Here is a 115343-nt window from a genome sequence, read left to right as displayed (position 1 = left end):
GGCCCGTGGCTCGTACCGGCGCCGGACGTTCCGCAGGCAGAGAAACTCGAACTCCGGCTCTGGGTCAACGGCGAACTGCGCCAGGACGGCAACACGTCGAACCTGATATTCGGCATCGGGCACATCATCTGGTATCTCAGCCAGTTCATGGTCTTGGAGCCCGGCGACCTCGTGAACACGGGCACGCCGGCGGGGGTGGCGCTGGGAATCGCCGGCCAGCCGTACCTCCGGGCCGGCGACGTCGTCGAACTGGAAATCAACGGGCTGGGCCGACAGCGGCAGGTCATGGCTCAGGCCTGAGCACACCGCACGTTATTCTTCCGTTCTTGGCCGGGCGGCACAAACAACCACACCGCCGGGCCCACGACATACGACGAGGGCTCCCATGCAAGTGCATGGGAGCCCTCGGGCGTCGGCGTTACCGCCGCTGGTCGACGCTTATCGACTCGCCTCGTACTTCTCGAGGATCTCGGCGGGAATACGCCCCCGGTCCGAGACCTTCAGGCCTTGCGACCGGGCCCAATCGCGCACAGCCGCGGTGTCGGTAGCACCGCCACGCGCGCCCCCAGCCCGCGCTTTACCGCGGGCCCGCTTGGTGCCGGCTCTACGTGCTGACGCCACATAAGGCGCTAGAACGTCACGCAGCTTTGCGGCGTTCTTCTTAGACAGGTCGATCTCGTAGGTCGATCCGTCCAGGCCGAAGTTGATGGTTTCATCTGCCTCGCCGCCATCAAGGTCGTCGAGAAGAATGACTTGAACCTTCTGGGCCATCTGTAGATCCCCTCGTATGTATGTTGTGTTCGCGTTCCTTGAGTATCCATTAATACGCCACTAATCGTGGAACTGCAATCTACGAGTTCACAGTACCCGATCAGGTTCGCTGATCTTCACTCAAATCGCCGGAACATCCGAACGTTGCCCAGAGTGTTTGGTTTGACCCGATCCAGATCTAGGAACTCCGCGACACCTTCATCGTAGGAGCGGAGTAACTGCGCATACACTTCCGGCGAGACTGGAGTGCCCTCCGCTATTTCGAAGCCATGTCGTGCAAAGAAGTCGACCTCGAACGTCAAGCAGAAGACACGAGACACACCCAGTTCTGCCGCTACATCCAGCAGCTTGCCCAGCACCGCATGGCCCACCCCGTGGCCACGCCACTCAGGGAGCGTCGCCAAAGTGCGAACTTCGGCCAGATCCTCCCACATGACATGTAATGCGCCGCACCCGATCACCCGACCATCACTGGAAGTCTCGGCGACCCAGAACTCTTGTACATCCTCGTAGAGCGTCACCGTCTCTTTGGACAGCAATATCCGCTTGCGCGCGTAATCATCGAGCAACTGCCGGATCGCCTTCACGTCCGCAGTACGGGCCCGGCGCACAACGAACCGCTTCTCGGTCTGGTTCACTCCGGCTTCACCGTGGGGAACAGGATGGTCTCCCGAATACCGCGGCCGGTCAGCAGCATCACCAGCCGGTCGATGCCCAAACCCATACCGCCGGTGGGTGGCATGCCGTACTCGAGGGCCCGGAGGAAATCCTCGTCGACCTGCATCGCCTCTGGATCACCAGCGGCAGCCAACTCGGCCTGTTCTTCGAGCCGCGCCCGCTGGATGACTGGGTCGACCAACTCGGTGTACGCGACACCCAACTCGACACCGGCCACGATCAGGTCCCACGACTCCGTTAGCCGGGGATCGTCGGCACGGGGGCTGGCCAGCGGCCGAACGGTTTCCGGATAGTCGCAGACGAAGGTGGGTTCGACCAACGTGTGTTCGGCAAGTTTCTCGAACAGCTCCAGGACGATTTCACCTGCGCCCCAGCCGGGTTGAAGGACAACATCGTGTTTGGCGGCCAGTTCCCGTAGACGCTGCTCAGGCGTGTCGGATGTGACGTGCTCGCCCACCGCCGCGGAGACCGCGTCGTGCAGAGTGATCCGGTTCCACGGAGCTTCGAGGTCGATCTCTCCGCCCCGGCCGTCGGGGACCACCGTCCGCCCGACCGCCCGCCCGGCCTCGATGACCATCGACCGGGTGAGCTCGGCCATGGTGTCGTAGTCGCCGTAGGCTTCGTATGCCTCCAGCATGGTGAACTCCGGACTATGAGTGGAGTCCACCCCTTCGTTGCGGAACACCCGGCCGATCTCGTAAACCCGGTCGACACCTCCGACGATGGCGCGCTTCAGGTGCAGCTCAAGGGCGATGCGGAGGGTCACCGGCAGCTCGAAGGCATTGAGGTGGGTCTCGAACGGCCGGGCCGCCGCACCCCCATGTAAGACATGCAGCGTCGGCGTCTCGACCTCGATGTATTCGTGGCGGTGTAGCGTCTCGCGCACCGAGCGCACCACCGCCGCACGAGTACGCACCATGTCCCGAGCATCGGGGTTGACGATCAGGTCGACGTAGCGCTGACGGATACGGGTCTCCTCGTTCAACGCCTTGTGCGCGATCGGGAGCGGCCGCAGCGCCTTCGACACGATCGTCCACGAGTCGGCGAGGACGGACAGCTCACCTCGCTTGCTCGTGATCACCTCACCTTCGACACCGATATGGTCACCGATATCGACGAGGTGTTTCCAGTCCGCCAGCCGCTGCTCCCCGACCCGGTCCAACGCGAGCATGGCCTGGAGTTCGGTGCCGTCGCCCGCGCGCACCCGCGCGAAGCAGAGCTTGCCGGTGTTGCGTAGGAAGATCACGCGGCCGGCCACCGCCACCCGATCGCCCGTCTCGGTGCCAGGTGCCAAGTCCGGATACGCGGCCCTGAGCTCGGCGAGTGTGTGTGAGCGACCGAACCCCCGCGCGTACGGCGCAGCCCCCGCGTCGAGCAGCTCAGCCCGCTTCTGCCGACGAACCCGCATCTGCTCCGGAAGATCGTCGTCGATAGGCATCGATGTCTGCTCAGTCATGGCTCACCAGCCTAGTGCCCGGCGAAACCGCGCTTCACCCCGCTTTCCATTGCATCCGGCGGGCCGAGGTGCCACGCTTCAAAGAAGGAGGTGAGGTCGATGGGCACTATCGAGGTCGTCGACCGGGGCGGACGCGAAATCGTCGTCTTTCTCTCCGGCAGCATCGACGACACCCTGGCCGAACAGCTCCACGAGGCCGTCGCCGAGGTCGCCACCCTGGAACGGATCGGGGGGCTCAACCATGTCGTGGTCGACATGCACCGGGTCAGCGCCATGTCCGGCACCGGTGTCGAGTTCCTCCGGGAGTTGACCACGAGCGGCCACACGAACGGTTTCGAGGTCTCGTTCTCGGCCATGACCGGCCCGGCCCACCGGGCGGTGGAGGCCGCGGGCTGGCACTTCGTGGAGGCCAGCCCGCATCTTCGGTGAGGGCGGGCGACGTCACGGATCATCGGTTGAGCGTGCGGAAACCCTGCCGCCAGGTCGGATACGCCGGTGTCCAGCCGAGTTCGCGCTTCGCTTTGGTATTCGACGAGCCCCGGATCGTCGTCATCACCGCGACACCGAACTCACCGAGCATCGGCTTCACCAGCCAGGCCGGCATTCGCCGCGGCTTCTTCGCCCCCAACACGTCGGCCAGGTATGGCAGCCAGGTACTCACGGCGGCCGGTTCGTCGTCGACGATGTTGTAGATCCCAGGGCTGCCATTGTCTACCGCCGCCACCGTGGCGGCCGCGGCGTCGGCGATGTGGACGAAGGAGAACACCCCTGTTCCACCACCGACCACCGGCATCTTCCGGGCCGCGACAACGTCCAGCATCTCGCCCCCGCTACCAAACGCGGTGCCGGGACCGTAGAACACCCCATACCGCAGCACCACACCCTCGATGCCGACCGCGTCGCTCACCACCGACTCCAGGTAGCTGATGGCAGCGTGTGATTCGGCCGCGGCCGGGGCTGGGTGCGGGTCGAGCGGGTCCTCTTCGGTCTTCACCTGACTGCCGTCGCGGGTATTCGGCCAGCCGGTGAACCCTTGAACGATCAACCTCTTGGCCCCGGCGGCCCGGGCGGCGGCCAGCACATAGTCCACCCCTGTGGTCCGTAGCTTGTTCGTCGCCGCGTAGGTCTCGTCGAAACGTTTGAAGTCGGTGCCGCCGATGGCGGTGAGCTGGTGGATGACGACGTCTGGCTCTGCGCTAACGACCGCTGCCATGACGCTGTCCCGATCCAACCCATCCATGATCACCGGCTCGGCGCCAGCGTCGCGCACCTGTCCGGCTTTGTCGGCCGTGCGTGTGGTGCCCACCACGTGGTGTCCGGCGGAGACGAGGGCGGGCACGAGTTGACGGCCCATGGCGCCGGTGGCACCGGCTACGAAGATCTTCATGGCTGTTCCTCCTTATGGTCACCCCCTTCGACGAGGTAGCCCTCCGATTTATGACAAGTGCCGGACGACATCCGCGCCGACCGTGGTGGGCAACACCCGCGACGTGGTTGTATCGAGAGGTGATCGCCCTGCAACACGACAAGCTGCGGCCGCTGATGTTCTCCATCGCGTACCGGATGCTCGGCAGCGTCGCCGAGGCAGAGGACGTCGTCCAGGAGGCGTTTCTACGGATGCACAAGAGCACTGTCGACGGCAAACGGATCGAGTCGGCCGAGGCGTTCGCCACGACGATCACCACCCGGCTCGCCATCGACGCCCTGCGTTCGGCCCGCGTGCGGCGGGAACTGTACGTAGGCCCATGGCTGCCGGAGCCGCTGCTCACCTCCGACGACGATCCCGCCCACCGGTTAGAAACCGACGAGACGGTGACCACGGCGTTCCTGATCCTGCTCGAATCGCTGTCGCCGGTCGAGCGAGCGGTCTTCCTGCTGCGTGAAGTGTTCGGATACACCTACGAAGACATCGCCGAGGTGGTCGAGAAGAGTGTCGCGAACTGCCGGCAGATCATGGCCCGGGCCCGGCGCGCGGTGACCGAGCGTCAACCCCGGTTCGAGGCGGACCGCACCCACCAGGTGGAGCTCTCGCAACGGTTCCTGGCGGCGGCGTCTGGCGGCGACATGACAGCGCTGCACCAGTTGCTCACCGACGACGTCGAGTTCGTCGGCGACGGCGGAGGCCGAGTACCCGCGCTCGGCCGGCCGATCACTGGACCGACGCAGGTCGGCCGGTTTGTGCTGGGTTTGCTGCGGCAGGCCCGACGGACGGATATGCGAATCGAGCTGGCCGAGGCCAATGGGCTGGCCGCCTGGCAGGCATTCGCACCCGACGGCGGGGTGTTGGGTGTGTTGACCCTTGCCACCACAGGCGACCGGATCGGCGCGTTCTACAACGTCATCAACCCGGACAAGCTGCGCCACATCGGCCCGGTGGGCGATCTGGTGGCACTGACCCAGGGAACGACCCCATGATCATGGAGTACGCGGGTCCAGGTTGCGGTCGAAGATCAGCCGCAAGCCCACCAGCGTCAGCCACGGCTCGTGATATTTGACGGTGGCCGCCTCATCGAGCACAACGGGGGCAAGCCCACCGGTGGCGATCACCGGGAGTTCTTCGAGCGGCACACCGAGTTCGTCCGCCATCCGGGTGACGATTCCGTCCACCTGCCCGCTGAACCCATACAGCGCACCCGACTGCAGCGCTTCGACCGTGTTCCGCGCGATGACCGACCGTGGTCGGACGAGCTCTACCCGGCGTAGCTGTGCCCCCGCGTCGCCGAGTGCGTCGATGGAGACGCCGATACCAGGTGCGATGGCACCACCGATGTACTCACCCTTCGGTGATACGACGTCGAACGTGGTGGCGGTGCCGAAGTCGACGACGATGCAGGGTCCGCCGTAGAGCTTGATGGCCGCCAGCGCGTTGACCACCCGGTCTGAGCCGACTTCTCGCGGATTCTCGGTGAGCACCGACACTCCGGTGCGCACTCCCGGTTCGACCAGCACTGTGGGAACGTCGGCGTAGTACCGCTGGACGAGGGTGCGGATCGACCGGAGGATCGACGGCACTGTTGAACACACCGCGACCCCGTCGATGCCGTCGTCGTACCCGCCAGCGAAGAGACCCCGAAGAACGGCCATCAACTCATCCGCGGTGCGGTTCGACACCGTGGACACCCGCCAGTGGTGTTCGACCTCCAGGCCGTCGAGCAGGCCGATCACCGTCTCGGTGTTGCCGACGTCGATAGCGAGCAACATCTCGTTCGGTCTCCCTCACCGTCAGGTGCTCTAGCGCCGTGACGCTAGTGTCACGGACCGGACATCCGGGCGCCGTGTCGTGGATGTCCGGTGCGACACACTAGCTGAACACCGACGTTTCGGCTGGCTCGCCGGCGCCCTGACCACGCCGAGCATCGGCCTGACCAGCGTCTGCGGCCCACTCCGCGTCGACGCCTTCTACCTGATCGACGTCGAGCCCGAGATCCATGGCGGTCACCGAATGAGTGAGTGCGCCCACCGACAGGTAGTCCACGCCGGTCTCCGCGTAGGCGCGGGCAGCCTGCAGCGTCAGACCGCCACTGACTTCCAGCCGGGCTCGCCCGTTGACAGCGGCCACCGCCTCGTGCACCTGCTCGACCGAGAAGTTGTCGAGCAGTACCAGCTCAGCTCCGGCCTCCACGGCCTCGACGGCGCCCGCGACATCGTCCACCTCGACTTCGACCGCCACCTCCGGTGCGGCCTGGCGCACCGCGCGGAACGCGGCGGCGATACCTCCGGCGGCTACCACGTGGTTGTCCTTGATCAGGGCCGCCTCCGACAGCGACGACCGGTGGTTGTGCCCACCGCCGACCCGGACGGCGTACTTCTCCAGCGGCCGGAGCAGCGGCGTGGTCTTCCTGGTGTCGCGGATCAGCGTTTCAGTGCCCTCGAGTGCGTACACCCATTGGCTGGTAGCCGTAGCGATGCCGGACAGCCGCGACCCGAGGTTCAGCGCGGTACGCTCGGCGAGCAGAATCTGACGGGTGGGTCCGGCAACGGCCAGCACGGGTGTTCCCGGCTCCACCCAGCTGCCGTCGGGAACCAAACGCTCGGTCCGGATGGCGTCGCCGGCCGCGGCGAACACGGCCTCGATGACCGGCAGCCCAGCGATGACCCCAGTGGTACGGGCCGAAAGCGTCGCCCGCACCCGTTGCTGAGCCGGAACCGTCGCCTCGGTCGTGACGTCGATGCCCCCGTCCAGGTCTTCCTCGAGCGTCGCTCGGACCAGATCCTCCACATAGAGCGGGTCGAGGCCTGCGTCGCGCAGGGCGCTCGTCACCGGCTCGGCCAGACTCATGACTTCTCCCTCATCGGCTGAAATGTTGTCTCCAGGATTCCGTCCGGATCGAGGCTGCTGACCAGATGTCCCAGCCACCTCGTGTCGTCCCGATCCGGAAAGTCCTCCCGCCAATGGCCCCCGCGGGTCTCTTCGCGAATAGCCGCATGCCGTCCGAGCGTAACGGCGACGGCATGCAGGTTGGTTGTCTCCCACGCGGCGGGCGTTGGGACCGTGCTGCGGCGTTCCTGGCTGAGCGTGGCCAGCCGGGCCTGCAACGTCTGTAGCGATGATGCCGACCGGAGTACGCCGGCCCCGGCGGTCATGGCGGCCTGGACGTACCGTCCGGCCTCGGGGTCGAGCAGCGCCGCTGGACCAGGGCGCGGCTGGGGATCACCGACGGCGACCTCGGCCAGATTCTCGGTGAGGTCGACGGCGATCCGATGCCCCCACACCAGCCCCTCGAGGAGCGAATTGGACGCCAGCCGGTTGGCGCCGTGAACGCCGGTCCACGCCACCTCGCCGCAGGCGTACAGCCCGGGCACCGTGGTGCGCCCCAGGCCGTCGGTGCGCACGCCGCCGCTGGCGTAATGCTGGGCCGGAGCCACCGGCACGAGGTCGGTGGCCGGATCGATGCCGTAGGACCGGCACTTGGCCACGATGGTGGGGAACCGCTCCTCCAGGAAGGCCGCCCCGAGGTGCCGGGTGTCCAGCCAGACGTGCTCGGCACCGGTGTCGGCCATCGCCGTCACCACCGCCTTGGCGACGACGTGCCGCGGTGCCAGCTCGGCGAGCTCATGCTGGTCCCGCATGAAACGCCGACCTTCGACATCGCGCAGGTGCGCCCCCTCACCACGCACGGCCTCGGAGATGAGCGGCTGTTGTCCTTTGGCCGTTCGGCCGAGCCACAGAACGGTCGGATGGAACTGGACGAATTCGAGATCGACGATCTCCGCACCGGCCCGTAGCGCCGCGGCGACGCCATCACCGGTGGAGACCGGTGGGTTGGTGGTGGAGGCGTACACCTGGCCGATGCCGCCCGTCGCCAACACAACCGCGCGGCCGAGCGCCGCGCCGAGGCCGTCGATCCGGCCGGCGCCGATGACGTGTAGCGCCACACCGCAGGCGCGCCCCGTCGCGTCGGTGAGAATGTCGGTGACCAGGGCGTTCTCGATGACCTCGATGCCTGGATCTTCCTGTACCGCCCGCAGCGCCTCGATCAGTGCTCGGGAAATCTCCCGGCCAGTGGCGTCGCCGCCGGCATGGGCAATACGGTCCCGTCGGTGTCCGCCCTCCCTGGTGAGCGCGATGCTGCCGTCGTCGGCCAACTCGAACTCCGTGCCCAGCGCGGCAAGTTCACGAACCCGCCGGGGCCCTTCGGTGACCAGGGTGCGGACCGCGTCGTCGGCACAGAGACCGACACCCGCGACCAGGGTGTCGTGCAGGTGTTGCTCCGGACTGTCCTCCGGCCCCAGCGCGGCGGCGATGCCCCCCTGCGCCCACGCCGTCGCACCGGCCGACAGGCTGGTTTTGGTGACCAAGAGGACCCGGCCCGCCTTGCGCGCTTCCAGCGCGGTGGTGAGACCTGCGATACCGCTTCCGACCACGACGACGTCAGCGTGCTGCGCCCAGCCCGGCTCCTCGGTGAGCAGCCGGCGCGGTATGTGGATGACCGTCACGCCGGAAAAGCCTACGGCCTCAACGTCGACTTCGGTGCCTGTGGCTGCCAGTGTCCTCGACCAGATGGCCTCGTTGATGCCCGGTGGCCTCCGCCGGAGCGTCTCCACCACGTGACCATTCGTCCGCTTGGCGCCATCTCGACCCTTTCCTCCGCCGCACGGCACGTCCGTCCGGCCTCCCCGGTCAGGGGCGTGTTCACCCGCGAAACGCCGGCCTCGGCGCGCCCGGCGGGTGTTGTTCGGATCAACCACCTGATGGCGGCCGCTGTGAAACGTATCACCCGACACCCCGGCCAGCCGGCCGGGACCAGGCGCTCAGCGCTCCACGGCGGCGGCACGGACCAGACCGCTCTCGTACGCGGCAATCACCAGTTGGGCGCGGTCGCGTGCCACCAGCTTCGCCAACAGGTGCCCGACGTGAGATTTGATGGTGGCCGGGCTGATGGAGAGATACTCAGCGATCTCACCATTGGAGCGGCCCCGCGCGATCAGCTCCAACACCTCCACCTCACGTCCGGTGAGCTGATCGAGCCGAGCTGAAACCGGCCGGGCCGGCTCCGGACGCCGGGCGAACTCCGCGATCAGCCGGCGGGTCACGCCGGGGGCCAGCAATGCGTCACCAGCGGCCACCACGCGGATCGCGGCCAGTAGGTCGGCCGGTGGCATGTCCTTCAGCACAAACCCGCTGGCTCCTGCCCGCAGTGCGCCGTATACGTAGGCATCGAGGTCGAACGTCGTCAGGATGAGCACCCGTACGGCCGACAGTTCCGGTGCGGCGCAGATACGTCGGGTGGCTTCGATCCCGTCCATCTCGGGCATACGTACGTCCATCAGCACCACATCCGGCGCGCAGCCATGGCACTGTTCGATCGCGGCCCGACCGGTGCTGGCCTCACCGACCGCCGTCAAGTCTGGTGCGGTGTCGACCAAGACGCGAAAGCTCCCGCGGAGCAGCGCTTGGTCGTCGACGATGAGTACGCGGGTAGGCTCGGTGTGCCCTGCGGGTGGTGGTGGGCTCATGGCGCCGTCAACGGCTCAGCGTTGGACGCGGTGACCGCCGTACACGGCAATGTGGCGGTGACGACGAAGCCGACGTCGACACCTGGGCCGGCGGACAGCACACCGCCGTAGACAGCCACCCGCTCCCGCAGCCCCAATAACCCGTGCCCATGTGATCCACCAGCCGCCAGCGGCCCGGGCCCGTCATCGCGCACCTCCACCACCAGGTGATCATCCTCTACGAGCACCCGGACCCAGCAGGCCGCTGGAGCCGCGTGCCGCACGACGTTGGTCAACGCCTCCTGCACGATCCGATACACGGTCAGCTCCAGCCCAGGCGGCAGCGGCGGCACCCCGTCGACCTCTAGTTCGACGTCGACCCCGGCCAACCGGGCACGCTCGGCAAGCTCGGGTAGCTGTGCCAATCCCGGAGCCGGGGATAAGCTCGGGTCGCGCGGATCGAGCAGCCACTGACCCGCGTTCCCTGGCGCGGCTCCGGTGACGTCGGCACCCGCCTCCGGCTCAGCGGTGGCCACGTCCGACCGCAGCACACCAAGCAGTTGGCGCATCTCGTCGAGTGCGCCGCGGCCGGTCGACTCGATGACCTGGAGGGCATGGGCCGCCTGTTCGGGCCGTTCTCGCACGACATGGTTGGCGATGCCAGCGCTCACCGTGATCACGCTCATGCTGTGAGCGACCACGTCGTGCAACTCCCGGGCGATACGCAGCCGCTCTTCTATCACCGCCTGACGAGCCTGCCGCCCGGCCGCCTGGGCGGCCTGCTCCCGCCGGTCTCGCATGGCCCGACCGAGGGCCCAGGCACCACCACACAGCGCCAGCCCGATCAGGAGCGTGTATACGGGCCCCGGGCTGGATCCGACCGGCCCACTGATCGCCGCGAGCACCAAACCCAGCCCGCTGAGCACCCCGACCACTGTCGGCACGCGGGGTGATCGCACCGGCTCGACGAGTGCGACGACGTACAAGACGGCCGCCGCCGCCACGAGCGGGTCGGATACGATCTCGAACCACACGCCCACCACCGACAGTGGCGCCACCACCACGAGGGCGGCCCGCGGCTGCCAACGACGCACCGCGGCGGCCGCTCCCATGACGGCGATCACGACCGTCGCCATCCAGGCGGGCACGTCCGGGGCAGCATCAGCCGCGATCAGCCCGATGAGGGACACGGCCACATAACCACCAGCCACGGCGGCGTCCACCGTGATCAGCCCGGTGGGGGATAACCGCGGCGGTACGAACCGGACACCTTCCCGTGGTTCCGGCCGGGTCGGATCGTTCACCTGACGACGGTAACCCCGGATCGACGCCGGCCACATCCGACTGGGGGATGTCATCCCGTGGTCGGAGGCCGATGGTGTGCGCCACGACGGCTCAGACCGTGGTCTGGGGGCGGAAACCGGGCCATACTCCGATGTGCCGGCCACCCGCGTCGGGCCATTCTCGACGGCATGATCGAGGTCAGAAACCTCCACAAGCGATATCGGGCTACGGTGGCCGTCGACGCCCTGACGTTCGACGTCCACCCCGGACACGTCACCGGCTTCCTCGGACCCAACGGTTCCGGCAAGTCCACCACGATGCGGGTGGCGCTGGCGCTCAGCGCCCCTACCCGGGGTGAGGTGTTGATCAGCGGGCAGGCCTATCGGAATCTCCGGCACCCGCTCCGCGAGGTGGGTGCCCTACTCGACGCAGGTGATGCCCATCCCGGCCGGACCGCGCGCGATCACCTGCGGTGGCTGGCCGCCACACATGGAATACCCCGCCGCCGGGTCGACGAACTGTTGGAATCCGTCGGGCTGGCCGCAGCGGCCGACCGGCGGATCGCCGGCTTCTCGTTGGGTATGCGCCAGCGGCTGGGCATCGCCGCCGCACTTCTCGGCGATCCGCGCACAGTGCTGCTCGACGAACCGGTCAACGGCCTCGACCCAGACGGCGTGCGCTGGGTGCGCATGTTGATGCGTGGGCTGGCCGCTGAGGGCCGCACCGTGCTGGTCTCCAGCCATCTGATGACCGAGATGGAGTTGACCGCCGACCGTCTGATCGTCATCGGCCGTGGCCGCCTGATCACCGACACGACCCTGACAGAACTCACCGCGGAACACGGCAGCCTCGAGGCCGCGTATGTTCACATGACCGCCGGTATGGTCGACTACCAGGCCGGATCCGGAGGTTTCTGGTGATGGCGGACCAGGACACCCGGATGGGCGGCAACCGGTGGGCGCCGGGTCGCACCGAGTGGCCGACCCTCCCCAGGCCAGGCCTGGTCCGCGCCGAGTGGGTCAAAATGTGGTCACTACGGTCGAGCGCGTGGACACTCGGCGCCACCGTCGCGGCCGCCGTCGGGCTCGCTCTGCTGCTGGCCGCCAGCTCGCGGGACCACACCTCGGTGGACGGCCGCTTCGACCCCCTTTTCTACAGCTTCTACGGACTCACCCTCGCCCAACTCGCCCTGGTGGTGTTCACCATCATGGTGGTGGCTGGCGAGTATTCCACTGGCACCATCCGGCCCAGCCTGGCCGCCCTGCCCCGGCGTGGGCACTTCTACGCCGCCAAGATCGCCGCTACCGTCCCAATCCTCGTGGCGACGTCGCTCGTCGCGGCGCTCGGTGGGTTCGCGGCCGCACAGGCCGCCCTCGGTTCCCGTGGTGTGTCTATCACCACACCGGGCAGCGGCCGCGCCATCGTCGGCGCCACCCTCTACCTGGTGTTGATCTCGATGTTCGCGTTCGGTGTGGCCATGATGCTGCGCAGCACCGTCCGGGCGCTGGCGATCCTGCTACCGATGCTCTTCCTCGGCTCACAGGGCCTCGGCAATATGCCCGGCCTGCGTCCGGTGACCCAGTTCTTGCCCGACCAAGCCGGCCTGCTGATCATGCACATCGTCGGGTCGCCGGACGACCCAGCCTTCGCCCGCGCCTATGGACCATGGGCCGGGATGGCGATTCTGACCGCGTGGACCTGCATCGCCGTCGTGGGCGGATGGCTGGTGTTACGCCGTACCGATGTGTGACCAGCGCGAAGCGCGAACCGCCGCTGGTTAGCGGCTCAGCTGCACCTCGAGGTTGTCGATCAAGCGGGTGGCGCCGATCCGGGCGGCTACCAGCAACCGTGCCGCCCCCGGGCCAGCCACGGCCTCGAGGTTGGGTGCCCGCAGTTCGAGATAGTCGACGTCGAGCTCAGGATGTCGATCGAGGACGGAGCGTGCTGCCGCCAATACCGCAGCGCCGCCCGACGGTCCCGCGTCCGCGCCGGCCAGCAACGCCCGCGACAACGAAACGCCCACTCGCCGTTCGTCCGCGCTGAGGTATCGGTTCCGGCTAGACAGTGCCAGCCCGTCCGGCTCACGCACGGTAGGAACTCCGATGATCTCGGCGGGCATCTCGAGGTCGGCGGCCATCCGCCGGATCAGCGTCAACTGCTGGTAGTCCTTCTCACCGAAGAACGCATACGCGGGCCTGGTGAGGTTGAGCAACTTGGCCACCACGGTCAGCACACCGCCGAAGTGACCTGGCCGTACCGCACCCTCGAGTTCCCTGCCCAGCGGGCCTGGGTCGACGGTGACCTGGGGCTCTCCCTGTGGATAGAGGTCATCACGACGAGGTGCGAAGATGACATCTACACCCTCGTCCGCACATGTGGCCACGTCGGCATCGGGAGTGCGGGGGTACCGCTCGAAGTCCTCACCCGGGCCGAACTGCAACGGGTTGACGAAGATGGTGACGATCACCACACCGTCCGGCGACACCGCGGCCCGAGCGGCCCGCATCAACGCCCGATGGCCCTCGTGCAACGCACCCATGGTCATCACCACGGCACTGCGAACCCCAGCCTCGGGAAGCACACCGGCCAGTTCGGACCGGTCGTGAGCCACGACGGGTGTGTCCACAGCTGCCCTCCTGGTGGATCGGCCACGACAACACGATGGGCGGGGAGACCCCAACCGCCGGCCCAACGGTACTCGGCGGTCCGCTGCGCCGTGGACTCGCCGAACCCAACTTGACGGATATCACGACACTCACTAGTCTCATTTGCTCTTCACGACCGGACCGGGCACCGGGCCGTCGGAAACGCAGCATTCTTCCGCCGAGCCCGAGGAGCGCCCGTCCCGTGCCCACGTTTCCGAGCCAGGCTGCGCCTGCGAGCGGCCGAACCCGAAGTCCGATCGCCGCCTTCACCGCCCACGTCGTCATGGGGTTTCGCCGGTGGTCGACGTATCGCCTGGCTACCGCTGCTGGCGCGTTCACCAACACCGTGTTCGGGTTGATCAAGGCCTACATCACCATCGGTGCCGTCGGCGCCGCCGGTGGCACGCTGATGGGATATGACGCCGCCACCGCGGCGACGTACGCCTGGCTGGTACAGGCACTCATCGCACCGGTGAACATCTTCGGCTGGCAGGAGCTAGCGCTGCGGATCCGCACCGGCGACGTCGCCATCGACCTCGCCCGCCCGATCGACCCTCAGGTGGCGTTCCTGGCCGCGGACCTGGGGCGAGCGGCCTACTCGCTGATCCCACGCGGGGCACCACCATTGCTTGTGGGCGCGGCAGTCACCGGGTTGGCGCTGCCCGGCGCAGTGCTGCCGTATCTGCTGGGAGCTCTCAGCGTGGTGCTGGCGGTGTTGGTCTCGTTCGCTGGCCTATGGCTGCTCAACACCGCCGCCTTCTGGCTGTTGGACATGCGCGGCGTCATCACCCTCTACATGGTCGCCTCGAACATCCTCAGCGGGATGATCGTGCCGGTCCATTGGTTCCCCGACTGGATGGCGCGCATCGCCCAGGTCACGCCCTTCCCGTCCCTGGTTCAGGCACCCGTCGACATCGTGACGGCGCGGGTCGAGGGTGCCGCGGCACTCGGGGTCTTGGCGACCCAACTGGCCTGGTTCACTGCTCTCGTGCTGGTGGGTCGGGTGGTCTTTCGGACCGGCGCCCGCAGACTGGTGGTGCAAGGTGGCTGATGGGACCTGGCGGCCCTATCGGGTGTTGCTCGGATCCCGGTTGCGGTCCCAGACCACGTACCGGCGGTCGTTCGCGATGGACCTGCTCGGCAGCCTCTCCGTCGGCGCACTCGAGTTCGGCGAGATCTACGTCATCTTCACCAACGTCGACGTCCTCGGCGAGCTGGACTTCGCGGCAGCCGCTCTCCTGTTCGCACTGGCCACCATCTGCTTCAGCCTGGCCGACATGGTCGTCGGGCACGCCGACCGACTGCCCACCTACCTGCGACAGGGCACCCTGGACGCCTTTCTCCTCCGCCCGCTGCCGGTGCTCGCCCAACTGATCACCAGCGATCTGTCGTTGCGTCGGCTCGGCCGGACCGCGGCCGGGGTGGCCGTGCTCGGCGTCACGCTGCCCCACACGGGCATCACCTGGTCGGTGACCACGGTGGTGTTGCTGGTGCTGACGATCGTCGCCGGGACCGCCATCTTCGCGGCGCTGTTCGTGTGTGCCGCGGCGATCCAGTTCTGGCTGGTGGAGGGGGCGGAGTTCGCCAACGCCTTCACCTACGGAGGGTCCTACGCGGCGCAGTACCCGGCCAGCATCTTCGCACTGCCGGTCCGCGTGTTGTTCACGTTCGTCGTACCCGCGGCGTTCATCGCCTACCTGCCGACCCTGGCCCTGCTCGATCTTCCCGGGCCACCCGGACTGCCGAGCTGGCTTGGATGGTGCTCGCCGGTCATGGCGGTAGTGATGTGGGCCGTCGCCCTGACCGGCTGGCGGGCCGGTCTCCGCCACTACACGGGAGCAGGTTCATGACCGATCCGATCATCGACGTTCGAGAGCTCCACCGGCGGTTCACGGTCCGGTCGCCGCGTGGCCGGTTCCGCCGCACTCGAACCGTCGTCGAGGCGGTCGACGGGTTGACCTTCCAGCTACCCGAGGGATCCGCGCTGGGTTATATCGGTGCCAATGGTGCCGGCAAATCCACCACCATCAAGATGATCACCGGAATCCTGGTGCCGTCGTCGGGCACGGTGCGCACCTGCGGTCTGCATCCGATCCGTCAGCGCAAGCAGCTGGCCCGGCAGATCGGCGTCGTCTTTGGCCAGCGCACGCAGTTGTGGTGGGACCTACCCCTGCGCGAGTCCTACCGAACCCTGGCGGCCATCCACCGGTTGCCCCAGTCGGTGTGGACCGCCCGCCGCGACGAACTCGTGGACCGGCTCGACCTGGCGTCGTTCATCGACATCCCGGTCCGGCAGCTCTCGCTGGGCCAGCGGATCCGCGGCGAGATCGCCGCGGCGTTGCTCCACTCGCCACCACTCTTGATCCTCGACGAACCCACCATCGGGCTGGACGTGCTAAGCAAAGAACGGTTGCGCGTCTTCCTCACCGAACAACGTGCTCACCACGGCACCAGCCTGCTCCTCACGACGCACGACATGGACGACGTCCAGCGGCTCACCGAACGGATCATCGTCGTGGACCACGGCCGGATGGCCTACGACGGCGACCTGGCCGGCCTGGTCCGGAGGGTCGGCGCGGAACGTGTGTTGAGCCTCGACCTCACCACGCCGGCACCGCCGTTGGCCGGGATCCCCGGTACCGATCTAGTGTCCGTCGAGGCTGACGGCCTCCGGCAGCGGCTTGCCTTCGGCGACGATACGACGGCCACCGCGGTCCTCGAAGCCATAGGCCGGCACGTCGAGGTCAGAGACCTCACCATCGAGGAGCCAGATATCGAAGAGGTCGTGCGCCGCCTCTACCTATCCGCCACCGGCACCGGCACCGGCACCGGCACCGGCACCGGCTCCGAGTGACAGCATGCCAGTACGCGTCCTCCGGATCGGCATCGGCGTACGCGCTGATCATGTGCGAGTTTGCCCCCTGATGGGGGGTGTAGGTCGCACATGATCAAGACGAGCCCGAGCTGGGGACGGCCGGACGAGATCAAACATTTCTTGTTCTCACCGGTGGAGGTTAGCGGCGAAACAACAGGCGCCGCATCGGGCACTGGCTGGCCAGCATCGGATCATCACCGTGTACCATGATTGCAACCGCTTGCAGAAAGGTCTTCCACATGCTGCGCATCGGCATCACCGGTACCGAGAACTCCCACGTCGACCACTTCATCCGGCACTTGAACGTCGAACAACGGCACGACGGCTGCCGCGTCGTCGCACTCGCCGGCGGCGACACCGAACGCAACCGCACTCTCGCCGCCACCGGAGAGATCAGCGACGTCGTCGACTCCGCCGCCGAACTCGTCGGTCGAGTCGATGCCCTCATCGTCTCGAACCGGGACGGCCGCCAGCACCGCGAGAACGCGGTCCCCCTGCTCGAGGCAGGTGCACACGTCTTCGTCGACAAACCCATCGCCGTGAGCGTGGCCGACACCGAGGCCATCATCGCCGCCGCCCGCAAAGGTGGCGGCGTCCTTGCCTCGTGGTCGCCGCTGCGGCTGACCGCCGACGTCGAGGAGGTACGCACCGAAGCCGCAAAACTCGGCGCCCCGCAGCTGATCAGTGTGGTCGGCCCGGCCAATCCAGACGATCCGCATGCCGGCCTGTTCTTCTACGGCCCCCACGTCGTGGAACCCGCCCTGGAGATCCTCGGAAATTCCGATCCGGGTGAGGTCCACGTCGAGCAGGGTGACGACGTCGTCACCGCGACGGTACGCGCCGGCGACGCCTTCGTCGCCCTCACCTTCATCCGCCCGGCCGACGCGAAGCGGGTTCCCTGGCACATCACCGTCGCCAGCCGGAACGGGGTGATGAGCCGCGAGATCCAACTCGACGCCGACTACAACGCCCGCGGTCTGAGCCGCTTCATCGAGGCCGCCCGGACCGGCACCCCACCTATGCCGTACGAGCATCTGCTCCCGCCGGTGCGCATCCTCGCCGCCATCACCGAACAGCTGCGCTGAAGATCCGGCGCCGCGGCGAGTTCTTACTCGGCCGCGGCGCTCCACCGCTCGACCGTGCCGCCTCGATCGGCACTGAGCTGGGCCAACAGCGCGATCCGGGTGGCGTCCACCGACTCCCTGGTACCAACGTCGGGCTGCGAACCGGTCAATAGGGCCGTGAGGAAGTCCTCAGCCGGCCGGCGGCGAGTGGGCAACGCCGGGTTCCAGAGGTCACGATCATGGGTCGCGACGTCGAGCCGCCCTTCGGTCCACCGCAGCTCCGCCGTGCCGCGGGTACCGACCAGCCGCATCTCGTAGCGGCCATTGCCCTTCTCCGCCTCAGGCGCCAGCCAATGTGCGTCGATGGTGGCCCGAACCCCACCGGCGACGAACATCATCGCGCCGTGGTCAGAGAATCGCGGATACTCCGGATAGGCACGTTGACCTGACGAGCCGACCACCAGCCCATCCGTCGCCCCGGTGAGCGCAAGAACCATGTCGACGTCGTGCACCGCCAGATCGCCGAGTATGCCGCCGTAGTCCGAGGTGAAGAACCACGCGGGGCGGGTGGCCGCACGCAGCACGTGTGGACCGGTGCTCGCGATCAATGCGAGATCACCGAGGGTTCCGGACTCGACGAGTTCCCGTGCGGCCAGGGTGACCGGATAGCCGCGCTTCTCGAACATCACCGACACCAGCCGGCCGGTCTCCGCCGCAACCCGCTCGATCGTGTCCAGTTGGTCCAGAGAGGTGCAGAGCGGCTTGTCGGCCAGCACGTCGGCGCCGGCCCGGAGTGCGTCGACCACGGCATCGGCTCGGTGTGCGTAGATCCCGTTGACCACCACCACGTCCAACTCGTGTGCGGCCAGCATCGCCTGGTGATCGGGGTAGACCGGGCAGTCGGCGATCGACGATGCGTAGCGGGCGATGTTCGCCTGGTCCGGATCGGACACCGCCACCAACCGCACCGACGGCTGATGCGTCAGTTCGTCGAAGATATACGTCACGTGTTGATGGGCCAGGCCGGCGATGCCGAGGCGGATCATGCGTGCCCTCCCAGGTGCACCGCGCGGCCGGTATCGGCCGCGTCGTAAATCGCGCAGAGGAGCCGCACGGTGGCGAGGCCGGCATGGGCGTCGACCGCCGGTCCCCGGCCATGGTGATAGGCGTCGACGATGTCCCGCCACTGCGCGAGATGGCCGGCCAAGCCGATCGCCTGCGGGTCGGCCGCCCCACTGCCGGCCGCGTCACCCGGCGAGGCCGGGGCCGGCACCTCCCCGAAATCCCAGCGGCGCACGGCGGCGTCGTCCATCTCGACCGAACCACGGCTGGTGAACACCGACAGCCGGGCCGGTTGGCCCGGCGGGGTGGCTGTGGACGTCACCACCACGCCGAGCGCTCCGGAGGCGAATCGTAGAGTGGCCACGGTAGTGTCTTCGGCGTCCATGTCCCGGCCAAGCGTCGCGTAGTCGGCGGTCACCCGCGTGACCGGTCCCATCAGCCAAGCCAGCAGATCGACGGTGTGCAGGCCCTGGTTCATGAGCGAACCACCGCCCTGCCCTTGGCGGCCGCGCCAGGCCGCGTGGGCATAGTAGGCGTCGTCACGATGCCAGTGCACCAACGCCTCTCCGAGCACTGGCCGGCCGAGCACTCCAGAGTCGATCTGGCGTTTCAGATACTGGTTCTGCGGCTCTAGGCGGCGTTGCGAGATGACGCTGACGAGCCGCTGCTTCTGCTCGGCGAGCTGGACGATCTCCTCGGCCGTCGCCACGTCGACGCTCAGCGGTTTCTCGACGACGACGTGTTTGCCGGCCCGAAGCGCGGCCAACGCCTGTTCCCCGTGTGCGCCGCTCGGCGAACATAGGACAACCAGATCGACGTCCGGGTGGCGGATGACGTCTTCGGCGGACACATGCCGCGTATCCGGTTGCCCGAGCTCGGCCAGCCGTTCAGGCCGACCACCACTGGCCGCCACTAGCCGGACCGCGCCGCCCAGGTGGCCTATGACCTCGACATGGCGAGCGCCGATCGAACCTATGCCGACAACTCCCACACCTATGGGTCCCGCACTCACAGACATCCTCCTAGGGCTCCGACCCGGCTACATCACAGGACGATAGTCGTGGCGAAGTGTTGATTGCAAGCGCTTGCAATGCTCGGGCGATCCGGCCCGTCGCTCGTCACCGGGCTGGGTTGGCGCCAGCCCCACCCACCCGCTCGGTGATCGTCGCAGCGGTCAGGCCGGAGGGCGTGACGCCAGGATCTCCAGGAGCGACTCGGCATCGGTTGCTTGCAGCCGGCCCGCCGCGAGCGCACGCGCCGCGGTTCGCCGGGCCAAGGCCGTGTAGGCGCCCGCCGCTTCCGGCAGCGCGCGCTCCAGCTCCTGTAGATGGCCGGCGACCGTACCGGCATCACCCCTGGACACCGGGCCGGTCAGAGCCTCGTCTCCCTGTCGCAGCGTGTTGTCGAGCGCTGCGGACAGCAGCGGCGCGAGCGATCGGTCCGGCTGCTCGACGCCGGCCGCCCGCAACAGATCCATCGCGTCGTTGACCAGGGTGATCAGATGGTTGGCGCCGTGCGTCAACGCCGCGTGATAAAGCGTGCGCTGATCTTCGGCCACCCGCACCGGTTCCGAACCCATCTCGATGACCAGAGCCTCGGCGACCGGCCACAGCTGCTCCGGCGCGGTGACACCGAACGTGGCACCTTCGAGGCGCTGGAGATCAACCGACGTGCCGGTGAACGTCATGGCCGGGTGCAGCGCCAACGGCAACGCGCCGGATCGCGTCGCCGGGTCGAGTACCGCGACGCCGAACCGGCCGCTCGTGTGCACGACGAACTGCCCGGGACGGACCGCATCCGTGGTAGCCAGTCCCTCGACCAGGCCGGGAAGTACATCGTCCGGGACGGTGAGCAGGACGAGATCGGCCCGGTCCAATACACCGTCAACATCCATCATCGAAACTCCGGGCAGCAGCTCGCTGGCCCGGCTGCGACTGGTGACCGACACACCGTACGCCGCGACGACATGGTGCCCAGCGCGTTTGAGCGCGGCGCCGAGAACCGCGCCAACCCGTCCGGTTCCGACCACTCCGACGTTGAGCCGCGCCGGAGGCGCCTCGTCCACCTCACTCACGGCGCCTAGCGTACCCATTGCCCCTCACCGGGATCCGGCGGCAGCGGACCTGGCCGCGATGCCAGCTACCTCCTGCACTCGCCCGCCTGACCGGCGGACGGTGGAGGGTCAATGCGCCGGTGGCGGCGCCGACGTCGTACCGATCCGCATCTGAATCGGCAGCTGGAGGTTGGCGGGTCGGTGGCCGGCCAAGAACTCGGCCACCATCCGGCCAGCGGCACGTCCCTTGTCGACGACCGGCTGCTCGACGGTGGTGAGCACGCGGTTGTCTAGCCATCCGGTGTCGATTCCGTCGAAGCCGGTGACGCTGAGATCGTCCGGAACCCGCAAGCCTCGGCTCTCCGCCGCGCGGATCACCCCGGCCGCCAGGAGATCACTCTGTGCGACGATGCCAGTTGGGCGGCGTTGCCCGGCATCGAGCAAGGTGGCCGCCGCCTTCTCGCCCTCTTCCATGATGTTCGCCGCGGCTTCCACCGCCGGCGCGTCGGCGAACACATCACGGACCGCCTGCAATCGTAGGCGCGCGTCCGAGTAGGCGACGGTGCGGCGCCGGGCCTCGTCCACCGGACCGCGGCGTCCGTCGAGGCGCAGCGGCAAGGTGACGGTGGCGACCCGCCGGTGGCCCAGGTCGGCGAGATGACGAGCCATTCCGAGGGTCCCACCGTAGTCATCGATGGCGAGCACCGCGACATCGTCACGGTGCGGGCCGTCGACGGCTACGACGGGCACCTCGCGGCCGATGAAGTGGTCGAGCAGGGGGTCGTCGTCTCCACCACACGTGGCGAAGATGACCGCGTCCATCGGCATCCGGGATACCTGTTCCGGCGTCGGCCCAGCGCGGTCGGCATCACCCGAGATCAGCAGCAGACCAGTACCCAGCGCGGTCAGCTCCTCGGCCACGCCGTCGAGCAGAGCGACGGCCACCGGGTCACGGAACGCGTACAGGAGCCGCTCACCGATGATGGCACCGACGATGCCACACTGACCGCGCCGCAACGACCGCGCCATAGGATCCGGCCCGGCGTAGGCGAGCTCACGGGCCGCCTGGAAGACCCGCTCCCGCGTCGCCTCCGCGACCGGTCCGGCGCCGCTGAAGGCCAGCGACGCGGTCGACGGAGAAACCCCAGCCCGGGCGGCTACGGCGGCTAGAGTGGCTCGCTGCGCGCTCACCGTCGACCTCCTCCCGGCGTCGCCATCCCGCCATGGTGCCACTTGCGGCATCCCGCTATGGCATGGCAGCATATCGAATCGATTCGATCGAATCGATTCGATCGACAGTTCCTCCCGCCACCCGCCCAGCAACCCACCCCGCAATCCACCTCGCAATCCGCCCGCAACAGCCAGGAATCTGGCACCGGTCCCAGGAAGCGCCCCGATGTCTCATCCTGTCGCCCAGCCGCCGGCCGAGCGCCGCGTACTCAATGCCCGCAATGCCGTCTACGTCGTCTTCGCGGCCAACGGATTCGGCTACGCCTCGTGGATGGCTCGGATCCCCGGGGTACGGGACACACTCGACCTCAGCCCCAGCGATCTCGGCCGGCTCCTGCTCGCTATCGCGGTTGGCGCCGTCGTCGCATTACCCACGGCCGGCTTCGTGGTCGGCCGGATCGGCGCGGCCCGTACGGTGGCCATCGGCTCGGTGCTCGCCGGCGGCGGCCTGATCATCGCCGGCCTCGGCACCGACCCGCTCACCAGCATCGTTGCCGTCGCCATCGGGCTGGCCGCCCTCGGCTACGGCAGCGGGTCGTGGGATGTGGCGATGAACGTGGAGGGTGCGTCGGTCGAGCGGCTGGTCGATCGCAACATCATGCCCCGGTTCCATGCCGCGTTCAGCCTCGGCACCGTGATCGGCGCCGGCATCGGAGCCGGCATGACCTGGCTGCGGGTGCCCGTCCCGGCACACCTCACCGTCGTCGGATGTCTGGTGATCACCGCCGTCATGGTCAGCGTCCGACACTTCCTCCCCCATCGGGTGGAGACCGGCGACGCTCGTACCTCACGGGCGGCCGTTCTGCGCGCCTGGCGAGAACCCCGCACCCTGCTCGTCGGCGTCATGGTGCTGTCTTTCGCCTTGATCGAAGGCATCGCCAACGACTGGCTGGCCGTTGGCCTGGTGGACGGCTACGACGTCCCCAACGCCGTGGGATCGGCCGGCTTCGCCCTCTTCGTCACCGCCATGACCTGCGGGCGACTCGCCGGACCAGTGCTGCTGCGCCTCTACGGGCGGCTGCGGGTAGTACGGGTCAGCGGCGCTCTCGCGGTTCTTGGTGCGAGTATGGTCGCGCTGGGCCCGTCGCTGCCGTTCGCCGCGGTCGGCATCCTCATCTGGGGCATCGGAGCTGCCCTCGGCTTCCCCATCGGCATGAGCGCGGCCGCCGACGATCCTCGTCGCGCCGCCGCCCGGGTCAGCGTCGTATCATCCGTCGGCTACACGGCCTTCCTCGCCGGACCACCCCTACTCGGCTGGATCGGCGACCACCAGGGTGTGGTCCGGGCGCTACTCGTGGCGGCCGTCGCTGGCGCGCTCGGTGCGGTAGTGGCCGCCGCCGCTCGCGAACAGAAAGCCGACGAGTCAGTAGGGGCACGCTGAGCCGGACGGTGCTCGTCCCCGACCGCCCGCGGCACAACACCGAGACTTCACGGCGTGGCTCAGCGACGCCGACTTCTCAACCAGAACAGCCCGAGGAACGGCAGGACCAACGGGATGAAGAGGTATCCCTGCCCATAGTTCGACCACACCGTGTCGGCCGGAAAATCAACCACCCCGGACACGGTGATGGTACCCACCACCAGCACGCCCACAAGTTCCACCGTGACCGCCACGAACGCCACGAGGTGGGGGGTGGCCCCGGCGCGAGCCAACGCCACCGTCGCGATCACGTACACCACAGCCGCGAAAGCGGACAGAACGTACGCCACTGGGGCGACGTCGAACTTCGTCGCGATCTGATACACCGCACGCGACGTCGCAGCCACCGCGAACAGTGCATACACGGCGACGAGCAACCGCCCGGCACCCGTCACCGGCCGGCGCACCGGATCGGCGGCGCCGCCAGTGGCCCACACCGACTCACCCAAGTGGCGCCGCCTCCCAGATGTCGCGCAACCGCACCATCAGCGCGGCCACGACGAGGGCCACGAAGACCAGCACCGCCGTCCCCCAACGCGAATTCTCCGCCAACGCCCAGAACAGGCCGATCGGCAACAGCAGCAGGTTGAAGACCAGGTAGCTGATGAACAGCGCCGTCTCGGCCGGGCCGTCGCCAGCGGCCATCATGACGATCGCCACCACCGCCTGGATCAGCAACAGCAGCTCCACCACGCCCGCGCCGATGACGAACCACTCCCGCGGGTTCTTGTTGCGCACGATGGCGACAAGACCCCACGCAGCAAGCGCCAGGGCGGTCGCCACCACCGGATACAAGAGGATGTCGACCATCTACGGCAACCTCGCGAGTTCGGCGGTTAAGTCGTCGAGACCCACCGCTCCCATGGACAACGCCGCCATGTGCCAGGCTTTGAGCTCGAAGTCCGCGCCGTGGGCCTGCCACGGCACGGAGACGTTGATATGCACCATGCCATCCTCCCCGACGACCGGTGTTAGGCCGATCGCGGGTGCCGACCGCGCCAGTCACTCCGGGACCGGCCCACCTCACCTCACGATCGCGTCACGGCGCCGCTCAACTGCCCCGCGGCCCCCGGAACCGGCTCAGCGGCGTCGGAGCCGAGCGCGGCGATCTGGTTGAACTCATCGACGTGTACAACGCGCGGGTTCATCGTCCGCGCCTCGGCGTCGTCGAACAGCCCATACCCGATGAGGATGACGAGGTCCCCGGGTTGCACCAGACGTGCAGCAGCACCGTTGATCCCGATGACACCGGAGCCACGTTCACCGGGGATCACATACGTGGTCAGCCTCGCACCGTTGGTGATATCGACGATATCGACCTGCTCACCGGAGATCAGATCCGCGGCGTCGAGCAATTCCTCGTCCACCGTCACCGATCCGACATAGTGCAGGTCCGCCTGGGTCACGGTAGCCCGGTGGATCTTGCCTTTCATCATGGTGCGGAACACGTCGTTTCCTTTCGGCCTGAGTGGCTGAACCGACGAGGCCCAGCCCCTCACTCGTTCGATGCGCTCGGTGGAGCGTCACCGTCGTGGTCACCTTCAACAACGTCCTGCAGATGCGCAGCCATCCATTGTTCCGGCACATCGGTCTTGCGGGCCAGCCGGGCCCGCTCCGCCTGCTCCTCCGCGAACCGGCGGGCATCGTCCGGGCGCCGGTGCCGGATGATCGCGTTGACCGGCCCAGGAGTGGTGTCCACATGGATGGTGGCCAGGTTCAGCGCCCGCTGGAGGGGCCCCTGCGTCACCCGCACACTCTGCGTCTTCGCATGTGGAACAACCGTCAGCCGACGGGTGAATCGGCCGTCGCGAACAACGACGACACGGTCGTCGGTTCCGTAGGCGAGCCGGCGCCACTGGATCGGCCGAAACCACCGAGCCGTCTTCGGCGCCGAGTGCAGCACCACCGCCACGGGGTCGGCCTGGACCACCTGGCGGGTGATGGTCATGGCATCCTCACGCGGCGCCACCGGAAGTAGCGTGGACGTCCGGTTGGTGGCATCACTCGAGGTGTTGCTCGCGTAGCCGGCGACATCGACGTGCACCTCAGCCCAGCCGCGGAGCCGCCAAAGCAGCGGCTCGCGGATCAGCACCCCCTGCACCCGGCCGGGTGGCACCGTTTGATGCTGGGTGTCGAGTAGTCCCTTGCGGATGCGGAAACCGTCGGGTGACTCCGCCAGGACGAAACCGAAGTTGCGGCCCAGCTGAGTCCACACCACGTAGCCGGCCGCCAGGAGCCCCGGCAACATGGAGGTCAGGATGCCGATGCGGGCGGGACCGGGCACCACCACCATCGCCCCCGCCACGAGCAGCAGGAGTAGCACCCCGAAGACGAACCCGCCGGACAGCACCGTGGACCACGCCAGCCGGTCAAGGTTGACCTGATGGACAACTCGCTCGGGCGCCTCCGGCGTGTCCGCGTCGATGCCGGCTGCCCGAGCCAGCAACTCGGCGCGCAATCGCACGGCGTCGTCACCGGACAGGTATCGCAGCGGCGCCTCGGACTTCCCACCGCCGGCCACTTCCATCCGAAGCTCCGACACGCCGAGCAGCCGCCCGACGAGCGGACGATTGACGTCCACCGCCTGCAGCCGGTCCATGCGGACCCGACGAGAGCGGCGCATCAACACCCCGGAGTCGATCCGGAGGGCGTCACCATCGAACCCATACCGGGTGAACCACCACGACACCGCACCGGCGATGGTGGCTAGAACCGCGAAGCCTAGCCCCAACCCCAGGTACAGCCCGACCGGACCAGGATCACGCAGCGCGTTCTGGCCCATGATGACGATCACACCGGCCAGATACGCCCAGCCGCGAAGCAGCGGCGTCAGCGGATGTAACCGCTTGAAATGCTCGGGTGTGGAGGTTCGCCGCTCCGCCGTCTCGTCGTTCACCGTCTGACTCACAGACCTGCCGCCTTGGCCTCCCCCAGCGCCGAGAGCCGGTCCCGCAGCCGGGCCGCCTCGTCCGCGGGGAGTCCGGGTATCCGAGCGTCCGTGGCCGGCGAGGCTGTGTGCAGTTGGACGGTGGCCAGTCCGAACTTGCGATCCAACGGCCCGGAGTTGACGTCGACGAACTGCATCCGCCCATAGGGGACCACGGTCAGCTTGCGAAACATCACCCCGTGGGTGACGAGAAGATCGTCCTGCCGCTCCGAGTACCCCCATGATCGCCAGATACGCGGGATGAGCCAACCGGCCCACGCCACCGACGTCACAAGGACACCCAACGCGATAACCAGCGCCCAGCCACCCATGACGAACCACAAGCCGATGGCGAGGGCGGGCACGACGAGCACCAGTGTGCTGGCCAGCACGATGAACCGGACGGTGACGAGTTTGCGTGACACCGGCTGCCAACTCTCTCCCGGTGGCACGAACAGCTGCTCCACGAGCGCGAGGCTACCGCGTCCGCGCCGCCGATTGCTCAACCCGGGCCGGCGTTCCCCGCTGCCAGATTGGTTACCCCGGAGGATGACCAGCCTGGCGCGAGCTCGCCCGCACCGATGGCGACCTGCACGGTGTTGCCTGGCGGCGCCAGTGGACACGCCCACGCGGCGTCATAGGCACACGACGGGTTGTACGCGAAGTTGAGATCGATAACCAGCCCATCGTCCGGATGGCCACCCAGATCAGCACCCTTCACGGTGTCGAGGAGGTATCGGCCACCGCCATACGTGGAGGAGCCCGCTGAGGCGTCTTTGATCGGGACGAACACACCTCCGCCATAGGACTCCAGCCACCACACGTCCAACCGGCCCACCGGCAGGTGAACCCGCCCGACCAGGGAGAACGGAACCAAGCCATCAGTACCAGTGGGCACCTCGAACCGTTGTGGTTCCACATCGGTGTCGACCGGAGCCTCGAATCTCATGTCCGGGCGGTATGGCTCGTAATGGAGGCCACCGAAGGAGGCCCGCTGTTCCGCGGGGACCGGGGAGGCGGGGTGCCGGCGGAACAGCTCGTCCCGCCGGCGTCGCCACGTGTCATGCCCCACAGCCGGCTCTGCGGCAGCCCGGACCTCGGCATACAGCGCCGCTACCTGGCGCCGCCAGTCGAGTACGTCGAGGGGGTTCAGAGTAGACCCTTCTCCTCGAGGTAGTCCCTCGCGACGTCTTCGGCCAGCAGCCGCTCAGCATCCACTCGGGCATTGAGCAGGGCCAGATCTTCCGTCGTGAGCACCCCGGCAAGCTGATTGAGGGTGTCGACGACGGTCTGGTCGGCCGCCGTTGCCTCGTTCACCACCGGTACGAGGTTGTCCGCCAACTGGAGGTTCTGATCGTCATCGAGCAGCACGAGACCTAGACCTTCGAGAGTGCCGTCGGTGGTTCCGACGAGGCCAAGCTCGGCCGTGCCATCGGCGACCGCCTGTTTGGTCTGCGGACTGCCGAAGCCAAGGGGCAGCAGCTCACTGAACTCCAACCCGTAGACATTTTCCAGTCCCGGCTGGCAGAACGGCCGGTCGGGGCATTCCTCGGTGGTAGCGAAGGATAGTGGCTGGCCCACGTCGGCGAGGTCGGACAGACTCTGCACCCCGTGCTCGGACGCGAACTCGGCCGACACCGCGAAGCCGTTCTGGCTGGCGGCCTCGGCGGCCTCGAGGACCGCCAAGCCGCGGGACTCGGCCAGCGGACGCATCGCCTCCACCGTCTCGGCCGCATCGGTGGTGGCGATCGGCTCGTCTTCGGCGGCCTGCGCACCGTTCTCCTGCACATTGAGGTACTCGGCGAAGGTGGCGGCATACTCGGGGACGATGTCGATCTCGCCGCCGATCAGCGCCTCGGCGTAGATCTCCCGGTTGTCCGCCTGCTGAATGTTGACGTCGTAGCCCGCGTCCTCCAGCAGCGCCCGGTAGATCTCCTGCATGATGGCCATCTCGGTGAAGGTGGCTCCGCCAACGGTTAAGGAACCTGGCGAGCCGCCGGTGTCCCCGGTGTCGTCATCACCGGGCGCGGCAGTTGGGTCTGCCCCCGGCGTCTCGTCGGTGTCGCCATCGTCACCGCCACAGGCGGTGAGCAACAACGCGGCCATCGCGCCAGCGGCAAGCACGGTGGTAGTGCGTCGCAGTTTCATGGTGGTTGTACCAACCTCTCGTCTAGTGTTCGCCTTCTGTGTCCCGTGACGACCTCAACCGTCACGCGTGTCCGGCGGCCACTGCGGCACAGCGCCCGCACACGTACAGTCAACTACTCGGCACCGACAGGGTCATCCCGTTTCCGGCCGGCTCTTGCGGGATTTCCGCTCTCGCCTACCACAACGACGACCAGCAGGTCAGGCTCAAACCGCCGCGGAGCGTGCCGTTAATGGGCGACGACGAATCCGGCGCAGCGGGTCGACTCGCCGCTGCAACCACTCCATCAACGCCTCCACCAGCAGGGCGAGTGCCGCGACCAGGATGGCTCCGGCGATCATCTGCGGCCGATCGCCCCGGCCGAAACCTGCGGTGATGATCCGGCCCAGGCCGCCGCCGGCCACCAGGGCGGCCACTGTGGCGGTGGCCACGATCTGCACAGCCGCCAGCCGCACGCCGTTGACGATCAACGGCACCGCAAGGGGCAGCTCGACCTTACGCATCACCTGCATCGCGTCCATGCCCATACCTCGGGCCGCGTCCACGGCGTCGCGGTCGACCTCACGCACGCCGACATACGTATTCGTCAGCACCGGCGGCAGCCCGAACACGACCAGAGCGATGATCACCGTCCAGTCCGACAACCCCAAAGGTGTCATGAAGAGCAACACCAGCACCGCGAAGGTCGGCACGGCCCGGCCGACGTTGCTGATGTTGATCGCCAACGTTCCACCGCGGCCGATATGGCCCAGCCAAAGCCCGACGGGGATGGCGATCACACAGACGATCAGCAGGGAAATGCTGGTCAGCCACATGTGCTCAACGAACCGGGTGGGTACGCCGTCCGGCCCGCTCCAGTGCGCGGAATCACCCAACCACCGCAGTGCGTCGAGAAAATCGTTCACGCTCGTGCCACCCCCCGCCGCCAAGGAGTGGCCAACCGCAGCGCGGCCACCAGAATCAAGTCGGCCAGCAGTGCGAGCACTACTACCAGGACCGACGCGGTCAACACCTCCGGGCGGAAGTTGCTGCGCAGGCCGCGCAAGATCAGATCACCGAGGCCGCCATGCCCGACGATGACCCCAAGGGTGGTCATCGCGATGGTCGACACCGTCGCCACCCGGAGCGCGGCGACGATGGTAGGCAACGCCAGCGGCAACTCAACGCGGAGCAACATCCTGACCGGCCCGTACCCCATCCCGACAGCGGCTTCCCGGACGTCCGGTGGTACTCCGTCGAGCCCGGTCATGATGCCACGCACCAGGATGACCAGCGAATACAACACCAATCCCACGATCACCGTGGTAGCCGTGAGACCGGTCACCGACAGCAGCAGCCCGAACATGGCCAGCGATGGCACGGTGTACAGCACCGTCGACGTACCGAGGATCAGCGCTGCGAACCGCCGGTATCGCCTGGCCAACAGGGCCAGCACGAACGAGAGGGCGAGACCAACAACCACCGCCACGACGGTGATCCACACATGCTGCTGCAAGGCGTCAGTGATCTCTCCCGACCGGGTCTGGACATACTCGGGACAGACCCAGTCGTTGCGCACCATGCAGTTGTCGGGGATGGTTACCGTATGAACGGCCCTGGACGACACCACGCTGACGACGGTACCGAACAACCGATGATCCGTCTCGACGGCGTCTCTAAACGCTACCCCGACGGCACCGTCGCGGTTCACGAGCTGACCCTTGACGTGCAGCGCGGCGAACTCGTTGTCCTCGTCGGACCGTCCGGATGCGGGAAGACCACCACCATGAAGATGGTCAACCGGCTCGTCGAACCCAGCGGCGGACGGATCTTCGTCGACGGCACCGACGTCACCCACGCCGACCACGTGCGGCTACGGCGCGGCATCGGCTACGTCATCCAGAACGTCGGACTCTTCCCCCACCGCTCCATCGCCGAGAACGTCGCCGTCGTACCGGAGCTGAGCGGCTGGCCGAAGGCCCGTCGCAGGGAACGGGCTCGTGAACTTCTAGCACTGGTCGGGCTAGACCCCGACACCTACGCTCGCAGGTATCCACATGAGCTGTCCGGCGGCCAACGGCAACGCGTGGGGGTGGCCCGGGCGCTGGCTGCCGACCCGCCCGTACTACTCATGGACGAGCCGTTCAGCGCGGTGGATCCGGTGGTGCGGTCCCAGCTCCAGGATGAGTTCCTCCGGCTACAGGAAGACGTCCGCAAAACGATTCTGTTCGTCACACACGACATCGAGGAGGCGGTCCGGCTCGGCGACCGCATCGCGGTCTTCGCCCAGGGCGGGCGGCTCGAGCAGTTCGATACCCCGGCGGCTGTCCTGGGCTCGCCGGCGACGCCGTTCGTCTCCGACTTCGTCGGATTCGACCGCGGCCTGAAACGGCTGTCGGTGACGCCCGTGACCAGAGCCGATCTTGAATATCCGCCGCTTGTCAAGGTCAGCGATTCGTTGCGGTCCGCAGCCACAGCGATGAACACCTCCAGGTGGGCCGTGGTGCAAGACGAGTCCGGGGGCCTGGCCGGCTGGATCGGACGAGAGATGTGTGATGCCGACGGCGTGGTGGGTGATCAGGCGCGGCGTATGGAAGCCTGGGTGGCCCTCGACGACAGCCTCAAGGTGGCTTTCGCGGAGATGTTGCAGTGGAACGCAGGATGGATCGCCGTGCTCGATCATGACGATCGCTATCTCGGCGTGCTCACGCCGTCCACGCTCCACGCGGCGCTGCGCCGATCGGTGGAGGCCGAGAGCCGGTCCATCCCACCGAGCGAGGTAGACCTGGTCACGGTCAGCGACGCCTGACCGCGCGCCCCGCCGCCCGCAGAGGTGGTCGAGTACCCGCGGCCACAAGGAGGCTTACTGCAGCACCGGCCTCGGCATAAGGAAGCTTGCTGTTGCCAGGGCAGCAACAAGGAAGCTTACTGCAGCACCGGCGTCGCCACGAGGAAGCTTGCTGTCGCCAGGGCAGCAACAAGGAGCCTTACTGCAGCGCGTGAAACCTCCGCGCCGGACCTAAGCCGTCGCTCTGAGCGGCTGCCTAAGCAGTGCGCTCCTCGGGTTCGTCGAGTGCCGCGGTCGATTCGGCCGTGGCCTCCGGCAGCAACGTACGGTTCTTCTCGTCCCACGCCACGAGATCGACGACGGTCGGCGCGTCAGACAGGTCTGGCCAGAGGTCGTTCCACTCCGCACCCTCGGCTAGCTGGGCGAGCTCGGTACTGGGCGTCGAGGCCCCAGGCCGCGTGCTGCGCGAGTAGGCGATCTCCACCTCCAGCCGGTTGAGCTGGCCACGCATCGAATCGATGCGCTCACCTGCGACATCGAGGAGTCCTACCATGTGGTTGGTGAACTCGCGGTGCTCGTCGGCGTAACGCCCGTGCTCGTCGGCATACTCCGCCGCCTGGTCCGCGCGGACCGTCGCGATCTCGACGCGTAGTCGCCGATCGAGGCGGAACGCCAACGTCCCCAAAATGATCGACGCCGCCACACCGATGGAAGCCGCGAGCAGCGGCCAGTCTCCGCCGAGTAGGAACGCCACCAGCGCGCCCACGACGGTCAGCACTGGCGTAAGCACAGCCAGGGCACGGACGGCGGTCAGGCGACGGCGGTGACGGACGGAGGCCATGCGGCACACGGTACCCGCATATCCCACCCGAACCGGGCGCCACACGCCGACAAATCAGCCGAGATCGACTCTCATCAAGATCATCAGCATGGAGATTCTTGCACACAACTCCCCACTGTGCCGTCGGAACACGGCCTTCGCCGTGGACTCAGAGCCTGCGTACCACGACTCGCCAGTGATCAATGTGTAGTGGTAACTCATATATGAGATAGGGTCTCGGCTCGTGGCAGACGACTACCGCGGTCGCATCGGCTCGTTGATCCGCGACTCCCGGCTCCATCGGGGCTGGACCCAGCACCAGCTGGCGGAGCAACTCGGAACGAGCCAGAGCGCCGTCAACCGTATAGAACGTGGACACCAGAACCTCAGCCTTGAGATGATCGCCCGCATCGGCGAGGCGCTGGACAGCGAGCTGGTCTCGCTCGGCCAGCCCGGGCCCACCCATCTCAGAGTCACCGGTGGGCGCCAGCTCACCGGCAATATCGAGGTCAAAACCAGCAAGAACGCCAGCGTGGCGCTGCTCTGCGCCAGCCTCCTCAACAAAGGCCGCACGGTGCTGCGCGGCATCGCTCGCATCGAAGAGGTCAACCGGATCATCGAAGTCATGGAGAGCATCGGGATCAAGACCCGGTGGCTCGACGATCGACGCGACCTGGAGATCATCCCTCCGGATCGGCTCGACCTGGACAGCATGGATGTCGCTGCGGCCCGCCGTACTCGCAGCATCATCATGTTCCTCGGGCCACTACTGCACCGCGAAGCCGAGTTTCGGCTTCCGTACGCCGGTGGATGCAGCCTGGGCACCCGGACGGTGCACCCACACATGGCGGCGCTGCGCCGGTTCGGGCTCGAACTCAAAGCCACCGGCGGCTTCTACCACGCCCACGTCGACCGTTCGGTCCGGCCGGACCGACCCATCGTCCTAATCGAGCGCGGCGATACCGTCACCGAGAACGCGCTCATGGCAGCGGCCCGCAACAAGGGTGAGACGGTCATCCGCAACGCCAGCTCCAACTACATGGTCCAAGATCTCTGCTACTTCCTGACCAGGCTTGGCGTCGAGATCGACGGCATTGGCACCACCACGCTGACCGTCCGCGGCGTCGAGGACATCGACTGCGATGTCGATTACGCGCCGTCCGAAGACCCCATCGAGGCGATGAGCCTCCTGTCGGCGGCGATCGTGACGTCGTCTGAGATCACCGTGGCGAGGGCTCCGGTCGAGTTTCTCGAGATCGAGCTTGCGCTGCTGGAAGAGATGGGCCTTGATCTCGATCTGAGTTCGGAGTACCGGGCCGGCAACGGCGAGACCCGGCTCGTGGACATCACCGTCCGCCCGTCGGTGCTCAAAGCACCATTGGACAAGATCCATCCGATGCCGTTCCCGGGGTTGAACATCGACAACCTCCCGTTCTTCGCCCTGATCGCGGCGAGTGCGTCCGGCTCCACGTTGATCCACGACTGGGTGTACGAGAATCGAGCCATCTACCTGACCGAACTCACCAGACTCGGCGGAAACGTCACCCTGCTCGATCCACACCGCGTACTGGTCGAGGGCCCCACCCACTGGTCGGGGACGGAGATCATCTGCCCGCCAGCGCTGCGCCCGGCCGTGGTGGTACTGCTGGCCATGCTGGCGGCGAAGGGCACGTCCGTGCTGCGCAACGTCTACGTGATCAACCGCGGCTACGAGGACCTCGCAGCCCGCCTGTCCTTGTTGGGCGCCACCATCGAGACCTTCCGCGATCTCTGACGCCGTCCCCCCACGACCCCCGTGATCAAGTCGGGGATCCGGTCGCCTTGGTGACCGGATCCCCGACACGATCCACCGGATGGAGCCACCACACGACCGTGTCTGATATCCGCTAGTATCCGACGCCTCACCGCGCGCACACTGGACACATGCTCGACGACGACGTTTACTACCGCGCGGTGCAAGGACGTGATGCCAGGTTCGACGGCATCTTCTACCTTGGGGTCACCTCCACCGGCATCTACTGCCGGCCCAGCTGCCCCGCCATGACACCCAAGCGGGCAAACGTACGTTTCTATCGCTCGGCGGCCGAAGCCCAATCGGCCGGGTTCCGCGCCTGCCGGCGCTGCCGGCCCGACACCACCCCAGGCTCTCCGGAGTGGAACGTCCGCGCCGACGTCACTGCACGCGCCATGCGGATGATCGCCGATGGTGTCGTGGACCGTGATGGCGTTGCCGGACTCGCCACCGTACTGGGGTACAGCCAACGCCAACTCCACCGCACCCTCACCGAAGAGGTCGGCGCCGGGCCTTTGAGGCTGGCCCGCTCACAACGGGCACACAGCGCACGGACACTGCTGGAGACGACTGACCTGGCGGTCACCGAGATCGCCTTCGCGGCCGGATTCGCCAGTATCCGCCAGTTCAACGACACCATACGCGAGATCTACGCACTCACCCCCACCCAGCTGCGCGAGCGGGCTTCCCGACGGCGTGAGCGCGCGACCCGAACCCGTGAAGGTGGCAGCGGAGCCACCGGAACCATCGAACTCCGGCTCGCGTTCCGCGAACCAGCCGACACCAACGGTGTCCTCGACTTCCTGGCTATGCGTGCCGTTCCCGGCGTCGAGGAGGTATCCGGCCGCACCTACCGGCGTAGCCTGGTGCTTCCACACGGCGCCGGAATCGTCGAGCTGACTCCTCAGCCACGGTGGGTGCACGCGGTGTTGCACCTCGCCGATCCCCGAGACCTCACCGCCGCCGTCGCACGCTGCCGGCGGATCTTCGATCTCGACGCCGACCCGCGCACCGTCGACGAGACCCTCTCGGCCGACGCCGCCCTACGGCCCCTCGTCGAGCAGGTACCAGGCCGGCGCACCCCGGGCGCCGCTGACGGTGCTGAACTCGCCGCCCGCGCCATCATCGGCCAGCAGGTCTCGGTAGCTGCCGCACGGACCGTCGCCGGGCGGCTGGTCACGGCCTACGGCAAACCCCTCGACGCGCCGGTGGGCCAGGTCACGCACACCTTCCCCGCCCCGTCCGAGCTGGCCGCCGCCGATCCGTCGACCTTCCCGATGCCCCGCCGCCGCCAGCACACCCTGCACGAGCTGAGCAGCCGACTGGCCGACGGCCGTGTCCGGCTCGACCCCGGCGTCGACCGCACCGAAGCCGAAGAACAGCTCCTCGCCATCCCTGGCATCGGCCCGTGGACCGCCAGCTACGTGCGCCTGCGGGCGCTCAGTGACCCTGACGTCTTCCTTCCCTCCGACCTCGGCGTGCAACATGGCCTGCGCCGCCTCGGTCTGCCCGCCGACGAACGCGCCGCCGCCCGGCTTGCCGAGCGTTGGCGCCCCTGGCGTTCCTACGCCCTCATGCACATTTGGGCCGCCGCGGCCCATCTACCCGATTCTGACAACTCAGGAGAACGATGATGTCCCGCACCTTCTGGACCGAACTCGACAGCCCCGTCGGCCCACTGCTTCTCACCGCCGACGACGCCGGCCTCACCGGCCTGTACATGGAGGAGCGCCGGCACGGCCCGCACGACATCGGGCCAGGCTGGATCCGGTCCGACGAGCCGTTCGGCGCCGCTGAGGAACAACTCGAGCACTACTTCGCCGGCCAGCTCAGGGAGTTCGACCTCCCCCTCAACCCGACGGGGACCCCGTTCCAGCAACGGGTGTGGGCGGCCCTGACGAGCATCCCTTACGGCGAAGTCCGAAGCTACCGCGAGATCGCCGAACAGATCGGCCATCCCACCGCGTACCGGGCAGTGGGTCTGGCCAACGGACGCAACCCGATCTCCATCGTGGTCCCGTGCCACCGGGTGATCGGCGCGTCAGGGGCGCTGACCGGCTACGGCGGCGGTATCGAGCGCAAGCGGATGCTGCTGGAGCTGGAGACACCGGCCGTGCCGGTCAGCTGATGACGAGTAAGCGCGACGCCCTGGTCACTGATGTTGAGGGCGCAACACACACTCACCAGGACCAGCCACGTTCCCGCAACTCGGCTTCCAGGATCAGCCGGCGTACCGGGCCCTCGGTGTCCGGGACCGCAAGCCCGGACATCTCGGCGGCGTCACACAACAGGTGGTCGTAGGCGGCCGTCGCGGCGATCAAGTGATGGCCCCGGGCCCAGCCCCGCATGTCGTGTTCCAGCGTGCGGATCTCGGCGGCGACGATGGCCAGCCGATACTGAACCGCCAGCGTCTCGAAGGGGTCCGGACCGGGCTCAGGTTGACCTGCGGGCCACCACACCCGCAGCGCCCGCATCAGGTCCGAGATCGTCCTCATCGGCAACTCCCCACCCACCAGAATAGTCAACGCAGACCACTCGTGGCAGGGGTCAGTCCACCCGGAAATCAGGCCGACATCGGCCCGTCACACGTCTTTGGCGTACAACACACTGCCGCGGTCCGGCACGTAGCCGAGCCGGGTATACAACCCCAAGGCCCCGGTGGGGTTCTCCGTATCGACGTCGAGACCGGCGTACTCGATACCCGAAGCGGCATAGGCCCGCATCGACGCACGCAGCAGGGCGGCGGCTATACCGCGGCCGCGGTACTCACGCCGCACACCCAGTAGGTCGGTCCAACCTTCGGTAAAACCCTGCGGCTTCCAGTCTTGTTCATAGGCGCCAGCGATGGTGTAGCCGACCACGTGGTTGGTGGTGGTGTCGACGGCTATGAAGCTCCAGTCGGCGCGGAAGCCGGCGCTCTCGATCACCGTCAGCGCCCAGGCCTGGGCGTCGATGGGGTTGGAGCCCCAGTGGTCAACGGCGAACGACTCGTTGTGCGTGATCCGGACCTCGTCGTCACGCTCCGCGCTGTAAGGCTCGATGCGGATCTCCGGTGCCAGCTGGACGTCCGGGAGTTCCGTCGACAGCGAACGACGCATACAGACGTACCAGCGGACAGCGGTGAACCCGGCCTGCTCAGCCACCACACGTGCGCCCGCCTGGTGTTCGTCGGCGAAGATACGGATTCGGGCCGGCAAAGTGGAGTCGGTCGCGGCCAGTTGTTGCCGGGCGCGGGCGATGGCCCACGTGGCCAGCGCCCGCCCAATACCGCGTCGGCGGATATCGGGGTGGACGGCGCCGAAGAGGGTGGGAGTCAGCGTGCCCTCGGTGACCGGGTTCAACTCTGCCCGGGCGTAGGCGCGCAGCTCCCCGTTCGCGGCGAAGCCGCCGACGGTGTCCCGGGTGGCGTCTCGCCAATCACCCTTGAACAACTCAGCGAATTCTTCCGCCGACGATCGCTCGATGGCGTCGTCGTGATCTTCGACAATGACCGCCAACGCGTGCCAGGCCGGCACATCGTCGGGTGCCAGCGGACGCCAGGTGAGGCCGGCGTCGGTGGGAAGCTCAGGTAGTTCGCTCGGCGCTCCGGCACGGACCGCCATCGGCAGCAACGAAGACTCGTTCACAAAACCACGATAGGGACCCGCCTCGCCCACGCCAACCGATTAACCACCCCGCGAGCGGCGCTGCGCGAGCGTACCGGCAACGGCCACCTGACCTCAGGCGCGCTCGACCATGACGTGGGTAGGAAACTGGCTGCGGGCATAACGCGCCACGGACCATGTCGACACCGCGTCGACCCCCGCGCTGACCGCCCCACCCAGCAGCGGCACCCGCTTGGCGAGCATAAGAGTGGCGTGTTTGCCGCCGATCCGGGCGGCGAGCTCCTGCGCAACGCGGGCCGCGACCCGTTCTACCGTGGCGGGTTCGATGTCGGCCCGCCCGACCGCTACCTCGTGGGGCGACGACGGCAGGTGTTTCTCTCGGATGATGGGCTCGGCGCCGTCTTTGCCGAGCAACGTCATCAGCGCCGCGGTGCGCACCCTGGGGTCGGCGATGTCGTATCCGCGCAGATGGGCGATGGCTGCCGCCATCCGCAGGTGGAGGACGGCGACACCGGCGATGTTGGCCGGGATCGCCACCGGCATGGTGACGACGCCGCCGACGTTGGTCACGAATCCCTGCACACCCGCCAGCCGCACATGCTGCTCGATGACGTCGCGGATAGCTCGGTCGACGTCGCGCCGGCGTTCGAGATACTTGCGTGCTACCTCGCGAGCACCGGGGAAACCGGTGAAGCCATCGATAGCCTTGTCAACAAAGTGCTGCGCACCACGGGCCGCCACGGCTGGTGCGGTGCGCCGCGCCGCTTGGTTGCCGGCCCACATGGCCATGCTCGCCCGAAGACCCATGCCTCCACCATAACGCGTGAACCCGCACCGTCACGGCGGGCGATCAGCACAGCGCCGGACCGCCCTCCCCGTCTCAACACCTACGGTGGACGAGGAAATACTCTGGGTGGTGGCCAGCGCACGGTACGAGCACAGCGGAGGACACAGTGCCCGTCGATCCGCCACCGACCCGATGGGACCTTCCCATCGCGCAGCCTGGCAACGACGACCTGATCGCCATCGGTGCGGACCTCGAGCCCGGCACCCTCCTGGCCGCATATCGCTCCGGCCTGTTCCCGATGCCGGTCGACCGCCTCTTCGGCCGGGCGTCGGAGCTGGCCTGGTGGTCGCCTGACCCGCGTGGTGTGCTGCCTCTGGGCGGAATTCGGATACCGCGATCCCTGAGGCAAGCGTGCCGGCGGTTCGAGATCCGGATCGATACCGCGTTCGACGAGGTCATCACCGCCTGTGCGGATCCGGACCGGCCCGGCGCCTGGATCACCGGCCAGGTGCAGGCCGCGTACCGCCGCCTGCACCGGCTCGGCTGGGCGCATTCGGTGGAGGCTTGGACACCGGAAGGTGATCTCGCCGGTGGACTCTACGGCGTGGCTATCGGCGGGTTGTTCGCAGGCGAGTCGATGTTCCATGCCCGACAGCGGTGGGGCCGGGACGCATCCAAGGTGGCGTTGGTCGCTCTGGTGGAGATGTTGCGCGCCGACGGCGCGAGTGGACGGCTGCTTGACGTGCAGTGGGGCACACCCCATCTGACCAGCCTGGGTGTCGTTGAGATTTCGCGGCAGGAGTACCTCAGCCGGTTGCGCACTGCACTGCGGCTAGAACTCCCGCCCGCTCTCAGCACCCGTCCCGTCCCATGATCATGAACACTTTGCCGTGCTATGGCACGGCAAAGTGTTCATGATCATGGGACTCGGGTTGGTGGGTGCGGCAAGATAGCGGTATGCCCGAGTTACCGGAGGTCGAAGCGCTCGGTGCCTTCCTGCGCGAACACGCCGTCGGCAAGGCCGTGAAACGGATCGACGTCGCCACCATCAACGTCCTCAAGACGTTCGACCCGCCTCTGACGGCACTGGGCGGGCTGACCGTCACCGGGGTCAGCCGGCATGGCAAGTTCCTCGACATCAACTGCGACGGCGTGCACCTCGTCATCCATCTTGCTCGCGCCGGCTGGCTGCGCTGGAGCGACTCGCTGTCCCCACGCCCACCGAAGCCGGGTAAAGGACCGCTCGCGCTACGGGTACACCTCGTCGACGGCTCGGGCTTCGACCTCACCGAGGCCGGCACCCGTAAGAAGCTGGCGGTTTATGTCGTACGAGACGCCTCTGACGTTCCTGGAGTCGCCCGGCTCGGGATAGATCCGTTGGGGCCGGAGTTCACCGTCGAGCACCTGCACGGACTTCTGCGGGCGGCCGGGCGAGCACAGATCAAGGGAGTCCTGCGCAACCAATCGGTGATCGCCGGCATCGGCAACGCCTATTCCGACGAGGTCCTCCACGCCGCTCGGCTCTCTCCGTTCCATCCGGCATCGACACTGTCCGACGACGAGGTCGCGGACCTTCATCGGGTCATCGTCGACGAGTTGACCAGCGCTCTCACGCGAGCAGCCGGGCTGGCGGCCCGCGACCTCAAAGACTCGAAGCGGTCATCCATGCGGGTACATGGGCGGACTGGCCAGCCCTGCCCGGTGTGCCAAGACACCGTTCGAGAGGTGTCGTTCTCGGACTCGAGCTTCCAGTACTGCCCCACCTGCCAGACCGGCGGGAAGGTGTTGGCGGACCGCCGGCTGTCGCGGTTGCTCAAATAGTTGGGTTCACCGGGGCGGGCACCGCGAGGCCGCGCGCCCGCATGAACCCGCCGGCTGGACGATCTGTTCACTCACCTGAAGCTGGTGTCCCCCGCCGGAGATCCGCGTCTGAAGTTGGTGTGAAGGTGGATGCATCGCAAGGCGCCGGAGGAGGTCGATGTGGTGCATCGATCGACGACGGCAACGCAGCGAGGCGCCGCCTGCGCGCCAAATTCAGACGCACGGATCTCCGGCGGGGGACACTAGGTGTAACAGCGCTCGCCCGTACGCCTCTTCGGCACGCTCAGCCGTATGTGACACCTCGCGGCCGTCGACGTCGAGAACGACGACGAACCGGCCGTCGACGCGGCTGAGACGTACGAACGTGGCGCCGAGCCGTTCCCGCAGCTGAGCTTCCGTCGGCAACCAGAGTGCGGCGTCCTTCTCGATGCTGTCGAGCGCCCACTCGACGGTGCCGTTGAATCCGATCACCCGCCCTGATGGGAATTCGTGGACATCCACCACCATGGTGCTCACCACGAACACCTCGTCGTCCATACCCCGATCGGGGAGGACGAAGTGGTCACCCGGCCGGGGATCCCAGCGCAGACCGCTGTCCCGGAGGCGGCGCGCCAACTCGACGGAGATCACCGTTCAATTGTGCCGTGCCCTGTCTCCATCCCGGCATCACGGACTTCTGTCGTCCCCACCGCTGAGTGTTCGGCCACCCACTCGGTCAACACCTCGACGCTGCGGACGCCCTCACCAGCCATCACGTACCGGCCATCCTCAAGACGCCGGATGAGGCCGCGGGTCCATTCGATACCACTCTCGGCGTTGTGGATCCACAGTTGCATGATCTCGCCGATGTGGGTCCATTCCTCTGGCGCCGGATCCGGTGTCCACTCTTTGACCACCTCGTCGCGCCAGCTCTCCAACGCCGCGATGCGCTCGTTGAGCAACGCGATGGCTTCGTCTCGCCGCAGATCCACGATGAATCCGACGCCGGAGGTCAAGACGTCGATCTTCTGGTCATATGTGCGCAGCGCGGCCCGGAGCAGGTCGAGGTAGGTCTGATGGCCTGCCGCTGTGAGCTCGTACTCCGTTCTCGGTGGTCCACCAGCCGTGCTGGGGGCGGTGTCGTGTTCGACAAGCAAGCCCTCCTTCGCCAGCTGTTTGAGCGCGTGATAGATCGAGCCCGGCTTGGCCGTAGACCATTGCTGCGCACCCCAGAACTCAAGGTCGTTGCGGACCTGATAACCGTGCGCCCGACCATGCTGGCGTACCGCGCCCAGCACCAGCAACCGGACGACCGGCACCCGAGTTTCCATGGAACACCCCTTTCGGAGTCCAGCGTATCGGCCCGGGCGGGGCTTCTCGCGGGAATATTAATCAAATTTGACTAGTTACACCGATCGGAGTACGTTTGGCCGGCTGGTCAAATTTGACTACTGGGAGGTTCGAGTGCGCAGCTCCGACGACGCTGACGCGATCACCATCGAAGGACTCGGCAAAACCTACGGAAAGAAGGAGGCACTGGCCGTAGTCGATCTCGCCATCCCCCGCGGCACCGTCCATGCCGTCCTCGGCCCCAACGGCGCAGGCAAGACAACTTTGGTCAGAATCCTGTCCACGTTGCTGCGCCCCACCCGGGGTCAGGCCCGAGTGGCCGGGTTCGACGTGGTCCGGCAGGCCGACGACGTCCGTTACCGGATTGGACTACTGGGACAACACGCGGCCGTGGACGAAGAGCTGAGCGGGCGGCAGAATCTTGACCTGTTCGGCCGCCTTTACCACCTGGGGGCACGCGGTGCCGCTCAGCGCGCCAATGAGCTTCTAGAACAGTTCGGGCTCGCCGACACCGGGACGAAGGCCATCAAGAAGTACAGCGGTGGGATGCGTCGACGGCTCGACCTTGCCGCCAGCCTCATCATGGCACCAGAAATCCTCTTCCTCGACGAACCCACGACCGGGCTCGACCCGCGCGGCCGAACCGACGTGTGGGACTCGGTTCGATCGCTTATCGGAGGAGGCACGACGGTCCTACTCACCACGCAGTACCTAGAAGAAGCGGATCAACTCGCCGACCGCGTATCGGTCGTCGACCATGGTCGGATCATCGCCGATGGCACGGTGGACGAACTCAAGTCCTCGCTGGGCGGAGACCGGGTGGACGTCACGGTGCACGAGGCCGGGCAGCTCGATACCACCGCCGACGTCGTCGCCCGAGCGGCGGCCGGTCCAGTGACCACCGATCCCGACCGGAGGATGGCCAGCGCACCCGTCCAGGACCGGATGGCCGCATTGTCAAAGATCATCCGCGAGCTGAACGATGCCGGCATACAGGCGGAAGACATCGCCCTGCGGCGACCTACCCTCGACGAGGTCTTCCTGCATCTCACCGGTTCCGAGCACCACGAGAACAACGAGCGGGAGGTCACCGCATGAGTAACACCACGGTTCTCACCAGCCCGGCAGTCCCTCATCCAGCTCCGCACACCGCCCGCTCCCGGACCACCCGCCTCGTCACCGATTCGGTAACCATGACCCGTCGCGGGCTGCTCTATTGGAGCCGCAACCCTGGGCCACTGGTGGTCGCGCTGCTGTTCCCGGTCATGATGCTGGTGATGTTCGCCTACTTCCTGGGTGGCGGCATGGCCGTTGCCGGAGGCGGCGACTACATCGAGTTCCTGGTTCCCGGCATGTTGGCCTTGACCATGGCGTTCGGCCTGGAGAACACGATGATCGCGGTGACCCAGGACGTCAACCGAGGTGTCCTGGATCGGTTTCGCTCGATGCCGATCGCACCGTCGGCCATACTGGTCGGCCGCAGTGTCATCGACATGCTCCACTCCGTCGTCGGACTACTGATCATGATCGGCGCCGGACTGTTGATCGGTTGGCGATGGCACGGCCCGCTGGCTGCGGCGCTGGCCGCGGTAGGCCTTCTTCTCCTCCTGCGCTTCGCCATGTTGTGGGTCGGCATCTACCTCGGGCTCGTCGTCGGCAAACCCGAGATGGTCCAGGCGGTCCAGATCCTGGTCTGGCCAGTCGCCTTCCTGTCCAGCGTCTTCGTCTCACCGACGACGATGCCCGCGTGGATGGGCACCATCGCCGAATGGAATCCGATGTCGGCGACCGCCGGTGCCGTCCGCGAGTTGTTCGAGAACCCTAGTTGGGCAGCGAGTTCATGGGTCACCGACAACGCGGTAGGCGTAGCCGCGCTATGGCCGCTCGCCCTGCTGGTGATCTTCGTGCCGCTGGCCATCCGCAGGTTCTCCGCGTTGAGCCGCTGAGCGGCTGCTGGCCAGTGCCACTTCTCGTCGTCGCCCAGCGTCCTCGTGGACCCTGGGCAACGGCATATCACCCCTTCTAGCGCTCTCTTGTCATTTTCCTAGAAAGGGCTAGACAAGCCGAGAGGTGACGGCGACGGGCCGGTCCCCGCCCCGCTGCTCCCATGATCATGAACACTTTGCCGTGTCATGCCACGGCAAAGTGTTCATGATCATGGGAGCAGCGGGACACACTAGAACCCTCTACCGAAATCTACGGCTCAAGCTAGACGAGCCGATAGAGTCCGATCATGGATCCGGTACGGAATCCCTATGCTCCTGGCGCCGGCCAGCGGCCCCCAGAACTCGCCGGCCGCGACCGCGAGCTCGAGCAGTTCGATGTCGTGCTGGAGCGCATCGCCCGAGGACGCCCAGAACGTTCGCTGGTCCTGACCGGCCTGCGCGGTGTCGGCAAGACCGTATTGCTGAACGCGCTGCGATCACAAGCCATCCGGCGACTCTGGGGTACGGGCAAGATCGAGGCCCGGCCCGAGCAGTCCATCCGCCGCCCGCTCGCCAGCGCGCTACACATGGCTGTGCGTGAACTCACCCCCCGCCATCGCGATCCGGACCAGATCGATCAGTTCCTGGGCGTGCTCAAGGCGTTCGCGCTACGATCCGCCGGCGACGGTGCCAAGCTGCGCGATCGCTGGCATCCAGGGATCGACGTGCCGGCCGCCGCGGGCCGCGCCGACACGGGCGACATCGAGGTCGACCTCGTCGAGTTGCTGGTAGACGCCGCAGCCGTGGCCCGCGACGTCGGGGTCGGTGTCGCGATCTTCATCGACGAGATGCAGGACATTCCGCCGGCGGACGTGTCCGCGCTCTGCGCCGCCTGCCACGAGTTGTCCCAACAGGCTCTACCGCTGGTAGTCGTCGGCGCCGGCCTCCCCCACCTCCCCGCGGTACTGTCCGCCTCCAAGTCCTACTCCGAGCGGCTGTTCCGCTACATCCGCATCGACCGGCTCGACCGCCAGGCGGCAGACTTCGCGCTGGCCGCCCCGGCTGCCGACGAGGGCGTGGCCTACGACGCGGAGGCCCTCGACGCGCTCTACACCGCCACCGAGGGGTACCCGTACTTCGTCCAGGCGTATGGCAAGGTCACGTGGGATCACGCACCCGCAACACCGATCACCGAAGCCGACGTCATGGTCGCCGCGCCCGATGCGGAAGCAGAGCTGGCGGTCGGGTTCTTCGGTTCCCGCTACGAACGCGCTACTCCCGCCGAACGCGAGTACTTGCAGGCGATGGCATCCCTGTCGGAGCTGACCGACGGCACGGTCGCCACCGCCGACGTCGCCACCCACCTTGGCCGCAGGCCGTCGTCGTTATCACCGGCCAGGGACTCGCTGATCAAGAAAGGGCTGCTCTACTCAGCCGAGCGAGGCAGCATCGCGTTCACCGTGCCTCACTTCGGCATTTACCTCCGCAAACACGCCACCTGAGAGGCGGCGCCAATGCCTCATCCAGTGATCATGAACACTTTCCCGTGTCATGGCACGGGTAAGTGTTCATGATCACTGGGGGAGGTGACCGTTCTACCAGCGTCTAGGGCTTTCTAGTGCCGTTAGTAGATTCCCCTAGATGTTGTTATGCCGCCCTACTTCGGTGGCACAAGGGGCCCAGGCGCCCAGACCCACGGGCCCATGAACGGGAGCAACAACCGGTTTATCTCACCAGGTTCCGTAGTCGTCGCAGACGATCTGCCCCTCCGGGATCTGCTGCTCGCGCAGCCGAGTCAGCGCCGCCTGCACCATGGGGGTAGGTCCGGCGAGATAGACGTCGTGCTGACGCCAATCTCCGTACGCCGACACGATATTGCCCATAAGATCCGGGCTACGATCCTCGGGCCCTTCGGGTGAGACGACGGGGACGACGGTCAGCCGCCGATAACGCACCCCGATCGATTCCAGGTGTGGCAGCGCGTAGAGACTGTCGCGATCTCGCCCGGCGTAAAAGACGTGCACACGGCGGCCATCCAAGCGTTGCTCCAACTCCTGGAGCCCCGCCAGGATGGGGGCGATCCCGACCCCTCCGGCGATGCACAACAGGTCGCGTTCCGACCGCGGATTGGCGAGGTCGTAGCCCTGGGGTGCCCCGAGGCGCAGGACATCACCGGCCTCGGTGCGCCATACCAGCGCGCTGCTCACCCATCCCGCACCAACCGCACGGACGTGGAACTCCACCAGGCCGTCATCACGTGGTGCTGACGCCAACGACAGCGCTCGCCACATCTTCGGCCGGCGCGGTGACATGACGTAGCAGTACTGACCCGGTCGGTACGGAAAATCGGTGTGCGGGCGGGCCTGGATGATGGCGAGATCGTCCAGCAGCCTGCGGTGGAAGACGACCTCGGCGTCCCACCAGGCCGGCCACATCACGGCGTCGCGTTCAGCGCTCCCCGTCATGATCATGGCCATGGTGTCGTACGCCTGGATCCACGCCTTCTCGTGTCGCCTGGTCCATTGCTCACCCAGCTCCTGCCGGAACGCGAGCACCAGGGCCGAGCCCAAGGGTGCGTAGTGCTCGGTGATCACACCGAACTTCCGGTGGTCACGGCCGAGCCCCGCGAGGAATGCCTCGAGGTCTTCCTGGCTGTCGGCGCTGCCCACGACCCGGATCAACGCTGTGACCAGCCGGCTACGCTGCGCCTCCATCCCGGCGGGAAAAAGCTCGCGCAGCTCCGGCTGACTGGCGAAGAGGTTGGAGTAGAAGCGTTGCGCCAGCTGATCGTGGCGGCCATCGGCCATGTCGATGGTCTCGCGCAGGGCAACGGTATCGAACCCGAACGGCCCAGTCCGGACCTGCTGAGGAGCGGCCTGAGCGACCACAACGGAGGATCCCGGGGCCTCTCCTGACGTTCCTGACTCCGGGTCAGCCGGTGGCTCGGCTTCGTCCGATGCCGCTCCAGCTCCCGCAACGTCGGCACTCATCAGTGCTGATCCCGCCGGTTCATGGCTTGCGCCGTTGGTGTTCGATTCCATCCACCGCACATGATCGACGCCGTTGTGCCCGGTATGCCCCGGGGCGACGCCACCACCGCGCGCTGGCGCGGGGACGTTGCCGTTGGTTGTCGGCTCAGTGCGCGGCTCCGGAGCGGCGGCAGGCTGGTTGACATCAGGCACGGCCTCTCCGGCCATCCCCTCCTCCGCGGTGTCGCCCACCTGGCGTCCTGCGGTGCCCCGCCGCTTCGCTGCCCGGGAGTGAGTCCACATCGTCATCCTCTCCGCCCCGTGCTAAACCTAGCGTCCCAACCCCTAGTTACGTAAGGATGCAACAGTGCCCGCGGGACATATGTAGGCGAGGAGGGCATCGTGGGTAGACGATCGGCGTCCTCCACGGGCCGCTAAAGTGCCTGGATTACCAGGGGAATGGGTAGTTCGAGAGCGTTGCATAGGCGCGTCGGGGGCGTCGCCGAGCCGTCGCAATTCAATCGGTGACATCTCACCATTCGGACAACATAACTCCGACACTTCGCGCAAAGTGGCCTTAATCACCTTTTAAGTCACACTTCTCGAATATCTCCACGGACAGGCATGAAGATGCGCCCGCGCGGACGACACAGACAGCCCTCGATGTTTGGCTGACCCGAATTGCGGGCACCAATGCTGTCGGGCGTCACGTACCGTGGTTACGCCGGAGGGAGGACACGATGGCACAAGCCGCGGCCGTACAGCGGTCGGCAACGGCGGGCGACACTCGCGCCCTGGAGCTACCCAACGCCATCAGCAGTGTCCCTACCGCGCGCCATGCAGTCGCTCATGATCTCCATTCGGCCGGCTTGGCGGCCACCCTGGTCGACAGCGTCCTCGTGGTGGTCACGGAACTAGTGTCCAACGCCCTCCAGCACGCGCGGCCGGTCCGGCTCACCGAGAGCCACGAAGGTGTACTGCTGCGCTGGACCGTGGTGAACCGGCATGTGCTCATCGATGTCACCGACGGCGGCGGAACCGGCCAACCACAGCTTCAACACGCCACGCCAGCCGCACCGCAGGGTCGCGGCCTGGCCATGGTCGAGGCGTTGGCCAGTCACTGGTCGGTCCGGACCGACAACGGTCGAGTCACCGTCCAAGCCGTTGTAGGGCCGTAGCCGACCCGAGGCCCGCGCCGGGGATCAGCTGGGTGCCGCACCTGCGGGCGATCCCACACAGCCGCTACGCTCGACGGGTGAGCACCAGCGTAGAGATTCCCGTCGTCGGGCCCCGCGAGCCCTGTCCCTGTGGGTCCGGAAAGCGCTACAAGATCTGTCACGGCAAGAAGGCACGCACCGTGGACCGGCAGTACGTGACCCGGCCGTTCCGTGGCCTGCCCGGCGAGTGCGACTGGGTGGCGTTGCGCGAGATCATCTCGGCGGCCACCGTCCCCGTCCAGCTGACGGGCGATCACTCGGAGCGCGATGTCCTCGTCGCCACCATCCTGCCGGGTGCGACGCCTGCCCTCGTCCGCGAGAACGGACAGATCCTGATCGGCCTGCAGACCGTCGGCTCCACCGGCGACCCCAGCGCCGACCTCGGCCATGCCCTCCACACCGCCCTCGACACCACACCAGGCGAGGCGGTCACGCCGGGTGTGCGCTCGCCCGACGCCCCCCGGCTCCAAGACCTGCTGGCCGCGGACGCACCGTTCGACGTCACCGTGCACAACGGCTTCGACTTCTGGCTAGACCCGGATTCCGAGCCCACCGCACAACAACGCTCGATGCTGGAGAACGCCAACGAGGCCGCTGTGCCGGCCGCCCGCCTGGAGTCTGCCGAGGCGGCCTACTGGTGCAAACTCGGCGACCGCGACCAAGTCAGGTGGGTACAGCCGTACGACGAGGAGCCCCTGTTGGACGGGCTGGCCCGGCTTCACGTCCGTGGTACCGACACGCTCGGCCCCGACACCCGGCTGCTCGGCACGTTCCGCGCCCACGGCCTACTCGTGCCGGTGTGGGATCTCGTCGAGGGAACCACCGCCGATGAGGTGGAGGAACCGGTCGGCGCCTTGCAGGCGCGGATCGCCGAGGCCGTGGCCGACAACGCACCGCTGACCGGAGCGGAGCGGAGAGCACGGGCCGGATTGGCCAACCGTCAAATCACCATCCGCTGAGTCCCGACCAACACGGCGGTGCCAGTGCCAAGGAGCCCCATCACCGGCACTGGCACCGCGGCGCTTCGGGCCGAAGTTACTTCCGGCGCGATGGCACCGGATACGAAGAAACCCCGGTCACACATGACGGGGGAACACGTGCGACCGGGGCTTGCTCAAGATTACATTCTCTGGGCGTGATGCGTCATTTGCCGTGACAAGTTTTTTCGTCACGGCGTTCTCAGCCGTGACCGGGGGCTACCTTATGTAGTGACTCCCGCACAATCGGGCAGGACATACACCGCGGCCCACCGCGACCCGTCCCCAATTCGCTGCCCGGGATGCGCAATACTTCGATTCCGGCCGCCTCTAGCCGCACGTTCGTCTCGACGTTGCGCTCGTAGGCCACCGCGAGTCTCGGAGCAATCGCGAGGGTGTTGTTCCCGTCGTCCCACTGCTCACGTTCGGCCGTCACGGGATCGAGTCCGGTGTCGATGATCCGCAGCTCGTCGATCCCCATCGCCTCGGCTGCGACCTCGACGAACGGCGCCGGTGCACGCACCACCAGCTCGCCGTCCACCATCCGCAGGGCAAAAGCCCGCAGCTCGTCCGCAACGTTCGGATACATCACCACGGCGTCGGTGTCCACCATGGTGCACACGGTGTCGAGGTGCATGGTTGCTCGGTCTTGCGCGACCGGTACCGCCAGCACCGTATGCGCAAGCCCACGACCCACGACGTTGCGCGCCAGGCGCTCCACGCCGGCCGGGGTGGTGCGTTCCCCGGTGCCGACGGCCACCACACCCGGCGCAAGAAGCAGGACGTCGCCGCCCTCAAGTGTTTCCAACCGCGACGAATAGATCGATTCCACCCCCGCGAACCGGGGATGATGATCATAGATCGCGGCCATCACGCTGGTTTCCCGACGCCGGGCCGGCATTGCGAGACTACAGACCGCTACCCGGCTCCCGACCCACACACTCGAGTCACGGGTAAACAAAAGGTTTGGTAACGGGTCGATGACGAAGTCATTACGGTTCATGAGCGCGAAACCGAGCCCGCGGCCGGCACCGAATTCCTCATGGGCCAATCCCGCGATCAACGTGTAGGCAAGATCCTCCGGATGGAGCCCGTCGAGGTGTGACCGCAGCGCATCCCGCAGGGCATCCCCGAGGCGCGGGTCGGTCAGCACTGCGTCGATGCACCACGAACGTGCCGCATCGATCTCAAGTGTCCGCACCAGCAGGTCACGGAGATAGAGCACCTCCACGCCGTGATCACGCAGAACCTGGGCGAAGACGTCGTGCTCCTCCTGGGCTCGCCCGACCCAAGGGATGCCGTCGAAGAGCAGCGCGTCGTTGTTGCGCGGCGTAAGCCGCGCCAGCTCCGGCCCTGGCCGGTGCAGGAGTACGGTCCGTAGCCGGCCGACCTCGGAATCAACGCCTGTGCTGGTGGTATCCATCGACGACGAGACTACGTGACCGCCCGTCATGGAGCTCGGATGCGACGTCAATAGAGTAGGGGCATGAGTCAGACCCCGGTCGATGTCGCGATCATCATTCCCGCCAAGGACGAACACGTCCGGATCGGCGCCACCGTCGCCGCGGCGCGCCAGATCGACGCCGCCGACCTCGTCATCGTCGTCGACGACGGCTCCACCGACCGCACGGCGGCGGCCGCATCCGACGCCGGCGCGACGGTGATCCGGCATGCTCGCAACCGAGGCAAGGCATCAGCTATGGAGACCGGAGCGGCCGCGGTCACGGCCATCGAATCGCGAGAGCCGGACCGCTCGGCGCCACGAGCCCTGCTGTTCGTCGACGCCGACCTCGAAGACAGCGCGGCCAAAACCGCGGCCCTGGTCGATCCAGTGCTGACCGGGACAGCGGACATGACCATCGCGGTCCTCCCCGCCCAAAGCAGCGCCGGTGGTGGCCGAGGGTTCGTCGTCGACCTCTCCCGGCAAGGCATCGAACGAGCCACCGGTTGGACACCTCGCCAGCCGCTGTCCGGTCAACGGTGTCTCACCCGGGCCGCCTTCGACGCCGCCGTGCCACTGGCGCCAGGCTGGGGTGTCGAGACCGGCCTGACCATCGACCTCCTGCGGCAGGGGTACCGGGTGCTCGAGGTGGACGTCGACCTCCATCACCGCGTCACGGGATCCGACTGGAAGGCCCAGGTCCACCGAGGGCGGCAGTACTCCGGCGTTTTGCGCGCCCTCGTGACGCGCGGGGTCCGCCCCAGCCCGCCGGCTCAGTTGAGACGTCGCGGCTGAACCTGCCCCGGCCGGCCCGCGACAAAACCGGTCAACCCGGGCGGTTCGCGCTCGCCAACTGTGGACCTGAGGCGCCCGTGGCGGGCATGCCGGCTTCGGCCTGACGACTGGCCGCGGCGATCGCCGACACCACCAGCGGTATCCCCGTGGTCAACAACAGTCCGGGAATGATGATGCCGGAGTCGTTGGCCGCGAAGCCGGCCGCTCCTGCCATGAGACCGGCCCAGACGAGGTAGATCATCGTCGGCCAGCGATGTAATGCTTCGCGTACGCCCCCCACCCCTGACCGGGAGGTCAGCCACAAGATGGCGGCATAAGCGATCGGCACCGACCAGGCGTAATACGGCAACCGGCTCAGAGTGCCGAAAGATGCCCCAATCTTGCGCCAGATCACCGTCAGCGCCTCTCCGGAGACGAGGTCGTCGAAGAAACCACCAAAATGTGTCCGGGCGCCAGCCGGACGCAACCAGTCCAGCCAGGCGATCAGCAGGAACACAGCCAACGCCGCCAGCCCTGCACCGATCAGTTTGATGATCGTTAGGCGCGTGCCAAACACCCCGATGACCAGCACGGCGAAGCCGGGGATCGCGGCGAGGATACCGCCGACGTCGGCCCCCGCTTGGGGGGCGCCGGTGACGAGGGTCGCCACGAGCCCTATGGCCGCGGTCACCATCCCGGTCGAACGGCGGGACACCCCGCGGTCGATCATCCATTGCGCGAGCGCCGCCGCCGCTACCAGGCAAGCCGCGATGAAGATCGCGAACGGGATATTGCCGAGGCCATAGAACCGGCCAGCGACAACCGGCGACAGGCCCAGCAGGCTCAACTGCTGCAGGTTGGAGCCGGTGGACACGTCGACGGCCATAACCACTGCCGTGACCCCGCCGAGGAAGCCCGCGGGCCCGTAGATCCGGCGCCGCCACGGCCCCGTCATCGCCATCGTGGTGAGCACCACCGAGATGGCCACGATGATGGACCACAGATAGAGCGCGGGGCGGTCCGACCGAGCCCAGGGGGCGATGTTGGCCAAGTAGGAGGCCACCGGGAACGATGCGATGGCGATTGCGACGACATGCACGGCTCGCAGCACCACCGGACGTGTGCCGGGGCGCAGCCACATCGCCAGCATCGCTAATCCGAACACGATCAGCTGCACGATGCCGAGCAGTTGAAAGAACGGCCCGGACTGGGTCCGATAGATCTGAGCCGCCTGATTGGTGCTTAACAGCTCCGCTACGGTCTCTCCGGCCTGAGCTGGATGGGTACCAGCCGCCTGCCAAGGGCGGCCCACCGTGCCCTGCGTCGGTTCGTCCAGGCCGGCGTAATCGAGCAGCGTCGAGGCGAGGTCGGTCAACTGGACGATGCCGGACCAGCGCGTCGAGGCCGACGTTAGCCAGCGCGGCCCGAACTCGTCGCCGGCTGTCGTCAAGCCACTCGCGGCCGCGACACGCAGCGCCGAGCTGCCGATCCGAGACGGGTCGTTGTGCAGCGGAATGGCCGTCGGGCCGCTGTCCGAGACCCCGACCACCAGCAGTGTTGTGCCGTCCGGAAGATCATCCCGCACCTGCGCGAGGAGATCGTCGATGCCGGTGGCAACTTGCCGTCGGTGCTCGAGCGCGGTAGTGCGCTCTTCCTCATCGCTGCCGGCCCTGGCCGGGGGCGGCATGGCTCCGAGGTCGATGACCGTCACAGGGCATTCGGCGAGCACCGACGCGTCGACCTCGGCCGGGTTGGACCGGTACGAGCCAACGTGGCCGGAGGTGTCAGCCAACGCCAGGGCCGCCCCTGGGCCGACGGCCGTGGCGCACACCCCGCGCTCGGCCAACCGCTCACCAACCAGGCCGAGGGTGGGGTTATAGGCGTGGTTCTCCTGCTCCTCCACGTAAGCGACCCACCCTGGGATGGTCGCCCCGCCGTTGTCGTCCAACGCTGGTGATGGTGCCGGGCGACAGTAGCGATCCGGGCGGCCGTCGCCGTCGGAGTCGATGAGATCGGTGGAGCGCCGTCCGGAGCTCACGGTCAGCCAGCCGTCCACCGCACACGTGCGAGAACGGATGGTCCGGGCGGTCAGCGAGGCGACGGCGTCCTGCCCGGCCATCTCGTGAAGGGTGGGCATGTCCTCCGGGGTGACGTCTTCCCAGGCCAGGCCCGCGACGCCGGCGAGAACGACGTTGGGGCGTTGGGTTTCCTCAGACGCGGAGCTGGTGGCCGGCCCGGCGCTGCCGGTCGGTCGTTCGGTCGGGCTCTCGGTCGGAGGCGACCCGACGGTGTCGGCCACGGCCACACCTCCGGGCACGCTGACGCCCAGGATGGCGATCAGCGCCGCCAACCCTATTCGCCGCACCCGGCGTCGGTGGGGTTCCGCCGCCGGACGGCAGCTTCCGCCGACGGACCGTATCCGCGTCATCGCCCAGGACTCACTTCCCCGATCCACACCGGCGGCTGACATCGTAAACACGCCGGCATCACGCTGTCAGATGTTCCCACACCCTGGTCACACAGCGCGCACAACCCATACATCCGAGACCGAGCCGCGATCGCCCGGACGAGGCGGCTCGATCCGGTTTCCACGGGATCGTCTGATCCGTCCCAGCCCAGATTCATGATCTCTGGCCGATAACGTGCGCGGACCGACGTGGGTTCCCGAGGTCGCCACGAGCCGGGTTGACAGACACACAACCCACCCGATAAAAACTAAAGAGTTATAAAACCATCTAGTTATCAACGCTGGCTATAACCATCGGGAGTCGCACGTGACCGGAACAGACGTCCTTGACGCCACGTTTGCGGCGCTAGCCGACCCCACCAGGCGGGCCATCCTGCACCGACTGGCCGCGGGCGAAGCGACCGTCACCGAACTCGCCCAGCCGTTCGCTATGAGCCAGCCGGCCGTGTCCAAACACCTCAAGGTCCTGGAGCGGGCCGGGCTGGTCACTCGCGGCCGCAGCGCACAGCGTCGTCCTTGCCGGCTGAACGCACGCCCCCTACAGGAGGCGACGCGGTGGCTGGAGAACTACCGCGCCTACTGGGAGGAGAGCTACCAGCGCCTAGACGCCCTACTCGACGAACTGACGAGCCGGGACAAGCCCAGCTTTGGAGGGCCACCATGACGGCTCATCCCGAGTTGAGCGTCAGCACACCCTCTCCTACCGACATCGTGCTGACCCGCCAGTTCCGTGCTCGGCGAGAACTCGTCTTCGCCGCACTCACGACACCAGAACTGCTCGTGCGCTGGTTCGGCGCGCGCGGCTGGAACCTCGTCGAGTGCACGGTCGACCTTCGGCTCGGGGGCGCCTGGCGGTTCGTCTCCCGCGGCCCGGACGGAGAGCACATGGCGCAAAGCGGCGTTTACCGCCACATCGACGAGCCCAGCGTTCTCTCATACACCGAGGTCTTCGATCACCAGTCCTACCCCGGCCATGCACTCGTCACCCATGTGCTGACAGAGCAGACCGGCACCACCACGCTAAGCAGCACTATTCGATATCCGTCGCCGGAAGCACGCGAGCGTGTCCTCCGGTACCCCATGGCCCGGGGCGTCAGCGACTCTTACCTCCGACTCGATGCCGTACTGGCCGATTCAGGGCACTAATGTGCCGCGCCTGACAGAACAACCAACGAGAGGACTCATGATGAAGTGGACACTCGAGGTCGTCGTCGTCCCTGTCGCCGATATCGACCGGGCCAAGGCGTTCTACGCCGACCAGGTCGGGTTCACCGTCGACCACGACACCGTCATCGACGACAAAACCCGAATCGTGCAGCTCACACCCCCAGGATCCGGCTGCTCGATCGTCATCGGCAAAGGCGCCGTCCCAGACATGCCGCCAGGGTCGTTCAAAGGACTCCAACTCGTCGTCGCCGACATTCACGCGGCCCGAAACACACTGATCAACCGCGGAGTGAAGGTCAGCGAGGTACAGGTGCTGGGCGAGAACCCAGCTCCCGGCGGACACCCATTGGACAACGTCGGTTTCGTCTTCTTCGACGACCCGGACGGCAACAGCTGGGCCGTTCAGCAAATCTCCGCCCGTGGCGCATAGGTCGCCTCGATGGCTCCGGCAGCACCAAACCGTACCGCCACCGAGTTCGTCCGGCGGCTGAAACAGCACCAATCCGATGACGAGCTCCGCAAGATCCAGCGCTACTTCAAGACAGGCCCCGGTGAGTACGCCGAAGGGGACACCTTTCTTGGTGTACGTATGGGCCTCGTCTTCGCCCTGGCGAAAGAGTTCATCGACATGCCGCCGCCGGAGCTGGAAAGGTTGCTGGACCACCAACTCCACGAGGTGCGGGCCGGCGCCCTGAGCATCATGGACAAACAGGGTCGCCGGGCCCGGACCACCGATACCCGGCGCGAGGAACTATACGACCTCTATCTACGCCGCCATGATCGCATCAACAACTGGGACTTGGTCGATCTCGGGGCGCCCTTCGTGGTGGGTCGCTTCCTCGCCGACCGGCCCCGGGACGTCCTCGACGAACTGGCCGGATCCGCGGTTATGTGGGAACGCCGCACCGCCATCGTCAGCACCGCCTACTTCATCCGCCAGGGTGAGGTGGACGACACATTCCGCATCGCCGAGTTGCTGATCGACGACGAGCACGATCTGATCCACAAGGCAGCCGGGGGCTGGGTACGCGCGGCCGGCATCCAGGATCGAGCCCGGCTCCTGGCGTTCCTCGACGCCAACGCTGCCCGGCTGCCACGGGTGTTCCTGCGCTACGCCATGGAACACCTGGACGCCGAGCAGCGCAGCCACTACCGCTCGCTGTCCCTGAGCGCGGCCACCAGACACCAGGGGGTCTCGTAGCCGCGCCCAGGGAGCCGAACCTCGTCGCGCCGGCCCGGGGCCAAGCCGTAGGGGCCCCGGCTGAACTCAGAAGACCGCTTCGGGCAGATCCATGAGGGCATTGTTGGTGCTGTCCAGGATGGCGCGCTCCGCGCTCAGTCGGGGCAACACCTGCCCGCAGAAGAAACGCGCCGCGGCCACCTTGCCTTCGTAGAAGGAACGATCGGCCGGTTTGAGGTCGCCACCCAGCCGTTCCAGCGCCACGGCAGCCTGCCGCAGCAACAGCCACGCCACCACGACGTCACCGGCGGCCAGAAGCAGTCGGGTGGTGTTCTGGCCGACCTTGTACACGTTGCGCGGGTCGCCGCCGTCGCCGCGTGGATCCGCCGACATCAGGAAGCCGAGCATGGTGCCGAGCATTCCCTGCATGTCGTCGAGACCGGTGGCAAGCAGCTCCCGTTCGACCTTGAGCGCGTCACCGCCGGCCTCGGTGGTGAGTAGGGCCTGGATCTGCTGGGCCAGCCATCCGATGGCCTGGCCGTTGTCCTTCACGATCTTGCGGAAGAAGAAGTCTTGCCCCTGAATGGCCGTGGTGCCCTCGTACAGGGTGTCGATCTTGGCGTCGCGGACGTACTGCTCGAGAGGGTAGTCCTGGAGGTATCCGGACCCTCCCAGCGTCTGCAGCGATTCCGAGCCGAGCAGGGTCCACGAACGCTCCGAGCCGTACCCCTTGACGATCGGCAGCAGGAGGTCGTTGACCCGCTCAGCGGTCTCGTCGGTTTCTCCCCGCGCCTCCGCATCCAGCACGGCGTCCTGCATCGTGGCCGTGTAAAGGACCAAGGCACGCATACCTTCGGCGTAGGCCTTCTGGGTCATCAGCGAGCGGCGGACGTCGGGGTGGTGGGTGATGGTGACCCGGGGCGCCGTCTTGTCCGCGGCGCTGGCCAAATCTGGGCCTTGTACACGTTCCTTGGCGAATTCCAGCGCGTTGAGATAACCGGAGGAGAGGGTGGCGATGGCCTTCGTCCCCACCATCATGCGGGCATACTCGATGATCTGGAACATCTGCGCGATACCGTCGTGCACCTCGCCGAGCAGATAACCGACGGCCGGTTCACCGTCGCCGAAGGTCAGCTCACACGTCGACGAGACCTTCAGGCCCATCTTGTGTTCGACGTTGGTGGCGTAGACCCCGTTGCGGTCGCCCAGCTCGCCGGTCTGCGGGTCGAAGCGGTATTTCGGGACAATGAACAATGACAGGCCCTTGGTGCCCGGGCCGCCGACACCTTCCACTCCTGCGGGCCGGGCCAGCACGAGATGGATGATGTTCTCCGCGAGGTCGTGTTCACCGGAGGTGATGAAACGTTTGACGCCCTCGATGTGCCAGGTGCCGTCCTCCTGCGGGTGTGCCCGAGTCCGGCCGGCGCCGACGTCTGAACCGGCATCCGGCTCCGTGAGCACCATCGTCGCGCCCCATTCGCGCTCGACCATGAGCTCGGCGATGCGCTTCTGGTCGTCGGTGCCGTTGCTCCAGACGACGCTGGCGAAGGCCGGGCCCGAGGCATACATCCACACGGCGGCGTTGGACCCGGTGATCATCTCGGCCGCGGCCCAGTAGATCGAGCGCGGCAATGGGGTGCCGCCAAGCCCGGCCGGGAGCGCGAAGCGCCATACCTCGGAGTCGACGAAGGCACGGTAGCTCTTCTTCAGCGACTCCGGCACGGTGACCGTGCGGCTGGTGGCGTCGTACACCGGTGGGTTGCGGTCGGCGTCCGCGTAAGACTCCGCGAGTTCGTCTCGGCTGAGCCGGTCGACCTCGGCCAGGATGCTGCGCACGGTATCCAGGTCGAAATCCTGGTACTGGCCCTGCTCAAGAAGTTCGTCCCGGCCGAGCACCTCGAAGAGGTTGAACTCGATGTCGCGCAGATTGGACTTGTAGTGGCCCATGTTCCCTCCGTCAGCCCGTCCGAGCTTTGTTACTGGCGAGTAACACCATGATGCTACTCGTCGGTAACTTTGCGCAAGTCCGGCACCCAAACCACCACGGACTTGATCGTCGGGGGTCCAGACAGAGATCCTCAAGTGATCGACGGCGCCCACCACACCAGCGCCGCCGGCTCGAACCGAGGGGGCCATGTGGCACGAGACAAGCTTCGACCCGCCGAGCGAGCACTACGTGACGCACTCGACCGCGGCGAAGAAGCCGTCCTCGGCCTCGACATCGACCCCCGAGCCGTGTCCGGCCCGGACGTCTGGCCGGACGACCGCATCGTCCGAGCCGACGTACTCGCCGAGTTTCTGCGCGACGGGACTGCCTCACACGGCGCCGCGGTCCGCCTCACCGGAGTACGCATCACCGGGAACATGCTCTTCCGCTACGGCCGGCTCGGCCGCCCGCTCCGCCTCGACCTGTGCTGGATCGACGAGGTCGTCGGATTCGCGCAGCTCATGGCGGTCGGCATCGAGCTGGTCCGATGCCGCATGCCCAGCCTGCGCACCGAGTCCATCGACGTCGAGGGTGCCTTCACGGTCCGCGACTGCCACCTGGGTGCCGCCGTGATCGCCGACACCCGAGTCAACCGTTCCATGTCCCTCGAGGACAGCCGGATCATCGGTGCCGAACCCCCGGTGCACATGCGCAACCTCACCGTCTGGGGCGATCTGGTCATGGACCGCGCCCGGATCTTCGCCGAACGCGGCCAAGCCGTCTACACCGAACGGCTCGTCGTCGGCGGGCGGTTGGGCCTCGCCGGCATTCGCGCCCGCGGCTCACTCGACCTCACCGGAAACACCACCGTCGACGGACGGGTCGACATGAACCACGCGGTCATCCGCAACCGGGGCGGCGCGGCCGTCAGCGCCACCCGCCTGACCGCCGCGGGCATCCTCGCCGACGGGATACGCTGCACCGGCCGGTTAGACCTGCGGCACGCCACGATCACCGGCACCATCGCCATCAACGACGCCGTGCTGACCTGCCCGAACAGCTATGCCCTGCAAGCCGGGGACGTCGAGGCCGACCGGATCGAACTCGAGCAGGGCACCCGCGTGCTCGGCGGTATCTCCCTACCCCGCAGCGTCATCCGCGACACCGTCGCCATGCGCGACCTCACCGTCGGAGACACCGACGGCCGCGCGATCGTGGCCAGCGGAGCCAGAATCACCAATCTGGTGGCCGACCGTGCCAGATTCGCCGGCCAAGTGGTGTTCGACGAGATGGAGGCAACCTACCTACGGCTGGTCGACACCACAGTGGCCTGGCCCCACGACTCCTGGTCGATTAGTTTGCAGGCGGCCACCATCCGCCGCGAACTGAACTTCGAAGGGCTTCGCAACCAGGGCACGCTGAACATCTACGGCGCCAAGGTGGGTAATGCGCTGCAACTCGGCGGAGCTGTGCTGGACGGCGCCGGCCGCCGAGCCTTGAGCGGATCCCGAGTGACCATCGGTGGCCGGATGACGCTGCGGCCAGACTTCCGCGCCATCGGCGACGTCGACCTTGCCCACGCCGACATCGGCAAAAGCCTCGTCCTGGACGGTGCGCACATCGAGGGAAAGCTCCGCCTGTTCCGCACCCGGGTCCGCAGCGACGTCCTTCTGCGCCACGCTCACATCGAAGGACCCGGCGTCGTCCTCGATGCGATCGGGCTGCAAGTGGACGGCCGGATGACCACCCGAAACCTCGTGTCCAAAGGGGCCGTCCGGCTCACCGCCGCCATCATGGACAGCCTCGTCATGACGGGTGCCCGCCTGGTCAACCCCGAAGGCAACGCCCTGATAGCGTCCCGGATCCGGGTCAGCGGCGACCTCGTCGTCGGCGACGATCCATACTCGTCGAACGCGGGTTCGTTCTGGGCCTCGGGCCGGGCGATCTTCCGAGACGCCGTCGTCGGTGGCGATCTCATCCTGGACGGGAGTGTCCTGCGCACACCCGGCCACCACGCTCTGGACTGCACGGGAATCGACGTCGGCGGCAAGATCTCCCTCAACCGCGCGGAGGTACAAGGCACCGCCGGGCTGGACCAAGCACGGGTCCGCCGCCAGATCATCATCCGCGACGCCAAGTTCACCGGAGAGGGAGTCGATTCCGCCGACGGTCCCGTCGCGTTGAGCGCGCTGAAGACGTCCTCCGACGACCTCCTGGTGGACGGCGGCGAGTTTCACGGCACGGTCCGGCTCACCGGCTCGACGTTCGCCTCCGGCGCCAGCATCCGCGGCGCACGGATGTACGCCTTCGATGGCTCAGCGCTCATCGCCGCCGAGATCACCTGCGGTGTCCTGCGGCTGACCGACCTCCACGTCGAAGGGGTCATCGTGTTGGCCCGCTGTCACATCGCCGGCGATCTCGAATGTCACGGCCTCACCGTCACCGCAGCCTCGCGGCCCCTCATCACCATTCGGCAAGCGGACATCGCGCGACAACTGTCTCTCGACGGTGTGTCGGTGCCGCCGGGAGGCACCGCGTCGGGGCCAATGGACATCGACCTATCGGCGGTGCGAGCCGGCATGGTTGACCTCCCGGCCGGCGAATGCGCCGTCGACTTGCGCGACGCCGAGGTCCGCACCCTGGTGCTCGACCCGTCGGACACCACCACCGTCTTGCTGTCCGGGCTCAGCTTCGACGACCCCGGGGGCGCCGACGTCGAGACCGCGTTGGCCTGGCTACGGCGCGACCCATCCGGCTACCAGCACCAGGCATACCAGCAACTCGCCGCGCACTACCGGCGGATCGGCGACGATGCCGCCGCGCGCACCGTTCTACTGGCGCGGCATCGGCATCGACGAGACCTCCTCCAACGCTCCTTCGGCCACCTGCTGATGAAATGGTGGGGGTACGTCCAGGACGTCATGGTGGGCTACGGCTACCGGCCAGGGCTGGCAGCGGCCTGGTTCGCCGGCCTGCTGGCGTTCGGCACGGCGTTCTTCGCCACCCGCGATCTCGACCCGGTCGAGGTGTGGGCGCACCCCACGTTCAACTCCTTCGGCTACACGTTGGACCTCCTGATTCCCGTGTTCCGCCTCGGCCAGATGTCAGCGTGGGATCCACGGGGGTTCGACCTCGCGGTGGCCTACGGACTGGTCTTCATGGGGGCAGTGCTGGCCACGTCGATCGGGGCGGCGGTCACCCGGGTACTGGGCCGCCGCTGACGGGAGGCTCCCGCCCTCGCGGTTCGTGGTCCACATGGACATTGGTGTTCTCCACCCGGACGCCGGGCGGAGTGGCCCGGCGGACCACGGTGGGTGCCGTCTGGACGGTCGACCACGTCTGCCATGATCGGACCCGGCCCGCGTGCTCGCTCGCACCCGGCCCGACGGTTCGATCCGACTCGGAGGCAGCACGATGATCTCGATGGAACTAGCCGCCAGGCGAGTACGTCCCACCCTCATGAGACGACTTCGAGTACTGATTGCCGTGGCCGGCGTCGTCGCAGTGGCTGCGTGTGGAAACAACGGCGATGACAACAACGACGACACCACTGCCGTTCCGGACAACGGTTCTGGCTCCGAGGCCGACGCGGACGCGCCGCTGTTCGGCACGCATTGGCAGCTCGACCGGGTGGCCGTCAACGACGAATCGACCGAAACTTCGGACGACGTCGCCGCCTACGTGGTCTTCGACGAGAACGAGATCGGTGGCAACACCGGCTGCAACAGCTTCGGCGGGGACATCGAGTCCAGCGAGGACGGTTCGCTGACCCTTGGTCCGGTGATCGCCACCAAGCGGGCCTGCACGGGCGAGCTCGGCGACATCGACATGGCGATGCTCCAAGTGCTGCACGACGAGGTCAGCGTTGATATCGCCGGCGAGCGGCTGACCCTGACCAACACGGCCGGCGACACCCTAGAGTTCCACGCCGACGACGACCCGGACCTGGGCGACGACCCGAACGTGGACGACGACGATGGGCTCGACGACGACGATCATGACCATGACGGCCACGATGGGCATGACGACGATGGGCATGATCACGAGGACGACTGACCGGCGACCATCTCGTCCACAGATTTTGTGCACAGGGTTGTGGGCGATGCCTGATCCCGCTGGCCACGTTGTGGATGAAGCTGTGGGTATGTAGCCACCCAAAATTTCTTGGCCCGAACCCCTTGCGTAGCCGGCACAACCAGACTAGACATGCTCCATCGCCTCGACGGGGCGGCTCACAATCGGCCAGGGAAACTTGACCGGCGGGCCAAACCGGACGGGTGGGTCGACCGGAGAACGGCAGGTCACGAGCCAGGCTCCACCTGGCTGACACGCCCGATGCGTGGAGGTCCTGTACGGTCCGGAAGGCCAAGATCGCGATGCGCGACGTGTGGGTCACCATGCGATCCGCCGCAGCTGCCACATCGGGAGGCAGTATCTGGAGTGGGCCTCCGGGTCCGCATCCGGCCCGCCGGGCGTGCTCGGCAAGGTCGGATCGGCGACGAGGCCATCAGGCTCAAGGTAACGCGATCGACCTGAAGGCCCCTCGGACCCTTACTCCGAGGGGCCTTCGCCATGTTTATCGTATCGCCCGGCGCTCATGGGCGACCGACACGCGCTCGCCGCAACACCTAGAGGATCGGTTGCGGCTGTTCTTGTCCAGCCTCTGCGCGCCGCCCGCCGGAGCCGGCCCTGGACCACGCCGCCCACCCCTGTGTGCACCTGATCTCCGTTTTGACGCCTGATCGTTAGTGTGGCGACGATCAGATGCACGTTTGATGACGACGTTGCTGGTCAACGCGGGGTGCGGCGCATCTGATCGCGTCCCACGATGCGGACGGGCGACGATCAGATGCACGACGGACTTGATTTGGGGAGTTGGCGCATCTGATCGTCAGGCCCATCGGCGTCGACGGCGTCGATGCACGCCGTTCCAACCGGACGTTTCCACCGCCAGCGCCCGACACACCCGGCTACGCATCACACTTTGCGGGACCCGGATCGCCAAACCTGCTCGACGATCAGATGCACTACACGCCCTGAACCGGCCGTTCGTGCATCTGATCGCTACACGTCCACACTCTGAGACCCGATCAGATGCACCGACTCGCCATCGACCGCCGTCAACACGTCGTCACCCGCATCTGATCGCCCCGGTAGAAACGATCAGGCGTCAAAACGGAGATCAGGTGCACAACGGGGGTTATCCGGCGCTGACGGCGGTGATCGGATCGTCGCGCGCGGCCCGGCGCCCTGGCAGCACGCTGGCAGCGAGCCCGGCCAGGATGGCTAACCCGGCTATTCCGGCCAACCACCGCCACGGAACCCCTAACGCGACATCCCACACGCCGCCGAACGCCGTCAACGTCCCGGCCCAGCCATAGATCAACCCCAGGGTGATACCCGGGAACACGGCCACCGCCGCGACGATAACCCCTTCGAACGCGAGCATCACCCGCAGCTGACGCCGGGTGAGACCGAGTGTCCGCATGGTCGCCGACTCACGACGCCGTTCGATAACCGACAGCGACAATGTGTTGCCGATGCCGATCAAGGCGATGACCACCGACACCGCGAGTAGTCCAACCACCACCATCAGCATGGTGTCCAGCACCCGAGAAACCTCCGCCCGGGTAGCTCCGGCCGTTGTCACCGGTATCCCCATGTCAGTGGTCAGAAGGCTGAGCTGGTCCCGCAGCGTTCTGGCGACAGTCTCGGCGGATGAACCGTCGGCGAGTTTGACCCACAGCATGCCGATACTCGCGTCCGGGTCCAGCGCGGCCAGGTCGGCCGCCGTGACCAGGATGGTGTGCCGTTCCACTGGTGCGAACACGGCGCGCAACTCGATCGTCTGCGAGCCCATCTGAAGCTGGATCAGGTCGCCTTCGTCGATACCTGTCATCGCGGTGATTTGCCGCGACACCATGGCCGCGCCCGGCTCGAGGTCGTCGATGCCGGCGTGCATCACGTCACGCGCCCGACCGACGTCGACGCCATGGACCTCCGCCTCGATCGGCTGGAGCGCGGCGTCACCCTCCAGGGCCGCGTTCCGCACCAACGCCCGCGACGAGCGCAGCGGCATCAGGTCGCCCACTCCGGCGACCCCCTCGGTGACATTCAGCACCTCGTCGGGTAGGCGGTGCCGGCCGGTGTCATCGATCACCGGCCCAACAGCGATGTCGACTGGATAACGAGCATCCAGCTCACCCGCGAACGTCGCCCGCGCCGACGCCGCACCCACCGACATCATTGCCACCAGCGTCACCCCGATCAGCAGTGCAACCGCGGTGGCTGCCGTACGCCGGGGGTGTCGTAGCGCGTTCAGGGCGGCCATCCGGCCGGGCACTCCCGCCACACGAAGCGGCCGCGAAAGTGCGGCAACGATCACCGTGACGAGCACGACGGACCCGATGACGACTCCGGAGAAGGACAGCGCGCCACCCAACACCCCGATGGCCAACCCGAGTTCCGTCTGCCCTCGCGCCGTCGCACCTATCCCGGCCACCATCAGCAGCGCACCCACAACAACCACGCCGGCAGCTGCCGCGAGTCTCCGCACCGAGGTGCCGCGGCCGATGCCTCCCGGCTCCGGAGGACGCAACGCGGCGAGCGGAGACACTCTCGTCGCCGCCCGGGCCGGCGCCAGCGCCGCGAGGATGGTGACCGTCACCCCCACCACCAGAGGAATCAGGAGCGCCAGCACAGATACCTCAGGGCGCTCAGGGAACCATGGGAAGTCCAGAACGGCCCGGAGCACCATGATCGTGATCTGGGCGAGGCCGATTCCGGCCGCGATACCCGCCAGCGACGCCGCCACACCAAGCCCGCCGGCTTCCACCAGAACACCGTTGCGGACCTGCCGCCGGGTGGCACCCACGCAGCGCAACAGCGCGAGCTCCCTGGTCCGTTGGGCGACGATCACGGCAAAGGTGTTCGCGATCACGAGACCGGCCACCACCAGCGCTACTCCCACCAGGGCCGCTAGCACGGCGGCCAAGATGTAGCTGTCGGCGGTGAACCGGGCCGTCATGATCCGCGCGTACTCATCGGCGGTATACACAACCGTGCCGACCTGGTCGGCCAGTGGTTCCAAGGCGGTGCGCAATTCCTCGGCCGACGTCCCCGGCGACGCCAGCGCTATCACCCGCTCATATCGCACCGTCGTGTGCCCCGACCAGAGCTCCACCTCGGCGGCCCGCCCGAACATGCCAGGTACGTTGTGGTCGAACGCGGCCCCCGGATGAATGAACGTACCGGTCACCGTCAGCCCGTCGGCCGGTTGCCCGCCGGGTCCACCGGACCGGCCCGCAAGGCCGACGTCGGCGCTGGTATCCAGTAGTTCCACCGACGACCCGAGATCCAGGTCGAGGCGTTCGGCTATCTCGTGGGACACCAGGATCTCCCCGCGAGCCTCAGGGTATCTCCCTTCGTCCAACTCGATGCGTAGTTCAGGAGTCTCCGGCAGCGGCGCCACCGTCGGCGAGTCGCTGCGCCCACCAGCACGAATCACCGTGTGGACGACGAACCGGCCGTCGGCACCAGCGGCTTCCGGTTGGCGCCGGATCTGCTCGACCATCTCGGTGGAGAACCCTTGGTACGGCTCTTCCAGAATGACGTCCGCGTTGGCGTGCGAAACCGACACCGCATTAAACGCCGTCTTCTCCAAGACCCCGGCCGCCACCATGAAGGCCGCCACCAGTGTCGTGGCAATCATGATGGCGACGGCGGCGGCAACGAGCCGGCCGGCATGCGCACGCATCTGGGTCAACCTGGTACGAAGCATCAGACGTCCTCATTCTTGCCGGCCATCCCGCGGCGGGTGGTCACTGGCCGCACTCCCAGAGCCGGTCCAGCGCGGCTCGAATCCGGTCCGGTGTCGGGTCGGTCAGGTCGCCGGCCAGCCGGCCATCGCTCAACATCGCCACCCGATCGGCGTACGACGCCGCGACCGGGTCGTGGGTGACCATCACCACCGTCTGCCCGAACTCGCGGACGCTGCGCCGCAGGAGGTCGAGAACCTGCGCACCGGTCCGGGAGTCGAGATTTCCGGTGGGTTCGTCGGCGAACACCACGTCGGGGTCGGCCATGAGCGCCCGGGCGATGGCCACCCGCTGCTGCTGGCCCCCGGACATCTCGGCCGGGCGATGGTCCAAGCGGTCCGCTACCCCGAGGGTGGTCGTGAGTTCGGCCAACCGGTCCGGGTCCGGCCGCCGGCCGGCCAGGTCCATCGGCAATTCGATGTTCTGGCGTGCGGTAAGAGTCGGGATCAGGTTGAACGACTGGAAGATGAACCCGACCCGGTTTCGACGCAGCAGGGTGAGTTCGGTGTCGTCCAGGTGGGTGAGTTCGGTGTCGCCCAGCCACACTCGACCCACCGTCGCCGTGTCCAGCCCGGCCAGACAGTGCATCAACGTGGACTTGCCCGACCCCGACGGGCCCATGATCGCGCTGAACTGCCCTACCTCGAACGCGATGTCGATCTCGTAGAGGGCCCGAACCGCGGTAGCGCCGGTTCCGTAGACCTTGCCCAGACCGGAGGCGGTCACCGCGTGGCCACCGGCCGCCAGTACCCCGGCCCGTCTCTTCTCGGTAGCGACCGACACTGACATAACGTCCTCCTGGTTCATCGTCGTAACCCCAGGAACGACGTTAGGGACCAGGCGGCAGCAGTGGCGTCACCATGGCGGCTGGACTCTCGTCCACCTCCGGCTGTACTACCCGGGCCGGTGGATCAACCTGCGGGGGGACGCCGGCACGGTGGTCCACATCCGACGCTGAAGGCATGGCAAGCACACAACAGAGGGTCCGCCGCCGCAGTGTCGTCCTCGGCGGGCTCGCACTGCTCGGCGGCGCGGGTTTCGCGGTCACCAGACGCGATCCGACCGCCGGCTCCACCGGTGGCGATTCACCGGAGAACCCGCCGGGCGGAGCTGAGCTGGACCCTGAACTCGACCACTCCGGCTCCGACGCTGGGCCCGACGCCCATCCCGGAGACCCGCACGTCGTCGACCCGTCCCTCGACCACGGGATCGATCCGGGCGGACTGACCCCGGAGATGGCGGCTCGGATCGATGAAGCCAGCTTTGCCGCGGCCAACGAAGGCGTGGAACTCACCGTCACCTCTGGTTGGCGGAGCTACGCTCACCAGGAAGAGTTATACGCCAAGGCCGTACGGGACCACGGCTCCGAGGCCGCCGCCCGGCAGTGGGTGTTGCCCCCGGACCAGTCGATGCACGTTCGGGGCCTCGCCGTCGACGTCGGACCACCTGAGGGTGCCGCCTGGCTGGACGAGAACGGCTGGCGTTTCGGGCTCTGCCGCAGGTACGAGAACGAACCCTGGCATTTCGAGCCCACTACCTCGCCCGGTGGCTCCTGTCCGGCGATGCAAGCCAGTCCCGGCCATTGAGGTGGCCGAGGATACTTCGATCCCACGTCTGCCTGAGGCACCGGCTACGGTTTGACCAACCCAGTCTGGTAGGCGACGACCACGGCCTGGACCCGATCCCGGGAGCCGAGCTTGGCCAGGATCCGGCCCACGTGTGTCTTCACCGTCGCCTCAGACACTACGAAATGGGTGGCGAGCTCACTGTTGGACAGCCCATACGCCATCTGGACCAGCACCTCACGCTCGCGCTCGGTCAACGTGCTCAAGACATCCGGCCCGGCGTCCGGCTCCTCTTCTCGGAGGAGCGGCGCGACGTGGTCGAGCAGCCGCCTGGTGGTGCTCGGTGCTATGACCGCGTCGCCGCGGTATACGGTACGGATCGCGGCCAGCAATTCCTCCGGGGGTGCGTCCTTCAGGAGGAAACCACTGGCCCCTGCCTTGATCGCGGCCAGCGCGTACTCGTCGAGATCGAAGGTGGTCAGCACCACGACCTTCGGTGCCGGGGCGTAACGCGGGTCGGTCAGTAGATGCTGGGTGGCCTCGATGCCGTCGATCCGGGGCATCCGGACATCCATGAGCACGACGTCGCAACCGGTCACGCCGATCAGTTGTAAAGCATCGGAGCCGTTGCCGGCCTCCGCCACGACCTCCAGGTCGGGCTGGGAGTTGATGACCATGGCCAGCCCGGCGCGGACGAGTTGCTGGTCGTCGACCAGGATGACCCGGATCGGGCCGCCGCCCCGACCGTCCGGAGCGAGGCTGGGCTCGGAGTGGGGTTCGGTGCCGGCCGGGCCGGTGAGAGGTGTTGTCACCGCTGCATTGTCTCCATGGTGAGGTCGGGAAAGTGGGCCCGGACCAGATATCCGCCACCCGGAACCGGTCCAGCCTGCAACCGTCCCCCGTAGAGGGCGGCCCGTTCCGTCATGCCGGGCACCCCGTGGCCCGGGCCGCCGGCGTCCTGGCGCAGCGAGCTGTCGGCGGCCGCACCGCGCCCGTTGTCGGCGATCGCCAGCATCAGACCGCCGGGGGTCCAGTCCAGCCGGACCTCGGCGACGACGTCGGGACCGGCATGTTTGAGCACGTTGGTCAGGGCTTCCTGGACGATCCTGTATACGGCGAGAGCCACCCCCGTCGAGACGGGACGCTGGGTACCCGTCGACGTGTGGCGAACCTCGAGGCCGCTATCGCGGACGCCGCCGATGAGATCGTCGATGTCGTCCAGGCCTGGTGTGGGCGCTCGGTTGGGCCCGTCGCCGGTGCGCAGCACTCCGAGCAGCCGGCGCATCTCCGTCAGCGCGCTACGACCGGTCTGCGAGATGGTGTCACACGCACGGACCGCGGCTTGGGGATCGTCCGCCGCCGCATACCGGCCGCCGTCGGCCTGCGCGATCACCACCGACAACGAGTGGGCGACGACGTCGTGCATCTCGCGAGCGATCCGGGCCCGTTCGTCGGCGGCGGCCAGCCGGGCTTCCTGCTCGCGCTCCACCTCCAGCCGGTGGGCCCGGTCGCGCAGCGCGTCGAGTTGCTGGCGCCGGACCCGCTGGAGGTCGCCCACCGCCCAGGCGGCCAGGACCAGCGCCGCCATTCCGATGGTCAACGGGACGGCCGTCTCGAACGTGATGACGTATCGGACGGCGGCCAGCGGGGCTGCGATGAGGCACACCACCAGGCCGGTGCGGGCGGCCCCGCGCCGCCCGTAGGCCGCGAGGGCGTGCAGCGCCACCAGCACGCCGATCTGTGCCGCCTGGATCGGTATCGCGAAAACCCATTGCACGAACGCGGTGCTGAAGACGAGTATGCCCGTCCATTCCGGCCGCACTCGGCGCAGCGCCAGCGGCAGGATCAGCCCGGCCGATATCAACGGGGTGCCTACGGTGTACAGAGACTGGTTCAGCCCGAAGGTGATGGTGGGCAGCACGGTTTCGTAGGCCATCGGCAGGTTGTACGGGTCGAACAAGACTGGCCAGCCGAAGAAGCTGACGAACAGGAACAGGAAGCCGGCTATGGCCGAGTCGACCACCAAGGGGTGGTCACGTAGCCAGATGTACACCCGGTCCCGACGTCGCACAGCCTGACGATACGCTCGCCGGCCGGCCCAATGCGTCATTCTCTGGGTTGACGCCCGCGTTCCCAGGGCTGACGCCCCGCCCTCCCTCGGCCGACGTGTCGACACGGCCGGCCGGTGACGTCGTATGGGTGTTGTGACCTCGATCTCACCGCGTTGACCTAAACATTAGTTCAGGTCCTAACGTCATTATCGGGTCGTCGAAGGCAAGGGCGGCCATCCGCCGACCACCTCGAAAGGACGACCGACGTGACTACCGCCGCACCTCCCCGCGCCGGCCTCAAGGAATGGATCGGGCTGGCCGTGCTAGCCCTACCCGCCATGCTCGTGATCATGGACCTGACGGTGTTGCACCTCGCGGTGCCGCACTTGAGCGCCGACCTCCAGCCCACCAGCACACAACTGCTGTGGATCACTGACATCTACGGCTTCCTCATCGCCGGCTTCCTCATCACCATGGGCAGCCTCGGCGACCGGATCGGCCGCCGACGGCTCCTGTTCATCGGAGCCGTGGCCTTCGGTGTCGCATCCGTTCTGGCCGCCTACTCGACGACACCGGAAATGCTGATCGCCACCCGGGCCCTGCTCGGCATCGCGGGTGCGACCCTGATGCCTTCGACACTGTCGCTGATCCGGAACATGTTCCTCGACGACCGCCAGCGCACCACCGCGATCTCGCTCTGGGCCATGAGCTTCATGGTGGGAGCCTCGATCGGCCCGCTGGTCGGCGGCGCCCTGCTCGATAACTACTGGTGGGGTTCGGTCTTCCTCGTCGGGGTACCCGTCATGGTTCTGCTGCTCGTCGTCGGACCGTTCCTCCTGCCGGAGTACCGCAGCGCCAGTTCCGGCCGGCTCGACCTGGTTAGCGCCATACTCCTGCTCGCCACCGCCCTCCCGGCCATCTACGGAATCAAGGAGCTAGCCAAACACGGCTTCGCCGTGGTGCCCGTCGCCGCCATCATCGTCGGCGTCGCCATCGGCATCGCCTTCTTCCGTCGTCAGAAGGTCTTGGACGACCCCATGATCGACGTCAAGCTGTTCCGCAACCCCGCCTTCAGCGCATCGCTCACCGTCATGACCACGGCGACGTTCGTGATGATGGGGCTCAACCTGTTCGTCATGCAGTACTTGCAACTCGTCCACGGGCTCTCGCCGTGGCGGGCCGGGCTGTGGGTGCTGCCGATGACCGGCGCCGGAATGCTCGGCATGATGCTCGCCCCGGCTCTGGTGCGCATCGTCCGGCCCGCCTACCTGATCGGCGCCGGGTTCGGTGTCGGCGCCGTCGGCCTCGCAGTGATCACCCAGGTCGAGGCGGGCGCGGGCATCGCACCGATCATCGTCGGTTCCGCCATCATGGCGGCCGGATTCGCCCCTGCCGCTGCCCTCGGCATCGACCTCGTCATCGGGGCGACACCACCGGACCGAGCCGGGGCGGCCTCCGCGGTCTCGGAAACCAGCCAGGAGTTCGGCGGCGCGCTCGGGCTGGCCGTCCTTGGGAGCCTTGGCCTCGCCGTCTACCGCAATCAGGTGAGCGACGCCATTCCGGCCGACACCCCGGCCGCGGCGGCGGAGGCCGCCAGGGACACCATCGCCGGAGCTGCCATCGCGGCACAAGAACTACCTGCCGCCAGCGCTGCCGCGCTGATCGACTCGGCACAACACGCCTTCACCTCGGGCCTACACATCACCGCCACCGTCGGAGCGATCATGGCCGCGCTGGCCGGCATCACGGCCGCGGTCTTCCTGCGCAACGTCCGCCCCGCCCAAGGACACGGCGAGGAGGCCAGTCCGGGCAGCCCCACCCCCGGGCAGCCGGAGGAAGAGATGCAGCCGCAGGCCATCAGCACTGTACCCATGGGCGGCGCCGACGCCGACGTGGAGGTGATCCCGGCAGCGGCGGCACAGCCCGATAGCGTGGCGGTCAGAACAACCACCTGATCGGCACCGGGCAACCCGGGGTAGGCAGCCGCCTTCCGAGCCGGCACGGGCGACACACCGCCCGTGCCGGCCTCGCCGCACCACCACCCACCACGCGCCACATCGAGGAGGGCCCGCCATGACCCACCCCACACCGAGCCACCAGACCGACGGTGGGCCAACGGCCGCCGAACTCATGGTCCGCTGCCTGGAGAACGAGGGCGTGACCGTCGTGTTCGGACTACCCGGCGAAGAGAACATCCACTTCACTCAGGCGCTGGAACGCTCTGACATCCGCTACGTGCTTACCCGCCACGAACAGGCCGCATCGTTTATGGCGGAGATGTACGGCCGGGTCACCGGCTCCGCCGGTGTGGTCTCGGCGACGCTCGGCCCCGGGGCGATCAACCTCCAGCTCGGTGTCGCCGACGCGATGACGAACAGCACACCTCTGGTGGCCATCTCGGCCCAGGTGGGTCGCGACCGCAACTACAAGGAATCTCACCAGTTCGTCGACCTGGTGAGCCTGTTCCAGCCGATCACCAAGTGGTCGGCCGGAGTACCCACGCCGGAGGCCATCCCGGAGATGGTCCGTAAGGCGTTCAAGACCGCCGAGACCGAGCGGCCCGGTGCGGTCTACCTGGCCGTCCCGGAGGATGTCGACGACGCTCCGGCCGACACCGGTCTACGCCCACTGCGGCGCAACGTGGTGCGCCCCGAGGCGCCATCACCGAACCAGGTGCAACGCGCCGTACAGCTGATCAAGGCCGCTGAGCATCCGATCGTGCTGGCCGGGCACGGAGCGGCGCGGGGCGGCGCGGCCGATGCTCTCGTCAAGTTCGCCGAGGCTGTAGGGGTGCCGGTCGCCACCACCTTCCATGGCAAAGGGGTGTTCGCCGACGACCACCCCCATTCGGTCGGCACGTTCGGCTTCATGGGCCGCGACTACGCCAACTTCGGCTTCGACGAGGCCGACCTGATCATCTCGGTGGGCTACGAGCTGCAGGAGTTCGACCCGGCCCGGATCAACCCGGACGGCGACAAGAAGGTCATTCACCTGCACCGATTCCCTGCCGAGGTAGACACCCACTACTCGGTGGACGTAGGCATCATCGCCGACATCTCCGCGTCGCTCGATGCGCTACGCGACGCTCTCGGCGACCATCACTGCCCGAGCACCGGTCCTACCCGGTCGAGCACGCTGCTCGCCGAAGAACTCGACCACGGTCGAGCCGACGACCGGTTCCCGCTGGCGCCGCAACGCGTCGTCGCCGACACCCGGGCCGCCCTCGGCCGTGCGGACGTCACACTCGTCGACACCGGCGCGGTGAAGATGTGGATGGCCCGGCTCTACCCCACCTACGCCCCGAACACCTGCCTGATCTCCAACGGCTTGTCCACGATGGGTTTCGCGCTGCCAGGGGCGTTGGCCGTCGCGTTGGCCCAGCCGGACCGGAAGGTCCTGGCCGTCGTCGGCGACGGCGCCTGGCTGATGCACTCGCAGGAAATCGAGACAGCCGTCCGCGAGGGTATCCCGCTGACCGTGCTGATCTGGGAGGACAACGGATACGGTCTCATCGAGTGGAAGATGGACATGGAGCTCGGAGAACACAGCAACACCGGGTTCACCAACCCTGACGTCGTCACCTACGCCCAGAGCTTCGGTGCGAAGGGTTACGAGATAACCTCGGCCGACCAGCTGCTGCCGACCTTGCGCGCCGCCCTCGACGACGACGGAGTCTCCATCATCAACTGCCCGGTCGACTACCGGGAGAACCTCCGCCTGATCGAACGGCTCGGCGAACTCGACGCCGCCCTGTGACACGGTGACCACCACGGCGCCGGAGCCACTGCGCCGCGACAGCCCCTTCCGGCTGTTGTGGATCGGCCAGACGGTCTCCACCACCGGCACGGCGATCAGCGGCGTCGTCATGCCGATCCTGGCCTACCAGATGACCGGCTCCGCACTGCACACCTCGGTGTTCAGCGCCATCAGCGTGGTACCGTACATCCTGTTCGGCCTGCCGGCCGGCGCGGTGGCCGACCGGGTCAACCGACGGGCGGTGATCATTCTCTGTGATATCGCCAGTGCGGTGACCATGCTCTCCGTGCCGCTGGTGGCCCACACCGGGGAGCTGACCGTCGGTCACCTCTACGCGGCGGCGGCCGTCTGCGCCACTATGTTCGTCTGGTCCGACGCCGCACATTTCAGTGTGCTCGTGTCGGTCGCCGGGCGAGAACGCCTCCCCGCGGCCAACAGCGCACTCTGGAGTGCCCGGACCGTTGCCGGCGCTGTCGCTCCGTTGATGGCGGCCGGCTTGATGGCGTCCATCGGCGGAGCCAACGCTCTGATCGTCGACGGCACGAGTTACCTCGTGGCGGCCGGGGCCATCGCCTTGATTCCGCGTGCTCTCACCGCCGCCACCGGCCCACACCGTAGTGACGGCGACGGCCTGATGCGATCGTTGGCCACCGACATCCGAGTCGGCGTGGCGTTCGTCTGGAGACAACGGACCGTGCGTCTGCTCACGCTGCTGGGCATCGGCAATGGCATCACCGCCGGAGCGGTCTTCGGGTTGCTCGTCGTCTACGGCGTCAACCAGCTCGGTTTGGCCGACGACGACCCCGCCATCGGCCTGTTGTTCTCAGCGGGCGCCTGCGGAGCGCTGATCGCCACGCTCGCCCTCCCCGCCGCTTCAGCCCGCTTCGGTGCCGGCCGGGTGACGGTCGCCGGGCTGTGGCTGGCCACCGCGTCGGTAGCCGGACTCTGCGTGGCGACGTCGCTGCCCGCGGCCCTGGTCCTCGTCGCCTGCTGGCAGCTCGGGTACATCATCGTCACCATCAACGGCATCACCATCCGCCAGCGCGTAACACCTGATCACATGCAGGGCCGGGTCAACGCATCCGCCCGGCTGGTGGCGGCGGGGGGCCAGCCCATCGGGGCGTTGATCGGGGGGATGCTCGCCGACGCCGCGTCCGTCCGCGCGGCCTTATTGGTGATGCTGGTGGTCATCGGGGCCACGGCGGTCGCGGCGTGGGGCTCACCCCTACGGCGAGGGCCGCAGAACTTCGACCTGGCTGCCGGATGAACCATCGAGCCGGTGCCGTCGATCAGCTGTCCGCGTCGAGCTGCGCCACCAACGTCTTCGGCGCCACGAGCCGATAGGCGTCGCGGACGATCTCAGCGATCTCGTCCCAATCGACCGGGACGTCCAGCCGGACCCCCAACCAGCCGCGGTGGCCAACATAGGGCGGTCGGAAGAACCGCTCCGGGTCCTCCGCGACCAGCTCCTCTTGGACGCCGGGCGGGGCGGCACACCAGAAACCCAGGCGGTCGTCGTGATGGTGGTCGGCATAGGTGACGAAGACCTTCTTGTCACGCACGAACCACGTTGGCTCGCCATGGCTGGGCCGTTCCGTCGTCTCCGGGAGCGCCAGGCACAGTCGTCGTAGCCGCTCCAACGGGTCGCCGTCGTTCATACGCCGCATTCTGCCCCCGGGCCTCGGCGCGATGGAACCCGCACCGTGGCCGACGGCACACCGTTGGCCCCGCCGGCGCCAGTTAGCCTGACACCCGGGGTGGGCCACCGGCGTCACCCGTCCGCTGGAGACCGGGCGGTCAGCAACAGATGTGGGCTCACCCCCAGCAACGCTGGGGCCCTCTCGACCCGCCGAATCGCTCGCATCAGCACCTCGCAGTCCTTCTCCAGCCAGAGTGGCAGGTCAGGCAACAACGCCGCAGGGCCCTCTACCGCGACCACCTCGACATCGACGAAGCCAGCGCCGCTCGCCTCCACGGCCAACTCACCAGGCTCGTGAAAGTAGGCCGTGGTGAACCACTCCGGGACGTCGTCCGGGTTGCGGTGCTGCCCATCGGCGACGTCCCGTTCCACGATCGACTCGAAGCGCGGGTCGCGCAGCTGACCGCGGAGCAAACCGCCGATGGTGGACGCATAGCGGCTGATGGCCGCGGCGGCCATCACACCGGCCGGGCGCAGGACCCGCCTGGCTTCGGCCAACGCTTGCAGCCGGTCGGCCCGTGCGGTCAGGTGATATAGCGGGCCCAGCAGGAGAACCGCGTCGACACTATCTGCCGACCAGTCCAGCGAACGCGCGTCACCGGTGGTCACGCTCGCCAATCCGGGCACGTCACCGGCCTGCTCGACATGCAGCGGGACAGGGTCGATGAGATGGACCTCGTAGCCTTGGGCGGTCAACGGTCCAGCATGAATGCCGGCCCCGCCACCCACGTCGAGCACCCTGGCTGGTGGGGGCGGGAGGATTCGGGCGAGCAGTTCCTGGGTTCGCAGGAACTCCACGAGCCCGGTGCCGGCCGTGAGGCGGTCGCGCTCGTTGGCGGCGGTGTAATGGTCCCGGATCACCGGGTCTAGATCAGGCACATAGCAGGTCTAGCGGGGTGCTCGAGCCAGCGCAATAGAGTTGTGACTATCCTCATGCACACTCGTAGCGATCATGGTCACGAATGTCCCAGCGAGTCCGATTGATCATGATCCGCCCGCACCTGATGATGGTGGCTATGGTGTGCCGGCGTCAGGCGGGTCCGGTGTATCGAGGAATGTAGTCACCACGTCGAGCACCAAGGCGGTCCGGCTCAAGCCGAAGAAGTGCGTCGTACCAGGGAATACCGCCAACTGCGAGGTGGGGACACCGACGAAGTCACCGTTGACGTCGCCCCCGCGCAGCCGCAGGAAACGCACGGCATGCTCGAGTGTCACCGCGTCGCAGTCACCTACGGTGATCAACGTCGGCGCGGCGATACCCGCCACGTCGGCGTCGGACCAGCCGCCGAAGCCGTCGTCGAACGTCCCCAACTTGTCCAACAAGGCCTGCAGCCTGTCCGGCGTCGGTGACTTGGCCAGATAGTCATCCTGCATCGGCGTGCCGGCGATCATGTCGACCGTCAGCTCGCCGACGGCCTCCCTGTTCTCCGGCCGGCCCCCGTCCGGATGGAACGACGCGGAGGAAACGACCAGCTTACGCACGAGATCCGGGTGTTTGATGGCAAGGTACAGTCCGACCGCGCCACCGACGCTGAACCCGAACACGTCGACCCGCGGAACTCCGAGATGCCCCAGCAGACCGACGACATCGGAGGCAAGGTAGGCGCTGGTCAGCGGCCGGTCGATGTCGCCCGTGCGGCCGTGACCCTGAAAGTCCACGGCGATGACCTGCCGATTCTCGGCCAGGCCAGGCAACACCGCACCGAACTGGAGGTCGATATTGAACAACCCGCCGTGCAGCAGGAGCAGGGGAATACCCCCCGAGCCGTGAATCTCGTAATACAGCTCCAGGCCGTTCACCGGTACGTAGCCGGTGGTAGGGGCTGGACTCGCTGGCGGCGTTTCCCTCGATACCTCGGTCATGACGTCCTCTCGTGCCCACCGCGGCCTATGGTGGCACGCGGCGGTCAACAACCACAGCATCATGCGACGTGCAGCCGAATTCGTCGCCATGGGTAATGTCGACATCAGCGCGTCGGCACCGACGTTCCGGTCGAGCGACGGAAAGGCCGTCGTCGAGACGAGGTGATCTCCGATGAAATACGTGATCCTGATCCACTCGAACCCGCAGCCGTGGGGACACCCCACAGGCAACTACCTGCCCGAGTATCAAGCGCTACCGGACGACGTGCGCAAACGCCTGGACGACGACTTCGAGCAGGTGCTGTCCGAGATACAGGCCAATGGTGAATTCGTCGGCGGAGAGGCGCTCGGCGACCCCGCCACGGCCCGGCTGTACCGGTGGCACGACGGGTCGCCGCTGGTGAGCGATGGCCCGTACTCGGAAACCAAAGAGCACCTGGCCGGGTTCTTCATCATCGACGTGGAAGACCAGGCCCGGGCCGAACAGGTAGTCGCCCGCTTCGCCGGCCCGGCGGAGACGGTGGAGCTACGACCCATGATGTGGCCGGGCGGGGAAGAGCAGTAACGATCGCGGGTGGACCGCATGGTGCAACACACCCTCGAGGACGTGTGGCGGCGAGAAGCGCCACACGTCCTCGGGGCACTTCTGCGCAGACACGGTGACCTGGGCGACTGCGAGGACGCGATCCAGGAGGCCGCCGCCGCGGCTGCCGCCCAGTGGCCGATCCGCGGGATCCCCGACAACCCAAGAGCATGGCTGATCCGGGTCGCGTCGCGCCGCCTGATCGACCGGGTCCGCGCCGACTCCGCACGGATCGGCCGCGAGATCCTGGAGGTGGCACGCCAACCAGCCGACGCCAGCGTCACACCAGGACCGGACGAGGTCGTCCGGGACGACGCCGACGACACACTGCGGCTACTCGTCCTCTGCTGCCACCCGGCCCTGAGCAGGTCGTCGCAGGTGGCGCTCAGCCTGCGTGCGGTCAGCGGGCTCGGCGTCGAGCAGATCGCCGCCGCCTACCTCGTCCCAGCCCGCACCATGACCCAGCGCCTCACCCGCGCTCGCGCGACGTTACGCGAGGCCGGCGCACGGTTCGCTATGCCCTCGGGGGAGGAACTACCGGCTCGTGTCGCCGCCGTGCTCGACGTCTGCCACCTGGTGTTCAGCGAGGGCTACACCCGCACCTCGGGTGAGGCCCTCGTCGACGTCGACCTCGCCGAGGAGGCCATCCGACTAGTTCGGAAACTCCACGTCGCCCTGCCCGACCACGACGAGGTGACCGGCGCGCTGGCTTTGATGCTGCTCACCCACGCCAGGTCAGCAGCCCGCGCCGACGCCTCCGGCGATCTCATCCCACTGGCCGAGCAGGACCGCTCACGATGGCGGCACGATCTAATCGCCGAGGGCGTCGCACTCCTGGAACGGACACTGCCCCGCGGGCACGTCGGCCGCTATCAGCTCCAAGCGGCGATCGCCGCCGTCCACTCCGAAGCGCGGACGTATGAAGCAACCGACTGGCAACAGATCAGCCTCCTCTACGCCATGCTCAGCCGAGTGGCGCCAGGACCAACGGTCACGCTCAACCATGCCGTCGCCGTCGCGATGGTGCACGGTCCAGAGTCCGGCCTGGCCATGCTCGAACCGCTGCTCACCGACTCCACCATGCAACGACACCACCGGCTGTACGCGGTGCGAGCCCATCTGCTGGAGATGAACGACGACGCAACAGCCGCGGCCGAACAGTACCGCCGAGCCGCGCAGCTAACCACCAGCCTGCCGGAGCAGCGCTACCTCACCCAACGGCTGCGCGACCTCGGCGACACGGGTGACCACCCAGCGGTCTGTTCCGGCTAGGAACCGACATTGCGGTGGTGATAGCCACCACGATGTCGGACTCTTCGCGGGCACACCGCGATGCACGCCGCGATCATGTGTGTTCGTGCAGGTAGGCGAGCACGGCCAGCACGCGACGGTTGTCGTCGATGGCGACGGGTAGGCCGAGTTTGGCGAAGATTCTGTTGGTGTGTTTACCGACGGCGGCCTCGCTTATATACAGCTGAGCCGCGATCGCGGCGTTCGACCGCCCCTCGGCCATCAATGCGAGCACCTCACGTTCACGCTGGGTGAGCCGCGCCATCGGATCGTCCCTGTCGGCACGGGCAAGCATCGTCGCGACCACCTCGGGATCGAGAACGGTGCCGCCGGCTGCGACCTGACGGACCGCATCGACGAATGCACCGACGTTGGTCACCCGATTCTTCAGCAGGTAGCCGACTGAGCCTTTCCCGGACGCGAGTAACTCTCGTGCATAGAGCGGCTCGACGTACTGGCTCAAGACCAGCACTGCCAGCCCGGGCCGCTGTTCGCGGATCCCGATGGCGGCCACGAGCCCTTCATTGGTGAAGGTCGGCGGCAGGCGCACGTCCACCACCGCAACGTCGACCTGCTCTTCCTGCAGCACCTTCTCTAGCGAGTACGTGTTGTCGACGGCAGCGACCACGTCGATGTCGTGTGCGGTGAGCAGCCGGGTCAGGCCGTCTCGGAGGAGGGCGTGGTCTTCGGTGATGACAACGCGCACGGCACCTCCATCGACACGATCGTGGGCCCCCCGGACGGGCTCGCGATGATGATAGTGCCGTCGAACGCCGCGAGCCGGCGGGCCACACCGGCCAGGCCGCTACCGCCGTTCATGGTCGCGCCGCCGCGGCCGTCGTCGCCGACGGTGATGCCGAGTACTCCGTCCTGATGCGCCAGGGTCACCCAGGCACGGTGTGCACCGCTGTGTTTGACCGCGTTGGCCAGGCACTCCGCGACGGCGAAGTACGCCGCTGACTCGACCGGCGCCGGAGGCTGGCCGGTAAGGTCAACACTGACGGTGACCGGCAGCGACAGCTGCAAGGCCAGCGCCTCGACCGCTCCGGCCAGGCCCCGGTCGGCCAGTACAGGTGGGTGGATTCCGCGCACCAGGGACTGTAGGTCGTCGATGGCGGACCTGTTGACGTCGCCGGCTTCCTCCAGCAGTTTCTTCGCCGCCTCGGGATCGCTGCTCATGAGCTCTTTGGCCAGACCGATCTGGATGCCGAGGGAGACCATCCGCGCCTGCGCGCCGTCGTGCAGATCTCGCTCGATCCGGCGCAGATCCGCGGCCGAGTGGTCGAGGGTCTCCGCCCGGGAGGCCGTCACATCCGCGACCCGTCGTTCGAGCTCCTCGGTTCGGGACGGGGATAGCAGAGCGCGGTCGGCGGATGCCCGGGCCTGGGCCAGCAGGGGTGTGCACACCCACCACACGGTGAGCACCACCGGGATGAGCGCCCACCAGACGCCGTTGATCACCACCGCGAGGACGGCATAACTCACCGCTGCGGGCAGCGGCAGCACGGCCAGCGTCGAGATGAACACCCCGCCGGTGATCGAGAAGGCGAGGAAACCGACGTCGCGCCAGCGGGTTCGGTCCCGCAGCCAGACCCAGGCGGCGCCGAGCGGTCCGCGGCCAGAGTGTGAGCGGTAGACGGCGGCGATCTCCGCGCCGAGAATCCGGCCGCCCAACACGCGGTGCACGTTGGCCACCCGCTGGGTGAGCGGCACGGCGGCGAACAGCAGCACCGCTCCGATCAGCGCCGGAGCCGTGGCCCATCCGACCAGCGTGACCGCCAGCAGAACCAGGGCCGGGACGAAGAGGAGTACGTGAACACCCAAGTATGCGGTCAGCCGCAACCGGGCTTCCAGACCCGCGCGGCCCACCGGCCACACAGGCAACCGATCCACCGTCTCACCCTTTGTCGATCCCACCGGCCAGTCTCTCAAAGCCCTGGCCCTACCAGCCAGTCAAACACTTCGGTGTCATGCCGGGCTGGCCGCCGCTTGTAGTGGCGGCATGTCCAGGCTGCGGCGAGTGGCCACATAGCCGCTGCCGAGGGTAAGCAGCAACGTGAGCGCGACCACACCGAGGAAATAGCCGATACCAAGGTCAGGCAGCAGGCGGTCGAGCTTGACCTGGCTGTACGGCACGATGGTACCGAGCGACGCCACGCCGCCGAGGATGATTCCGGTCAACGCGACCAGGCCGCCCTCGAACAGGGTGGTGGCGGTGACCTGCCTACTGGTGGCGCCGGTGAGACGCTGCTGGCCGAACTCCCTGCGCCGCGCGCTGATGACAGCGACCGTCGTGTTCACTACCATGATGGCCGCGAACAACGAGATCATGCCGACCACCACGTAGTTGAGCATCGCGATGAGATCGTCATCTGCCGATGTCGCGACCCCAGCCGTGACCTCGTTCTCGATGGCCATCAGGTACGTGGTGCCGGTCCCGACGCCCACGAAGATGATCACTGGCATCAACACGCCGGCGAGGCGGTGTGCCCGCCTGGTGGCGTTGTGGGCCGCCAGGTAACCGGCGGCTCCGGCATGCCGGAGGAATACCCCGACCAGCACCGCCGCCACCCGCAGCAAGGCCGGCGCGAGGATCGCCAGTCCGATGGCCCAGGCGATCGCCGCCGGACCAGCCGTGGCCATAGCCGCGTACGGGTCGTCGCTGTCGGCCATCACGGTCACGGTCAGCACCGAGTAGTTGAGTCCGACCAGGAGGAACACGACGCCGGCCACGATGCGCCGCCGGCTCATCCGATCACGGTCGGTTGTGCTCTCCGTCAACGCGGTCCGCGCCGCGGCCTTCGTCGCCCGTCGTGACGCGAGCCCCGCGGCCAGCGCCGAGACGATCACCATGGCGACCGAGGCGCCGCCGATCGACGCGACTCCGGCCTGATGCTCGACGGTGGGCGCGACGATGTCAGCCCTCTCGATCACCGCGAAGAGACCCGCGCCGGCCAGCCACGCGGGTACGGCGGCCAACGCCGCGGCCACGGCGGAGACACCTGCCGTCTCGGCGACGAGCATCCGGCGCGCCTGGCGTGGCGTGGCGCCGACCGTGCGGAGCAACGCGATCTCGGTGGCGCGCTGCCGGACGGTCAGGTTCAACGTGGAGGCGACGGAGAACAGCACGATCGCCAGGCCCCACCCGCCGACCACGCCGCCCATGACGAGCAGGGCTTCCCGATCGGTGGCGCTCACGTCGCCGCCGGCGGTCTCGGCCAGTGTCGCGAAAGCCCCGATGACGGTTGTACCGAGGAAGACCGACAGGAACGCCGCCACGAACGCCGACCACCGAGACTTCAAGGATGCGTAGGCCAGCCGGATCATCGCCCGGCCTCCGTTCCGGCACCGGCGGCGACGCTGGTGCGCCCGCCCTGGGCCAGCTCGTCCAGGTGGGCCATCTGGGTGGCGACGACATCGGCCGTCGGATTCGGCAGGCGCCCGACGATTCTGCCGTCCAAGAGGAACATCACCACATCCGCGTACGCCGCGGCCACCGGGTCGTGGGTCACCATCACGATGGTCTGCCCCTGCCGGTCGACCGACCCGCGTAGCAGGCCCAACACCTGGCGTGCGCTGCGGCTGTCCAACGCGCCGGTGGGCTCGTCGGCGAATAGGACCGCCGGCTCCAAGACCTGCGCTCGGGCGATCGACACCCGCTGCTGCTCGCCGCCGGACATCTCCGCCGGCAGATGCCCGTACCTGTCCTTCAGGCCGACGTTGTCGAGCAGCTCGCGGCTCCGGGCGGCCTTGACCCGCCGCCGCGCGAGCCGGCCGGGCAAGGCGACGTTCTGCTCGGCGGTCAGATACGGCAGCAGGTTGAACCCCTGGAACACGAAGCCGATCCGGGTGCGGCGGAAGACGGCCAGCTCGTCCTCGTCGCGCCCCTGCAATGGCGTTCCGCCGACGTGTACGGTGCCCGACGTCGGGTGTTCCAATCCCGCCGCGCAGTTCAGCAACGTGCTCTTCCCCGAGCCCGACGGGCCCATGATTGCGGTGAAGCTGCCGCTGCCGAGGGAGAACGAGACCCCGTCGAGCGCCCGGACCGCTCGTTCCCCCACACCGTAGTCCTTGGTCACTTCATCGAGCCGCAATGCCGATTGATCAATCCGTCGTTCCATACGAACCCGCTCTCCGTGCCGATCGCACCACATACTTGCGGCGCCTGGTTGCGCCGTCATTTCGACGCTACGGACAGCGGAACTCCGCGACGATCAGCGTAGATACACACTTGGGGTATAGCTAACCTCACCCCTGAGGACGCACGTTCCCGGTAGGAAGGACCCACATGCACGGCCAGTGGCGACGCAACCTTGCGCAGACCATCGCACGTGCCTACTCGGCCGACCCGAACGCGGAAGTTGTGATGATCGCCGGGTCGGTGGGCCGCGGCACCGACGACCAATTCTCGGACATCGAGGTGGACGTCTACTACGCGCGGCCGCCGACACCCGAGGAGCGCGCCGCCAGCGTGGAGCGCAGCGGCGCAACCCTCGCCGCGCTGGACCAGGACGCCGACGAGTGGGAGGAGCAGATGCTGTTCGGCCACTTCCGAGCCAGCAGCAGCACCTTCCTGACCGCGACCATGGAACGCTACCTGCACGAGGTGGTGGAGCGTGCCGAGCCGGCCCCGCTCGCGCAGGTGCGGCTCTCGTCACTTCTGAACGCCCAGCCCGTCAAAGGCCACGATCAGATCGAGGCATGGCGAGCACGCGCCCGCAGCTACCCAGACGCGCTGGCCCAGGCGATGCTGCACGAGTACCTGCCCATACCTGGGCTGGCGGACATCGAAGCGGCGGCAGCCCGCGGCGACCTGCTGTACCTCAACCGCATCCTCACCGACGCGGCGCGGCAGATCCTGGGCCTCCTCCTCGCCGTCAACCGCACATATGTGCCGACACCGGATCACATCAAGCGGGCCGACGAGATCATCGCCGGTCTACGCCACCAGCCACGTCATCTCGCCGTCCGCCTCGCCAACCTGTTTCAGGTTGAACCTACGGCGGCGGCATCCGCCGTGCGGGAGCTGACCGATGAGGTCTTGACGCTCGTCGACGATTACGTGCCGGACTTTGACACCAGTCCCTTCCGGGCCCAGGCAGGCACCACACGGCACCGTTGGGATCCGCCTCCCGACCTGGTCGGACAGCTCGACGACACACACGAGGAACAACGGCCCGCCATACGTCCGCCCTACGAGTTGGTGCGACCAGTGCAGCCCGACGTCATCGACAAGATCGCGTGGATTCACCTGGCCGCAGGCCGAATACTGAGCACCCGATCGCACGACAAGGACACGTACTACCTACCAGGTGGGAAACGGGAACCCGGCGAGACCGACGTTCAGACCCTTGTCCGAGAGATCGACGAGGAGCTCGGCGTGACTCTCAACGCCGCCACGGCGCGCCATTTCGGAACCTTCGAGGCGCAGGCGCACGGCCATCGCGCCGGCGTAAGGGTCCGTATGACCTGCTACACAGCCGATTATGCTGGCACCCCCGCACCCAGCAACGAGATCGCCGAGGTCGCCTGGCTTTCGTACTCGGACCGGGACCGGGTGGCACCGGTGGATCAGCTCATCTTCGACCACCTGCACCACAGCGCATGCTTGGCGTAAAGACCAGGCGGGCTCGGGCCTGCCACGGTCAACAACCGTGACCGGAGTCAGCCCTCGAACATGTGCCTGCATTCATCGACACCGTCGACCACAACATCAGCATGAGGCACGTTTGCCCAGCGCGCTCGGCTTAGCCGAAGCCGGTCTGAAACCAGGGCCTCAGAGCCTCGCGCGTCGCGGGAGATGCCATCGCGTTCGTATCCCAGCTTGCGCGACACCCCTTGGGATGCGTGATTGTCCTGGAAGACCTCGGTCCGGGCGGCTTCGGCCCCTAGATGATCGAACGCCAATGCGAGCACCCCCAGCGATCAACAAGGTCCGGGGAACTGCTGACCTGGCCTGAAGCACTGTGGCTCCGCAGCCTCGGTTGCGAGGAGAACTAGTCCGACGAGCTCCCACGTCCAAACGCGTACCTCGTACGGGGCGTCCGCGTCACCCGTGGGGACCCAGCTGATCAGACGTTCGTCGACCAACCCAGAACTGACTTCTTCCTGGGCCGTGTAGAGCCCGTCGTCGTCAACGAGGTGCTCCACGGAATCGGCGAGGGGAATGGCTTGGACCAAGGTGTCATCGACCCAGATGAACACTTTCTCCCACGCGACCGCACCACCGCGGAAGCTCAGAACCATGTCGGCATTGCCGTTACCGTTCAGGTCTGGAGCACCGACGATAACCGGGACGAGTGCCTCACCGAACTCGAACTCTGCCGTGGAGCCGCTGGCCAGATCGACCCGCAGGCGCACGTCTTCGCTGGTCACGATCGATTCACGGGCTTGGTCGGCATCGGCCGGGGGAACCATGACCCGAATCACGTCCTCAACACCGTCACCGTCGACGTCTCCGCTGGCACGATCGAACTCCACCAGGGGCGGTTCGGTTGGCGGTGGGCTCGTCGGCGGAGGGGTCGGTGTGCTCGGCGCCGGAGTGGGTCCCGTGGTCGGGGCGTCGTTGGCGTAACCAGGCGCATTGGTGTCGCCGGAGAAGTCGACGACGGCCCACGTGCCGATGCCAGCGGCAACCGCAGCGACGCCGGCGACGACAAGAGCATTGGCTCTACGGCGGTTGGCGCGAGCCTTGCGCCTGATTCCAGGCATCGGGTCACCTGTGGGTTTGGTGTCGGCAACCCTCGCGAGGCGGTCGAGTGCGTCGCCGATGGGGTCAGTGTCGTTCATCGCGGGTCACCCTTCTGTGCGCCGGAGACGTCTGGACTCTGGGTCAAGGCGGCCCGCAGGTGCGCCCGGCCTCGGGATGCATTGCTCTTGACGGTGCCAACCGAACAATTCATCACGTCCGCCGTCTCCTCCTCGGACAGGTCGCACCAGTGCCGAAGGACGACGGCGGCGCGCTGCCGCTCCGGCAGTTCCCGCAACGCCGCCAGCAACACCTGCGACTGCACAACGGCGTCTCCCTCGTCGGGAATGGTTGCGCGCCTGGCTGCCTCCGGGATCTCGCCAGTCGACCACTCCCGGTTGCGAGAGCGCCGCCACCACGACGTCCGCAGGTTCACCATCACCCGATGCATGTAGGCCTCGGGCGAGTTGTACGTCGAAACCTTCTTCCACCGCGGTAGCACCTTGGCATAGGCGGACTGCAGAAGGTCCTCAGCCTGGTCGAGATCCCCTGTGAGGAGGTAGGCGAGTCGCCTGAGACGCGGGTGACTAGCCCGCACCCAACTCTCGAAGTCGTCGTCTACCGAACCCGCCACGTTGTCCCGCGGGATGGCCGCCTGTCCGCTCATGTCTCGAGACACGCAGACATGGTCTCCCACGTTGCATCCCGCCCAGGGAGAGATCGGCGCGACTGAGCGTGGCGTGGGCAGTCGGGTAGGCGGATTCGCGCCCGGCTGCCCGCGCGGAACCCGTGGCACTAGGAAGTGCAGATTGACGCACACTGTCAATGTGACCAAGAAGGAGCAACTTCTTGAGCTGGTCGATGAGCTTGGCGACGAGGAGGTCGACGAGCTGATCCAGTACGCCTCCAAACTCGCAGGTCAGAAGACGTCCAAGCGCAAGGAGCCATCGTGGTTCGGTGGCATGCGTTCCGGCCGGGGTGACCTGTCGGAGCGGCATGAGGAGATCTTGAAGTCTGAACTCGGCCGCCCGGCGGGAGACCTTCGCAAGCGCCGTGACCTGCGTTGATGCGGTGGAGTGGGTGACGGGAATCGAACCCGCACTGTCAGCTTGGGGATCGTAGCCAGTCGGCGGTACGGCCTCGCTGACCTGGCAAACCCGGGGTCACGAACGGACTCCCGTGGCCCCATCTGACCCGGCTTAATGGCCCATGGATGGCCCACGCCGGTCAACGAACTCTGCATGACCTGAAGGCGGCCCCGACGCGGCGACTGCACCGCCGGCCGGGGCCTCGACCGAACCTGACTAGGAGGTTCAGCCGTGGAACCCAACCTACACACCGTCACGATCTCCGGTGACGGTGATCTTGTCTACACCTGCACAGCGATCCGCGACGGTAGCCGCTGGCTCGTTCGTCGCACCGGGGACCTCGCGTCGACGTTCATGCCAGGCTGCTCGCCCAAGCCGCACGCCTAGCCCGCCACGCGCTGGCATCACCATCCTCGGGATCTCGCATCAGCGCGTGCACCAGCTCATCACAGGCCCGGCCGGTGGCGCCCGATGATGACCGAAGACCAGCTTCGCGCCTACCCGGTGAGCGGGATCTCGCCACCGATTACGGCGTGTCCATCGGGACGGTGCGACGTGCCACCGATGTACTGAGGGAACAGGGACTGCTAGTCACGTTGCCCGCGAAGGGAACTTACGTGCAGGGCAAAGCCGGTGCCGACTCAACCCACTAGGTCCCGAGATGCCGGACTAACCCCGGCGGGCGGCTATGCGGAGCCGCCTATGGGAAGGCTGCGGACTCTGATGCGGTCCTGAAGGAAGACGACGACCGCGCCTGACTCCAAGTCGGATTCCACCGCCGGGAGATTGGCCTTGAGAACGGCGGCTTGTTCTTCCGGAGTCTTGCCGGGGCGGCGCAGCAACACGACGCTGGGCAGCGCCGCCCCACTCTTCGCCAGCAACTCGCCGAAGTCAGTATCCGCCGATATCACCACGCGTTGATCTTCCTTAGCAGCGGCCATGACATCTGTATCGGGCTTGCCCAGGAGGCCAAGGTCGCTAACGTGTACCGCGTCGTGGCCAATCTCTTCGAGCAGCCCGCATAGACGTGCGCTCAGGCACTCGTCGATCAGGAGTTTCACGCGGTGGCCAGCAGCGGCATCTCGCGTTGGTCGACAGCAGCGGCCGCGAACTGGAGCGCGGCGTCAACGTCGGCTGCCGCTAGTTGTGGGTAATCAGTCAGGATCTCGTTCCGGGACGAACCCTCCGCCAGGCGACCGACGATCATGGACACGGGTATGCGCGTTCCTCGGATGCAGGGAACCCCGCCCATGATCCGGTGATCGATTGCGATTCGGTCAAGCGCCATGCTTAGAGCGTACCGCGACGTACTGGTGTCGTGCCGTGCCCATTCTTCGCCGTTCCCCTCATAGCCGCCATCTATAGGCCGAAGCGAAGCGGGTCAAGGGTCGGCGACTGCCGATCACGGAGTGACGCGAGCCCGCGAGCGCCCTTGACGCGCACAGCGCAGGCCGAAGAATCGAGCGACGAGGGGACCTATGTGCCACTAGTCCTCCACGAGCCCGGCATTTCGGTCATCATGGCGGTCCGCCTTGAACGCCCAATTCGCCGAAACCGGCCAGGACGAGGACGACGACGGAGCGGCCGGTGTCCCAGCGACGATCGGTTAATGGCCCAAGGAGGTGAACAGAATGACCCACGACGCCCGGCGGGAGACCTTCGCAAGCGCCGTGACCTGCGGTGATGTGGTGGAGCGGGTGACGGGAATCGAACCCGCACTGTCAGCTTGGGAAGCTGAAGTTCTACCATTGAACTACACCCGCGAGCGCCGCCCGAGGCGGACGGCGTCGTGGCGATGATACCCGGTTTCCTCGCGCAGTGACACCTCGCGTCGCGCCCCAAGGACCCTCCCCATGATCATTGGCTTTTGACTACCGGATCCGGTAGTCAAAAGCCAATGATCATGGGGAGGGGGGCGTCGTGTGGGCGGGGAGGCGGATGGTGAAGGTGGAGCCCTCCCCGGCCGTGCTAGCCACCTCGATCGTCCCCTCGTGTGCCTCCACCAGGTGTTTAGTGATGGCCAGGCCGAGCCCGCTGCCGCCCGTCTGGCGGCTACGCGACTGCTCGACCCGGTAGAAGCGGTCGAACAGGCGAGGCAGGTGTCCGGGCGGAATGCCGGGCCCATCGTCGGTCACCTCGATGACCACGGCGTCCGCGGCGACGCCGGGGTGGACTTTGACCACGACGTGCCCCCCGGCAGGAGTGAAGCGCACTGCGTTGGCCACGAGATTGCCCATTGCCTGCCGCAACCGTTGGGGGTCGGCGGTGGCGACGACGGGTACCGCGTCCACCCGGACGTCGACCTCCGCGTCGGCGGCGGCTTTACCGTGGGCAGCAACCACCTGACGGGCGAGTTGCTCGATGTCGACGTCCTCGGGGTGAACCCGCAGTTTCCCGGCATCCGCCAGCGCTAGATCCTGAAGGTCGTCGATCAAGCGTTGCAGAAGGTGGGACTCCTCCAACAGAGACGACACCAACGCCGGATCCAGTGGTACGACGCCGTCCTCGGCGGCTTCCAGGTATCCACGGACGTTGGACAACGGGGTGCGTAGTTCGTGAGCGACGTCGCTCACCATCGCCTTACGTCGTTCCTCGTTCGTCTGGACGGACTCGGCCATCGAGTTGAACGCCGTCCCCAGTTCGGCCAGCTCGCCTCGGCCGGACACCCGGACCCGTGCGCCGTGGTCGCCGGATCCCATACGACGCGCGGCCCCGGTCAGGGCGTGGATGGGCCGGGTGAGCCGGCGGCCGGCCAGTACGGTCACGCCGGTGGCGGCGGCGAGCACCGCCAATCCCGCCAACATCGTGCGCCACCAGCCATCGCCGAAGAACGGATCGAACCGTTCGGTGCTGCCGGTGTAGAGCAGGGCCGGGCCAGCTACGTAGCCTTCGAGCGCGTTCTCCCAAGCCGTGCTGTCGCACGAAATCCACGTGCCGAACTCGTCGTCGGGCCGTGGGCTCTCCGGCGGTGAGGCGGCCGGGACCACCTGCGACAGCCCCCAGCTTCCTTCCACCACGCGGTGCGGGACGTCGACGTCGTCGAGGCACCAGCTCATGAGGGCGGCTTGCCGTTCGGCGAGATCCCGAGCGGCCTGACTAGGGGTGGAGAGTGCGTCCCCGAAACACTCGTCGCCGGCGGCGCTCCCGGACAATTCGACACCGGTTTCGTCAAACGCGAAGCTGTCGGTTGAGCCGATGGCCGTGCCCGCGGCCACTTCGAACGAGCCATCGAGCAGCAAAATCTCACCGAACTGGTCGACGACGAGCTGACCGGTCACCCCCAGCGAGTCCTGCAAACAGCTCTGCACCTCGACCAGGACCGCCTCTCGGGCTTCGTGTTCGGCGTCGGTCATCCGCCACAAGGGCGAGATACCCCCGAACCCTGTGCCCGAGGCTGTCTCGACGGAGAAGCTAATCCTCTCGTCCAATGCCGCGGCCTCGGCTGGATCGACGGGGTCAACCCTGTCGTAATTTACCTCGACATCTTCAGCGTCAGCCATGTCGAAGACCGATATATCCGATAGGTAGGGCATCCCGCCGGAGAACGCCACGTCGACGTTGTTGCGGAGCACATCGATCTCGGCGGTCGGATTCGATGGCAGAGGCGGCACCCCACCACCATCGCCCGCCGAATCGGCCAGGATCTGACCATCGAGATCGGTTAACGCGACCCTCCGCCCCGTAAGGCCGGCAAGATCACGCAGCAGATAGCCGACGTCGTCCCACGAGTCGTTGGAAGCGGCGTATTTGACTAAATCCTGGTAGATGAAGGTGTCGGCCTCGAGTGTGCGCTCGAACTCTCCTCGGAACCTCTCTCCAGTGTCGCGGGTGGTCAGCCAGGCCGTGGCGGTGATCGCGCAGGCCGCTACCGCCAACGACAGGCCCAGCAGACGGACGGGGAGGCTAATGCGCATCACACAACCTCCGACGAGCTATCGCCAACCAATCGGTCACCCGGCGCCCGTTCGGCCATCTTGTACCCCACTCCGTACACGGTCAGCAGATACAGCGGAGCCGACGGATCGGGTTCGATCTTCCGGCGCAGGTTCATCACGTGGACGTCAACAGTCCGGTCCAGAACGTAGTGGTCAAAACCGAAGGCTTGTTCCAGGAGATGCTGGCGGCTGAAGGCCCGGCCCGGTGCGGTGATCAGGCATTCCAGGATCTTGAACTCGGCCGGTGTCACGTCGACCGGTCGGCCAGCCATCAGCACCTCGTGCCGGCCGCTGTCGACCACCAGCTCACCGATGCGGGCCACTTGCTCGTCACGATGGGACCAGGCCGCGGAACGCCGCAGCACGGTGCGGACCCGAGCCACCAGCTCGCGTGGGCTGTAGGGCTTGGTGATGTAGTCATCCGCGCCCAGATCCAATCCGAGCAACAGATCGTCCTCGGTGGTGCGGGCGGTCAGCATGATGATTGGGACGTCTGCCTCAGCACGCAAGATCCGGCACACATCCAACCCGTCGACGCGCGGCATCATCACGTCGAGCACCACGAGGTCCGGTGAGCGACGACGCGCCTCGTCGAGGGCCACTCTGCCGTCGGGCGCGACGATCACCGCATGGCCCTCCCGCTCGAGGTAGCGGCGCACGAGATCGGCCTGTTTGTGGTCGTCCTCGGCCACGAGAATTCGGGCTCCCATGCCCGCCAGTGTCCCAGGATCCGGTCAAGAACCTGTGAAGAGTAAGGATATGACCGCGCTTTCATAGGTCCTTCACAGCTTCACGACACCGTAGGCAGCATGAGAAGCACCTACCAGCGCACAGCACTATCACTCGCCGCCGCCGCCCTCGCCGTGGCGGGTTGCTCGAACAACGAGACCGACGACGACGGCGAGCGCGCCGCCTCAGGTCCACTCGCGGAGTTCATGAATCGTACGCCGGCGACGGCCGGTCTCAGCGGACGCGGCTCCGGTATCACCGATAATCATCCGGAGCCCTCCGCGGAAGAGATCCGCCAGCAGCACCATATGGAGGAGTTGGTCGCCGACTGTATGCGCGATGCGGGCTTCGAATACGTCCCCCGCCCCGTGAAGGACGACGAAGACTCCGGCCCGGCGCAGTTCGACGAGGCGTACGCACTGGAGCCCGCCGACTTCGCCGAGCAGTACGGCTACGGCATCACCACCATCTTCTACAACCAGGCTAACAACCTGCCCGAAGGTGACGACCCCAACGCGGACATCAGGGACGCCCTCAGCGAAGCAGCGCGCGACGCCTACGACGACGCGCTATGGGGCCGGCGGGACGAAGAGTCCGGTGACCGTGACAATTCCGGCTGCTACGACCAGGCTCACGCCGAGACGGTCGACACCGATGAGCCGAACCTCGACGATGTCAGCCAAGAGTTCGATCCACTGTTCGACGACGTCGAAGCGCTCTTCGAGCGTGTCCGCAACGACCCGCGGGTTACCGCGCTGGTCGGCGAATGGCAAGAGTGTATGGCCGACCAGGGCTTCGCCGGACTTGAAGAACTGGACGATCCGTACATGTTGATCGAGGACAAAACGTTCGAGGCGAGCGTCCCGGAGGACGAAGCACCCGCGACGATGGGTGACGACGGCGGGGTCATCGTCGAGGGGGACTCCCGCTCCATCATCGCCCCAGAGAAGCTGAAAGAACTCCGGAAGCACGAGATCGAGCTCGCGACTGCCGACTTCGGCTGCCGCGAGCAACATGAGGACGACTACCGGACAGTGGCTCTTGAGCTGGAGGAAGAGTTCGTCGACGCTCATCGAGACGAGCTCGAGCGCTACCGCGACTTTCTCCACGGGAGCGGCGATTCCTGATGGACCACCGTGGTAGAGCAGTCGCCGGGCCGGGCCATCGTCGGCACGCTCGCCATCTACGTGGGCGCGCTCCTCGGCATCGACATAACGAAGCGGTGAAGAGTTCACTACTGACCGCTTCTTCACAAGATCTTCACAGGGTTTCAGGCACGCTATCCGCCATGATGGACCGACGTATACGACGCTCTGCCTGGGCAGTGCTCGGGGTCACCGGCGTGATGCTGGCCGGCTGCTCCGGAGACGACAGCGGCCCGAGCACTGGCGCACAAGATGAGAGTTCCGACAGTCCACTAGCCCAATATCTCGGTCATACGCCGTTTGGCAACGGAATCCAAGGGGGATTCGTGTCGGCGACGTCCTGGGAACCCTCCGACGAGGAACTCCAGAACGAACGCAGGGTCCAGGAGCTTACCGCGCAATGTATGCGTGACGAGGGCTTCGAGTACGTCCCCGTGACGTTCGACATGGAATCTGGGTCGTCGATCTTCGACGAGGCGTATGCGCTGGAGCCCGCGGAGTTTGCCGAGAAGTATGGCTACGGCGTATCCACTCTCATGAACGTTGACGGCGGGGACGAGTCTGACGACCCCAACGACGCCATCCGGTCCGACCTGTCCGAGGCCGCGCAGCAGGCCTACGACGAAGCGTTGTGGGGCGAGATGGTGACGCTGTTCAGTCCCTCCGATCGAGAGACCATCTCCGACGAGGACTTCGACGAGCTCAACGACGTGATGTCCGACCCGGAGCGACAAGGATGCTCTGGGCAGGCCGCACACGAGGTGCACGGCGAGAGCTTCGGTTCCATCGACATGGTCGAGGACGACGACGCCGGCTTCAACGGGTTGTGGGACGACCTTTCCGCCTTGTTCAACCGAGTCATGGGTGATCCTCGGGTCGAGGACGCGCTCGACGCGTGGCGGACCTGCATGGCTGAGGCTGGATACCCGGATTTCACTGCCCCCGACGAGGCGGAGAACGACGTGTGGGACCGGTTCATGGCACTCACCGGTGGTGGCGGAACAGGCGATGACGACGACGAGGCGACCGACTCGGCCGTCGTCGTAGGAACGCCGGACGGGAACGCCGACATCGACCCCGAGGCGCTCAGCGAACTGCAGGACTATGAAGTAGAGCTCGCAACAGCCGAATTCGCCTGCTCCAACGAGCATTACAACGACGTGCTTACCGAGGTCTCGCACCAGATGGAGCAGGAGTTCGTCAACGCGAACCAGGCTGAGCTGGAGCGTTACCGCGACTGGCTGGCAGAGTCCGGTGGCAACGGGTGATGCGTTCGCGCAGCCGAGTTCTCGGCATCGTCGTGGTCGCCGCGGTCTTGGCGCTGGGTGCCGGCGTCTTCGCTGGTACGCGTATTACGTCACCAGCGGACGCGGCGGCGCGGACGGCACCACCTACCGCGTCGGACGTGACGGTGCCGGTAGAGCGAAGGACGTTGGAGAGCAACGTCGTCATCCGCGGTGACGCAGCGTACACCGGTGCTACCACCATCGTGCCGGAGATCACCGGGTTGGACAGCGCGGCGGTGGTCACCGGCCATGTTCCAGATGTAGGCGACACGATCAAGGCAGGCGGCGTACTTCTGGAGATCGTCGGGCGGCCGGTTCTGGCGCTACCCGGCGATCTACCGATGTACAGATCGTTGCGTCCCGGCATGTCCGGGCCGGACGTCGAGCAGTTGGAGAAAGCGCTGGACAAACTCGGATTCGACCCCGGAACGGTCGACGACACCTACACCAGCGCAACGGGCCGTGCGGTCGCCGAACTGTTCGAGAAGGCTGGATACAGCCCGCCCACACCCGCGGAGGACGTGGTCGCCGAACTCGATGCGGCGAGAGACGCCGTATCCGCCGCGGAGGCCGAGGTCGCGGACGCCGAGGCTGCGCTGCAAGCCGCTGGGACCGGCCCTTCCGAGGCGGAGAAGGTGGCCGCGGAGAACGAGGTGAACAACGCCCGGCGCGAGCTTCGGCAGGCCCGCAGTGATGGCGAAGCCGACGCGATATCCGCCGCCGAGGCGCAGCTACGGCTGGCAGAAGCCACGCTGAACGACCTCAAGAAGGCACCGGACACCTCCGCTGAGCAGAAGATGCTGGACGGTGCCCGGACGCGGCTCGGCGAAGCGCAGACCCAACGCGACACCGCGGCCGCGAACGCCGGCACCCCGTTGCCGTTGTCGGAGGTGGTTTTCGTGTCGTCGTTGCCCCGCCGCGTCGACGAGGTGCAGGTGGACCGGGGCGACATCGTCGACGGTGCGGTGATGTCGGTCAGCGGTACCCGGCTGGCGGTGACCGCCACGGTGGACACCGCCGCGCGGTCGCTCCTCGACGAAGACATGGAAGCGATCATCGAGCTGCCTGGTGGCGACGAGCTGACGGCGCCCATCACCCGAATCCGCGAGTTGTCCGGTGACGGCGCCGGTTATCGGATCACCATCACTCCGCAGGACCTGTCCAACGATGAGGTCGAGGCGCTGCGCTCGTCCAACGTCAAGGTCACGATCCCGGTGGAGAGCACCGACGGCGACGTCCTGGCGGTGCCGCTAGCCGCGCTTAGTGCGGGGCCGGATGGCGCCGCCCGGGTGGAGGTGCAGCGTCCCGCCACTGACGGTGAGGAGCCGGTCACGGACCTGGTCGAGGTAGAGGTGGGTCTCACGGCGGCCGGTTACGCGGAGGTCACCGCCGTCGACGGCACCCTCGACGAGGGGGACCTCGTCATCGTCGGTTCGGATGCCCCCAGTCTCAGCAATGACGACGACGGACTAGACGACCAGCCCGACTCGGTCGACGAGTCCGAGGGCGAGGACGAGGACGAGGGGGAGGATCCGGGTGACGACGACTGATCCCGACCACGGTGCCAGCCAACCGGTAGTGGAGATGATCGGGATTCAGCGCTCATTCCCCGGGCCCCCTGAGGTGGAAGCGGTCCGCGACGTGAACCTCAGGATCATGGACGGCGAGTACCTGTCGATCGTCGGGCCGTCCGGCTCGGGTAAGTCGACCCTCCTGCACCTGTTGGGCCTGCTGGATCGCCCGACGGCGGGCACCTATCGGCTGGACGGGGTCGACGTGCGCAGCCTGTCCGAGCGGCGCCGGTCGATGCTCCGCGGTGAACGGATCGGTTTCGTGTTCCAGGCGTTCCACCTGCTGCCGTACCGGACGGTGCTGGAGAACGTCGCCCTGTCGATGCTCTACCGGCCGATCTCCCGACGGGACCGGATCGACCGGGCCCGGGCGACCCTGGAGCGGGTCGGACTGAGTCACCGGCTCAACTTCGAGCCAACGACGTTGTCCGGTGGGGAACGGCAGCGGGTCGCCATCGCACGGGCCCTCGCCGCCCAACCGACGCTCCTCCTCGCCGACGAACCCACTGGAAACCTCGACTCCGGGAACGCCGATACCGTGCTCGACGTCTTCGACAAACTCCATGCCGAGGGCCTCACTCTGGCCGTCATCACCCACGACGTCGACGTCAGCTACCGTGCGGACCGTAGGGTCCGGATCGCCGACGGCACGCTCACGGAGCAGTGGGACGACGTCCCGACCCCGGAGGCGGCCACGTGAAGTTCAGGTTCGGCCTCCGCGACCTCATGACCGAGGCCCTCGCGGGAATCGCGGCGCGCCCGTCCAGGCTCCTCCTGACCACCCTTGGCACAGTGGTCGGAGTGGCCGCCCTGGTGTCGACCGTGGGACTGGGCCAGACCGCGTCCGGGCAGATTTCGGAGCGTTTCGACCAAATGGCCGCCACCAGGGTGGTCGTCGAACCCGACGAGATGGAAGGGCGAGACGGTTCGATACAGGCCACCCGGTTGCCGTGGGATGCTCCCGACCGAGTGGGCCGGCTGGCCGGTGTCGCCTCTGCCGGCATATACGCCCAGGTCGACATCGAGAGGGCTCGAGTACGTGGGCTCCCGATCCACGATCCCCGCGGCACGATCGACCACGATATTCCGGTGGTCGCCGCCTCCGCTGGGCTGGTCGACGCCGTTAATGGCGTGATCGGAACGGGCCGATTCTTCGACCGCGGGCACGATGAACGCGGCGACGACGTCGTAGTGCTCGGCCGGTACGCGGCCGAACGTTTGGGTATCACCCGCATCGAAGCCATGCCGACGGTGTTCATCGGCGACCGACCGTACACGGTGATCGGTATCCTCGATCGGACGTCGGCCCGCACCGACCTCCTCGACGCGGTGATCCTCCCGATGGGAACGGCGATCACCAGATACGGGCTCGAGGCACCCGATGCGCTGGAGGTCCGTACCGTCCTCGGTGCCGCACAGCTGATCGGCCAACAGGCTGCGCTGGCTATCGCGCCCAACAACCCCAGTCTGCTCAGCGTGACAGCGCCGCCGGCGCCGAGTTCGCTCCGGGCCGATGTGTCGACCGACGTGAACGCGGTGTTCCTGGCGTTGGGCGGCCTGGCGTTACTGGTGGGTGGACTGGGGATCGCCAATATCACCCTGCTATCGGTGATGGAGCGGGTCGCCGAGATCGGCCTGCGCCGGTCGGTGGGAGCGACGAGGCGCCACATCGCCGGCCAGTTCGTCGCCGAGAGCGTCATGATCGGCTTCCTCGGCGGACTCATTGGAGCCGCGATCGGTGTGTTCGTCACCATCGGTGTGGCGGTAGTCCAAGACTGGACCCCACTGCTGGACGAACGGCTGGCCGCGGCCGCCCCCTTGCTCGGTGCGCTTATCGGCCTGGTGGCCGGCACATATCCCGCATGGCGGGCGTCGACGATCGAGCCGATCACCGCGTTGCGCAGCGGCTGAGCACGTCATCCCCGGTGTTCCGGACGGTGAGATGACTGGTTGCGATCTCGTCTCGATCACCACACATTGTGGCGTCCTCATGCCCCGCCAGGTGCGGACGAGTAAACCGTTCGTATAGCGTGGTGCACTGGACCAGGACCGAGGCGGGGGTTTCCCGGACTGGTCGAGTGGTGCCTACCCGCATCATTTGGCCAGCGCCGTGTGGCGGTGTCCGGCTTCACTGTCGAAGCACAGGTCAGACCCGACTCGGTCGACTAGTCGCGTGGCTCACGGGCTGCCTGACCGGCGCCCCGAACGCCCGGCCGGTATCCCCGGTGTGTCGCGTGGCCGACGAACGAGAGGTGAGGTTTTGGCCGCGGTTCGCGCGGAAGGACTGTACAAAGTGTTCGGTCGACGAGCCGAACAAGCAGTGCGTCGACTCAAAGAAGGAGCGAGCCGCGAGGAGGTCGCCAAGCTCGGAGCCACGGCGGCCGTCATCGACGCGAGCTTCGAGGTGCAACCCGGCGAGATCTTCGTCGTCATGGGCCTGTCCGGGTCGGGTAAGTCCACGCTGATCCGCATGCTGAATGGGTTGTGGCCGGCCACCGACGGGCATGTATTCGTCGACGGCATCGACATCGCCAACATCAGCGACTCCGAGTTGCGCCGGGTACGCAAGCAGAAGATCAGCATGGTCTTTCAGCATTTTGCTCTGCTACCGCACCGCACGGTGCTGGAAAACGCCGCGTATGCCCTCGACATCCAGGGCGTCGACAAAACAGAGCGGCGGGCGAAGGCCGGCGAGGCGCTGGAGATGGTCGGACTGGCCGGCTGGGAAGACAAGTTCCCGGTCCAGCTGTCCGGCGGCATGAAGCAGCGGGTCGGGCTCGCCCGGGCGCTAGCGGCCGGCAGCGACATCATGCTGATGGACGAGGCGTTCTCCGCGCTCGATCCGCTGATCAAGCGGGAGATGCAGGACCAACTGGTCCAGCTGCAGAGTTCGTTGAACAAGACCATCGTCTTCATCACCCACGACCTCAACGAGGCCATGCGGCTCGGTGATCGCATCGCGGTCATGCGCGACGGCCGTATCGTGCAGATCGGCACCGCCGAAGAAGTTCTCAACGACCCCGCCAACGACTACGTCGCGCAGTTCGTCGCCGACGTCGACCGCACCCGGGTACTCACCGCGTCCAGCGTCATGGAGCCTGCGCAGTACACCGTCAACGCCAACGCCGGGCCCCGCGAAGCTCAGCACGCCATGCGCGAGAAGCAGATGACCGCCGCGTTCGCCGTCGGGCGGCGCGACAACAAACTGCACGGCGTCGTGTATGACAAAGAGGTCGTGAGCGCGGTGAAACGTGGCGACACCACCTTGGAGTCGATCATCGACGCGAATGTGGCGTCCGTCCACCAAGACGCCTACCTGGTCGACCTGTTCGCACCCGCGGCGGAGTCACAGCTCCCACTTGCCGTCATCGACGACGAGAAACGGCTCGTTGGCGTCGTACCCCGGGTCACTCTGCTCAATGCGATGGCGAGCATCGCCGACGTGGTTCACAGTGCGGAGGCCGCCAGCGTCGCGAGTGAGAGTCCTCCACCTGGCCAGCCGGCGGACGGGCCCGGAACACACGACACCGTGGATCCCATGGGGGCCCGTACCGTCGCCGAACAGCTAGCCGTGCAGGATGCCGCGGAGGTGGAACGTGATCAGAACTGATTCGTTCGACCCGCTCGACCCGCGGATCGATCTCGGTGACTGGATCGAAGATGCGATTAGATGGTTCGTCCGGACGTTTTCGATCATCTTCGATGGCCTCCAGGCCGTGCTCGAAGGCGCGTTCGACGCCGTAGACACCGTTCTGGAGGCACCACACTTCCTGATCATGATCACGCTGTTCGCCGCACTCGCGTGGACGGTACGGTCATGGAAGCTCGCCGTCTTCACCGTCATAGGCTTCTACGTCATCGCCTCGGTGGATCAATGGAGCGAGGCGATGTACACGCTGGCGATGGTGCTCGTCGCGGCCGGTATTGCGGTACTGATATCAGTACCGGTCGGCATCTGGGCAGCGAAGTCCACCTCGGTGAGCAACGCCGTCCGGCCGATTCTGGATTTCATGCAGACCATGCCGCCCTTGGTCTACCTGGTTCCGGCTATCGTCGCCTTCGGCGTTGGCGTCACCGGCGGCATCGTCGCGACCATCGTCTTCGCCATGCCGCCCGGCGTCCGGTTCACCGAACTCGCGATCCGCCAGGTGGACTCCGAGGTGGTCGAGGCCGGACAGGCCTTCGGCTCCACCCCACGGCGGATTCTCCGGCAGATCCAGCTCCCGCTGGCCATGCCCACCATCATGGCCGGCATCAACCAGGTCATCATGCTTGCCCTGTCGATGGTCGTCCTGACGGCGTTCATCGGCGCCCACGGGCTCGGCCGCGAGGTGAGGTCCTCGCTGACCCGGGTCGACCTGGCCCTCGGAGTGGAAGGAGGGCTGGCGATCGTGATCCTGGCGATCTATCTCGACCGAGTCGTTGCTGCGCTCGCGGATCGGGCACCTGTGGTCCGGGCCAGCCGGGTCCGGGACTGAACACCCGGACCGTGTAAGAGCTTCCGCCAATAGATCGGTGGAGCTGAGCTAGTGGAGGAGCGAGCATGGCAAGGCGGAGGAGGAGGTCGATGCGGAGCCATCGATCGACGACGACAACGAAGCCAGGCGATGCTTATCCGCTGACTCAGCCCGCCAGCATCTATTGGCGGAAGCTCTAAGTCCCACATAACAAGTTAGGGGAGAGGAACAATGCGAAAGTCCAAGCTCACCGCACTGGCCGCTGGCCTCGTCGCGGGCGGGCTCGTACTCGCCGCCTGTGGCTCGGATGACGACGCCACAGATGACGCCGACGTCACGGCGCCTGGCGACGACGACCCAGATGAGGACCCGGACGAGGATCCGGATGACGATCCGGTCGACGAGCCGGCTGACAACGGCGACTTCGACGCCGCCGCCTGGGCGCCCTGCACGACCACCGAGGGCGCCGCGGCTATTCCCGATCCGGAAGGGACCGGGGACGACCAAACCGACCTGACCATCGGCATCTTCGACGGTTGGGACGAGTCCTACGCGTCGGCCTACCTGTTCCAGGCGGTCCTCCAGGACATGGGTTACTCCGTGGACTTCGAGGAGCTCGAGGCTGGTGTCACCTACGCGGGTGTAGCCGCTGGCGACATCGACTTCATGACCGACGGCTGGCTTCCCGTAACTCACCCGCAGTACCTCGAACAGTACGGCGACGACCTGGAAAGCCTGGGCTGCTGGTACGACAACGCCAAGCTCACCATCGCCGTCAACGAAGATGCTCCCGTGCAGTCGCTGGCTGAGCTGGCCGACTACGCTGACGAGTTCACCGGTTCGGCCGTCTATGGCATCGACGCCGGCGCCGGGTTGACCGACATCACCGACAACGTGGTCTTCCCCACCTATGAGCTCGAAGCCGGGGGTTGGAGCTTCCTCGACTCGTCCACGCCGGCCATGCTCGCGCAGCTGCAGGCATCCCTCGACGACGGCGAGAACGTCGTGGTCACCCTGTGGCACCCGCACTGGGCCTACGACGCCTTCCCGATCCGGGACCTCGAAGACCCCGAGGGTGCACTGGGCGAGACGGAGTTCATCTACAACTTCGCCCGGTCGGGTTTCGAGGCTGACTTCCCGAACGTCGCGCAGTTGGTTCGTAACCTCTCGATGACCCCTGACGAACTCGCCGAGCTGGAGAACATCATGTTCAGCGAGGACCACTACGACGGCGACGACCACGAGGCCGCGGTGGCCGAATGGATCGCCGACAACCAGGAGTTCGTCGACAACCTGAAGGCCGGCACCCTGTAACACAACAGCGGCTGAGGTCTTTCTCACTGCTGTGCTGACGGTTCCCCGTCTCGTTCGACAACGGGACGGGGAACCTCTGTCTTCTGGTCACGATCTCTGTTACGTTCGTCCTCGACTGCGGAGGAACGTGATCGGCGTCGGCGGAGATCGTCGCTGTCATCGAGAGGGTTGAGTTATGCCCAAACTCGCACATGGGCCAGCGTTCAGCCGAGTGAGCCCGCCTAAGGTTCTGGTTGCTGGCGCGCTATCGATCGTCCTGACCTCCAGCTCGCTCTTGGCCATCACACCGGCGGCACATGCGCAGGAAGAGCTGAAGCCTCGGTGCACCTTTGAGACCTGTGACAACAACGCCGAAGGATCGTCCAAGGACGGGTACCTCCGGGTGAGCGTGTGGGGTACCGGCATCACAGCGGGTGAAGACGGCTACGAGATCCCTGGCAACAACACGTGGGTCCGACCACCGTGTTATCGGTTCGAGTTGTGGAGCGGAAAGGAAGCGTGGGAGAAGCGCGACTGGCACCAGAATCCCTTTGGAACCAATGAACTGACGCTCGAAGACCTCGAAGAGCACAAGGATGACGAAGACGGCCGCTGGTGGCACAAGCGCTGTAGCCAGCAGAACTTCAACGGCACAATCGACGAGTACGCCGAGTACCTAGACGAGTGGTGGGAGAACACACCGACGGTCTACGTAGAAGCGGGTGACCCGGAGCCGGTTCCAGACATTCCGCCGGAGTTTCTGCTGGAGATCGCGCACGACGCGATGCGATTGCCGGACCCGGACGTCTCTTGGAACCCACAACGGCAGGGTGACGGCGCCACGCTGGTGAACATACCTACCTGGTTCTGGCTCGATGACGGCCCGGTCGAACTCGACGTGCATGCCGAAGCCGCCGGACACCGTGCCACAGTCGAGGCAACGTTGAGTGAGATGGGCTTCTCAGCGGCCACCGCCGAATCCGTCACCTGTGATGGCTTCGGTATCGCCTGGGCTCCCGGCGCGTCTTCGGACTGCAACTTGACCTTCCAGCGGTCCAGTGCGAACCAACCCGGCCAGGTGACCCAGGTGAGCGCCCGTAGCTTCTGGTCCGTCGACTGGTCCTACAACGGTGAGCCGCAAGGACCCCTGGACCCGCAAACCACAGAAGCGCAGTTCGCTGTTCCGGTCGCGGAGGTCCAGGCTCGCGTCATCGGCTAGAGCGGGCACGGGACGGCTTCCGTGGGTGTTCGGTTTGTTTGATTGACGAGGTTGTGACATGCGCATGGAAGCTGCTGGCCGACTCCGCACCGCCTTGAGCGCAACGGTGCTGGCCGGCCTGGCCCTCGTCGGCTGTAGTGGCGACACCACCGAACCGGCGGGGTTGGACCAGACCGACTCACCCGCCCCGGCTGGGAACGAACCTCGTGCCGCCACGCCAGAATCCGAACCCGACGACGAGGCGGATGACCATGTGGACGAGCCGTCCGACCAAGAGTCGACACAGGGTGCCGACGCTAGCGATTCCGGGTTGCCCAACACCGACATCTCGGTGGGTGCGGGAGGACAGACACACCAGTTTCCCGAGGCTGGGCTGACCATCGTTGAGCCTAGCGACATTCCGGAGGACGCTGGACCGGCCGTGGCGGTGTATATCGATTATCTCCGCGAACGGCGCACAGCTCTGCGTGAAGTCGAGTTCGACGAGCGTATCGAAGAGCTCGCCTACCCGTCGTTGGTGGACAGCCTCGAGAGCTCTATCGACTACCAAGCAGAGAACGGACTGCGGTACAGCGGCGAGCTCATCGTCCACCTCGAACTCGAACATAGCGACGAGTTCCAGGTGCTCCTGGGTGGCTGTCTCGACGGCACTGATCTCACCTTCGTCGACGACGCAGGTGAACACCCCGTGAGGGGCGAACAGGGCAACGCCACCGCCGTCATCAGTGCCATGGTCGACCCACAACTCGGGCAGTGGATGGTGTCCGAGGATGTCATCGAGAACGACGAACCGTGCTGACCGGAGCATAGGTCTCCCCTAGCCGCTGCCCTTGCCCTTCCTGGACTGGGTCGATCCGGTATCGTCCGAGCATGCTGCTTTCCGACCGGGACATCAAAGCCGCCGTCGAGAAGAAGCGGGTCGTCCTCGAACCGTTCGACGCTGAGATGGTCCAGCCCTCAAGCATCGACGTCCGGCTCGATCGCTACTTCCGGGTCTTCGAGAACCACCGGTATCCGCACATCGACCCGGCCGAGGAGCAGCCGGACCTGACCCGCCTCGTCGAGCCAATCGATGGTGAGCCGTTCATCCTGCACCCCGGGGAGTTCGTCCTGGCGTCCACCTGGGAGGTCGTCACACTCGCCGACGACGTAGCGGCCCGCCTCGAAGGAAAGTCGTCGCTGGGCCGGCTGGGCCTGCTCACCCACTCCACCGCGGGGTTCATCGATCCTGGTTTCAACGGCCACGTCACATTGGAACTCTCCAACGTCGCGACGTTGCCGATCAAACTCTGGCCCGGCATGAAGATCGGTCAGTTGTGCTTCTTCTCACTGACCAGTCCGGCCGAGACGCCGTATGGTTCGGATCGGTACGGTTCACGCTACCAAGGCCAGCGGGGTCCAACTCCCAGCCGCTCGTTCCTCAACTTCCACCGGGCGGACACCTAAGTTACTGGCGGGTAGTCTGGTTTCTGCTGGATCGAACATCCCGGTCCGGCGATGTGGGCACGAGAAGGGAGCCTGGCCGCCATGCAGTTCGTCGCCATCGCTGTATCGCTGGGTGTCACCGCGCTCGCACTGGTGGTGCTGACCGACGCAGTGATCCGGATGTTCCGGGTCATCCGCCTGGGGCAGCCTGAACCGGGCCGGACCAACCAGCCGGGCCGTCGGATCGCCACCGTCGCCAAGGAGTACTTCGGGCACACGAAGATGCTCAAGAAGCCGCTGGTGGGTGTGGCCCACTGGGGGGTCGCGCTCGGCTTCTACCTCTTGGTCGTCACGCTGGTGACCGCCTATGGGCAGCTGTTCGACGCCGAGTTCGCGTTGCCGCTGATCGGCCACTGGCACCCGTTGGAATGGCTGCTGGAAGCGTTCGCCTGGCTGACCCTCCTCGGCATCCTGACCTTGACCGTCATCCGCCAGGTCAGCCACCCGCGCGAGACCGGCCGGCGCTCGCGGTTCTTCGGCTCGACGTTCTGGCAGGCGTACTACGCCGAGATCACCATTAGCGCCATCGCCGCGTCCATCCTGCTGCTGCGCGGGCTGGAATACCGCCTGATGGGCGACGCCTCCCACTTCCCGTTGACGTTCTTCATCGGTGAGGCTTTCTCGGGCGTGGCAACGACGGACGTGGAAATGATCGTCCACGTCGTAGCTGCTATCAAGATCACCGTCTCCTGGTTGTTCTTCGCCGTCCTCTCCTGGCACCTGACCATGGGCGTGGCGTGGCACCGCTTCCTGGCCTTCTTCAACATCTTCTTCAAGCGCAACGCCGACGGCGCCGCAGCGCTCGGCGCAGCCAAGCCACTCGCGGTCAAGGGCGAGCCGGTCGACTTCGAGAACATCGACGATCTCGACGAAGACGCCGCCCTCGGTGTCGGGCGAGTCGAAGACTTCTCCTGGAAAGGCCTACTCGACTTCACCACCTGCACCGAGTGCGGCCGGTGCCAGTCGCAGTGCCCGGCATGGCACACCGACAAACCCCTCTCGCCCAAGCTGCTCATCATGCAGTTACGCGACCACGCCTACACCAAGGCTCCGTACCTGCTCGCCGGCGGCGGCAAAGACATGATGGGCGACGAGCGGGGTACCCCCGAGCAGCTCGCCGAGGTCCCGGCCGAGGCGCTGGCCGAAGCCGAACGGCCGCTCGTCGGCCCCACCGAAGGCGACCCGTCGCTGCCCAGCGGCGGCGCGGTCATCGACCCCGACGTCCTGTGGTCGTGCACCACCTGCGGTGCGTGCGTCGAACAATGCCCGGTCGACATCGAACACGTCGATCACATCCTCGACCTCCGTCGTTACCAGGCGCTGATCGAGACGGAGTTCCCCAGCGAGCTCAACGGCCTGTTCAAGAATCTCGAGAAGTCCGGCAACCCCTGGGGTATGAACGCGTCCAAGCGGATGGAGTGGGCCGCCGCGCTGCCCTTCGAGGTCAAGCAGGTCGGCGTCGACGTCGAGTCGCTGGACGAGGTCGAGTGGTTGTTCTGGGTCGGCTGCGCGGGTGCGTTCGAGGACCGCGCCAAGAAGACCACCCAGGCCGTGGCGGAGCTTCTCCACACCGCCGGGGTGACGTTCGCGGTCCTCGGCGACGGCGAGACCTGCACCGGAGACCCGGCCCGACGCTCCGGCAACGAATTCCTGTACCAGCAGCTCGCGTTGCAAAACGTCGAGGTGCTGCGGGAGACCAAGACGGTCCGGGTCGTGTCGACGTGTGCGCACTGCTTCAACACCTTGAAGAACGAGTACCAGCAGCTCGGCTTGGAGCTTGAGGTCGTGCACCACACACAACTACTCAACCGGCTGGTCCGAGAGGGCAAACTCACCCCGGTGGCACCACCCGAAGGTGCCGTGGCCGGGCGCTCGGTCACCTACCACGACCCGTGTTACCTCGGCCGGCACAACAAGGTCTACGAGCCGCCACGTGAGCTGGTCGGTGCCTTGCCGGGGGTGGAGTACCGGGAGATGCCTCGTAGCGGATCGACGTCGTTCTGCTGTGGGGCTGGTGGCGCCCGGATGTGGATGGAAGAGCGGATCGGCAAACGGATCAATGCCGAACGCACGGAGGAAGCGTTGAACACGCTGGCTGGTCCGGCGGCACAGAACGGCGAAGTGTCGGGGTCCATCGCAGTCGGCTGCCCGTTCTGCCGGGTCATGTTGTCCGACGGTCTCACCGAAGCGCAGGCCAACGGCCAAGGCGAGAACGTCGACGTGGTGGACGTTGCCCAGCTGCTCCTCGCGGGCGTGCGCCGAGGCACCCAGCAGACACCTTCCCCCTGACTCCCCAGTCAGATCGAGCGAGCGACCCGGAACCCGACGTCGTCGATCCGCAACGACGGATGGCTCCGCCGGCGAACCGAGGCACGGCAGCTCCAATGCTCGTCGAACCACCCGCCACCACGGAGCACCCGGTAGGTGCCGTACACCTCGGCGTCGTAGACATCCCAGCACCAATCCCAGGTGTTCCCCAGGGTGTCGTACAACCCCCACGGGTTGGGCTGCTTGCCAGCGACATCGTGGATCCGCCCGGCCGAGTTCTCGCGGTACCACGCGATCTCGTCCAAATTCCCGTATCGGGGACCTGACGTGCCGGCCCGGCAGGCGTGTTCCCACTCGGCTTCGGTCGGCAGCCGGTAACCGTCGGCGTCGTGATCCCATTCGACGTTTCCAGCCGCCGGGTCGAGGTGGTAGGCGGGCGTCCGTGCCTCCATCCGGGACAGGGTGTTGCAGAAGTGGACCGCGTCGAACCAGGAGACACTCTCGACCGGGAGTTGGTCGCCACGGGCGGCGCTCGGATGTTCGCCGGCGACGGCCGCGTACTGGTGCTGGGTGACAGGTACGGTCGCCATCAGATACGGCGCCAGCTCGACCAACCAGCGACGCTGCGTCCGGCGGTCGGACAACGTCACCTGCCCCGCCGCGACGGCCGTCATCTCCAGCCCGACGCCCATCGTCACACCGGCACATGTTACCCGCGCACCACCGACCTGCCATCCGGCCTGACAACAAAACCGGGGCGGCGGGTGAGCGCGACGTCGACGACGCCGCCGTGACTCCACTTTGACGCCTCACTAGCAAGTCGTGACGCCATGATGGCGTTGACATGACGTCTCCATGGTGTCATAGTGACGTCATGGAGCTTTCGCCGTATGTATCGTCACTCCGGCAAGCACTAGCCGCCGCGGCTCAGGCCGCTGCCGACGATGTCCGGGAAGCCGCGGATCGGCTGTCCTACGCCGTGGAACCATCGCTGCGGCTGACCCTCATCGAGGCGTTCGGTGATGCCGCCGCGGACATCACCACACAACTCGACGGCGTGTCAGTGGATGTCCGCATGCGCGGCGGCAACCCTGACTTCGTCGTGACCGACGATCACGGCGCCGGATTCGCTCCGCCACCTCCGCCGGAACCACCAACGCCGCCGCCCGCCCCGGAACCGGACGAGGGCACCTCCCGGGTGTCGCTTCGACTGCCGGAGAGCCTCAAAGCCCGCGTCGAAGAGGCCGCGGCCACGGAAGGGCTTTCGGTCAACGCGTGGCTGGTCCGCGCCATCGGCCAGGCACTGGACGGTCCATCGGCCGGGATCCACATCAACCCGCAGACCGGTGTCCACATCAACGTCGGCCGGCGCCTCTCCGGCTGGGCCCGCTAGACCAGATATCAGGCCAGATCAGGAGCATCCCATGGCATCCACGTTTCCCCGTACCTTCCCCGCGCCCAACCCACTCGCCCTGTCCATCAACTCACGTGCCGGTCGGGTCGAGGTCAACGCCGCGGACGTGACCGAGGCCAAGGTCGACATCCAGCCCAGCGTGCCCGGTGACGAAGACGCCTGGGTGGTGATCGAGCACGCCATCGTCCACCACCAGGACGACGAACTCCTCATCGACCTCTCCCAGAAAGACGCGGGGCCGTCGCTCTTGCCCGATCTCCAGCTCGACATCGTTGTTGTTGTTCCACACGACAGCCTCGTTTCCGTCCGGACCGGCTCGGCCAGCATCCAAGCCGGCGGTGGCCTGGGGAACTGTTCCCTGAACACCGGGTCCGGGGATGTCGCGGTCAGCGACGCGCAGGCCACCAGCGTCAAAACCGGCAGCGGAGACATCCGCATCGCCCAGGTCACGTCCGCGGAGGTCAACTCGGGGTCCGGCGACGTCCACATCCAAGGCTGCTCGGGCCGGATCGATGCCAACACTGCCTCGGGCGATCTCAAGATCGACGACATCGTCGCGGATGGCGGGCTCCGGACGGCGTCGGGCGACGTCGAGATCAGTACCACCATGTCCGCCGTCGAGATCCAAACTGCCTCCGGCGACGTCCGAGTCCGCCACATGACCCAAGGCTCCTTGGGGGCCAAGACCGCCTCCGGCGATATCACCGCCGGGGTAGCCGTGGGCACAGTCGCCAAACTCGACTGCTCCACCGTGTCCGGACGGGTCCGGTCCGAGCTCGACGAGACCTCCGCGCCGGATAGCTCCGAGCCGACGGCGACCATTTCCGCGCGAGCCGTCAGCGGTTCGATCGCCATCATCCGCAGCCACTCGCCGCTGCGCTAGGAGCGTTCGCCATGTACTCCACCGACCATTACCACTTCCTCCACCGCCACGAAGGCCACGAGCGGCACCGGCATGCGGCACAGATGAGCGCTGCCCGCGCTCTCAAGCGGGCCCGCACCACCGAACGGGCTGCTCTGCGCCGGGCGCATTGGCTGGATCGCACGGCGCTGCTGCTGGCCCGGGTCGCCGGCTGGAGCGGGGGACTGGCCAATCACCTTCACGATCGCGCGATCAGCCGTCGGGCCCGAGCCTACTCGCCATGATCAGCCGTCGGGCCCGAGCTTGCTCGACGGGTCGGCCGTCTGCCGTGCTGAGCCCGCACGCTGACGGAACTCGCGGGCCTGGCGCACGTCGTCGGCATACTTGGCTGCTGTCTTGTCGCTGGCTCTCGTATCCTTCGGCGGCAACCGCAGGGTCTCCTCGGCGGCCAGTCCGGCCCGGAGCTCTCGGACCCGCTCCAACTCCACGTCCAGCTGCGCACCCAACAGCAGCGCCAGGTTGGTAATCCACAACCACAGCAGGAAAATGATCACACCGGCCAGTGAGCCGTAGGTGCGGTCGTAGTCGGCGAAGTTGGCCACGTAGAACCCGAATCCGGCCGATGCCACGGCCCACACCACGAATGCCAGCACGGCGCCCGCGCTGATCCATCGCCAGCGAGACAGCCGGACATTGGGAGTGGCCTGGTACAGGATGGCGAAGATGGTCATGACGACGAGAACCAGCACCGGCCAGGTCGCGATCTCCCAGACGGTCACGGCGGCGTCGCCCACACCAATCGCGTCGCCCATAGCCCGTGCCATCGGACCCGTGACTACCAGCATGAGCATCGCCAGTGCCACGAGCAGCACTGTCGCCGCCGTCACCAGCAACACAACCGGACGCAGCTTCCAGAACGGTCGCCCCTCGGCCACGCCATAGATCCGGTTCATCGACCGGCCGAACGCGCCGACATAACCCGATGCGGCCCACAAGGCTCCGAGCAGGCCGATCACGAGCGCCACCCCAGCCGCCGGCACCTGGGCCAGTTGCTCGATGGGGCCACGAAGATCGTCGACGAGTGCGGGTGCTACGTCGTCAACCACGTCCAGGATCGCGTCGGTGGCGTCCGCTTCTTGACCGATGAGCGCGGGAATCGACGCCACGGCGACGATGGCCGGGAACAGGGCCAACACCGAGTAGTAGGTCAAGGCCGCAGCCAGGTCGGTGCACTGGTCGGCGGAGAACTTGCGGAGAACGCGCCTCAAGACGTCCTTGACCGGCATGCCGGTGGCGGCTCGCCCATCAGGTTCAGGCGGGTCCGACGCACCGGGTTCGGATTCGCTGCCTGGCTGTTGTGCCATCACGTCGCCCGTCGGCGGCGCCACCACAGGGCGGCCGCGACCAACACCGCCGCAGCGGCCACGAGCCCACCGGCCAGGTATGCGGCCTCCCGCCCTCGGGCGGTGGCCCGGTCGGCCAGCTCTTCAACGGTGTCACCGAGGTGCGCCCGGGTGCGCTCTATGTCGGCGATGATCTCGTCAGGACCCGCGCCCTTCGGCGGTTCCGGTGGCATGGTCTGTCGCTCGGTCACCGTGTCCCCCGTTCTCGCAGCTCTTCGATATCCCGCTGGACGTTCTCCACCGCCTGCTCAGGCACTGGTCTCGCCCGCTGTGCCGCCCGCCTGCCGACGAGACCGGCGATCCCCGCCGCCACGAAAAGAACAACGGCGACGATCAACGCGGCGGCCCACGCGGGCAACACCAGTGCGAGCGCCAAGATACCCGCGGCGATCAGTACTCCGACACCGTAAAGCGCGAAAAGACCCGCAGTGCCGAAAAGCCCAAGCCCGATACCCACGGACTTGGGCTTCTCGCGCATCTCCGCCAGCGCTAGGCGGATCTCATCGCGTACGAGGCGGGACGACTGCTCGGCCGCGTCCGCGACGAGCTGCGAGGTCGACTGCACATGACGGATGTTGGGTTCATCAACCGATCCAGACATTCGCGCTCACCTGCCAGCTGCGTGACGTATCTCCCGCAGCAAGGGTTACCCAGGTGAGTGGTAAAGATTCGTTGCCGCATAGGCGGCGTCAGGGATCAGCTGGGGGTCGGACCTGCCGGACGGTCGTCCTCGCCGTGCGGCGCCTCCGGAGCCGCAGGAGGCGGCGGGGCCTGGCCACCAGCGGGCGGCGCGGGCGGGGCAGCCGGGCCAGCCTCAGCCGTCTGCGTCTTGAGGTTCTGCAGCGCGGCCGATCCGCCGGCCGACTGGTACGACAGGAACGCGGCGTAGCCGAGGGCCGCACTGAGGATCAGGATGAGGAACGCGCCGATGTGCGGGCCAACACTCACCCCGGGGATTCCCGGGCTCTGCGTCAGCGAGCGGATGAACTGGATCAGACCGAACAGCGCGGTCAGCGCCGCGAGACCGGCCGTCACGAGATCCGCGTTGATCTTGACCTGGCTCGTCACCCCGAGCAGGCGCGCTGCCTCCCAGGCGACCAGCAGGATGACCAGGATCCCGACTAGCGTCCCGATCCCGTCCCAACCGCTGGCGCTGCCACTGACCGAACCGAAGCCGCCCATGTCGGCGCTCGCGCGTACCCAAGGGAAGAACAGCGAGATGAACAGCAGCAAACCGCCGAGCAGCGCGATCTGCCGCGCCAGCGGCAGCGACTTGATATCGAACGAATTGGACACGTGGGCTCCCCATGACGTAGTTAGCCCGCCTCGTCAGCGGGCGTAGTACATCATTCCGAAAATCCACATATAAGCAAGGGGGATCAAGCGACCGTGTCAATGATGAAAGCAAGCGTGAACGCTTCATCCCGCCACGCATCGTAGCGACCGGACGGTCCGCGATGCCCCGCACCCAACTCCGTCTTCAACAGGATCGGACGGGTACTAGTGGCGGTAGTACGTAGTCGGGCCACCCATTTGGCCGGCTCGTGATACCCGACACGGGGGTCGTTCAGCCCGGCCGTAGCGAGGATCGCCGGGTACGGGTGAGCGGCGACGTTCTCGTACGGCGAGTAGGACTTCATGTACCGGTAGACCTCGGCGGACTCCACCGGGTTGCCCCATTCCTCCCACTCGATGACGGTAAGCGGGAGCGAGGGGTCGAGGATGGTGTTCAGGGGATCGACGAAGGGCACCTCACCGACCAGCCCGGCGAACGTGTCCGGGGCAAGATTCGCCACCGCCCCGATGAGCAGACCACCCGCACTTCCACCCCGGCCGACCAGTCGGTCCCGGGCCGTCCAGCCGGCCTTGACGAGGTGCTCAGCGCAGGCGACGAAGTCGGTGAACGTGTTCTTTTTCGTCAACATCTTGCCGTTGTCATACCAGGCGCGACCCATCTCGCCGCCACCGCGTACGTGGGCGATGGCGAAAACGAAACCGCGGTCCAGCAGGGAGAGCCGGGGGATGGAGAACCACGGGTCCATCGAACTCTCGTAGGAGCCGTAGCCGTACAGCACACATGGCGCGGTGCCGTTGGCTGGGGTGTCCCGCCGGCGCACGATGGAGAGTGGGATCCGGGTGCCGTCGTCCGCCGTCGCCCAGTCGCGGACCGTCTCGTAGCGATCCGGGTCGAAGTCGCCCAGCACCGGCTCACGTTTGCGCAACGTCAGCTCACGGGTGTCGACGTTGTAGTCGAACACCGACCCTGGAGTGGCCAGCGACGTATAGCCCAGCCGAAACGTCGACGTGCGGAACTCTGGGTTACGCCCAGCCCGGACGGTGCGCACTTCCTCCGGGAAGGTGATGTCGGCGCCCACCCCGGGGGTGCCGTTCTCCAGGGGGATGACGTGTAGGCCGGTGCTGCCGTCCCGGCGTAGTGAGACAACAACGTGATCGGCGAAACAATCGGCGTCGACGATTCGGGTACCGGGCCGGTGCGGAAGGACCGGTTGCCAATGGGCCCGTCCCGGCGATGCTACGGGCACCCGGGCCAGCTCGAAGTCCGCGGCACCGTCGTTGTGCACGATGTAGAAATAGTCACCGGAGTGGTCGACCGAATACTCGACACCCTGCCGGCGGGGCTCCACGATGCGGAACTCACCACCCGGCGTATCCGCCTCGAGGACCCGTACCTCGCTGGTGACCTGGCTGTCGACGGAGATGACGAGGTAGGTGTCGCTGCGGGTGAGCCCCACCCCAGCGAAGAAACGCTCGTCGTCCTCCTGGTGCACGATCTCGTCGTCCGCAGGTGCCGTGCCGAGGCGGTGTCGCCACACCCGGTACGGGCGCATGGCGTCGTCGACGGTGGTGTAGAACACGGTGGAGCCGTCGGCCGACCATGCGGTGCTGTAATAGGTGCCGGGGATCTCGTCTGCCAAGACGGCCCCGCTGACCAGGTCTTTGACCCGGAGGGTGTACTTCTCGCCGCCGTCGTAATCGGTGGAGAAGATCAGGAGGCGTCCGTCGGGGCTGACGTCGAGTGCGCCTAGGGCGAAGTACGAGGAGTCTCCAGCCAGCTCGTTCTGATCGAGCAGCACCTGCTCGTCGGCCGGCGGATCAAGGGGGTCGGCCGGATCGGCTGGTAGTGGTGGTTCGGTTCGAGCCCGGCAATGGAGTGGGTACTGCTGGCCCTCGACGGTGCGGGTGTAGTACCACCAGTCGCCGCGCCTGGACGGGACGGACAGGTCGGTCTCGAGGGTCCTGGCCTTGATCTCGTCGAAGATCTCACCCTGTAGCGCCTTCGTGTGCGCGGTCATGACCTCGGTGTAGGCGTTCTCCGCCTCAAGGTACGCGATGGTGTCCGGATCGTCCCGGTTCAACAACCAGGCGTATTCGTCGGCGACGGGATCGTCGTGAACGTCACGGGTATGGGGCACGCGTTTAGCGACCGGCGGCGACGGGCGGTCGAGATCAACCATGACGAGACGGTACCGCAACGCGCGGCGCCGTCTACCCACCGGGCCGATACGATTCTTTCCGGCGGAATTTGTTCTATTAGAACTAGAACAATAGACTCGCCCTATGTTGATCCGGCTGGACCCTACGTCGACGGAACCGCTGTTCGCCCAGCTCGCCGCGGCGATCCGCGGCGCCGCCGCACGCGGGGAGATCAGCCCTGGTCAGCGCCTACCCGGAGCACGGGAGCTGGCACAGTCGCTCGGCGTCAACATGCACACCGCGCTCCGCAGCTACCAAGTGCTGCGGGACGAAGGACTCATCGAGCTACGGCGCGGGCGTGGAGCCGTCGTCACCCAACACGCCGGCAGCGGGCTGGCCGAGCTCCAGGAGGCGATCCGACATGCCGTCGACCGAGCCCGCCGGCTCGGCATCGGGATGGACAGCCTCACCACCATGATCGACCACGAGTACCACGCGCAGCTCGGTGACGCCCCCACCTGACCGACGCCCCAGGCGGCCCCCTCAGGTCAACCCGACTGACCCGCCAGCCACGTCAACCAGCCATCACATCGGGTTTCTGCCCACCCATCATCCGGACCAACACCGCACATCGCTTCACACGGAGGACGACCATGACAGACACGGCAACCGCCGGCCGGCCCCGCCCCACCGGACGCATCGTCCTGGCCACGGGAGTCCTGCCGGCCGTCATCGGCGTCGTGGGCGCACTAACCGTGCTGAGCTGGCGCGACGACCTCCCCAACCGGGTGGCCACCCATTGGGGCACCGGCGGCGCGGACGGATTCTCCAGTGTCACTGGCGTCGCACTGACACTCATCGGCTTCTGCGTGGTGTTCGCGATCCTGGGTCTCGCTCTCTGCGCGGCAGGGCGGACCGAGCCGACGATCGTGCGCACGGCGGCCGGCACCGCCAGCGGCACGGCGGGCTTCGTCACCGCACTCATGGTTGGCCTCGTCGGGCACCAGCGAGGACTCGCGGATGCAGCCGACGCCACCATCACCCCATGGGCCATCGTGGGTGGGATCGCCGTCGCGGCCCTGGCGGCCGTCGTCGCCGTCGTCGTGATACCACGCTGGAGGCGGCCGGCACCGGCACCGGCCGGATCGGCTCCCCACCTCACCATCGACGGCTCCGAGCTAGTGAGCTGGAACCGCTCGGTGGCTGCCGGCAGCGCAACGCTGGCCGGTCTCGTGATCGCGGTGGCGGTGACGGCAATGGCGGCCTTCGTGTCGCGGCAGTGGTGGCTGCTGATCATTACCATCGTGCTGGCGCTCCTGACGTCGTTCATGTTCTCGATCCGCGTCACAGTCGATCGGCACGGGGTCACCGTCGCCGGACGGTGGGGGTGGCCACGGTTCCGCACCCCACTGGAGGAGATCACCAGCGCTCAGGTCGCCGAGATCCATCCGCTGCGGCACTTCGGCGGGTACGGCTATCGGATCGCGGCGTTCGGCCCGTACCGCGGCGCCTCCGCCTACGTTCTTCGGGGCGGACCAGCCATCGTCCTCGACCGGACGAGCGGGCAGCGAACCGTTATCGTCGTCGACGATGCCGCTACAGCGGCGGGCCTGGTGAACGCCCTCATCGAGCGACGTCGCGATGAATGACTCTCATCCGGGCCGCAACACCACCGCGGACAGCACGGAGTTTCTCGGATCCGCAGTGAACTGGATAGGTTCGACGCCATGGAGGTACGGCCCTATCGCAGCGGGGACGACGACACGCTGTACGAGATCTGCCTGAAGACCGGCCCGGGTGGTGGCGCAGCCTTCACCGATCCGCGCATCCTCGGGGAGATCTACGTCGGGCCATATCTGGCGTTCGAGCCCGACCTGGCCTTTGTGGTCGAGGACGACGACGGTGTCGCCGGCTATGTGCTGGGGGCGCGAGACACCCGCGGTTTCGAGAAGCTCTGCGAGGCACGCTGGTGGCCGCGGCTACGCGAGCGGTATCCCGTGGGTTCGTTCCCGGACGACACCATCGATGCGCGGTTCGCCCGGCTCATCCACCGGCCACCCGTGGCGCGGGACGACGTCGTCGCCGAGTACCCGGCACACTTGCACATCGACCTGCTCCCACGGACCCAGGGCCGCGGCTTCGGCCGCATCCTCATGCGCCGTCTGCTGGCCGCGCTGCACGACGTCGGGGCCACCGGGGTGCACCTCGGTGTGGGCGCGACCAACACCAACGCGATCGGCTTCTACCGCCACCTCGGCTTCACCGTGCTGCACGAGAATCCGTCGGGCCTCACCATGGCCCGCCCAACCTTCCTCCCATGATCGCCTCCCTGTCTCCCTCCCTCCCGTGATCATTGGCTTTTAGCTACCGGATCCGGTAGCTAAAAGCCAATGATCACGGGAGGGAGGGAGACAGGGAGGGGCGGGTCAGACCTGGGTGCCGAGCTTGAACCCCTGCTCGGTGTCGTTCTTGCGGGTGTAGGAGAACCCGTCGGCGCCGATAGTGACGTCCATCTCCTTCGAGTCGGTCCGCTCCACGGTCTCCTTGACGTTGCCATCCAAGTCGAGCACCAGCGACGCGTCGGTGTACCAGCTCGGCACGACGGGGTTGCCCCACCAATCTCGACGCTGGTTGTCATGGACGTCCCAGGAGATCACCGGGTTGTCCGGATCCCCGGTGTAATAGTCATGGCTGTAGATCTCGATTCGGTGCCCGTCCGGGTCGCGCAGATACAGATAGAAGGCGTTGGACACCCCGTGCCGGCCCGGACCCCGCTCGATCATGTCCGATCGCCGCAGCGCACCGAGGTGATCGCAGATGTGCAGAATCTGGTGACGCTCGTGGGTCGCGAACGCGACATGGTGCAGCCGCGGCCCATCACCGCCGGTCAGCGCGATGTCGTGCACGGTCGGCTTACGGAACAGCCACGC

General features: G+C 66.9%; 115 protein-coding genes, 1 tRNA gene and 1 pseudogene (2 of these 117 cut by a window edge). 58 read left to right on the top strand and 59 right to left on the bottom strand.

The features are described 5' to 3' along the window. Positions 1-300, top strand: the final stretch of a protein-coding gene (locus G8760_RS03980; RefSeq protein ID WP_166346846.1) for a fumarylacetoacetate hydrolase family protein. The gene continues 549 nt to the left of window position 1, outside the view; 300 of the gene's 849 nt are visible here — the last part of the coding sequence; its start codon lies beyond the left edge, outside the window; its stop codon occupies positions 298-300. A gap of 138 nt (positions 301-438) precedes the next feature. On the opposite strand, the gene G8760_RS03975 is transcribed toward G8760_RS03980, so the two are convergent. From G8760_RS03975 to lysS, 3 genes are all read right to left on the bottom strand, one after another. Then, on the bottom strand, positions 439-771 hold the full coding sequence (locus G8760_RS03975; protein WP_166346843.1) for a histone-like nucleoid-structuring protein Lsr2: 333 nt from the start codon (positions 769-771) through the stop codon (positions 439-441). Positions 772-887: 116 nt separating this feature from the next. Next, positions 888-1409 carry an amino-acid N-acetyltransferase gene (locus G8760_RS03970; protein ID WP_166346840.1) on the bottom strand — a complete coding sequence of 174 codons (522 nt, stop codon included), beginning with the start codon at positions 1407-1409 and terminating at the stop codon, positions 888-890. Further along, positions 1406-2905, bottom strand: a complete 1500-nt coding sequence (gene lysS / locus G8760_RS03965) for a lysine--tRNA ligase (RefSeq protein ID WP_166346837.1) — start codon at positions 2903-2905, stop codon at positions 1406-1408. The genes G8760_RS03970 and lysS overlap by 4 nt, the downstream gene beginning before the upstream one ends. Before the next feature lie 99 nt (positions 2906-3004). On the opposite strand from lysS, the gene G8760_RS03960 reads away from it, so the two are divergent. Next, a complete protein-coding gene (locus tag G8760_RS03960; RefSeq protein ID WP_166346834.1) occupies positions 3005-3334 on the top strand; it encodes an STAS domain-containing protein in 330 nt (109 codons plus the stop codon). A gap of 19 nt (positions 3335-3353) precedes the next feature. On the opposite strand, the gene G8760_RS03955 is transcribed toward G8760_RS03960, so the two are convergent. Next, entirely contained in the window at positions 3354-4292 is a 939-nt protein-coding gene (locus tag G8760_RS03955) for an NAD-dependent epimerase/dehydratase family protein (RefSeq protein WP_166346831.1), read from the bottom strand. A 50-nt stretch (positions 4293-4342) separates the two neighbouring features. On the opposite strand from G8760_RS03955, the gene G8760_RS03950 reads away from it, so the two are divergent. After that, a complete protein-coding gene (locus G8760_RS03950) occupies positions 4343-5320 on the top strand; it encodes an RNA polymerase sigma-70 factor (protein ID WP_166346827.1) in 978 nt (325 codons plus the stop codon). On the opposite strand, the gene G8760_RS03945 is transcribed toward G8760_RS03950, so the two are convergent. The 5 genes from G8760_RS03945 to G8760_RS03925 form a co-directional block, all read right to left on the bottom strand. Continuing rightward, positions 5321-6106, bottom strand: coding sequence for a type III pantothenate kinase (locus G8760_RS03945; protein ID WP_166346824.1), 786 nt, complete (start codon positions 6104-6106; stop codon positions 5321-5323). Between the two features lie 100 nt (positions 6107-6206). Continuing rightward, positions 6207-7184, bottom strand: coding sequence for a carboxylating nicotinate-nucleotide diphosphorylase (gene nadC / locus G8760_RS03940; RefSeq protein WP_166346821.1), 978 nt, complete (start codon positions 7182-7184; stop codon positions 6207-6209). Beyond that, a complete protein-coding gene (locus G8760_RS03935) occupies positions 7181-8842 on the bottom strand; it encodes an L-aspartate oxidase (RefSeq protein ID WP_166346818.1) in 1662 nt (553 codons plus the stop codon). The genes nadC and G8760_RS03935 overlap by 4 nt, the downstream gene beginning before the upstream one ends. A 315-nt stretch (positions 8843-9157) precedes the next feature. Beyond that, a complete protein-coding gene (locus tag G8760_RS03930; RefSeq protein ID WP_166346815.1) occupies positions 9158-9862 on the bottom strand; it encodes a response regulator in 705 nt (234 codons plus the stop codon). Next, positions 9859-11145: a sensor histidine kinase gene (locus G8760_RS03925; RefSeq protein ID WP_207781996.1), complete on the bottom strand. Its 1287-nt coding sequence runs from the start codon at positions 11143-11145 to the stop codon at positions 9859-9861. Before G8760_RS03925 ends, G8760_RS03930 begins: the two co-directional genes overlap by 4 nt. Positions 11146-11313: 168 nt before the next feature. Between G8760_RS03925 and G8760_RS03920 the strand changes: the two genes are divergently transcribed. Both G8760_RS03920 and G8760_RS03915 read left to right on the top strand, forming a co-directional pair. After that, positions 11314-12045 (top strand): ABC transporter ATP-binding protein, encoded by a 732-nt coding sequence (locus tag G8760_RS03920; protein ID WP_166346812.1) that lies wholly within the window; start codon positions 11314-11316, stop codon positions 12043-12045. Continuing rightward, entirely contained in the window at positions 12045-12875 is an 831-nt protein-coding gene (locus tag G8760_RS03915; RefSeq protein ID WP_166346809.1) for an ABC-2 transporter permease, read from the top strand. Before G8760_RS03920 ends, G8760_RS03915 begins: the two co-directional genes overlap by 1 nt. 27 nt (positions 12876-12902) lie before the next feature. Here the strand turns inward: G8760_RS03915 and panC are convergent, their stop codons facing one another. Continuing rightward, on the bottom strand, positions 12903-13751 hold the full coding sequence (gene panC / locus G8760_RS03910; RefSeq protein WP_207781995.1) for a pantoate--beta-alanine ligase: 849 nt from the start codon (positions 13749-13751) through the stop codon (positions 12903-12905). A gap of 221 nt (positions 13752-13972) precedes the next feature. Here panC and G8760_RS03905 point away from each other — a divergent pair, with 221 nt between their 5' ends. From G8760_RS03905 to G8760_RS03890, 4 genes are all read left to right on the top strand, one after another. Continuing rightward, positions 13973-14821 carry an ABC transporter permease gene (locus tag G8760_RS03905; protein WP_207781994.1) on the top strand — a complete coding sequence of 283 codons (849 nt, stop codon included), beginning with the start codon at positions 13973-13975 and terminating at the stop codon, positions 14819-14821. Then, the gene (locus tag G8760_RS03900) at positions 14814-15620 is read left to right on the top strand and encodes an ABC transporter permease (protein ID WP_207781993.1); all 807 of its coding nucleotides are present in this window, start codon (positions 14814-14816) and stop codon (positions 15618-15620) included. Before G8760_RS03905 ends, G8760_RS03900 begins: the two co-directional genes overlap by 8 nt. Continuing rightward, on the top strand, positions 15617-16624 hold the full coding sequence (locus G8760_RS03895) for an ABC transporter ATP-binding protein (RefSeq protein WP_166346806.1): 1008 nt from the start codon (positions 15617-15619) through the stop codon (positions 16622-16624). Before G8760_RS03900 ends, G8760_RS03895 begins: the two co-directional genes overlap by 4 nt. A gap of 260 nt (positions 16625-16884) precedes the next feature. Next, the gene (locus G8760_RS03890) at positions 16885-17730 is read left to right on the top strand and encodes a Gfo/Idh/MocA family protein (RefSeq protein WP_166346803.1); all 846 of its coding nucleotides are present in this window, start codon (positions 16885-16887) and stop codon (positions 17728-17730) included. Between the two features lie 23 nt (positions 17731-17753). Here the strand turns inward: G8760_RS03890 and G8760_RS03885 are convergent, their stop codons facing one another. The 4 genes from G8760_RS03885 to G8760_RS03870 all read right to left on the bottom strand — a co-directional run bounded on the left by G8760_RS03885 (position 17754) and on the right by G8760_RS03870 (position 22015). Continuing rightward, a complete protein-coding gene (locus G8760_RS03885) occupies positions 17754-18755 on the bottom strand; it encodes a Gfo/Idh/MocA family protein (protein ID WP_166346800.1) in 1002 nt (333 codons plus the stop codon). After that, the gene (locus tag G8760_RS03880) at positions 18752-19783 is read right to left on the bottom strand and encodes a Gfo/Idh/MocA family protein (protein WP_207781992.1); all 1032 of its coding nucleotides are present in this window, start codon (positions 19781-19783) and stop codon (positions 18752-18754) included. The genes G8760_RS03885 and G8760_RS03880 overlap by 4 nt, the downstream gene beginning before the upstream one ends. 162 nt (positions 19784-19945) lie before the next feature. Further along, positions 19946-20863 (bottom strand): Rossmann-like and DUF2520 domain-containing protein, encoded by a 918-nt coding sequence (locus G8760_RS03875; RefSeq protein WP_166346794.1) that lies wholly within the window; start codon positions 20861-20863, stop codon positions 19946-19948. A gap of 90 nt (positions 20864-20953) precedes the next feature. Further along, the gene (locus tag G8760_RS03870; protein ID WP_207781991.1) at positions 20954-22015 is read right to left on the bottom strand and encodes a LacI family DNA-binding transcriptional regulator; all 1062 of its coding nucleotides are present in this window, start codon (positions 22013-22015) and stop codon (positions 20954-20956) included. Between the two features lie 205 nt (positions 22016-22220). Here G8760_RS03870 and G8760_RS03865 point away from each other — a divergent pair, with 205 nt between their 5' ends. Beyond that, positions 22221-23435, top strand: a complete 1215-nt coding sequence (locus tag G8760_RS03865; RefSeq protein ID WP_166346788.1) for an MFS transporter — start codon at positions 22221-22223, stop codon at positions 23433-23435. A gap of 59 nt (positions 23436-23494) precedes the next feature. Here G8760_RS03865 and G8760_RS03860 read toward each other — a convergent pair whose 3' ends face one another. The 10 genes from G8760_RS03860 to G8760_RS03815 all read right to left on the bottom strand — a co-directional run bounded on the left by G8760_RS03860 (position 23495) and on the right by G8760_RS03815 (position 30107). Then, positions 23495-23923 carry a hypothetical protein gene (locus G8760_RS03860; protein WP_246222421.1) on the bottom strand — a complete coding sequence of 143 codons (429 nt, stop codon included), beginning with the start codon at positions 23921-23923 and terminating at the stop codon, positions 23495-23497. Next, positions 23916-24284, bottom strand: a complete 369-nt coding sequence (locus G8760_RS03855) for a hypothetical protein (RefSeq protein WP_166346785.1) — start codon at positions 24282-24284, stop codon at positions 23916-23918. Before G8760_RS03855 ends, G8760_RS03860 begins: the two co-directional genes overlap by 8 nt. Beyond that, positions 24285-24422 (bottom strand): hypothetical protein, encoded by a 138-nt coding sequence (locus G8760_RS03850; RefSeq protein ID WP_207781990.1) that lies wholly within the window; start codon positions 24420-24422, stop codon positions 24285-24287. It abuts the gene before it with no gap. Between the two features lie 80 nt (positions 24423-24502). After that, positions 24503-24922 (bottom strand): aspartate 1-decarboxylase, encoded by a 420-nt coding sequence (gene panD, locus G8760_RS03845; RefSeq protein ID WP_166346782.1) that lies wholly within the window; start codon positions 24920-24922, stop codon positions 24503-24505. A 47-nt stretch (positions 24923-24969) separates the two neighbouring features. Beyond that, complete coding sequence (locus G8760_RS03840) at positions 24970-26382, bottom strand: PH domain-containing protein (protein ID WP_166346779.1); 1413 nt, start codon at positions 26380-26382, stop codon at positions 24970-24972. Then, the gene (locus G8760_RS03835; RefSeq protein WP_207781989.1) at positions 26379-26867 is read right to left on the bottom strand and encodes a PH domain-containing protein; all 489 of its coding nucleotides are present in this window, start codon (positions 26865-26867) and stop codon (positions 26379-26381) included. The genes G8760_RS03840 and G8760_RS03835 overlap by 4 nt, the downstream gene beginning before the upstream one ends. 35 nt (positions 26868-26902) lie before the next feature. Continuing rightward, the gene (locus G8760_RS03830) at positions 26903-27472 is read right to left on the bottom strand and encodes a DUF1684 domain-containing protein (RefSeq protein WP_281355128.1); all 570 of its coding nucleotides are present in this window, start codon (positions 27470-27472) and stop codon (positions 26903-26905) included. A 77-nt stretch (positions 27473-27549) separates the two neighbouring features. Continuing rightward, positions 27550-28548, bottom strand: coding sequence for an ABC transporter substrate-binding protein (locus tag G8760_RS03825; RefSeq protein WP_166346776.1), 999 nt, complete (start codon positions 28546-28548; stop codon positions 27550-27552). A gap of 204 nt (positions 28549-28752) precedes the next feature. Continuing rightward, a complete protein-coding gene (locus G8760_RS03820) occupies positions 28753-29451 on the bottom strand; it encodes an ABC transporter permease (protein WP_207781987.1) in 699 nt (232 codons plus the stop codon). After that, positions 29448-30107, bottom strand: a complete 660-nt coding sequence (locus tag G8760_RS03815) for an ABC transporter permease subunit (protein ID WP_166348063.1) — start codon at positions 30105-30107, stop codon at positions 29448-29450. Before G8760_RS03815 ends, G8760_RS03820 begins: the two co-directional genes overlap by 4 nt. Positions 30108-30179: 72 nt before the next feature. Between G8760_RS03815 and G8760_RS03810 the strand changes: the two genes are divergently transcribed. Continuing rightward, entirely contained in the window at positions 30180-31334 is a 1155-nt protein-coding gene (locus G8760_RS03810; protein WP_166346773.1) for an ABC transporter ATP-binding protein, read from the top strand. A 235-nt stretch (positions 31335-31569) separates the two neighbouring features. Here the strand turns inward: G8760_RS03810 and G8760_RS03805 are convergent, their stop codons facing one another. Beyond that, a complete protein-coding gene (locus G8760_RS03805) occupies positions 31570-32154 on the bottom strand; it encodes a hypothetical protein (RefSeq protein ID WP_166346770.1) in 585 nt (194 codons plus the stop codon). Between the two features lie 223 nt (positions 32155-32377). Here G8760_RS03805 and G8760_RS03800 point away from each other — a divergent pair, with 223 nt between their 5' ends. The 3 genes from G8760_RS03800 to G8760_RS03790 all read left to right on the top strand — a co-directional run bounded on the left by G8760_RS03800 (position 32378) and on the right by G8760_RS03790 (position 36053). Then, positions 32378-33907, top strand: coding sequence for a UDP-N-acetylglucosamine 1-carboxyvinyltransferase (locus tag G8760_RS03800; RefSeq protein WP_166346767.1), 1530 nt, complete (start codon positions 32378-32380; stop codon positions 33905-33907). A gap of 149 nt (positions 33908-34056) precedes the next feature. Beyond that, positions 34057-35559 carry a DNA-3-methyladenine glycosylase 2 family protein gene (locus G8760_RS03795; protein ID WP_166346764.1) on the top strand — a complete coding sequence of 501 codons (1503 nt, stop codon included), beginning with the start codon at positions 34057-34059 and terminating at the stop codon, positions 35557-35559. Further along, positions 35559-36053, top strand: a complete 495-nt coding sequence (locus G8760_RS03790; RefSeq protein WP_166346761.1) for a methylated-DNA--[protein]-cysteine S-methyltransferase — start codon at positions 35559-35561, stop codon at positions 36051-36053. The genes G8760_RS03795 and G8760_RS03790 overlap by 1 nt, the downstream gene beginning before the upstream one ends. 52 nt (positions 36054-36105) lie before the next feature. Here the strand turns inward: G8760_RS03790 and G8760_RS03785 are convergent, their stop codons facing one another. The 3 genes from G8760_RS03785 to G8760_RS03775 all read right to left on the bottom strand — a co-directional run bounded on the left by G8760_RS03785 (position 36106) and on the right by G8760_RS03775 (position 38337). After that, positions 36106-36420, bottom strand: a complete 315-nt coding sequence (locus G8760_RS03785; protein WP_166346758.1) for a hypothetical protein — start codon at positions 36418-36420, stop codon at positions 36106-36108. 87 nt (positions 36421-36507) lie between these two features. After that, entirely contained in the window at positions 36508-37551 is a 1044-nt protein-coding gene (locus tag G8760_RS03780) for a GNAT family N-acetyltransferase (RefSeq protein ID WP_166346755.1), read from the bottom strand. Positions 37552-37644: 93 nt separating this feature from the next. Continuing rightward, positions 37645-38337, bottom strand: a complete 693-nt coding sequence (locus tag G8760_RS03775) for an EcsC family protein (RefSeq protein WP_166346752.1) — start codon at positions 38335-38337, stop codon at positions 37645-37647. 146 nt (positions 38338-38483) lie between these two features. Between G8760_RS03775 and aat the strand changes: the two genes are divergently transcribed. Together aat and G8760_RS03765 are read left to right on the top strand one after the other, a co-directional pair. Next, a complete protein-coding gene (gene aat / locus G8760_RS03770; protein ID WP_166346749.1) occupies positions 38484-39191 on the top strand; it encodes a leucyl/phenylalanyl-tRNA--protein transferase in 708 nt (235 codons plus the stop codon). An 83-nt stretch (positions 39192-39274) separates the two neighbouring features. Beyond that, positions 39275-40138, top strand: coding sequence for an Fpg/Nei family DNA glycosylase (locus G8760_RS03765; RefSeq protein WP_166346746.1), 864 nt, complete (start codon positions 39275-39277; stop codon positions 40136-40138). 213 nt (positions 40139-40351) lie between these two features. Here G8760_RS03765 and G8760_RS03760 read toward each other — a convergent pair whose 3' ends face one another. Both G8760_RS03760 and G8760_RS03755 read right to left on the bottom strand, forming a co-directional pair. After that, on the bottom strand, positions 40352-40768 hold the full coding sequence (locus G8760_RS03760; RefSeq protein WP_166346743.1) for a pilus assembly protein CpaE: 417 nt from the start codon (positions 40766-40768) through the stop codon (positions 40352-40354). Further along, positions 40765-41436 carry a helix-turn-helix transcriptional regulator gene (locus G8760_RS03755; protein ID WP_166348057.1) on the bottom strand — a complete coding sequence of 224 codons (672 nt, stop codon included), beginning with the start codon at positions 41434-41436 and terminating at the stop codon, positions 40765-40767. The genes G8760_RS03760 and G8760_RS03755 overlap by 4 nt, the downstream gene beginning before the upstream one ends. Before the next feature lie 145 nt (positions 41437-41581). Here G8760_RS03755 and G8760_RS03750 point away from each other — a divergent pair, with 145 nt between their 5' ends. The 3 genes from G8760_RS03750 (at position 41582) to G8760_RS03740 (ending at position 44894) form a co-directional block, all read left to right on the top strand. Next, complete coding sequence (locus G8760_RS03750; RefSeq protein ID WP_166348054.1) at positions 41582-42565, top strand: ATP-binding cassette domain-containing protein; 984 nt, start codon at positions 41582-41584, stop codon at positions 42563-42565. Then, a complete protein-coding gene (locus G8760_RS03745) occupies positions 42562-43413 on the top strand; it encodes an ABC transporter permease (RefSeq protein ID WP_166346740.1) in 852 nt (283 codons plus the stop codon). Before G8760_RS03750 ends, G8760_RS03745 begins: the two co-directional genes overlap by 4 nt. Positions 43414-43700: 287 nt before the next feature. Then, complete coding sequence (locus tag G8760_RS03740) at positions 43701-44894, top strand: ATP-binding protein (protein WP_166346737.1); 1194 nt, start codon at positions 43701-43703, stop codon at positions 44892-44894. Between the two features lie 228 nt (positions 44895-45122). Here the strand turns inward: G8760_RS03740 and G8760_RS03735 are convergent, their stop codons facing one another. Next, positions 45123-46670, bottom strand: coding sequence for a globin domain-containing protein (locus G8760_RS03735; protein ID WP_166346734.1), 1548 nt, complete (start codon positions 46668-46670; stop codon positions 45123-45125). A gap of 431 nt (positions 46671-47101) precedes the next feature. Here G8760_RS03735 and G8760_RS03730 point away from each other — a divergent pair, with 431 nt between their 5' ends. Both G8760_RS03730 and G8760_RS03725 read left to right on the top strand, forming a co-directional pair. Beyond that, positions 47102-47539 carry an ATP-binding protein gene (locus G8760_RS03730; protein WP_166346732.1) on the top strand — a complete coding sequence of 146 codons (438 nt, stop codon included), beginning with the start codon at positions 47102-47104 and terminating at the stop codon, positions 47537-47539. A 77-nt stretch (positions 47540-47616) separates the two neighbouring features. Beyond that, positions 47617-48537 (top strand): DUF5926 family protein, encoded by a 921-nt coding sequence (locus tag G8760_RS03725; RefSeq protein ID WP_207781985.1) that lies wholly within the window; start codon positions 47617-47619, stop codon positions 48535-48537. A 220-nt stretch (positions 48538-48757) separates the two neighbouring features. Here G8760_RS03725 and G8760_RS03720 read toward each other — a convergent pair whose 3' ends face one another. Next, positions 48758-49978 carry an arginine deiminase gene (locus G8760_RS03720; RefSeq protein ID WP_207781984.1) on the bottom strand — a complete coding sequence of 407 codons (1221 nt, stop codon included), beginning with the start codon at positions 49976-49978 and terminating at the stop codon, positions 48758-48760. 63 nt (positions 49979-50041) lie between these two features. On the opposite strand from G8760_RS03720, the gene G8760_RS03715 reads away from it, so the two are divergent. Beyond that, the gene (locus G8760_RS03715) at positions 50042-50791 is read left to right on the top strand and encodes a glycosyltransferase family 2 protein (RefSeq protein ID WP_166346726.1); all 750 of its coding nucleotides are present in this window, start codon (positions 50042-50044) and stop codon (positions 50789-50791) included. A gap of 31 nt (positions 50792-50822) precedes the next feature. Here the strand turns inward: G8760_RS03715 and G8760_RS03710 are convergent, their stop codons facing one another. Continuing rightward, positions 50823-53135 carry a hypothetical protein gene (locus G8760_RS03710; RefSeq protein WP_166346723.1) on the bottom strand — a complete coding sequence of 771 codons (2313 nt, stop codon included), beginning with the start codon at positions 53133-53135 and terminating at the stop codon, positions 50823-50825. A 409-nt stretch (positions 53136-53544) separates the two neighbouring features. On the opposite strand from G8760_RS03710, the gene G8760_RS03705 reads away from it, so the two are divergent. From G8760_RS03705 to G8760_RS03690, 4 genes are read left to right on the top strand one after another with little or no spacing between them, the layout of a single operon-like run. Further along, a complete protein-coding gene (locus G8760_RS03705) occupies positions 53545-53901 on the top strand; it encodes an ArsR/SmtB family transcription factor (RefSeq protein WP_166346720.1) in 357 nt (118 codons plus the stop codon). Beyond that, a complete protein-coding gene (locus tag G8760_RS03700) occupies positions 53898-54383 on the top strand; it encodes an SRPBCC family protein (protein WP_166346717.1) in 486 nt (161 codons plus the stop codon). The genes G8760_RS03705 and G8760_RS03700 overlap by 4 nt, the downstream gene beginning before the upstream one ends. A gap of 40 nt (positions 54384-54423) precedes the next feature. Further along, positions 54424-54834: a VOC family protein gene (locus tag G8760_RS03695; protein ID WP_166348048.1), complete on the top strand. Its 411-nt coding sequence runs from the start codon at positions 54424-54426 to the stop codon at positions 54832-54834. 9 nt (positions 54835-54843) lie between these two features. Further along, positions 54844-55605 (top strand): DNA alkylation repair protein, encoded by a 762-nt coding sequence (locus tag G8760_RS03690; RefSeq protein WP_166346714.1) that lies wholly within the window; start codon positions 54844-54846, stop codon positions 55603-55605. Positions 55606-55671: 66 nt separating this feature from the next. Here G8760_RS03690 and G8760_RS03685 read toward each other — a convergent pair whose 3' ends face one another. Then, positions 55672-57531, bottom strand: coding sequence for an acyl-CoA dehydrogenase (locus tag G8760_RS03685; RefSeq protein WP_166346711.1), 1860 nt, complete (start codon positions 57529-57531; stop codon positions 55672-55674). Between the two features lie 189 nt (positions 57532-57720). Here G8760_RS03685 and G8760_RS03680 point away from each other — a divergent pair, with 189 nt between their 5' ends. Further along, entirely contained in the window at positions 57721-60732 is a 3012-nt protein-coding gene (locus G8760_RS03680; RefSeq protein WP_166346708.1) for a hypothetical protein, read from the top strand. Positions 60733-60970: 238 nt separating this feature from the next. Further along, complete coding sequence (locus tag G8760_RS03675; RefSeq protein WP_166346705.1) at positions 60971-61567, top strand: META domain-containing protein; 597 nt, start codon at positions 60971-60973, stop codon at positions 61565-61567. Between the two features lie 1144 nt (positions 61568-62711). On the opposite strand, the gene G8760_RS03670 is transcribed toward G8760_RS03675, so the two are convergent. Then, positions 62712-65291 (bottom strand): ABC transporter permease, encoded by a 2580-nt coding sequence (locus tag G8760_RS03670; RefSeq protein WP_166346702.1) that lies wholly within the window; start codon positions 65289-65291, stop codon positions 62712-62714. A 40-nt stretch (positions 65292-65331) separates the two neighbouring features. Next, positions 65332-66117: an ATP-binding cassette domain-containing protein gene (locus tag G8760_RS03665; protein WP_166348045.1), complete on the bottom strand. Its 786-nt coding sequence runs from the start codon at positions 66115-66117 to the stop codon at positions 65332-65334. A gap of 173 nt (positions 66118-66290) precedes the next feature. Here G8760_RS03665 and G8760_RS29740 point away from each other — a divergent pair, with 173 nt between their 5' ends. Next, positions 66291-66914, top strand: coding sequence for a M15 family metallopeptidase (locus G8760_RS29740; RefSeq protein ID WP_207781983.1), 624 nt, complete (start codon positions 66291-66293; stop codon positions 66912-66914). Between the two features lie 44 nt (positions 66915-66958). Here G8760_RS29740 and G8760_RS03655 read toward each other — a convergent pair whose 3' ends face one another. Both G8760_RS03655 and G8760_RS03650 read right to left on the bottom strand, forming a co-directional pair. Then, entirely contained in the window at positions 66959-67621 is a 663-nt protein-coding gene (locus tag G8760_RS03655; protein ID WP_343074364.1) for a response regulator transcription factor, read from the bottom strand. Positions 67622-67701: 80 nt separating this feature from the next. Continuing rightward, the gene (locus G8760_RS03650; protein WP_207781982.1) at positions 67702-68964 is read right to left on the bottom strand and encodes a sensor histidine kinase; all 1263 of its coding nucleotides are present in this window, start codon (positions 68962-68964) and stop codon (positions 67702-67704) included. A 246-nt stretch (positions 68965-69210) separates the two neighbouring features. Between G8760_RS03650 and G8760_RS03645 the strand changes: the two genes are divergently transcribed. The 3 genes from G8760_RS03645 to G8760_RS03635 all read left to right on the top strand — a co-directional run bounded on the left by G8760_RS03645 (position 69211) and on the right by G8760_RS03635 (position 73967). After that, positions 69211-70899 carry an MFS transporter gene (locus tag G8760_RS03645; RefSeq protein WP_246222417.1) on the top strand — a complete coding sequence of 563 codons (1689 nt, stop codon included), beginning with the start codon at positions 69211-69213 and terminating at the stop codon, positions 70897-70899. Between the two features lie 118 nt (positions 70900-71017). After that, positions 71018-72700: an acetolactate synthase large subunit gene (locus G8760_RS03640; RefSeq protein ID WP_207781981.1), complete on the top strand. Its 1683-nt coding sequence runs from the start codon at positions 71018-71020 to the stop codon at positions 72698-72700. Between the two features lie 4 nt (positions 72701-72704). Further along, entirely contained in the window at positions 72705-73967 is a 1263-nt protein-coding gene (locus tag G8760_RS03635) for an MFS transporter (RefSeq protein ID WP_166346696.1), read from the top strand. 22 nt (positions 73968-73989) lie between these two features. On the opposite strand, the gene G8760_RS03630 is transcribed toward G8760_RS03635, so the two are convergent. The 3 genes from G8760_RS03630 to G8760_RS03620 all read right to left on the bottom strand — a co-directional run bounded on the left by G8760_RS03630 (position 73990) and on the right by G8760_RS03620 (position 76262). Then, complete coding sequence (locus G8760_RS03630) at positions 73990-74358, bottom strand: MmcQ/YjbR family DNA-binding protein (protein WP_166346693.1); 369 nt, start codon at positions 74356-74358, stop codon at positions 73990-73992. Positions 74359-74471: 113 nt separating this feature from the next. Next, on the bottom strand, positions 74472-75278 hold the full coding sequence (locus G8760_RS03625) for a class I SAM-dependent methyltransferase (protein ID WP_207781980.1): 807 nt from the start codon (positions 75276-75278) through the stop codon (positions 74472-74474). Positions 75279-75413: 135 nt separating this feature from the next. Then, positions 75414-76262: an alpha/beta fold hydrolase gene (locus G8760_RS03620; RefSeq protein WP_166346690.1), complete on the bottom strand. Its 849-nt coding sequence runs from the start codon at positions 76260-76262 to the stop codon at positions 75414-75416. On the opposite strand from G8760_RS03620, the gene G8760_RS03615 reads away from it, so the two are divergent. Genes G8760_RS03615 through G8760_RS03605 form a run of 3 tightly spaced genes read left to right on the top strand, consistent with a single transcriptional unit; the run spans position 76261 to position 78117 of the window. Then, a complete protein-coding gene (locus G8760_RS03615) occupies positions 76261-76428 on the top strand; it encodes a hypothetical protein (protein ID WP_166346687.1) in 168 nt (55 codons plus the stop codon). The two genes, G8760_RS03620 and G8760_RS03615, sit on opposite strands and share 2 nt — an antisense overlap. A 6-nt stretch (positions 76429-76434) precedes the next feature. Beyond that, on the top strand, positions 76435-76827 hold the full coding sequence (locus tag G8760_RS03610; RefSeq protein WP_166346685.1) for a YciI family protein: 393 nt from the start codon (positions 76435-76437) through the stop codon (positions 76825-76827). Between the two features lie 18 nt (positions 76828-76845). Beyond that, a complete protein-coding gene (locus G8760_RS03605) occupies positions 76846-78117 on the top strand; it encodes an RNA polymerase sigma factor (RefSeq protein ID WP_166346682.1) in 1272 nt (423 codons plus the stop codon). A gap of 73 nt (positions 78118-78190) precedes the next feature. Here G8760_RS03605 and G8760_RS03600 read toward each other — a convergent pair whose 3' ends face one another. The 4 genes from G8760_RS03600 to G8760_RS03585 form a co-directional block, all read right to left on the bottom strand. Then, complete coding sequence (locus tag G8760_RS03600; RefSeq protein WP_166346679.1) at positions 78191-78841, bottom strand: LuxR C-terminal-related transcriptional regulator; 651 nt, start codon at positions 78839-78841, stop codon at positions 78191-78193. After that, positions 78793-80028 (bottom strand): sensor histidine kinase, encoded by a 1236-nt coding sequence (locus G8760_RS03595; protein WP_166346676.1) that lies wholly within the window; start codon positions 80026-80028, stop codon positions 78793-78795. The genes G8760_RS03600 and G8760_RS03595 overlap by 49 nt, the downstream gene beginning before the upstream one ends. Before the next feature lie 75 nt (positions 80029-80103). Then, positions 80104-81462 carry an FtsX-like permease family protein gene (locus G8760_RS03590; protein ID WP_166346673.1) on the bottom strand — a complete coding sequence of 453 codons (1359 nt, stop codon included), beginning with the start codon at positions 81460-81462 and terminating at the stop codon, positions 80104-80106. Beyond that, positions 81459-82256: an ABC transporter ATP-binding protein gene (locus tag G8760_RS03585; RefSeq protein WP_207781979.1), complete on the bottom strand. Its 798-nt coding sequence runs from the start codon at positions 82254-82256 to the stop codon at positions 81459-81461. Before G8760_RS03585 ends, G8760_RS03590 begins: the two co-directional genes overlap by 4 nt. Before the next feature lie 167 nt (positions 82257-82423). Here G8760_RS03585 and G8760_RS31270 point away from each other — a divergent pair. After that, positions 82424-83023 (top strand): annotated as a pseudogene (locus G8760_RS31270) (hypothetical protein); the annotation flags it as partial. Positions 83024-83347: 324 nt separating this feature from the next. Next, positions 83348-83752: an NUDIX hydrolase gene (locus G8760_RS30730; RefSeq protein ID WP_343074363.1), complete on the top strand. Its 405-nt coding sequence runs from the start codon at positions 83348-83350 to the stop codon at positions 83750-83752. A 308-nt stretch (positions 83753-84060) separates the two neighbouring features. Here the strand turns inward: G8760_RS30730 and G8760_RS03575 are convergent, their stop codons facing one another. Together G8760_RS03575 and G8760_RS03570 are read right to left on the bottom strand one after the other, a co-directional pair. Beyond that, complete coding sequence (locus G8760_RS03575) at positions 84061-84924, bottom strand: hypothetical protein (protein ID WP_166346670.1); 864 nt, start codon at positions 84922-84924, stop codon at positions 84061-84063. Then, entirely contained in the window at positions 84921-85502 is a 582-nt protein-coding gene (locus G8760_RS03570; RefSeq protein ID WP_207781978.1) for a SigE family RNA polymerase sigma factor, read from the bottom strand. Before G8760_RS03570 ends, G8760_RS03575 begins: the two co-directional genes overlap by 4 nt. Positions 85503-85650: 148 nt before the next feature. Here G8760_RS03570 and G8760_RS03565 point away from each other — a divergent pair, with 148 nt between their 5' ends. The 3 genes from G8760_RS03565 to G8760_RS30725 all read left to right on the top strand — a co-directional run bounded on the left by G8760_RS03565 (position 85651) and on the right by G8760_RS30725 (position 86564). Beyond that, positions 85651-85890 (top strand): hypothetical protein, encoded by a 240-nt coding sequence (locus tag G8760_RS03565; protein WP_166346667.1) that lies wholly within the window; start codon positions 85651-85653, stop codon positions 85888-85890. 252 nt (positions 85891-86142) lie between these two features. Next, the gene (locus G8760_RS03560; RefSeq protein WP_166346664.1) at positions 86143-86298 is read left to right on the top strand and encodes a hypothetical protein; all 156 of its coding nucleotides are present in this window, start codon (positions 86143-86145) and stop codon (positions 86296-86298) included. 74 nt (positions 86299-86372) lie between these two features. Beyond that, complete coding sequence (locus G8760_RS30725) at positions 86373-86564, top strand: GntR family transcriptional regulator (RefSeq protein ID WP_207781977.1); 192 nt, start codon at positions 86373-86375, stop codon at positions 86562-86564. A gap of 33 nt (positions 86565-86597) precedes the next feature. Here the strand turns inward: G8760_RS30725 and G8760_RS03550 are convergent, their stop codons facing one another. The 5 genes from G8760_RS03550 to G8760_RS03530 all read right to left on the bottom strand — a co-directional run bounded on the left by G8760_RS03550 (position 86598) and on the right by G8760_RS03530 (position 90556). Beyond that, positions 86598-86972, bottom strand: a complete 375-nt coding sequence (locus G8760_RS03550; protein ID WP_166346661.1) for a DUF5615 family PIN-like protein — start codon at positions 86970-86972, stop codon at positions 86598-86600. After that, the gene (locus tag G8760_RS03545; protein WP_166346658.1) at positions 86969-87199 is read right to left on the bottom strand and encodes a DUF433 domain-containing protein; all 231 of its coding nucleotides are present in this window, start codon (positions 87197-87199) and stop codon (positions 86969-86971) included. Before G8760_RS03545 ends, G8760_RS03550 begins: the two co-directional genes overlap by 4 nt. A 401-nt stretch (positions 87200-87600) precedes the next feature. Next, positions 87601-87674: transfer RNA gene (locus G8760_RS03540), tRNA-Gly, on the bottom strand. Positions 87675-87812: 138 nt separating this feature from the next. Beyond that, entirely contained in the window at positions 87813-89825 is a 2013-nt protein-coding gene (locus G8760_RS03535) for a sensor histidine kinase (RefSeq protein WP_207781976.1), read from the bottom strand. Further along, positions 89825-90556 (bottom strand): response regulator transcription factor, encoded by a 732-nt coding sequence (locus tag G8760_RS03530; protein ID WP_166346655.1) that lies wholly within the window; start codon positions 90554-90556, stop codon positions 89825-89827. Before G8760_RS03530 ends, G8760_RS03535 begins: the two co-directional genes overlap by 1 nt. 99 nt (positions 90557-90655) lie before the next feature. Here G8760_RS03530 and G8760_RS03525 point away from each other — a divergent pair, with 99 nt between their 5' ends. The 12 genes from G8760_RS03525 (at position 90656) to G8760_RS03470 (ending at position 105320) form a co-directional block, all read left to right on the top strand. Continuing rightward, positions 90656-91702, top strand: a complete 1047-nt coding sequence (locus G8760_RS03525) for a hypothetical protein (RefSeq protein ID WP_166346652.1) — start codon at positions 90656-90658, stop codon at positions 91700-91702. Between the two features lie 161 nt (positions 91703-91863). Then, positions 91864-92988 (top strand): hypothetical protein, encoded by a 1125-nt coding sequence (locus G8760_RS03520; RefSeq protein ID WP_166346649.1) that lies wholly within the window; start codon positions 91864-91866, stop codon positions 92986-92988. Next, complete coding sequence (locus tag G8760_RS03515) at positions 92988-94556, top strand: peptidoglycan-binding domain-containing protein (protein ID WP_246222447.1); 1569 nt, start codon at positions 92988-92990, stop codon at positions 94554-94556. The genes G8760_RS03520 and G8760_RS03515 overlap by 1 nt, the downstream gene beginning before the upstream one ends. Positions 94557-94590: 34 nt before the next feature. Then, entirely contained in the window at positions 94591-95277 is a 687-nt protein-coding gene (locus tag G8760_RS03510; RefSeq protein ID WP_166348012.1) for an ATP-binding cassette domain-containing protein, read from the top strand. Further along, the gene (locus tag G8760_RS03505) at positions 95274-96488 is read left to right on the top strand and encodes an ABC transporter permease (RefSeq protein ID WP_207781975.1); all 1215 of its coding nucleotides are present in this window, start codon (positions 95274-95276) and stop codon (positions 96486-96488) included. Before G8760_RS03510 ends, G8760_RS03505 begins: the two co-directional genes overlap by 4 nt. A gap of 349 nt (positions 96489-96837) precedes the next feature. Further along, the gene (locus tag G8760_RS03500) at positions 96838-98187 is read left to right on the top strand and encodes a quaternary amine ABC transporter ATP-binding protein (protein ID WP_166346643.1); all 1350 of its coding nucleotides are present in this window, start codon (positions 96838-96840) and stop codon (positions 98185-98187) included. Continuing rightward, positions 98177-99055 (top strand): ABC transporter permease, encoded by an 879-nt coding sequence (locus G8760_RS03495; protein ID WP_343074362.1) that lies wholly within the window; start codon positions 98177-98179, stop codon positions 99053-99055. The genes G8760_RS03500 and G8760_RS03495 overlap by 11 nt, the downstream gene beginning before the upstream one ends. 210 nt (positions 99056-99265) lie before the next feature. Then, the gene (locus tag G8760_RS03490; RefSeq protein ID WP_166346637.1) at positions 99266-100348 is read left to right on the top strand and encodes a glycine betaine ABC transporter substrate-binding protein; all 1083 of its coding nucleotides are present in this window, start codon (positions 99266-99268) and stop codon (positions 100346-100348) included. Between the two features lie 175 nt (positions 100349-100523). Continuing rightward, complete coding sequence (locus G8760_RS03485; protein WP_166346634.1) at positions 100524-101546, top strand: hypothetical protein; 1023 nt, start codon at positions 100524-100526, stop codon at positions 101544-101546. Between the two features lie 58 nt (positions 101547-101604). Then, the gene (locus tag G8760_RS03480) at positions 101605-102345 is read left to right on the top strand and encodes a hypothetical protein (RefSeq protein WP_166346631.1); all 741 of its coding nucleotides are present in this window, start codon (positions 101605-101607) and stop codon (positions 102343-102345) included. A 71-nt stretch (positions 102346-102416) separates the two neighbouring features. Then, a complete protein-coding gene (gene dcd / locus G8760_RS03475; RefSeq protein WP_166346628.1) occupies positions 102417-102992 on the top strand; it encodes a dCTP deaminase in 576 nt (191 codons plus the stop codon). Positions 102993-103073: 81 nt separating this feature from the next. After that, on the top strand, positions 103074-105320 hold the full coding sequence (locus tag G8760_RS03470; protein ID WP_166346625.1) for a (Fe-S)-binding protein: 2247 nt from the start codon (positions 103074-103076) through the stop codon (positions 105318-105320). Between the two features lie 8 nt (positions 105321-105328). On the opposite strand, the gene G8760_RS03465 is transcribed toward G8760_RS03470, so the two are convergent. Beyond that, on the bottom strand, positions 105329-105991 hold the full coding sequence (locus G8760_RS03465; protein ID WP_246222446.1) for a formylglycine-generating enzyme family protein: 663 nt from the start codon (positions 105989-105991) through the stop codon (positions 105329-105331). Positions 105992-106173: 182 nt separating this feature from the next. Between G8760_RS03465 and G8760_RS03460 the strand changes: the two genes are divergently transcribed. From G8760_RS03460 to G8760_RS03450, 3 genes are read left to right on the top strand one after another with little or no spacing between them, the layout of a single operon-like run. Beyond that, entirely contained in the window at positions 106174-106692 is a 519-nt protein-coding gene (locus tag G8760_RS03460; protein WP_166346622.1) for a toxin-antitoxin system HicB family antitoxin, read from the top strand. A gap of 31 nt (positions 106693-106723) precedes the next feature. Then, positions 106724-107596, top strand: coding sequence for a DUF4097 family beta strand repeat-containing protein (locus G8760_RS03455; protein ID WP_166346619.1), 873 nt, complete (start codon positions 106724-106726; stop codon positions 107594-107596). 11 nt (positions 107597-107607) lie between these two features. Then, a complete protein-coding gene (locus G8760_RS03450) occupies positions 107608-107859 on the top strand; it encodes a hypothetical protein (protein ID WP_166346616.1) in 252 nt (83 codons plus the stop codon). On the opposite strand, the gene G8760_RS03445 is transcribed toward G8760_RS03450, so the two are convergent. The 5 genes from G8760_RS03445 to G8760_RS03425 form a co-directional block, all read right to left on the bottom strand. Further along, entirely contained in the window at positions 107860-108939 is a 1080-nt protein-coding gene (locus tag G8760_RS03445) for a YihY/virulence factor BrkB family protein (RefSeq protein WP_166346613.1), read from the bottom strand. Next, positions 108939-109169, bottom strand: a complete 231-nt coding sequence (locus G8760_RS03440; RefSeq protein WP_207781972.1) for a DUF3618 domain-containing protein — start codon at positions 109167-109169, stop codon at positions 108939-108941. The genes G8760_RS03445 and G8760_RS03440 overlap by 1 nt, the downstream gene beginning before the upstream one ends. Beyond that, the gene (locus tag G8760_RS03435) at positions 109166-109579 is read right to left on the bottom strand and encodes a phage holin family protein (RefSeq protein WP_166346610.1); all 414 of its coding nucleotides are present in this window, start codon (positions 109577-109579) and stop codon (positions 109166-109168) included. The genes G8760_RS03440 and G8760_RS03435 overlap by 4 nt, the downstream gene beginning before the upstream one ends. 95 nt (positions 109580-109674) lie before the next feature. Then, the gene (locus G8760_RS03430; protein ID WP_166346607.1) at positions 109675-110274 is read right to left on the bottom strand and encodes a hypothetical protein; all 600 of its coding nucleotides are present in this window, start codon (positions 110272-110274) and stop codon (positions 109675-109677) included. A gap of 83 nt (positions 110275-110357) precedes the next feature. After that, positions 110358-112454: a S9 family peptidase gene (locus G8760_RS03425; RefSeq protein WP_166346604.1), complete on the bottom strand. Its 2097-nt coding sequence runs from the start codon at positions 112452-112454 to the stop codon at positions 110358-110360. Positions 112455-112557: 103 nt separating this feature from the next. Between G8760_RS03425 and G8760_RS03420 the strand changes: the two genes are divergently transcribed. From G8760_RS03420 to G8760_RS03410, 3 genes are all read left to right on the top strand, one after another. Then, on the top strand, positions 112558-112935 hold the full coding sequence (locus tag G8760_RS03420; RefSeq protein ID WP_166346601.1) for a GntR family transcriptional regulator: 378 nt from the start codon (positions 112558-112560) through the stop codon (positions 112933-112935). Positions 112936-113066: 131 nt separating this feature from the next. Further along, positions 113067-114062, top strand: coding sequence for a DUF1648 domain-containing protein (locus tag G8760_RS03415; RefSeq protein WP_166346596.1), 996 nt, complete (start codon positions 113067-113069; stop codon positions 114060-114062). 78 nt (positions 114063-114140) lie between these two features. Next, entirely contained in the window at positions 114141-114734 is a 594-nt protein-coding gene (locus G8760_RS03410) for a GNAT family N-acetyltransferase (protein ID WP_166346593.1), read from the top strand. Between the two features lie 105 nt (positions 114735-114839). On the opposite strand, the gene hpaD is transcribed toward G8760_RS03410, so the two are convergent. Beyond that, positions 114840-115343, bottom strand: the final stretch of a protein-coding gene (hpaD, locus tag G8760_RS03405) for a 3,4-dihydroxyphenylacetate 2,3-dioxygenase (RefSeq protein WP_166346590.1). It continues 573 nt past the right edge of the window; the window shows 504 of its 1077 coding nt (coding positions 574-1077); the start codon falls outside the window, past its right edge; it ends in the stop codon at positions 114840-114842.

Origin of the sequence: Phytoactinopolyspora limicola, from assembly GCF_011320225.1 — a bacterium.
Classification (GTDB): Bacteria; Actinomycetota; Actinomycetes; order Jiangellales; family Jiangellaceae; genus Phytoactinopolyspora; species Phytoactinopolyspora limicola.
This window is presented reverse-complemented; position numbering and strand designations above follow the sequence as displayed.

What these genes read in the sequence shown, in the direction of transcription:
- G8760_RS03435 (WP_166346610.1), bottom strand. Translation starts at nt 109,579, where the DNA reads ATGTCTGGATCGGTTGATGAACCCAACATCCGTCATGTGCAGTCGACC.
- G8760_RS03455 (WP_166346619.1), top strand. Translation starts at nt 106,724, where the DNA reads ATGGCATCCACGTTTCCCCGTACCTTCCCCGCGCCCAACCCACTCGCC.
- G8760_RS03425 (WP_166346604.1), bottom strand. Translation starts at nt 112,454, where the DNA reads ATGGTTGATCTCGACCGCCCGTCGCCGCCGGTCGCTAAACGCGTGCCC.
- G8760_RS03720 (WP_207781984.1), bottom strand. Translation starts at nt 49,978, where the DNA reads ATGGATACCACCAGCACAGGCGTTGATTCCGAGGTCGGCCGGCTACGG.
- G8760_RS03525 (WP_166346652.1), top strand. Translation starts at nt 90,656, where the DNA reads ATGAGAAGCACCTACCAGCGCACAGCACTATCACTCGCCGCCGCCGCC.
- G8760_RS03815 (WP_166348063.1), bottom strand. Translation starts at nt 30,107, where the DNA reads ATGGTGCGCAACGACTGGGTCTGTCCCGAGTATGTCCAGACCCGGTCG.
- G8760_RS03640 (WP_207781981.1), top strand. Translation starts at nt 71,018, where the DNA reads ATGACCCACCCCACACCGAGCCACCAGACCGACGGTGGGCCAACGGCC.
- G8760_RS03785 (WP_166346758.1), bottom strand. Translation starts at nt 36,420, where the DNA reads ATGAGGACGATCTCGGACCTGATGCGGGCGCTGCGGGTGTGGTGGCCC.
- G8760_RS03510 (WP_166348012.1), top strand. Translation starts at nt 94,591, where the DNA reads ATGATCGGGATTCAGCGCTCATTCCCCGGGCCCCCTGAGGTGGAAGCG.
- G8760_RS03865 (WP_166346788.1), top strand. Translation starts at nt 22,221, where the DNA reads ATGTCTCATCCTGTCGCCCAGCCGCCGGCCGAGCGCCGCGTACTCAAT.
- G8760_RS03960 (WP_166346834.1), top strand. Translation starts at nt 3,005, where the DNA reads ATGGGCACTATCGAGGTCGTCGACCGGGGCGGACGCGAAATCGTCGTC.
- G8760_RS03460 (WP_166346622.1), top strand. Translation starts at nt 106,174, where the DNA reads ATGGAGCTTTCGCCGTATGTATCGTCACTCCGGCAAGCACTAGCCGCC.
- G8760_RS03945 (WP_166346824.1), bottom strand. Translation starts at nt 6,106, where the DNA reads ATGTTGCTCGCTATCGACGTCGGCAACACCGAGACGGTGATCGGCCTG.
- G8760_RS03610 (WP_166346685.1), top strand. Translation starts at nt 76,435, where the DNA reads ATGAAATACGTGATCCTGATCCACTCGAACCCGCAGCCGTGGGGACAC.
- G8760_RS03695 (WP_166348048.1), top strand. Translation starts at nt 54,424, where the DNA reads ATGAAGTGGACACTCGAGGTCGTCGTCGTCCCTGTCGCCGATATCGAC.
- G8760_RS03420 (WP_166346601.1), top strand. Translation starts at nt 112,558, where the DNA reads ATGTTGATCCGGCTGGACCCTACGTCGACGGAACCGCTGTTCGCCCAG.
- G8760_RS03620 (WP_166346690.1), bottom strand. Translation starts at nt 76,262, where the DNA reads ATGACCGAGGTATCGAGGGAAACGCCGCCAGCGAGTCCAGCCCCTACC.
- G8760_RS03690 (WP_166346714.1), top strand. Translation starts at nt 54,844, where the DNA reads ATGGCTCCGGCAGCACCAAACCGTACCGCCACCGAGTTCGTCCGGCGG.
- G8760_RS03895 (WP_166346806.1), top strand. Translation starts at nt 15,617, where the DNA reads ATGACCGATCCGATCATCGACGTTCGAGAGCTCCACCGGCGGTTCACG.
- G8760_RS03885 (WP_166346800.1), bottom strand. Translation starts at nt 18,755, where the DNA reads ATGATCCGCCTCGGCATCGCCGGCCTGGCCCATCAACACGTGACGTAT.
- G8760_RS03515 (WP_246222447.1), top strand. Translation starts at nt 92,988, where the DNA reads ATGCGTTCGCGCAGCCGAGTTCTCGGCATCGTCGTGGTCGCCGCGGTC.
- G8760_RS03490 (WP_166346637.1), top strand. Translation starts at nt 99,266, where the DNA reads ATGCGAAAGTCCAAGCTCACCGCACTGGCCGCTGGCCTCGTCGCGGGC.
- G8760_RS03630 (WP_166346693.1), bottom strand. Translation starts at nt 74,358, where the DNA reads ATGAACGACGGCGACCCGTTGGAGCGGCTACGACGACTGTGCCTGGCG.
- G8760_RS03480 (WP_166346631.1), top strand. Translation starts at nt 101,605, where the DNA reads ATGCGCATGGAAGCTGCTGGCCGACTCCGCACCGCCTTGAGCGCAACG.
- G8760_RS03950 (WP_166346827.1), top strand. Translation starts at nt 4,343, where the DNA reads ATGACAAGTGCCGGACGACATCCGCGCCGACCGTGGTGGGCAACACCC.
- G8760_RS03735 (WP_166346734.1), bottom strand. Translation starts at nt 46,670, where the DNA reads ATGACGATGTGGACTCACTCCCGGGCAGCGAAGCGGCGGGGCACCGCA.
- G8760_RS03470 (WP_166346625.1), top strand. Translation starts at nt 103,074, where the DNA reads ATGCAGTTCGTCGCCATCGCTGTATCGCTGGGTGTCACCGCGCTCGCA.
- G8760_RS03855 (WP_166346785.1), bottom strand. Translation starts at nt 24,284, where the DNA reads ATGGTCGACATCCTCTTGTATCCGGTGGTGGCGACCGCCCTGGCGCTT.
- G8760_RS03605 (WP_166346682.1), top strand. Translation starts at nt 76,846, where the DNA reads ATGGTGCAACACACCCTCGAGGACGTGTGGCGGCGAGAAGCGCCACAC.
- G8760_RS03590 (WP_166346673.1), bottom strand. Translation starts at nt 81,462, where the DNA reads ATGATCCGGCTGGCCTACGCATCCTTGAAGTCTCGGTGGTCGGCGTTC.
- G8760_RS03745 (WP_166346740.1), top strand. Translation starts at nt 42,562, where the DNA reads ATGAGTAACACCACGGTTCTCACCAGCCCGGCAGTCCCTCATCCAGCT.
- G8760_RS03715 (WP_166346726.1), top strand. Translation starts at nt 50,042, where the DNA reads ATGAGTCAGACCCCGGTCGATGTCGCGATCATCATTCCCGCCAAGGAC.
- G8760_RS03775 (WP_166346752.1), bottom strand. Translation starts at nt 38,337, where the DNA reads ATGGGTCTTCGGGCGAGCATGGCCATGTGGGCCGGCAACCAAGCGGCG.
- G8760_RS03670 (WP_166346702.1), bottom strand. Translation starts at nt 65,291, where the DNA reads ATGCTTCGTACCAGGTTGACCCAGATGCGTGCGCATGCCGGCCGGCTC.
- G8760_RS03415 (WP_166346596.1), top strand. Translation starts at nt 113,067, where the DNA reads ATGACAGACACGGCAACCGCCGGCCGGCCCCGCCCCACCGGACGCATC.
- G8760_RS03740 (WP_166346737.1), top strand. Translation starts at nt 43,701, where the DNA reads ATGGATCCGGTACGGAATCCCTATGCTCCTGGCGCCGGCCAGCGGCCC.
- G8760_RS03930 (WP_166346815.1), bottom strand. Translation starts at nt 9,862, where the DNA reads ATGAGCCCACCACCACCCGCAGGGCACACCGAGCCTACCCGCGTACTC.
- G8760_RS03520 (WP_166346649.1), top strand. Translation starts at nt 91,864, where the DNA reads ATGATGGACCGACGTATACGACGCTCTGCCTGGGCAGTGCTCGGGGTC.
- G8760_RS03810 (WP_166346773.1), top strand. Translation starts at nt 30,180, where the DNA reads ATGATCCGTCTCGACGGCGTCTCTAAACGCTACCCCGACGGCACCGTC.
- dcd (WP_166346628.1), top strand. Translation starts at nt 102,417, where the DNA reads ATGCTGCTTTCCGACCGGGACATCAAAGCCGCCGTCGAGAAGAAGCGG.
- G8760_RS03825 (WP_166346776.1), bottom strand. Translation starts at nt 28,548, where the DNA reads ATGAAACTGCGACGCACTACCACCGTGCTTGCCGCTGGCGCGATGGCC.
- G8760_RS03685 (WP_166346711.1), bottom strand. Translation starts at nt 57,531, where the DNA reads ATGGGCCACTACAAGTCCAATCTGCGCGACATCGAGTTCAACCTCTTC.
- lysS (WP_166346837.1), bottom strand. Translation starts at nt 2,905, where the DNA reads ATGACTGAGCAGACATCGATGCCTATCGACGACGATCTTCCGGAGCAG.
- G8760_RS29740 (WP_207781983.1), top strand. Translation starts at nt 66,291, where the DNA reads ATGGCAAGCACACAACAGAGGGTCCGCCGCCGCAGTGTCGTCCTCGGC.
- G8760_RS03850 (WP_207781990.1), bottom strand. Translation starts at nt 24,422, where the DNA reads ATGGTGCATATCAACGTCTCCGTGCCGTGGCAGGCCCACGGCGCGGAC.
- G8760_RS03485 (WP_166346634.1), top strand. Translation starts at nt 100,524, where the DNA reads ATGCCCAAACTCGCACATGGGCCAGCGTTCAGCCGAGTGAGCCCGCCT.
- G8760_RS03915 (WP_166346809.1), top strand. Translation starts at nt 12,045, where the DNA reads ATGGCGGACCAGGACACCCGGATGGGCGGCAACCGGTGGGCGCCGGGT.
- G8760_RS03530 (WP_166346655.1), bottom strand. Translation starts at nt 90,556, where the DNA reads ATGGGAGCCCGAATTCTCGTGGCCGAGGACGACCACAAACAGGCCGAT.
- G8760_RS03805 (WP_166346770.1), bottom strand. Translation starts at nt 32,154, where the DNA reads ATGGCCTCCGTCCGTCACCGCCGTCGCCTGACCGCCGTCCGTGCCCTG.
- G8760_RS03955 (WP_166346831.1), bottom strand. Translation starts at nt 4,292, where the DNA reads ATGAAGATCTTCGTAGCCGGTGCCACCGGCGCCATGGGCCGTCAACTC.
- G8760_RS03445 (WP_166346613.1), bottom strand. Translation starts at nt 108,939, where the DNA reads ATGGCACAACAGCCAGGCAGCGAATCCGAACCCGGTGCGTCGGACCCG.
- G8760_RS03535 (WP_207781976.1), bottom strand. Translation starts at nt 89,825, where the DNA reads ATGCGCATTAGCCTCCCCGTCCGTCTGCTGGGCCTGTCGTTGGCGGTA.
- G8760_RS03890 (WP_166346803.1), top strand. Translation starts at nt 16,885, where the DNA reads ATGCTGCGCATCGGCATCACCGGTACCGAGAACTCCCACGTCGACCAC.
- G8760_RS03465 (WP_246222446.1), bottom strand. Translation starts at nt 105,991, where the DNA reads ATGGGCGTCGGGCTGGAGATGACGGCCGTCGCGGCGGGGCAGGTGACG.
- G8760_RS03700 (WP_166346717.1), top strand. Translation starts at nt 53,898, where the DNA reads ATGACGGCTCATCCCGAGTTGAGCGTCAGCACACCCTCTCCTACCGAC.
- G8760_RS03790 (WP_166346761.1), top strand. Translation starts at nt 35,559, where the DNA reads ATGTCCCGCACCTTCTGGACCGAACTCGACAGCCCCGTCGGCCCACTG.
- G8760_RS03615 (WP_166346687.1), top strand. Translation starts at nt 76,261, where the DNA reads ATGACGTCCTCTCGTGCCCACCGCGGCCTATGGTGGCACGCGGCGGTC.
- G8760_RS03675 (WP_166346705.1), top strand. Translation starts at nt 60,971, where the DNA reads ATGAGACGACTTCGAGTACTGATTGCCGTGGCCGGCGTCGTCGCAGTG.
- G8760_RS03875 (WP_166346794.1), bottom strand. Translation starts at nt 20,863, where the DNA reads ATGGGTACGCTAGGCGCCGTGAGTGAGGTGGACGAGGCGCCTCCGGCG.
- G8760_RS03545 (WP_166346658.1), bottom strand. Translation starts at nt 87,199, where the DNA reads ATGGCGCTTGACCGAATCGCAATCGATCACCGGATCATGGGCGGGGTT.
- G8760_RS03410 (WP_166346593.1), top strand. Translation starts at nt 114,141, where the DNA reads ATGGAGGTACGGCCCTATCGCAGCGGGGACGACGACACGCTGTACGAG.
- G8760_RS03920 (WP_166346812.1), top strand. Translation starts at nt 11,314, where the DNA reads ATGATCGAGGTCAGAAACCTCCACAAGCGATATCGGGCTACGGTGGCC.
- G8760_RS03665 (WP_166348045.1), bottom strand. Translation starts at nt 66,117, where the DNA reads ATGTCAGTGTCGGTCGCTACCGAGAAGAGACGGGCCGGGGTACTGGCG.
- G8760_RS03450 (WP_166346616.1), top strand. Translation starts at nt 107,608, where the DNA reads ATGTACTCCACCGACCATTACCACTTCCTCCACCGCCACGAAGGCCAC.
- G8760_RS03795 (WP_166346764.1), top strand. Translation starts at nt 34,057, where the DNA reads ATGCTCGACGACGACGTTTACTACCGCGCGGTGCAAGGACGTGATGCC.
- G8760_RS03975 (WP_166346843.1), bottom strand. Translation starts at nt 771, where the DNA reads ATGGCCCAGAAGGTTCAAGTCATTCTTCTCGACGACCTTGATGGCGGC.
- G8760_RS03585 (WP_207781979.1), bottom strand. Translation starts at nt 82,256, where the DNA reads ATGGAACGACGGATTGATCAATCGGCATTGCGGCTCGATGAAGTGACC.
- G8760_RS03730 (WP_166346732.1), top strand. Translation starts at nt 47,102, where the DNA reads ATGGCACAAGCCGCGGCCGTACAGCGGTCGGCAACGGCGGGCGACACT.
- nadC (WP_166346821.1), bottom strand. Translation starts at nt 7,184, where the DNA reads ATGAGTCTGGCCGAGCCGGTGACGAGCGCCCTGCGCGACGCAGGCCTC.
- G8760_RS03765 (WP_166346746.1), top strand. Translation starts at nt 39,275, where the DNA reads ATGCCCGAGTTACCGGAGGTCGAAGCGCTCGGTGCCTTCCTGCGCGAA.
- G8760_RS03575 (WP_166346670.1), bottom strand. Translation starts at nt 84,924, where the DNA reads ATGAACGACACTGACCCCATCGGCGACGCACTCGACCGCCTCGCGAGG.